Here is a 115343-nt window from a genome sequence, read left to right as displayed (position 1 = left end):
CTGCCATGGTTAAAGAGCCGGATCGGCTTATCAGCCATGATGGCGTTTACGAACAGAAACATGGCCATATCCGGCCGTCCCCACGGGCCGTAGATGGTAAAGAAGCGCAGGCCCGTGACCGGCAACCGATACAGATGGCTGTAGGACTGCGCCATCACCTCGTTCGCCTTCTTGGTCGCAGCGTAGAAGCTCACGGGATGATCGGTCCGGTCCCGCTCGGAAAACGGCAGTTTCGTGTTGGCGCCGTAAACGGAAGATGACGAGGCGTAGACGAGATGACGACAGCCGCTGTTGCGGCAGCCCTCGAGCACGTTGAGGAAGCCCTGGAGATTGGAATCTACGTAACTCTGCGGATGCTCGATCGAATAGCGCACGCCGGCCTGGGCGGCGAGATGCACGACCTCTGCAAAGCGATGCCGCGCAAACAGCGCCGCCATCGTTGCGCGATCGGCCAGATCGGCCTGCACGAAGGAGAAACGGGACTCGTTCCTAAGCTGCGCCAGGCGCGCCTGCTTCAGCGCGGGATCGTAATAGCTGTTGAGGTTGTCCAGCCCGACCACGGCCCGACCCTCGGCCAGCAGTTGCCGGGCGACGTGAAAGCCGATGAAACCGGCCGCGCCCGTGACCAAAATCGCCTGATCCGTCATCCTGTTCCCAAGCAATCCCTAAGCCCGCGGCGCCTCTTTAGCCGGTATCGAGGGCGCGCAATAGCCCGCCGCCGATAGTAAAGGCTCCTGATGACAGCTCCTCATGACAGCTATTGCAAGATCGGCGCCAAGACCATACCAAAGCGGCCGAATTCGGCGCCTCGCGTCGGGTTGCCTCCAATCTTCGCAAACCCTGCGGGCGAGATGCGCCGAATCCTGCTGTCGACAGCCAAAATCCTGATCTCCGCGGCGCTGCTGTACCTGGCGCTGCGCAAGGTCGACCTGACCGAGCTGTTGTCGCGCTTTACCGCGACCAGCCTGTTCTGGATCGGCATGGCGATCGCGGTGACGTTCCTGCAAATCTTCGTCGGCGTGCTGCGCTGGCGCGAGGTCAGCGCCGCATGCGGCGCGCCGCTCGAGCTCGGCCGCGCGATGCGCTACAATGTGATCGGCTCCTTCTTCAACCAGACCCTGCCGTCGGCGATCGGCGGCGACGCGGTCCGGCTGTGGCTGGTGGCGCGGGCGGGCGCCGGATGGCGTGCGGCGACCTATTCGATCTTCGTCGATCGCGCGATCGGCCTCGTCGCACTCGCGATCCTCATCGTCGCGAGCCTGCCCTGGAGCTACGCGCTCATCGCCGATCCGAACGGCCGCTCGGCGCTGCTGCTCCTCGACCTCGCGGCACTTGCGGGCGGCGTCGGCTTCCTGATCTTCGGCGCGCTGAAATGGCCGTGGCTGAAGACGTGGTGGGCGACCCACCACATCCACGCCTGCGCCGTGATCGCCAACCGCGTGATCTTCGACCGCGCCCGCGGACCGATGATCGCGATCCTGTCGCTGCTCGTTCACGTGCTCGCGGTCGTCATCGCCTGGTGCGTGGTGCAGTCGATCGCGGCCCCCGTCAGCTTCGCCCAGGTTTTCCTGCTGGTGCCGCCGGTGATGCTGATCACGCTGATGCCGATCTCGATCGCCGGCTGGGGCGTGCGCGAGGCGAGCATGGGGCTGGCCTTCGGCTTCGCCGGACTCGCCGCCAACGAAGGCGTCAACGTCTCGCTGCTGTTCGGCGCGGTCTCCTTCATCGTCGGCGCATTCGGCGGCCTGGTCTGGATCCTCAGCGCGGAAAAAGCCGCGCAGGGCTCGGCCCAGCTCGGGGTCCCGGAGTGAGCGCGCTTGCGATCGTGCCGTCGCTGATAGCCGTTGCGATCGCCGCGCTGATGTCGGCGCTCATCACCTGGACCAGCCGCCCCCTGCTCCAGCGCTACGCACTGGCGCGCCCGAACGCGCGCTCCTCGCACCGCATCCCGACCCCACAGGGCGCCGGCATCGCGGTGATATCGGCGACACTCGTCGTCGCATTGGCGTGGGCAGCCTGGGCGAACCTGGCGGTCCCGCCGGCGCTGGTCATGGCAACGATCGTGATCGCGCTGGTCGGATTCGCCGACGACATCGTCTCGCTGCCGGTGCTGGTGCGGCTCGTGCTGCAGGCTGCCTGCGTCGGGGCCGTCGTGTTCACCGCGCCCGAGACCGCGCGCATCGTGCCGGCACTGCCGCTGGCGCTGGAGCGCGGCCTGATCGTGCTCGCCGGAATCTGGTTCGTGAACCTCGTCAACTTCATGGACGGGCTCGACCTGATGACGGCGGCGGAAGTGGTGCCGGTGACCGCGGCGCTGCTGCTGCTCGGACTGCTCGGCGAATTGTCCTGGCCGGCGGTGCTGGTCGCCACTGCCCTGTGCGGCGCCATGCTTGGCTTTGCGCCGTTCAACAAGCCGGTCGCCAAAGTGTTTCTGGGTGATGTCGGCAGCCTGCCGATCGGTCTGTTGCTCGGCTGGTGCCTGCTGGAGCTCGCCTGGCACGGGCAACCCGCCGCGGCGCTGCTGCTGCCCGCTTATTACCTCGCCGATGCCACCATCACGCTGTTCCGCCGCATCGCAAGGCGGGAACAATTCTGGTCGGCGCACCGCTCGCATTTCTATCAGCGCGCCACCGACAGCGGCTTTACGATCCCGCGCGTGATCGGCGAAGTGTTCGCGCTCAACCTCGTGCTCGCAGGGCTTGCTATCGTCACCGTTCGTGCCGGCTCGATGACGGTCACGCTGATAGCGCTGCTCGCAGGCGCGATCGCGGTCGCCTTGGTGCTGCGGCGGTTCTCTCGCCCTCAGGCGTCCTGAGCCGCCAGCGCCAGTCGCAGGCCCTCGTCGAGCGACACCTCCGGCTGCCAACCCGTTGCGATCGCCTTGGAGACGTTGAGCTCGAGCGAGCCGATCAGGCTGTCATGCGTATCCTGCCGGCCGAGCAGGCCGAACAGCGAGCCCAGCAGCTCGGGCGAGATGCCGAACAGCCGCGGGCTCTTGCCGGATGCCTTCGCCAGGCGCTCGATGAATTCGGGCGTCGAGACCTGCTCCTTGTCGGCCACCAGGAAGATCTCGAAATTGCTCGCGGCGTCAGGATGAGCGAGCCGGCGCAGGATGAAGGACGAGAGGTTCTGCACGGCGAGAAAGGCGCGGTGGTTGTGGATCGCGGCAAAGGGCAGCGGCAATCCCAGGTTCACGGCGCGCGTCAGCAGCGCAAAATTGCCCTTGGCGCCCGCACCATAGACCAGCGGCGGCCTGATCACCGAGATATTCATGGCGCTGTCGCGCGCGAGCGTCCGCAAGCCCGCCTCGGCCGCCGCCTTGGACATGCCGTAGAGGCCGCGCGGTGTGAGGACATCGTCCTCGCTGAACGGGGCACGGCCCTCGTTGCTGCGGCCATGCACGAGAACGGTGCTGACGAAGATGAACTGGCGCACGCCGGCGGTGGCCGCAGAGCGCGCCAGGTGCAGCGTGCCGGCAATGTTGACGTTGCGGTAGAGCTGGACTGCGTGCTCCTCGTGCTTGTGATGCACGCGCGCGGCGAGATGAACGACGGCATCGACGCCGTCGAGCGCAGCTGTCCAGTCGGTGTCGGGACCGATCGTCTCGATGACGACCTCGCCGTCGAGGCCCTCCGGGCTGCGGACCGCACGCCGGACCGACCATCCCTCGCGCACCAAGTCCGGCACGACGTGACGGCCGACGAAGCCGCTCGCCCCGGTCACCAGCACGACCCGCCTGCTCTCGCTCATCGTTGCTCCCTGAGGTTCGGGTTGCGCAACAATTCGTCGATCAAGGCGGCATAGGCGTTCATCGCCACGGTGCGATCGAACTTCGATGCCGCCTTCGCCGCACGCTCCGCCATGGCGCCGTCGCAAGACGCCGACGCCACACGGATCGCCGCGGCGAGCTGATCGGCGCGGCCCGGGGTCACGACCCAGCCGAGCCCGTTCTCCACCACCGTCAGCGCGGCCTCGGCCTCGGGCTCGGAGACCAGCACGACCGGCCTGCCGACCGCCAGCAGATTATAGAAGCGGCTTGGCACCGACACCCCGGCCACGTCCTTCCGGTAGGGGATGATCCAGAGGTCGGCGGCAGTCAGGAACGCCTCGAGCTCGGAATCCTCGACCCGCGCCACGAAGGCGACATTGGGCAGGTTGGCATCCGCCTGCAACTGCTTCAGCCGCTCGAAGCCGATGCCCCAGCCGGAAAGCAGGAAACCGATATCCGCCTCGTCCTTCAGCAGGCGCGCCGCCTCGAACACGATCTCCGGATCGTGGGTGAAGCCGAGATTGCCCGACAAGCCGACGATGAAGCGGGCCGCGAGCGCGTTGCGGAACGGATTGTCCGATCTCACCGGCCGCGCCGCGGGCACCAGCGTCGCCCAGTTCGGGATGAAGCGGATCTTGCTCCGCGTCATACCGGAATAGCCGAGCAGCGGTCGCTCGGCGTCGCGGCCGATGGTGACGACGGCGTTGAGCGCGCGGAACATCAGGCTGTTGGCGGCACGCATGATGCCCGCCACGACCGAGCGCGGCTTCAGAAGGCCCGCCATCACCATCACGTCGGGAAACAGATCATGCATGATCAACGCGGAGCATGCGCCCTTGAGCCACGCCGCGGCCGCGACCGCATAAGGCAGCATGAACGGCGCGGTGACGGTGAGCACGACGTCGCCGCGTCGCAGCCGCCGCAGCAGCGCGACGAAGATGCGCAGCACGAACAGGAGCTCCGAGAGGCCGCGCCGGAGCAGCGCCGCCTTTCCCGCCATCCGGTTCTTGACGGCGACGACGCGCGGCTTGTCCGGACCGGTCTGCGAGGCCGGCAACGCACCTGGCGAGCCCGAGAGCACCACGACCTCGTGCTCTGTGGCGAGGCGGCAGGCGATCTCGGCCATGATCGCCGCCGTCGTGCTCGGATCCGGCGGATAATGCTGGCTTGCGACGACGATCTTGCCGACGATCTTGCCTTGAGGCTGCATGGTCAGGCCGCGGTCGACCCGAATTCAGGAACCGCATCCTTCAGGATGGTCCTGATGGTCGCCCGGTCGTCGCGTGCGATCGCCTGATCGAGCGCCGTGATCCATTTGCGCAGCGTCTGCATCGGCGGCTCGTTCGGCTGCGCGGCCATGATGCCGGCGACACCGATCTCGCGGGTCGGCTCTTCCGAGGCGAACAGGATCTCGTGCAGGCGCTCGCCCGGCCGCATCCCCGTGAACACGATCTCGATGTCGTAGCCGGGTTGCAGGCCGGAGAGACGGATCATGCGTTCGGCCAGATCGACGATCTTCACCGGCTGGCCCATGTTGAGCACGTAGACCGAGACGTCGTTGCGCGTCGTGCCGAGGGCGTGGGTCGCCGCCGTGATCACGAGGTCGCAGGCCTCGCGGATGGTCATGAAGTAGCGGACCATGTCGGGATGCGTCACCGTCACCGGGCCACCGGCCTCGATCTGGGCCTTGAATTTCGGCACCACCGAGCCGTTCGAGGCCAGCACATTGCCGAACCGGACCGAGATCAGCCGCATCGGCGGCTTGGCGCCGCCGCTGCCTGCCGCGAGGTCATGGTCGAGCGCCTGGCAGTACATTTCGGCGAACCGCTTGGTCAGGCCGAGCATCGACACCGGCTCGATCGCCTTGTCGGTCGAGATCATCACCATGGCTTCGGCGCCGGCGGCAAGCGCCGCGTCGGCGACGTTGATCGAGCCGAAGATGTTGGTTTTGACGCCCTCGCTCCAGTCGCGCTCGAGGATCGGCACGTGCTTGAGGGCGGCCGCGTGAAACACGATGTCCGGCTTGAACTCGGCCATCAGCCGCATGACGCGCTCGCGGTCGCGGATGTCGGCGATCCGCCCCTCGATCGCAGCGCCCGTGCCGTGCGCGGCGAGCGCCTCGGTGACCGCGTAGAGCGCCGGCTCGGAATTCTCCAGGACCAGCAGGCGCGCGGCGCCGAAGGCAACGATACGCTCGCAGATCTCCGAGCCGATCGAACCGCCGCCGCCGGTGACGATCACCGCCTTGCCCCGGATCAGCGCCTCCAGCCGCGCATAATCGATCTTTTCGCTCGGCCGCAGCAGCAGATCCTCGACCGCGACGGCGGTCAGCCGGGGCGTGTCGCCGCTCTCGAGCGAGGGCATGCGATTGACGATCACCCCCAGCTTGCGCGCCCGCATCAGGATCGATTCCGGATGGGCCTCCGGCTCGAACGCCGACGGCGTCATGACGACGCGCGCGATCGGCTTCTCGCGTTTGGCGAAGTCGGCGACGACGTCCTCGATATCGTCGATGTTGCCCAGCACCGGCACGTTGCGGATGAACTGGCCGCGATCGGAGCTCGACGGCGACAAGACGCCGACCGGCCAGATCCGCTTGATCGCCCCGCTCTCGATACCGCGCAGAAGCACCTCGGCATCCGCGGCGCGGCCGACCAGCAGCGTCGGCGCGGCATCTTCGGAGCGGGCATGGCGCCGCACCCGCGTGTAGCGGAAGTAGCGGTAAGCCATGCGCAAGGCGCTGAGAAAGAAGATCTCGAGGAACCAGTAGAGGACGATCGTCACCTTGCCGAGGAAGAAGGTGCCGCGGACGTTGGGAGCGACGAAGATGTAGTCGAGCGCCAGCAGCGCAACCGTGAGCACGCTCGCGACGCGGATGATGTTCATCGCGTCCGGCAGCGAGATGAAACGCCATTTCGTCGTGGTCAGGTTGAAGACGAAGAACACCACCACGCTGAAGGCGAGAAAATACGGCAGGATCTCGAACAGCAGCGGCAAGCGGTCGTAGAAATAGTCGCCGCCCTCGAAGCGCAGATAGAAGGCCGCGAACAGCGCCGCCGTGGTCGCCAGCAGGTCATGAAGCGCGATCAGAAAATTGCGCAAAGTGAGATGCGAAAGACGCGTCATCCGCCGACCGATGAATTTCCCTTGGAGGTGCAACCTGACCGCGCTGATAGCCCATCTCGGCAAGACTTGCCAGTCAACGGTTGCCAGTCAGGCCTTGCCGGCCCCGCGGCCGCTCAGGAACCGGCTTCCCGCACCTTCGCGCCCTCCCGCCGTGCCCGGATCACCATGCCGCCGGCGACGCCGACGCCGATGACGTACATCCAGCCCTCGTGGAAATCGAACAGATGGGAGTTGAACAGCGAGGTGAAGACGTTCTGCACCACGACCATCAGGCCGATCCAATAGGCCAGTCCGTCGCCACGAAACAGCAGGAGATGCAGGATCCAGACCGCATAGAGAACCACGACGCCGATGACACCCCATTGCACGGCGACGTTCAGCGTCTGGTTATGCGGATTGCCGATCACCTCCGCGGAGGCCTGGTAGAGGCCGCTGGGGGTGGCGACCTGCTCGAACAGGCCGCGCGTTGAGCCGGTGCCATGCCCCTTGATCGGCGCCTCCGCGAAGAAGCCGAGGGATTTTCGCCAGAACTCGAGCCGCAGGCCGAGCGAGGTCGGCTCGCCCTTCTCCTTGTAGCGGGTGTAGTCGCTGACAAAACTGTCGGCGGTCTTGCGCAATTGCGGCGAGGCCTGCCAGGCGATCGCGGCAGCGGCGATCAGGGCAGCCGAGATGATCGCGATGCTGCGCCATCTCAAATGAAGCAGCGCGAACACGCCGAACATGATCGGAACGGTGACGAGCGCGGTGCGCGACACCACCACGAAGGCCATGTTGACGAAGAAGCTCAACGCCAGCACCATCAGCAATCCGGCGAGCCAATAGCGCTTCTCGCGCAGCAGCAGCACGATCGGGTAAGCCAGCGCGACCGCGCAGAGCGCGAATTCCTGGCTCTGGTCGATGTAGTTCTTGACGAAGATGCCGTGCTCGAGCTGGTCGGGCTTGAGCGTCAAATTGGGATAGAAGGCGACCAGCCAGGACATCACCGAAAGCAGCGCGCAGGACACCAGGAAGGCGACGAAGATCCAGCGCCCGCGCGGCGAGCGCTCGAAATGATAGAGCAGCACGGGCAGCACGAGCAGCTTGACCGTCGGATTGACCGCATAGAGGCGCACGCCCCAGGCCGCATCCGACCACAGCGTTCCCACCAGCGCGAGCAGGACCAGCGCGATCGGCGCCGCGCAGATCGGGCGCGTCAGCGATTGCAGGAATGCCCTCAGGTCGAGGAACGGCACCATGCAGAGCAGAAACGCGACATTGAAGATCGCCGCGAGCGAGGTCGACCAGGGCAGCGAGGCCACCGTAAGGATCGCGAACAGATCGGCCGTCTCGCTCCAGGCCGCCGGGCTGCGGAAACGCCGCCACAGCATCTCGGCGGTCGTCTCCCTCGCAAGTGCCGTCACTTGGTCCCTCGGCGCGCGCGATGGACCAGGGCCGTCGTGCTGAAACCCTTGAGGATGTCGACCAGCACGACCGTTCCGCCGGCGGCCTCGACCACCTCGTGGCCGACCACCTGCTCGCGGGTATAGTCGCCGCCCTTGACCAGCACGCTCGGTGTGACGCGCGTGATCAAGTCGATCGGCGTGTCCTCATCGAAGATGACGACGAGGTCGACGGCTTCGAGCGCGGCCAGCACTTCCGCACGCGCCCGCTCGTCCTGGACCGGGCGATCCGCGCCCTTCAGCCTGCGCACCGAGGCGTCGCTGTTCAACCCGACGATCAGGCGGTCGCAGGCGGCGCGAGCCGCGGTCAGCACCTTGACGTGGCCGGGATGCAGGATGTCGAAGCAGCCATTGGTGAAGCCGACGCGCAGCCCCTGGCCCTTCCATTCGGCGAGCTGGGCCTCGAGCGTATCAGGCGCGGTCACGACCTTCTCCTCGGCCGCGAGAGTGGCATGCGGCAGGATCTTTCGCCGCAGCTCGGCAGCGCTCACGCTGGCGGTGCCCTGCTTGCCGACGGCGACGGCGGCCGCTGCGTTGGCCATGCGCAAGGCCGTGTCCCAATCCGCGCCTGCGGCAAGCGACACAGCGAGCGCCGCAGCGACGGTGTCGCCGGCGCCGGAGACGTCGCGCACCTTCACCGGGAAAGCCGGAACATGAACGGCGTCGCCATTGCGCGGAACCAGCGTCATGCCGTGTTCGCCCTGGGTCACCAGGATCGCCTCGCAATCGGCGAGCCGCATCACGTCCTCGCTGGCATCGACGATGCTCTGAATCGCATCGGCGCGGCTGCGCGTGGCTTCCGAGAATTCCTTGCGGTTGGGCGTAAGCAGCGTGGCGCCGCGATAGATCGCCCAGTTCAGGCTCTTGGGATCGACGATCACGGGCTTGCCGAGCTTTCGGGCGGCATCGATGGTGTGGCGGATCACGCGTGCCGTCAGCACGCCCTTGGCGTAGTCCGAGAGCAGCACGATATCGGCGCGCGCGATTTGGGGCACGATCGCCTCGATCAACTTCGTCTCGATAGCATCGGAGGCAGGTGCCGCCTGCTCCCAATCCGCCCGCAGCATGTGGGTGGAAAAATGCTCGGAGACGAAGCGGACCTTTCGCGTCGTCGGCCGCGACGGATCGCACACTAGCGCGCTCTCGATGCCGGCATGATCCGCCAGCGCGGCGACGAGCCGCTTACCCGCGTCATCTTCGCCGACGAGGCCGACGAAGACGCAGCGCGCGCCGAGGGAGGCGATATTGCGCGCGACGTTGCCGGCGCCGCCGATATGGATCTCGCTGCGCTGGGCAACGATCACCGGTGTCGGCGCTTCCGGCGAAATCCGCGACACCTCGCCATAGACGAACTCGTCCAGCATGATGTCGCCGATGCAGAGCACGGTGCGGCCGGAGATGGCTTGCGCGAGGGCATCGAAATCGAGAATGGGCGTCGGCATGATCAAAGGCCTCAGCGGAAGCGGTCGGGCCGGTCGAGATAATCGCCGACATAGGTCTTCACCGCATCCTCGAGCGTCGTGAAGCCGCCATTATAGCCGGCGCGGTGGAGACGATCGACCTTGCTCTCCGTGAAATATTGATAGCTGTTGCGGATGCTCTCGGGCATGTCGATGTATTCGATGTTGGGTTTGGCATCGAGCGCGGCATAGGCAGCCAACATCAACTCCCGGAAGCTACGCGCCTTGCCGGTGCCGACATTGAACAGCCCCGACACCGAGGGGGTCGCCAGCAGCCACATGATGACGCGCACGACGTCGTCGACATAGATGAAATCGCGGCGCTGGTCGCCGTCGGCGATGCCCTCGCGATGCGACTTGAACAGTTGCACGACGCGCCCCGCTTTGACGTCGTCGAAGCGGCGCGCCAGCACGCTCATCATCGCGCCCTTGTGGTATTCGTTCGGGCCGAACACGTTGAAGAATTTCAGGCCCGCCCATTGCGGCGGCAGCCGATCGCCGTTCGCGACGCGCTCGGCCACCGCGAGATCGAACAGCTGCTTGCTCCAGCCGTACAGATTCATCGGCCGCAGCTTCTTCAGCGCCGGCAGCGAGGCGTCGTCCTCAAAACCATCCGCGCCGTCACCATAGGTCGCTGCCGAGGAGGCGTAGATCAATGGCACCGCATTCGCCGTGCACCAGTCGAGCAGGCGCATCGAGAAGCGGAAATTGGTCTCGATCACGAGATCGCCGTCGGTCGCGGTGGTCTCGGAAATCGCCCCGAGATGGATCACGGCGTCGAGCTTGCGGCCGCTCAGCCAGTCAGGCAGCTCGGCCGGGGGAACGATATCCACAAGCTGGCGCTTGGCGAGATTGCGCCACTTGCCCTCGCTGCCGAGGCGGTCGCAGACCACGACGTCGCCATGGCCGGCGTCGTTCAGCGCAGCCACGACATTCGATCCGATAAAACCGGCTCCGCCGGTCACCAGCAACATTCCAACCATCCTGCCCGATTTTTGCGGCCCGATACCTGCCGTAGCGCATCATCTGCCAAAGTGTAAGCATTTTGGGGCCGGCTCTCTCCCCGGCTTTACCTGCCGGCTCGAAGCGGCTAACCGAACCGCCACATCAGAACCTTCGGTCCATCAACGAATGAACATTGATTCGCAACTTAGCGGAAGTGCAGACCGGAGTGACACGCGCCCGATCCTGATCGTTCCCTATATGTGGATCGGCGATTTCGTCCGGAATCACACCGTTGTCCGGGTTCTGAAGGAGCGATGGCCGAATCGGCCGGTCGATCTCCTGACCACGTCCCTCTGCGCTCCGCTGGTCGATTACATGCCCGGCGTGCGCGCCGGGCTCGTCTGGGACCTGCCCCGCAGCCGCCTCGCCGTCGCCCGCCAGCTCGGCCTGGCGAAGCTCCTGCGCGAGCGGAACTACGGCACCGCCCTGGTGTTGCCGCGGACCTGGAAGGCGGCCATTGCGCCCGCGCTGGCCGGCATCCCCGAGCGGGTCGGCTTCGTCGGCGAATTCCGGTTTGGCCTGCTCAACCGCTGGCGCTGGGGTGAGAAGCAACTGCCCCGCTTCATCGACAAGAATGCCGCGTTGGCCCAGCGCGACGGCGCGCCCCTGCCTCCGGAATGGCCGGTGCCGCAATTGCGGGTGCCGGCCGAGGACATCGACCGCTGGCGCCAGGCCAATGGCCTCAGCGCCGCGGCAGCCGTGGCGCTCGCCCCCGGCTCGGTCGGGGTGTCAAAGCGCTGGACCTCCTATCCCGAGGCCGCCCGCTTGCTGGCCGAGCGCGGGCTCGAGGTCTGGGTGGTCGGCGGCCCCGCGGAAAAGGGTCTTGCTCAGGAGATCGTCGCCGTCGGTGGTCCCGGGGTGCGCGACCTCACCGGCAACGATCTGCGCAACGGCGTCCTGGCCATGGCGGCGGCCGGCGTCGCCATCTCCAACGATTCCGGCCTGATGCACATCGCGGCTGCGCTCGGCACGCCCACCATGGGCATCTTCGGCCCGACCAGCCCCTATCTCTGGGCCCCCCTCAACGGCCTCGCCGCGACCGTGGTGCAGAACAAGAGCGTGCTGTCGTGCCAGCCTTGCCAGAGCACGATCTGCAAGATGAACGATCACCGCTGCATGCGGGATATTGCGGCGGCGGAGGTGGTGGGGATTGCGGAGAGGGTGCTGGGGGAGAAGGGCGCGCGGGCTACGACGTAGCGCGTCCTTCGGTGGCGTCGTCATTTTCCAACAGATCGAGAATGCGGTCTGACAACTTGGCATCGAGTTCATCAAGGCTCTCAGCTTCCGTGACAAGTCCCGGAAGGTCAGAACTCTCGGCAGTCCACACAGCCGCTTCGGTATCCCAAATCGCTTGAACGAGAATGAGATGGCCCATTTTCGGCGCTCCACCTGAGGCAGCTTCTGTCCATCAAGCAGTCATCACCAGGTACGACAACCGCCCGGGCCGGATGTCGCAACGATGAAACTCTAGGCGTGTTTTGCCCGACGCGTCAACTAGATTTCGCAAAATCCGCAGAAGATCGCCTTAGACATCCAAGCCGTTGATTCCGCTGGTACCGGCCTACTGTGCATGGGGTTGTTTTCGCTGTTTTGTTCGCGACCCCGCAAAGCGGCGGTTCAGAGCAGCGACCGATAGACGTCGCCGATCCGCGCCGCTTCGGCGTCAAGACTGAACTGCTGGAGCACCCGCGCCCGCCCGCGCTCGCCCATCGCAGTCGCGGCAGCCACATCGCGCATCAGCGGCTCGAGCGCGGCCGCTAGCGCCTCCGCCTCCCCGGTCGGAATCAGCACGCCGCTCACGCCATCCTCGACCACGAGTTCGGCCGCACCGGCGCGCGCGGCGACGAGCGCACTGCCGGCCGCCATCGCCTCGATCAGCGTCAAGCCAAAGCCTTCGTTGCGCGAGGTGAAGGCGTAGATCGTCAGCCGCTGATACCAGCGCTGCACCTGCTCGATCGGCAGCTCGCCGGTGATGACGATACGCGATTGTAGGCCGGCGGCCTCGATGCGCTTCTTGAGATCGCTCGCAAAAGCAGTTTGCTCAGCGGTGATCTGGCCGACGATGACTGCAGTGAAATCCGGATAGCGCGGCAGCAGCCGGCACATCGCATCGACGAACACATCCGTGCCCTTCTGCGCGCGCACGCGGCCGAAGCAGCCGATGGCATAACGGCCCGGCAAGCCGCTTTCCGCGAAGGCCGCGGCGCGATCGATCGGCGGCGCATAGACATCGGTGTCGGCGCCGTGCGGGATCACGGTGGCCTTCACTTTGAGGAACGAGGCCGAGATGTCGGAGGTCGCGATGATCGCGTCCATCTGCCGGATCAGCCAGCGCGTGATCCAGCTGTGATGCCGCTGCGCCGCCGAGGTGAACACTAGCTTGAGCGGCCAGCCGAGCGCGCGCAACACGACGCCTGCGATCATCTCGTTGTTGCGGCGCGCGTGCCAGATCAAGGGCGTCCTGCGGCGCCACAGCTTCAGCAGATCGGCGCTGCTCAACAGCGCTATCCCCTCCGGCGCGTTCGAGCCGAACCATGCGGCGCGATAGAGTTTCGCCAGCCGCGGCGCCACCATCCGGTTGGTCGCGGTGACCCCGGAATAGCGCCTGTGCAGATTTGGCACGATCACTTGCAGATCGCCCGGGGAATTCGTCACGTCATGCTCCGTCTGGTGCGTCCCCTATACGCAACATTAAGCATAGTGACCAGTTCAGGGCGCCCGAAACCCCCTCTTCACCGCGCAAACGTTAACTTGGCGCGTTGATCGAAGACGGGTGAGATCATGACTGTGCTAGTCACCGGCGGCGCCGGCTATATCGGAAGTCACACGGTCCTTGCGCTGGCGGAAGCCGGCGAGGACGTGGTCGTGATTGACGATCTCTCGACCGGTTTCTCCGCTTACTTGCCGGAAGGCGTGCCGCTGTTCATCGGCGATGCCGGCGACGAGAATTTGCTCGAAGGCGTGATCGCCCAGCACGACATCGAGAGCATCATCCATTTCGCGGGCTCGGTGGTCGTGCCGGAGTCGATGCGCGATCCGCTCGGCTACTACCGCAACAACTTCATGACCGCGCGCAATCTGCTCAACGTCGCGGTCAAGCGCAGCATCAACCGTTTCATCTTCTCCTCGACCGCGGCCGTCTACGGCAATCCGGACCTGGTGCCGGTGCCCGAGCACGCACCGACGCGGCCGCTGTCGCCCTACGGCTCGTCGAAGCTGATGACCGAGATCATGCTGCACGACGTCGCCGCCGCCTACGGCATGCAATACGTGACCTTGCGCTACTTCAACGTCGCCGGAGCCGATCCGCAGGCCCGCATTGGCCTAGCCACCGTCGGCGCCACGCATCTGCTCAAGATCGCGGTCGAGGCCGCGACCGGCCAGCGCGCCAAGATCGATGTGTTCGGCACCGACTATCCGACCCAGGACGGCAGCTGCATCCGCGATTTCATCCACGTCACGGACCTGTCGCAGGCCCATCGCTCCGCGCTCGCCTATTTGCGCAATGGCGGCGCCTCGACGACGCTGAATTGCGGCTATGGCCGCGGCTATTCGGTGCTCGAGACCATCGATGCCGTGCGCCGGGTTTCGGGGCGCAGCTTCGCCGTCCAGTATGCCCCGCGCCGGCCCGGCGACATCATGACCATGGTCGCCGACACCAGCCGGATCCGCGGCCTGCTCGACTGGAGGCCGCAATACGAGGACCTCGAGACCATCGCAGCCCACGCTCTGGCCTGGGAGGACAAGCTGTTCCGCGACCGCCATGGCGAACTGCGCCACGCCGCCTCGGCCTAGATTCCATCCAAGCGCAAGCCCTTAATTGGGCTTGAAAAACCTCGCTTGAGCGGGCACAGAGACCATTCGATCCCTGACGCGCGCGCAGACCTTTCCCTGCGCCGTCAATGGACTACGGATGGCCCAGTTTCCAAAGAAAATCACCGACGATCCCTATGCGGCGATGGTCCTCATTCGCCGCCTGGTCATGGAACAGAGCGTCATCTATTGGCGGCGCTACCTCGTTGCCTTCGCGCTGATGGCGCTTGCCGCCGGATCGACCGCGGGCGCGACCTACGTGCTCGGCCAGGTCATCAACCAGGCCTATGTCGACAAGAACATCCCGGGCATCGCGATGTTCTCGGGCATTACCGTGATCCTGCTCTTCATCAAGGGCGTGGCGACCTACGGCCACATGGTGATCCTGACCAAGATCAGTAACGCGATCCTCGCCACCAACCAGCGCCAGCTGTTCGCCAAGCTGATGCGCGAGAGCGTCGGCTTCTTCTCCGAGCGGCATTCGTCCGAATTCCTGGCGCGGCTGACGGCCGGTGCGAAATCCATCACCGACGTCCTCACCATGCTGGTCAACGCCGTCGGGCGCGACCTCATGATGCTGCTCGCCATGATCGGCGTGATGGTGTGGCAGGATCCGCTGATGTCGCTCATCGGCCTCGTCGCGGTGCCGCCGGCGATGCTGGTGCTGCGCAAGCTGGTCAAGCGCATCAAGGGTCTCGCCTTCAACCAGTTCACCGGCACCGCCGACATCATGGAGACGATGCAGGAATCGCTCCAGGGCATCCGCACGGTGAAGGCATTCACGCTCGAAGAGACGATGCAGAAGCGCATCGATGAGAACATCGCGGTCGTCGAACGCAACGCCAACAAGATGGCCCGCGTCGCCAACCGCTCCAATCCGCTGATGGAAATGCTCGGTGGCTTCGCGGTCGCCGGCTGTTTGCTCTATGGCGGCTACAGCGTGGTGGCGCTCAACGCCACGCCCGGCGCGTTCTTCTCGTTCATGACCGCCTTCCTGATGGCGACCGAGCCGGCCAAGCGGCTGGCGCGGCTCAACATCGACCTCAACAGCCAGCTCGTCGGCGCGCGCATGCTGCTCGAGGTCGTCGACAGTCCCGCCAGCGAGCATTCCGACGACGACAAGCCGGCGCTGAAGCTGTCCGAGGCGAAGATCGAGATGCGCGACGTCAGCTTCTCCTATCGCGCCGGCGAGACCGTCCTCGACCGCATGAGTTTTGTCGCCGAGCCCGGCAAGGTCACTGCGCTGGTCGGCCCCTCCGGCGGCGGCAAATCGACGGTGCTGGCGCTGCTGCTGCGCTTCTACGAGGTGACACAAGGCGACATCGTGATCGATGGCCAGTCGATCGGCGCGATCGCGCGAAAGTCGCTACGCGCACAGACCGCCTATGTCGGGCAGGACGTCTATCTGTTCCGCGACACCATCCGCAACAACATCGCCTTCGGCAAACCGGGCGCGAGCGAGAACGACATCATCGAGGCTGCGAAAGCCGCCTGCGCCCACGACTTCATCATGAGCTTCCCGCTCGGCTACGACACGCCGGTCGGCGAACACGGCACGCAGCTCTCGGGCGGCCAGCGCCAGCGCATCGCGGTCGCCCGCGCGCTGATCAAGAACGCGCCGATCATCCTGCTCGATGAAGCCACCGCTGCGCTCGACTCGGAGTCCGAGCGGCAGGTGCAAGAAGCGATCGAGCATCTCTGCCGGAACCGCACCACCATCGTGATCGCACACCGTCTGCACACCATCATGCATGCCGACGCGATCCTGGTGGTCGAGGGCGGCGAGATCGTCGAGCAGGGCCGCCACGACGAATTGCTGCGCCGCTCCGGCCGCTACGCCTCGTTCTTCCGTCTTCAGCACCACGACATCGGCGCCTTGGCGCTGGCGCCGATCAGCGCAACCGCATAAAGTCCGTTCCACCCCAAGAGCAGCGAGACCGCTTCATGAACGCCGCCTCCTACGTCATCCCGCTTCCGCCCCAGGCTTCGCTTCCCGTCGCCGGTGAGGCCGGCCGTTATCCGGTGCGCCGCATCTGGTGCGTCGGCCGCAACTATCTCGAGCACATCCGCGAGATGGGCAATGACGAGCGCGCGCCGCCGTTCTTCTTCGCCAAGCATGCCGACATGCTGGTGCCCGATGGCGCCACCATTCCCTATCCGCCGCTGACCAAGGATCTGCATCACGAGGTCGAGCTAGTGGTCGCGATGAAGAGCGGCGGGCTGAACATTCCCGCCGACAAGGCGCTCGACCATGTCTACGGCTACGCCGTCGGCATCGACCTGACCCGCCGCGACCTCCAGATCGCCTCGCGCAAGAAAGAGCGTCCGTGGGAAGTCGGGAAGTCGTTCGACGGCTCCGCGCCCTGCTCCGCGGTGCAGCCGGCCTCGAAGATCGGCCATCCCTCCAAGGGCAAGATCTGGCTCACGGTCAACGGCAAGGAAGCCCAGAAGGGCGACCTCACCGAGCTGATCTGGAACGTGCCGGAAATCATCTGGCAGCTCTCGCAGCAGGTGAAGCTCGCCGCCGGCGATATCATCATGACGGGCACGCCGGCCGGCGTGTCGCAACTTCAGCCCGGCGACAAGCTCGAATGCGGCATCGACGGCGTCGGCACGCTGAAGGTCTCGATCGGCCAGCCGGAATAGGCTGCGCAATACCTCGAAATCACGCAACACCCCGAAATCAAAAGGCTCCGGACATCGTCCGGGGCCTTTTTGATTCCGATCGCCCCTACCAGGCCTTCACCGGCCGATTGGCATGGCTCGTCTGCGGCACACCGCGATTGAGCGACATGTGCGAATGCACACACAGCCAACCATCACCACCTCTTGAAAACACCATCGTTGCCCGGCCCGGCCGCGGAAACGAATTGCCATCGGGATGATAGCCCGTGCTCGTCCACGGCGCGATCACGGTCGCCATCGCGCCATCCGGTGACGCCAAGACCGAGGTCTGGTCGAGGACGAAGCGGAAGTCGGTCGTCTTCGGCCAGACATTGTCCCATTGCATCGTGACCCACCGGTCCAGACCCGGGATGACGTCGTTGTGGGTGCCGAAGGCCAGCACGTCCGGGTGAAAGAGCGGCCGCGCCGAGGCATAGTCGACCTCGCGGACATAGCCCGCGAAGGTTTCCAACCACCGGCGGAAGAACTGCGCCATCTCGATGTTCGCGATCGGCAAGGAGGCCATTGCTGCTCCATATTCGGCCGTTAAACGGCGGCAATCTTGTTGCCATGGGCTGAACTATCCAGCAAGACTTGCCCTTACTGAACTAGAGCCAACTTATGTGGCTTTGGTGTTCTTCCCCGTATCGCGTAGGAAGGTGAGATGAATGATTTCACCCAGGCGTTTCAACTGGCAGCGATGCTGATCAGCCGCTTTGATCCACAGCTCCGCGATATCGTGGTCCTATCCCTGGGAGTGAGCCTGACAGCAAGCGGCTTGGCCTTCATTGTTGGCTCGCCATTCGGCTTGACATTGGCTATCTGCCGTTTCCCCGGCAAGCAGGCCCTGATTGTAGCCGCAAACGCTCTTCTCGGTTTGCCTCCGGTAGTCGTCGGTCTCGCAGTTTATCTGCTGCTTTCCCGCTCCGGCCCGCTGGGTTCTCTCGGGATCTTGTTTACCCCGACAGCCATGATAATCGCGCAGGCCATACTCGGCATCCCGATCGTGGTCGCCCTGGTGCACCGCATGACGGTGGATCTCTGGGCCACCTATGGTGAGGCGTTGCTCGTTGACGGAGCCTCGCATGTCCGGGCTGCAGCCTCGCTTATGAACATCGGCCGCGAAGGGCTGATCGTCGCCTTTCTTGCTGCGTTTGGTCGAGCTATCGCGGAGGTCGGCGCGATAATCATCGTTGGGGGCAACATACGAGGCTACACCCGAACAATGACGACTGCGATCGCGCTGGAGACGAGCAAGGGTGAGTTGAGCTTCGCGCTTGCGCTTGGCATAATCCTTATCGTCCTCTCGATGACCGTGAGCACGCTCAGCCACGTCTTCGGACGCGCCTTAGGCCGGTGAGACGGCAACGAATACTTGCAGGGAAGTTCATCCATGATCCGCCGGTTGTTCAGCTCGATTAGTCCTCAAATAGCAATCTGGCTGGCCCTGTCGTGCGCGCCCGTCTCGGCGCAACATCAAGCCATCACCGTGGCTTCGACGACATCAACGCAAGACTCGGGATTGTTCGAATATCTGCTGCCGATCTTCCGAGACAAGACCGGCATCGAAGTGAGGGTCCTCGCACAGGGCACCGGGCAGGCGCTGGACACGGCACGCCGGGGCGATGCCGATGTCGTGTTCGTTCATGCCAAATCAGCCGAGGAAAAATTCCTAGCCGAAGGGTTTGGCGTCAGGCGTTATCCGGTCATGTATAACGACTTCGTCATTGTGGGGCCGAAGGACGATCCTGCCGGGATTCGAGGCCTCGACGTGGTCGCATCGCTACAGACCATACAGACGAAGGCTGTTCCCTTCATCTCCCGTGGAGATCGATCCGGTACGCACATAGCCGAGCTTGCACTCTGGAAGGCTGCGGGCATCGACATCGCAAAGGATCGCGGCAGCTGGTACAAGGAGATCGGTCAGGGAATGGGAGCTGCACTCAACGTCGCATCGGCATCCAATGCTTACGTCCTTGCCGACCGTGGCACTTGGCTGGCTTTCAAGAAGCGCGGTGACCTTGCGATCCTCGTCGAAGGCGACAAGCGGCTTTTCAACCAATACGGGGTGATGCTGGTCAATCCGGCAAAACACCCGACCGTGAAGAAAGAGGCGGGCCAACGATTCATCGATTGGCTTATCTCGTCGGAGGGACAGAATGCGATCGCAGGCTACAAGATCGAAGGCCAGCAGCTCTTCCATCCAAACGCGAACGACCCAAATGCCTGAAGAGATTCGTAGGGCGGATTAGCGAAGCGTAATCCGCCAAATCCAACGCATCAAAGCGGTGGATTGCGCTTCGCCAATTCACCCTACGCACCTGCTCCAAATTTAGCTCAACGCCGACAGCACGATCAGGCCGAGGATCAGCGCCGTCAGCGAATATTTCAGCGTGTAGTAGACGTTGCGATTCCACTCCTTGACCTTGCGGCTGCCGAGATGGATCTCGTAGAGCTTGCCGAACACCTTGTTGAGCATGCCGACATTCTCGCCGTCGACGTTCTGGGTCGCCGACGCCTTGACGATGTGATGGCTGACCCAGCGGTTGATCGCGGTCATGAAGCCGAACTTCATCGGGCGTTCGACGTCGCAGAACAGGATGATGCGATTGACGTCGGTCGCGTTCTCGGCGCTGTGGATGAAGGTCTCGTCGAACATGAAGGCCTCGCCGTCGCGCCAGACGCATTCGACGCCGTCGACCAGGATGCGGCACTTGTTCGAGTTCGGCGTAACGAGGCCGAGATGATAGCGCAGCGAACCGGCGAAGGGATCGCGGTGCGCGCCAAGCTTGCCGCCCGGCGGCAGCATCGCGAACATCGCGCCGTGCACGCTCGGAATCGAGTTGAGCAGCTCCACCGTGTTCGGACACAGCGCGCGCGCCGACGGCAGGAAGTCGTCGTACCATTTCAGGTAAAAGCGCTTCCAGCCGCTTTTGAAGAACGAGTAGAAGCCCCAATCATTGTTCTTCGCCGCGGCGCGGATAAAACCTTCGTCGAACAGGCGGACGGCCTCGTCGCGGATCATCTCCCAGTTCTCGCTCAGCGGCTTCAACTCGGGAAATTGCTCGACGGCGATGACGGGCTTGTTCGGCACGGCCGAGCCCGCATACATCAGCACGTTGTAGGGTGCGAGATAGGTCGAGTGGTCGCCGAGCTGGCGCGCAAAGCGCAGCCGCTGCTTGCCGCGGAAGTGAACGTAAATCGTCGATGCCGCAAGCACATACAAAATGACAAGTTGAGGTGCAAAAAGCTGCTTCAGCATTTCCCCAAATCCCGAGTGAACCCAGCCGGGGACGTGATCTACTCCGGCGGGGCCCGAGCGGCAAGATATTCACCGCTGGGTTGCGGTCACACCGGGAGAGCTGAGGATGGAACTTAGGCCGAAACGGACCGAATCAGACCCGCGACAGCGCCTGAAGACCCTTGAAGGTCAGGCGCTTGGGGTCGGTGACGCCGGCGAGATAGAGCCGGCGGATAAAGGCAATGACGGCGTCGCGGTCGCAATCGGTCAGCGCGACGACGGCGTCGACCGCGATCTTCTGGGCTTCCATTGGGCTCACCTCGGCCTTGCGGGTAACCCCGGCCGAGACAGGCTAGGACTCACCGGTTAATCCGGCGTTAACCGTTCGGGCAGCATGGCCGATTCACCTCGGGGCCCGTATACGCAAAACAACGCATTGCCGGGCGTGCCAACCAACACGCCCCTGATCCAGTCCCGAGCCTTGCTTTGCCATTTCAGCGACCACTACCTGGCGCCTGGTTTTGTGGTGCCGGGAGCAAACGACTTCAGCAATTCGGCTTGCTGCAGGACCAGCTCGCACTGCTTGCGCGCATGGCTGCTCGAAAGTTCAACCAGTTCCGAGAGCGTTTTGGCGCGGCTCAGCTCCCGCGTATATTGCAACGTCGCGCCCGCATTCACTTTCATCATTTCGAGTACGATCGCGTGACACTCAGCGGCTGGTCCCTTGAGGAGGTCGCTTTCCGGACTGGCAAGGTCCTTCGTGTAATCCAATGCAGCGTGCACACCCGCCTTCATTGCCTCCAGGGCGCAAGCCTGCATGTCCTTGGCAATTTCCACGGCTATATCCGTGGTGGTGCTGTTGGAATCTTGGAATTGTGCGGAGCGCGGCGCCACCTGCGCAGACGACGGCATCGCGACACTCCCGTTGACTGCCGCTGGAACGCCCGTCTGAGCAGGTGGCTTTGCTGTCTGCTCGACCTGCGGTCCATCGTCCCGGGCGAGCGGGACCGGGCTGGGCGATATTCCCAGCAGGCCTTCGTCGATGGTGCGGCTGGCCGCCGCCGTCAGTTCCACCAGTGAACGACGCCTGGTGCGCGCAACTTCAGCAGGCTGTCTTGAGGGCGGCTTGCGCATGATCAGGCGACTCCACGACGAGGTGCTTCGAGATCCAATCCCAGAGTGCAACGATTTCGTCCGAGGCTTTTCCCTTCGGGGCGAACTCGGTGACGCCCAATCCTGCCCCGAGCGCATCCTGGTGGTCGTTGCGCTGCGCGATGAAGGGAAGTGCGAGCACGCCGAGGGAGTTCAGCGACGTTGCAGCCTCACTCAGTCGGCCGCCCCGCGTGGGAGTTTGGTTGAGGATGAAGGCAAAACGGCGGTTGAGCCTGCGAATGGCAATCAGCGTAGGTATTGCTGCCTCGATATCGGCCGGGCTGGGACGTGCCGGGATGAGACAAAGATCAGCCTTGGCGATGGCACGCATCGCCAAGGCGTTGTTCGTGGCTGCCGTGTCGATGATTGCGAGCCAGATCCCGTCAGCATCGAGGCGAGATATCACCGGATCGATATCGGCCGGATCAACGATGCGATCGACGTGAGGATAGGACTTCGTCCGCCGCTCTTTCCATTTCGCGATCGTTCCTTGCGCATCCGCCTCGACGAGAGCGACACGCTCTCCTTGCGCCATCGCGGCCACTGCGAGTCCTGTCGCCAGCGTGCTCTTGCCGCTTCCACCTTTTTGCGTGACCAGAGCAAGGACATACATATCCTGCGCTCCCCTCAATTGGCTGCGACGTGGAACCCACACATTGTCGGAAATAAATCGCAGTGCGGCGCACAATACTACTTCAAGTCGCGATTCGGCTCAAGCATCAGCCGGTCCCCCGCCCGCGGCTCGATCAGGAATACTGCATCACGCCATCGTCGATCTTGCCGAAGCGCAGGGAGACGACGTCGAGCGCGTAGTTCTGGTACAGCCGCCACGGCTGCTTCGACCCCTGCTTCGGCATCTTCGCAACCGAACGCTGCACATAACCCGAGGTGAAATCGAGCGACGGCTGCGCTGATATCGTCGGATCGTCATTGTGCGGCATGCACTGGCGGAAATTGTGCCGGTCCATGTAGGTGATGAGCCGGCAGACATATTCGCAGGTGAGATCGCATTTCAGCGTCCATGACGCATTGGTGTAGCCGAAGGCCGAGGCCATGTTCGGCACGTCGGCATACATCATGCCCTTGTAGGTCAGCGTATTGGCGAAATCGACGGCGCGGCCATCGACACTGATCTCCATGCCTCCGACGACCTGGAGCACCAGGCCCGTCGCTGTCACGATGATGTCGGCGGCAAGCTCGCTGCCGTCCTTGAGGCGGATGCCGTCATGAGTAAAGGTTTCGATCTCGCTGGTGACGACGGAGGCGCGCTTTTCACGGATGGCCTTGAACAGGTCGCCGTCGGGCACAAGGCAGAGCCGCTGGTCCCAGGGGTTATAGCGCGGCGTGAAATGGGTCGCGATGTCGTAGTCGGGGCCAAGCGCCATACGCACGCCCCCGAGGATCAGGTTCTTCACCTTGTCCGGCCGCCGGCGGCTGAGCTGGAAGAAGAACATCCCCCACATGACGTTGCGCCAGCGGATCACGTGATAAGCAAGCCGCGTCGGGAGATTACGGCGCAATTTGTTGGCGACGGGGTCTTGTGCAGGGCGCGACACCACATAGGTCGGCGAGCGCTGCAGCATGGTGACTTGAGCCGCCTTCTTGGCGAGTTCCGGCACCAGCGTCACCGCGGTCGCGCCCGAGCCGATCACGACGACGCGCTTTCCCGCATAGTCGAGGTCCTCGGTCCATTTCTGCGGATGCACGATGCGGCCGGCGAAATCAGCCGCGCCCGCAAACTCCGGCGTATAGCCCGCTTCGTATTTGTAATAGCCCGAGCACATGAACAGGAAATTGCAGGTGAAGCGCACGAGCTCGGTCGCGCCCTCGCCTGCGATCCGCTCGACCTCGACGGTCCAGCGCGCCTCAGGCGTCGACCACACCGCGCGCTTGACGCGATGGCGGAAGCGGATGTGTTTCTCGATGCCGTTCTCGCTGGCTGTCTCGCGCACATAGTTCAGGATCTGCGACCCATCGGCGATCGCCTTCGGATCGGTCCACGGCTTGAAGGAATAACCGAGCGTGAACATGTCGCTGTCGGAGCGGATGCCGGGATAGCGAAACAGGTCCCAGGTGCCGCCGATACAGTCGCGGCCCTCCAGGATGACGTAGCTCTTGGCCGGGCACTTGCTCTGAAGATGATAGCCCGCGCCGATGCCGGACAGGCCGGCACCGACGATGAGGACGTCGAAATGTTCTGGGGACATGGTTTTCCTCCGCCGAGCGCGGATTGTCAGACCATCGCAGACGCGCGTCAATCACCAATCGGGCCGCTTACAACCGGGAGGAGAACCCGTTGTTTCCAGTTCACAACAAAAAAGCCCCGGATCGCTCCGGGGCTTTTGTGTCGCAATGCGCGCGGTCTCAGTACCGGTAGTGGTCCGACTTGTACGGGCCTTCCTGCTTCACGCCGATATAGTCGGCCTGGTCCTTGCGGAGTTCGGTGAGCTTGACGCCGATCTTGGCGAGGTGCAGGCGGGCAACCTTCTCGTCGAGCGACTTCGGCAGCACGTAGACTTCCTTCTTGTACTTGCCGTCCTTGTTGTTGGCGAACAGCTCGATCTGCGCCAGCGTCTGGTTGGTGAAGGACGCCGACATCACGAAAGACGGATGGCCCATGGCGTTACCGAGGTTCACGAGGCGACCTTCCGACAGCATGATGATGCGATGCTTGTCGGGGAATTCGATCTCGTCGACCTGCGGCTTGATGTTGGTCCACTTCAGGTTACGCAAACCCGCGATCTGGATCTCGTTGTCGAAGTGGCCGATGTTGCAGACGATGGCGCGATCCTTCATCGCGCGCATGTGCTCGATGGTGATGATGTCCTTGTTGCCGGTGGCGGTGACGAAGATGTCGGCGCGGGGCGCCGCGTCTTCCATGGTCACGACCTCGTAACCTTCCATCGCCGCCTGCAGCGCGCAGATCGGATCGACTTCCGACACCATCACGCGGCAACCGGCCTGGCGCAGCGAAGCCGCCGAACCCTTGCCGACGTCGCCGAAGCCCGCGACCATCGCGACCTTGCCCGACATCATCACGTCGGTGCCGCGGCGAATACCGTCGACCAGCGATTCACGGCAGCCGTAGAGATTATCGAACTTCGACTTGGTGACGCTGTCGTTGACGTTGATCGCCGGCCACAGCAGCGTGCCGGCCTTCTGCATGTCATAGAGACGATGCACGCCCGTGGTGGTCTCTTCGGAAACGCCCTTGATGCTCTTGGCGATCTCGGCGAAGTAGCCCTTCGGCCTTTCCTTGAGCTGCTTCTTCAGAAGCGCAAAGAAGACTTCTTCCTCCTCGGAGCCGGGCTTGTCGAGGAAGGCGGTATCGCCGTTCTCGGCGCGCAGGCCGAGATGGACGTACATGGTGGCGTCACCACCGTCATCGAGGATCATGTTCGGGTGACCGCCGCCGTGCCAGTCGAACAGCTTGGCGGTGTAGTCCCAGTACTCGGCCAGCGTCTCGCCCTTGACGGCGAAGACGGGAATGCCGGCAGCCGCGATCGCAGCCGCGGCGTGGTCCTGCGTCGAGTAGATGTTGCAGGAGACCCAGCGGATGTCGGCGCCCAGCGCGGCCAGCGTCTCGATCAGCACGCCCGTCTGGATCGTCATGTGCAGGGAGCCGGCGATGCGCGCACCCTTCAGCGGCTGCTTCGGGCCGTATTCTTCACGCGTGGCCATCAGGCCAGGCATCTCGGTCTCGGCGAGCGAGAGTTCCTTGCGCCCGAAATCGGCGAGCGAAATGTCCTTGACGATGTAATCGGTAAAGCCGGGCTTCGCGTTCATTGCGAGTGTCCTGTTGTTGAACGGGTCGTTCCGGGTACGCCCCTGAACAGGCGAACCCGGAATCTTGATATGATGGATTAGCGATCCCGGATCGCCGCTCTCGCGGCGCCCCGGAATGATTTCGGTGATCAAACCGCGCGCTTGAGCGCCTCGACCAGGTCGGTCTTCTCCCAGGAGAAGCCGCCCTCGTTGTCGGGCGTGCGGCCGAAATGGCCATAGGCCGAGGTGCGCGCGTAGATCGGGCGGTTGAGATCGAGATGGCTGCGGATGCCGCGCGGGGTCAAGTCCATCGCCTTGGCGGCGGCCTTCTCGAGCTGATCCTCCGACACCTTACCGGTGCCGTGAGTGTCGATGTAGATCGACAGCGGGCGCGCGACGCCAATTGCGTAGGCGAGCTGAAGCGTGCAGCGATCGGCAAGTCCGGCCGCGACGATGTTCTTGGCGACGTAACGCGCGGCATAAGCCGCTGAGCGGTCGACCTTGGTCGGATCCTTGCCGGAGAACGCGCCGCCGCCATGCGGAGCCGCGCCACCATAGGTGTCGACGATGATCTTGCGGCCGGTCAGGCCGGAGTCACCATCGGGGCCGCCGATGTAGAACTTGCCGGTCGGGTTGATGTGCCAGATGGTCTTCGGCGTGATCCAGTCCTGCGGCAGCGCTTCGCGCACATAGGGCTCGACGATGTCGCGGATCTGCTTGGAGGAGATGTCCTCGACCAGATGCTGGTGCGACACCACGATCTCGCGCACGGCGACCGGCTTGCCGTTCTCGTACTGCACGGTGACCTGGCTCTTGGAGTCCGGGCCCAGCACCTTCTCGCGGCCGGAGTGGCGCGCTTCGGAGATCAGACGCAGGATCTTGTGGGCGTAGAAAATCGGCGCCGGCATCAGGTCCGGCGTCTCGTTGGTCGCGTAACCGAACATGATGCCCTGGTCGCCCGCGCCTTCTTCCTTGACCTCGCCCGGCTGCAACGCATCGACGCCCTGCGCGATGTCGGCCGACTGCGGATGCAGCAGGATCTCGATGTCGCAGGTCTTCCAGTGGAAACCGTCCTGCTCGTAGCCGATGTCCTTGATCGCGTCGCGGACAACGCCTTCGATCTGCTCGTTCGTGACGGAGGCGGGACCGCGGGTCTCGCCGGCAATCACCACCTTGTTGGTGGTCGCGAGCGTTTCGCAGGCCGCCCGAATCGCCCAGGGGTCGATGCCGGCCTTGGGCCCTTCGCGATAGAACAGATCGACGATCTCATCTGAGATCCGGTCGCAGACCTTGTCCGGATGGCCCTCAGACACGGACTCGCTGGTGAAAAGATAGGACGCGCGCATCAGTAACCCCTTGTTCCGCCACATCAGGCGGACGTTTGCGATGTTTACCCTTGGATGATGTCAATCACGCCGGCGCGAGATGACGTAGGATTCGTCGAGAAACCAAAGCCCGTTGTACTTTCGCAGCACATCCCTGGCGGCATCCAGAGTGCGGCCGTTTTGAGTCATATCTACCAACCGGTCGTCCTCAATCTGAGCGACATACACCGCCGCATTCCACGCTGCAAAGGCCGTCGAGGTTCCGATAGTACCCGTCACCTCGTTGGGCAGCGCTTCCATATCATACCTGAAGATCGAACGGTTATCCGCGTAAGCATTAAAATTTAAGTCGCGGCCCAACGATCCAAGTTCATACTTAACTGCGCGCAATAGCTCATGACGGCTCACCGAGAAAGGATTTTCTCCAGGCCAGATCGCCTGGATCATTTCCATGCCGGGATCGTGACCGTGGGAGTGAATACCGATCAGCCGACCGCCCGGCCGCAAGGCCCGCGCCAGCGGTGCAATGATCCGCTTGGCCCGAAAATTGACCGAGGACAGGGCCCGGTATGGCTGGGAGGCGATGACGAGGTCGAAATTGGCCTCGGTCTGGCCGGGCCGCGGAATGGTCGAATCCAGCAGGAACCTGTGATCTTCGCGGTAGAGCACCAGGACGACGGGCCGCTCGTAGAGCGGCATGGCCGTGCGCGGGCTGATCGCCGCGCGCCAGTTCTGCTCCAGGAACGGCCGTAGCTCCGCGATCTGCTGCTCGAACTCGCCGGACGAGCCGCCCCGCAGCGGGACTTCGTGCCAGACGGTGGCCGCGGCCGCGGCCGGCGATGCCGGCGTCAGCCAGGGCGCCTCCGAGTAGAACATGTTGGTGAAGACGAACACCGATGCCGGATGCTCGAAAATGCGATCCGGCACCTTCTCCAGCGTCAGGCGAAGGTCCTCGAGGCTGAGCTCCTTGCCTGCGACATAGAACGGCATGTGTGGATAGCGCTGGTGGGTGGCGCGCAGCACCCGCGCCAGCACCGTGCCGTCGCCGACGCCGGCGTCGAAGATGCGCAACGCGGGCGGGCGCGGATGGATGCTGGCCAGTTCCAGTGCAACGCGCTCGGCAACCACCCGCTTCTCGCTGCAGGTGTGGACGAACAGCAGGTATTTCTGCCGGTTCTCGAAGAAGCGGAAATTGCCGCGCGGATCGCGCTTTTCCGGGGGCACCTGGAGCCCCCGCGGCGGCGGCATGCCGCCGGTCGTCGATGCCGCGATATAGGCCTGGATCCGCTCCAGCGTATCGATGGTGATGCGCTTGCCCTCGCGCAGCCGGTGCACGAGCTTCCCATCGTTCACGGCACGCCGGCCAAAGGTCGATTCTGCCATGTCCGCCTTGCAGCAGAACTCGGTGATTTGGCTCAGGATTTCGTCGTTTTTCATGAATGGGACAACAGTGGGCAGCATGGGTGGGACCCCTCTCCTAGCAAATTCTGCCCACTCAGGGAATACCCGGCTGATGCACCCGCGTCGCCCGAGCCCCAGATGACGGGAGCGATGAACCCCGGCGCTGCCGCGGACAACAAACAACCGCATCTCCTCAAGTTGAGACCCCCGTCATGCGCCGCCTGCTCGTCGCGCTTTCCGTTCTCGTGGCAAACCTTTGGTCCGCGCCTTGCTCCGCACAGGCGCGCAGCCAGCTTGGGCCGCTCTGCACCACCGACACCACGCCGGCGGACCAGATGGTCGACGCCTGCACCAAGATCATCGCCCTGAAAGTGTTTAGGGGCGAGCAGCTCGCGACCGTCTATTTCTGGCGCGCGGTGGGCTGGAACAAGAAGGGCGACTACGCAAAAGTCATCGCTGACGCCACCGAGGCGATCCGGCTGCAGCCGAGCCAGGCGGTCTACAATCTCAGGGGATCGGCCTATTACGACAAGGGCGACTACGACATCGCGATCGCCGATTTCGACGATGCGCTGAAGCTCGGCCCGCCTGATGGCATCATCTTCCACAATCGCGGCAATGCCTGGCGCGGCAAGGGTGACTACCTCAAGGCGATCGCCGATTACGACATGTCGATCAAGGCCGATCCGAGATCGGCGTTCTCGTTCCAGAACCGGGGCATCGCGAAGGAGGCGCTCGGCGATCTCGACGGTGCGCTGGCCGACATCAACCAGGCGATCCGGCTCGACCCGACGCTGCCGCAGCCGCTGATCAACCGCACCGCGATCTGGCGTGCGAAGAACGATCTCGATCGGGCGATTGCCGACGGCAGCGAGGCGATCCGGCTCGCCAAGGAGAAGCCGCCGGTCAACATCGTGACGCCGCCCAACAGCGTGCTGATCTCGGGCTATACCCATCGCGCACTGGCCTATGAAGCCAAGGGCGATTACGCGCATGCGAAGGACGACTACAAGGCGGCGCTCGCGATCGTCGCTTCCGACGCCGGCAGCAAAGCCAATCAGACCACAGCAAAGGTGCGGCTGTCGCTGGTGACGGATGCAGCCGTGCTGGTCCCGCGCGATGCACCCTCGCCGACAACGCAGCCGACAGCGGCCCCTGCCTCGCAGCAGACTGGCGCGGCACCTGCACCCTCACCGGCGCCGGCTATTCGCGGCACCCGCATGGCGCTGGTCATCGGCAACGGCGCCTATGCGCATGTCAAGGCGTTGCCCAATCCGCCCAACGATGCGCGCGCTGTGGCCAAGAGCCTGCGCGACATCGGCTTCATCGTGTCGGAGGGCGTCGATCTCGATCGCACGGCGATGCAGAAGATGACGCGCGAGTTCTTGCGCGAAGCGGCGCGGGCGCAGGTCGTGGTCGTCTATTACGCCGGTCACGGCGTTCAGGTCGACGGCCGCAACTATCTCATTCCCGTCGACGTCGAGCTCAAGCCGGGCGCGAGCATGATGGAGACGATGATCGATATGGACACGATCATGGCCGGCCTCGACGACCAGGTCCGCACCAACATCTTGATCTTCGATGCCTGCCGCAACAATCCGATGGCGCAGCAGGTCGCAGCCGCAGGCAGTAGTCGCGGCATCGAGGGCGCCTCGGGCCTCGCCGCGCCATCGAGCCTCGGGCCCGGCGCGACGCTCGGCGCCGGCACGCTGATCGCCTTTGCGACCGCGCCAGGCCAAGTTGCGCTCGACGGCGAAGGCGCCAACTCGCCCTTCTCTGCGGCACTGTCCCACCACATCGGCACGCCGGGTCTCGAAGTGCAGCAGATGCTGACACGGGTGCGGGCGGAAGTAGTCTCGACCACGAAGACCAAGCAGGTGCCGTGGTCGAACTCGTCCCTGCTGGGCGAAGTTTATCTGGCGGAGAAGTGAGAGTGTGAGGCGGATGCACCCCAACCTCGGCGTCGTCCCGGCGAAGGCCGGGACCCATAACCACCGAACGTGGTTTGGCGAAGACTCGCCGTTAGCAAGCTCGCGCTACATCTTGTCCTCGGCGTATGGATCCCGGCCCCCGTGCGCAATTGCGCACTAGGCCGGGACGACACCAAGGGATTGGCGAGGCCATTCAGTCTTACACGCAGACGCTCGAGCGCTTATTGCCCCCACACTTCCTTCGCGATCTCGACCGCGAGGCCGAGCTTCGCCCACTGCTCCTCCTCGGAGAGGATGTTGCCCTCTTCCGTCGAGGCAAAGCCGCATTGCGGCGATAGCGCGAGCTGCTCCAGCGGGACGAACTTGGCGGCTTCCTCGAGACGACGCTTGATGTCGTCCTTCTTCTCGAGCTCGCCGAACTTCGAGGTGATGACGCCGACCACGACGACCTTGTTGCCCTTGGGCAGGAAGCGCAACGGCTCGAAGCCGCCGGCTCGGTCGCTGTCGTATTCGAGGAAGTAGCCGTCGTAATTGGTGCCGGCGAGCATGGTCTCTGCAACGGGTTCATAGCCGCCCGAAGAAATCCAGGTCGAACGGAAATTGCCGCGGCAGACGTGCGTCGTCACCACCATGTCGGCGGGCTTCTCGGCCAGCGCGTAGTTGATGATGCGCGCATAGATCTGCTGCAGGCCGTCCGGAGTGTCGCCTCGCTCGCGCGCCTTCTGCAATTCGTCCGGCGAGCAGAGATAGGCCCATACGGTGTCGTCGAACTGGAGATAGCGGCAACCGGCGTCGTAGAACGCTTTGACGGCCTTGCGATAGGTCCTGCCGAGGTCCTCGTAAAAAGCGTCGAGATCGGGATAGACGTCCTTGGAGATCGCCTTGCGGCCGCCGCGGAAATGCAGCACCGCCGGCGAGGGAATCGTCATCTTGGCGGTGACGTGGGCCTGGTCGGCGGACTTCTTCAGGAAGCGGAAGTGGTCCAGCATCGGGTGGTCATCGGGGAAGTCGAGCTTGCCGATCACCCGCACCGCATCATGCCGGGTCTCAACGCCGGCGAACTGAATGCCCGTGTCGGGATGGAACATCTCACAGCCGGTCAGTTTTGCCAGGAAGTCGAAATGCCACCAGGAGCGGCGGAATTCGCCGTCGGTCGCGAGCTTCAAGCCGACCGAGGCCTGCTTGTGCACGACCTTCTCGATCTCCATGTCCTCGATCTTGCGCAGATCTTCGGCGGAGATCTCACCCTTTTCGAATTTCGCGCGGGCTTCCTTGATCTTGGCGGGGCGCAGGAGGCTACCGACCTCGTCGGCGCGGAAGGGGGCTTTGGTTCGTTGCATTTTTTGACTCCCGTTTTCAAGCGAAGTGGATGCCGGTTTGCGTTGAGAAAACGCGTCAAACAACCTAGTGGGCCGCCGCCCCTGCGACACCGAGATGGCGCTCCAGGACCGACGGGTCGGCCTTCAGCGCGGCGCTCGGCGTGTCGTGGACGATCGTTCCGCGCTCCAATATCACAACGCGGTCGGCGAGCCCCAGAATCTTTTGCGCGTTCTGCTCGACGATGATCGAGCAGATGCCGCCGGCCCGGGTGATGGCGCCGATCGCCTTCAAAAGCTCCTCGACGATGATGGGGGCGAGGCCCTCGGTCGGCTCGTCCAGCAGCAGGACCTTCGGGTTGAGGGTCAGCGCGCGGCCGATCGCCAGCATCTGCTGCTCGCCGCCGGAGAGCTGGTTGCCGAAATTGCTCCGCCGCTCCTTCAGCCGCGGGAACATCTCGTAGACCTTCTCGACGGTCCAGGGACCGGGCTGCGCCACCGCGGTCATGTTCTCTTCCACCGTCAGCGAGCGGAAGATGTTGCGCTCCTGCGGCACCCAGCCGATGCCGGCGCGCGCCCGCTGGTCGGACCGCAAGGTCGTGACATCTGTGTCGGCGAGCCTGACGCTGCCGGAGAAGCGGCGGGTGACGCCGACGATGGAGTTGATCAGCGTGGTCTTGCCGGTGCCGTTACGCCCGAGCAGCGCCAGCACCTGCCCCTCGGCGAGCCGCAGGGACATGTTCGGAAGCACCACCGCCTCGCCATAGCCGGCGCGCAGGGCGTCGATCGAAAGCAGATCAGACATTGACCGCCTCCTCGCCGAGATAGACGGCCTTGACCTGCGGATCGCGCGCGACCTGCTCGGGCGAGCCTTCGGTGAGCAGCGCGCCCGAGACCAGCACCGAGATGCGATCGGCGAATGAGAAGACGAGGTCCATATCGTGCTCGATCAGCAGCACGGTGACGTCACGCGGCAGACTGCCGACGACCGCGAGAATGTCGTGGCGCTCGCTCTCCGGCACGCCGGCGGCGGGCTCGTCCAGCAGCAGCACCCGCGGCTTGGCCGCGATCGCGACCGCGATCTCGAGCAGGCGCTGCTTGCCGTACGGCAGCGTCACGGTCTCCTCGTTCATGACGTCGAGCAGGTGGAAGCGCTTGAGAAGATCGGCGATCTCGTCATTGACGTCGCTGCGCGTCCCCATCCGCCGCCACCAGTCGCCGCCATGGCCGAGGCGCTCGGACACGGCAAGACCGATGGTCTCTAACGGGGTCAAATCGGGATAGAGCTGGTTGATCTGGAAGGTGCGCGACAGGCCGCGCAGCACGCGCTTGTGCACGGGCAGATCGGTGATGTCCTGGCCTTCGAGCAGGATGCGGCCCGAGTTCGGCCTGAGCACACCGGTGAGCTGGTTGATGACCGTGGTCTTGCCGGCACCGTTCGGGCCGATCAACGCATGGCGGGCGCCCTGCTCGATCTTCAAGGAGAGATCGCGGGTGACGCGCAGGCCGCCAAAGGTCTTTTCGAGATTTTGGGTTTCGAGTGCGATGGTCATGCGTCGCTCTCCGGCACGGCGACGACGGCTTTGCGCCCGGCAACCTGCTTGATCACGAGGTTCGGCACGTACAGCACCCAGCGGTGCAGGCGCTGGCGGCCGACCAGCACGATCACGACCAGCACGAGGCCGATCCAGAACTGCCAATATTGCGGCGTGATGGTGGAGAACACTTCCTGGAGGATGCGGAAGATCACCGCGCCGATCAGACCGCCATAGAGATAGCCGGTGCCGCCGATGACGAGCACCAGCATCAGATCAGCCGAGCGATCGAAGGCGAACACGTCGAGCGAGGCGATCGCTGTGGTCTGGGTGAACAGCGCGCCCGCAATGCCGGCGTAGAACGCCGCAAGAGTGTAGATCGCGATCAGGCGGCGGTTGACCGGAATGCCGATCGCGGCCGCGCGCAGCGGATTGTTCTTGATCGCGCGCAGCGACAGGCCGAACGGCGAGTGCACGATCCGGCGGGCGAGCAGAAACAGCAGGAACAGCACGGCAAGCGAATAGAAGAAGCCGGCCTTGCCGAACATATCGAACGGGATCTGGCCAAGGATCGGCTGCATCTCGATGCCCTGCAAGCCGTCGGTGCCACCTGTGATGTTGGAGAAGCGCTCGGCGAGTGCCTCCAGCAGCAACGCGATGCCGAGCGTCACCATCAGCCGGGTCAGGTCGACACCGCGGATCACCAGGAAGCTGGTGGCGAAGCCGAGCACCATCGCGGCCAAGCCGGCAGCAATCAGTGCCAGCACCGGCTCGTTAATGATTCCGTGCAGCGCCAGCAATCCCGCGGCATAGGCGCCGACGCCGAAGAAGGCGGCGTGGCCGAGCGAGACGATGCCGGCATAGCCGAGGATGAGATCGAGCGACATCGCAAACAGCGCCAGCCGCAGGATGTCGGTCATGATCAGATAACGCGTGGGAAACAGAAAGCCGCAGGCGAGCACAGCGAGCCAGAAGGCAACCTCGCCATAATGCCAGCGCGCCTGGCGCTGGGCGTGATAACCGACGTCGGAAGAGGCGTTCATCGGCGAACTCAACGCGCGGCCGTGCGGCCGAACAGGCCGTTCGGGCGCCAGATCAGGATCACGATCATCATGGTGTAGATCACGAAGGGGCTCATCTTCGGCACGTAATATTTGCCGGCGACGTCACCGATGCCGAGCAGGAGCGAGGCCAGGAACGGGCCGGTGATCGAGGACGAGCCGCCGACGGTGACCACGATCAGGAAGTAGATCATGAACTTCAGCGGGAAATACGGATCGAGGCCGAGGATCTCGGCGCTGAGCGCGCCGCCGAGGCCGGCGAGACCGCATCCAAATGCAAAGGTGAAGGCGAACACCTGCGGCACGTTGATGCCGAGGCCGCTCGCGGCGCGGGGATCATCGACGGCGGCACGCAGCCGGCTGCCGAAGCGGGTCTTGGCCAGCACCATCTGGAGCGCGATGGTGAGCAGGCCGCAGATCACGATGATCATCAGACGGTAGCGGCCGATGCCGACGCCGAACAGGTCGAACTGGCCCTCGAGCGCGGCCGGCAGATTGATGAAGACCCGTGAGGAACCCTGGATGTAATCGACGGCCGCAACCGACATGAACGTCAGGCCGATCGTGAACAGCACCTGGTCAAGATGGCTGCGCGCATAGAGGTGGCGATAGAGCGTGCGCTCGAGCACGATGCCGATCGCGGCTGCGGAGACGAAGGAGAGCGGCAAGGCGGCGAAGAACGGCCAGCCCATCCGGTTGACCAGCACCATGCAGACATAGCCGCCGGCCATGGCGAAGGCGCCATGGGCGAGATTGACGAAGTTCATCAGGCCGAGCGTGACCGCGAGCCCGCAGGCGAGCACGAACAGCAACATGCCGTAGGCGACGCCATCGAAGAGGTTGGTGAGGATTGAGGTCATCGTCTCAGCTTGGGTTATCCGTCATGGCCGGGCAAAAGCACGAAGTGCGTCTTCAAACAAATGTCCCGGCCATCCACGTTCTTGTCTGGGCTCTCGCGTGGATGCTCAGGTCAAGCCCGGGCATGACGCAGAGGGGGCGAAGCGCGTCGCAAACTGACGCGCTTTCGCGGCGTCACTTCTTGGTCTTGCCGGGATCCTTGACGGCCTCGAAGGTCTGGAACTCGACGTTGTAGAGTTCGCCGTCGACCTTCTCGACCTTGCGGATATAGACGTTCTGGACGATGTCGCGCGTCGCCGGATCGATCGAGATCGGGCCGCGCGGGCTCTCCCACTTCTGGCCCTTCATGGCTTCGACCAACTTGGTGCCGTCGGTGTCGCCATTGGTCTTCTTCAGTGCCTCATAGATGAGGTGGATGCCGTCATAGCCGCTCACCGCCATGAAGCCCGGGCGCGTACCATAAGCCTTCTTGTAGGCGGCGACGAAATCTTTGTTCATCTGCGAGGGATGCGCCGCCGAGTAGATATGCGCGGTCACGGTCCCGAGCACGGCGTCGCCCATGTTGTTGAGGAGGTCGTCGTCGGTGACGTCGCCGGGTCCGATCACCTTGATGCCGGCCTTGTCGAGGCCGCGCTCGGCATATTGCTTCATGAAGTTGCCGCCCTGGCCGGCCGGCACGAACACGAAGATCGCGTCGGGTTTTGCGTCCTTCATGCGCTGCAGGAACGGCGCGAAGTCGGGGTTAGCCAGCGGCGTCTTGACCTCTTCGACGATCTCGCCGCCACCGGCGGTGAAGTGCTCCTTGAAGAAGTTCAGCGCATCATTGCCCGGCGCGTAGTCCGAGGTCAGCGTCGCCACCTTCTTGATGCCGTTCTTCACCGCCCAGTCGCCGATGATGGTCGATGACTGTGCCAGCGTGAAGCTGGTGCGCACGATATAGGGCGAGCGCTCGGTGATGATGGAAGTGCCGGCCGCCATCACGACTTCCGGGATCTTGGCTTGGGTTGCGAGCGGGGCTGCGGCAAGTGCTGCCGGCGTCACGCCAAAGCCGGCGATGAAATTGACCTTGTCGTTGACGATCAGTTCCTGCGCGGCGGTCTTGGTCTTGTCAGGAATCGCAGCATCGTCCTTGAGAATGATCTCGACCTTCTTGCCGGCGACGGTGTCGCCCTTCTGCTGCATATAGAGCTTGATCGCGTTCTCGATCTGCTTGCCGGTCGAGGCCTGGCCGCCGGTCATCGGCAGGATCAGGCCGACCTTGACGGTGTCTTCCGCCTTGGCTGGCGCGACGGCCGCGAGGCCAGCGATGGCGGCAACTGCGGCCGCCCAGGAGACCGTTTGCGTAAGCTGTTTGCGTTCGAACATCAGATGTCCCTCCCCTTCATTCCTGATCTCTTGTGCGCCGGACCGAGTGCCCGGTCCTTGTCTCACCTTAACCCACGCACGCGTGACGTCGCGGGCCACATGGCGTCTTTCGCGCCATCATTGTCAATCGGACGTTTGGCGAGCATTCGGTGCAAGCCGCGCGCTCCGATTACCAAGCATGGAAAGCCATGTCGCGGTTACGCCGGGGTGACCCGAGCGCTCCGATCTTGGCGAACTTCATTTGTACGATTGTACAAATAAAATGGACCTGTCAACGAAAAAGCCCCATCGCCGACAAAGCCAGATTGTCGCGAGCCGCTGGCCGCAGTCTAGGAATACCGCTGGCCGGGTGGATGGAGGATTTCGTCTTTCATTTGCAGAATTTGAACATCGGCACGCAAGAACATCGGCACGCAAGACGGCTCATCGCGATCGGTATTTTAATACCTACCTCGAATAAGCCAATTTTACCTTGTTGAAGGCTACGGTTCCTGAGCGCTGGTGATCCGGCGTCCGACCACCCCGTTTCGAGCCGGCGCCCACACGATGTCCATGCGTTCCCATTCTCTCCTGCTTCTCGTCGTGCTTGCCGCCGCTCTGTCCGGCTGCGGCACCGTCAACGAAAAGCTGTCGGCCGGCATGGGCGACTATGTTCCGCAATGGGCCGGCGGGTTGCCCGCAGACGCCCCGCCGCGGCCAGGCACACCGCAATACGAGGCCTACATGAAGGAACGCGAGCGCAAGCGGCTGCTGCCGGCGGCCGATCGCGAAAGGGAAGAGCAGGCGCAGAAGGGTGCCACGGGGTCCGCGTCGGGCGATGCGGTGCGTTAGGCCTGCGCGTCCCCTCGCCCCGCTCCGCGCGGAGTGGTGAGACAACTCAATCCATAAACACCACAGTCTTGCGACCATTCGGGATGACACGGTCGTCGAGGTGGTAGCGGATCGCACGCGCCAGCACGCGGCGCTCGATGTCGCGGCCCTTGCGCACGAGATCTTCCGGCGTATCGCGATGGCTGATGCGCTCGACGTCCTGGTCGATGATCGGGCCCTCGTCGAGGTCGCGCGTCACGTAGTGCGCCGTGGCGCCGATCAGCTTGACGCCGCGCTCATGCGCCTGGTGATAGGGCTTTGCGCCTTTGAAGCCAGGCAGGAACGAGTGGTGGATGTTGATGCAGCGGCCCGAGAGCTGTGCCGAAAGATCGTCCGACAGGATCTGCATGTAGCGGGCGAGCACGACGAGATCGGTGCCGGTCTTGGCGACGAGATCCAGGATCTGCCCTTCCTGTTCGCGCTTGGTTTCCTTGGTGACCGGCAGATAGTGGAACGGGATGCCACCGAAATCCAATCCGGCATAGACCTCACGTGGATGGTTGGAGACGATCGCAGCGAGCGTCATCGGCAATTCGCCGGTGCGCCAGCGATAGAGGATGTCGACCAGGCAGTGGTCGGACTTCGACACCAGCAGCATCACCTTGCGAAGCGCGGCACGGTCGCGCATCTGCCATTCCATGCCGAAACGCTCGGCGATCGCGGCAAAGCCGGTCTGGAGCGCAGACAGCTCCACGGCGAGATCGGCCGCGGTGAACACCACGCGCATGAAGAATTTCTTGGTCTCGACGTCGTCGAACTGCTGGGCGTCCAGAATGTTCTGTCCGGAGTTCGCCAGGAAGGTGGACACCGCCGAAACGATGCCGGGACGATCCGGACAGGACAGGGTCAGAACGTATTGATGATCGGGCATGTTGATGGTCAGAGATGGCTCTTGATGAAGGTTTGGGCAGGGCTCGCGGAACGACCCGCGCGATTTGCGCCCTGCTCTAGCACCGAGGCGACCCTTGCGCCAATCCCGACGACGGAGTCAGGATGAACGGACGATTGCGATTTTGACTGACCGGAGCACGCCCATGGCCGACCGTTTGAACGGCACCCGCATCCTGATCCTGGAAAGCCGCGAGGAGGCGCAGTTCTCAAAACTTCTGGCCGAGCAAGGCGCCGATGTCGTGCAATGTCCGATGTTCACCATCCAGGATGCGCAGGACCCCGCCCCGGTCGAGGCCTGGATCCGCCGCGCCATCGACAAGCCGTTCGACGACCTCGTGCTGATGACTGGCGAGGGCCTGCGGCGGATCACGAAGCTCGCGCGCGCGCGCCAGATAGACCAGGCTTTTGTCGCGGCGCTCGCCAAGTCGCGAAAATTCACCCGCGGGCCGAAGCCCGGTAAGGCATTGCGCGAGATCGGACTCGAGGCGCAGCAGACCACGGAGAAGCCGACCACCGAGGGCGTGATCGAGATGCTGGGCAAGCGCGACCTCAGGGGACGCCGCCTCGGCCTCCAGCTCTATCCGGACAAGGACCACAGCGCGCTGACCGGTGCGCTGGCCGCGCAAGGTGCCGAGGTCGATACCGTGTTGCCTTACGTCTACGATTCCAAGGCAGCCGATGCGAATATCGTTGCGGCCATCGACGACATGGCGGCCGGGCGGATCGATTCCATCGCGCTCACCAATCTTGGCCAGGTCCGCCGCCTGATCGAGGCCGCCAAGGCCCATGGCAGCGAGGCGAAACTGCGCGAGGGATTTGAGCGCACGCTGATCGCATCGGTGGGGCCCGCAGTATCCGGCGAGCTCGCAGCGCATGGGTTGCGCACCGACATCTCGCCAGCGGACGACGCCTATTTCATGCGCCCTCTGATCTCGGCGATGGCTGCGGCGCTGGCGGAGCGGAAGCCGAAAACTGCTGCGAGGTAGGAGCCGGGCGCGGGGGCGGCCCGTGGCGGCTGCGATTGACACGCGGACTGTCGGCGCTACGTTGCCAAACAGCAAAAAGAAACAACAAGGGCAGGAAATCGCCGTGACACGCGTTATCGCGTTGTGAGCGTGGGTTCGCGGCGCTCGGCGCTCGCGCCATTCCGCATCCGCAACTACCGCTTCCAGTGGCCGTCCGACCTGCTCACCTCCTGGGCGTTCGAGGTCGAGACGCTGGTGCTCGGCTGGTACATCCTGGTCGAGACCGGCTCGGTGCTGCTACTGACCATCCTCGCCTCGCTGCAGTATCTCGGCACGCTGGTTGCGCCGGTGCTCGGGATGGTCGGCGACCGCATCGGTCACCGCGACCTCCTTGTCGTGCTGCGCCTCACCTACACAGTGCTCGCTTCGACCATCGTGGTGCTGGCGCTGACTGGCCATCTGGCGCCGCTCAACGTCATGATCATCGTGACTGTCATGGGCCTGATCCGTTCCTCGGATCTTGGCATTCGCAGCGCACTGCTCGCCGACATCATGCCCGCCGAGCAGCTCGTGGGTGCGATCAGCCTGTCTCGCACGACCCAGGATAGCGCGCGCATTGCCGGAGCGCTGACGGGAGCTGGACTGTTTGCAGTCCTTGGCATAGGCCCAATCTATGTTGGGGTCGCATGTTTCTATCTCACGGCCGCGATTCTGATGTTCTGCCTGACCCGACCGACGAAGTCCGCGGCGCATCGCGCGGTCGAGAGCCAGTCCGGCTCGCGACTGCTGCGCGATCTCAAGGAAGGCATCGTGTATTCCTGGAACGGGCCGGCCATGCTGGCAGCGCTTTGCGTCGCATTCCTTGCCAATCTCACCGCATTTCCGTTGACGAATGGATTGCTGCCCTACATCGCGCGCGACATCTTTCATACCGACCAGACCGGCCTCGGTTATCTTTCGGCGAGCTTCGCCCTGGGCTCGCTGATCGGCTCCGTCACGCTCAGTCTGGCCAGCGGCCTGCGCATTGCCCGGCTCCTGATCGGTGCCACACTGGCCTGGTACACGCTGCTGCTCGTGTTCGTCGAAATCAGGACCATGCCGGTCGCCATGGCTTGCCTCGTGCTGGCCGGCATCGCCCAGAGCATGTCGATGATTTCGGCAGCTGTGATCCTGATGCGGACGGCCAGCGCGCACCTGCGCGGTCGGGTGATGGGGGTGCGCATGATGGTGATCTACGGCCTGCCGATCGGATTGCTCGCGGCCGGCAGCCTGATCGACATCATCGGTTATTCCGCGACCGGCTCGCTCTACGCGGTCTCAGGCATCATCGCGATGTTGGCCATCGCCATCCGCTGGCGCGCCGACCTGTGGCCGGTGCATGCGCCCGCCAATGCGCGGTGACGTTGTAAGGGCTCAATCCCCGTACCCGCGCAGCCGCTCGATATTGAGAATGGTGACGCCGCCGTACTCCAGCCGCAGCAGCCCCTCCTTCTCCAGCTGGTTCAGCGCGCGGTTGGCGTTCTGCCGCGACATGCCGGACAGCGCGCCGATCTCCTCCTGGGTGATCTCCAGATGCGCGGTCGATTCCGGATAGAGGATCGGATTGAACAGCGAGGCGATGCCGCGGGCAAGCCGAGCAGTCGCATCGAGCGTGCGGTTGACCTCGAGCATGCCGATGAACTGGCCAAGCCGCTCGTTGAGCTGGCGCACCAGGAAGCGATTGAAGCCGACGCTGTTCTCGAACAGCCACATGAAGGCAGCGCGCTCCATCAGCGCGACCCGGCTGTCGCGCAGCGCAACCACGTCATAGCGGCGCAGCTCGTTCTTGAGCACGCTGCCCTCGCCGAACCAGGCGCCCGCCGTGAGCCCCGCAAGGCTCGTCTCCTTGCCATCACGCGAGACCCCGCCCATGCGGGCAAGGCCGCTCACCATGCCGGCCCAATAGTCGAATTTGTCGCCGCGCATAAACACGGTCTCGCCGGTGCCGTAGGACCGCTCCGTGATCCCGGCACGGGCGACCTCGATCTCCGCTTGCGTGAGCTCGCGCGACCAGGCGGCGATGCGCTTCAGTTGATCATCTGAAATCATGATCTGGAGGCCAGCCGCACCGTTTCGTCACTCCATCCCTCTGCTGCACTGCAACACAATCGTTCCGACCACCATCCGACGAAAGATGTAAGCCGATGCCGCCCCAAAAACTTTGTCGCAGAATTGTCAGGACGGAGACATTTCAAAATAGCGCTTTCCCCTATTGAGAGCCACCTCGGGCGATGCGGCTTTTGATCCCAAACGGGGACGAAAGCGGCACGGCTCCGGTCGGGACCATGTGCTGCATGGCCTCACCGGCACGACCGTACTAGGATCGCCCGGCAGGAACCGACGAAGAGCGCCGCTGAACGCGCCATCACCGGGGAGGGATTTGTTTGGTGGCTACCAGTCTCGAAGTGCGCGGCGTGTCCTTGCGGTTCGGCGGCGTTCGCGCGCTGACCGACGTCAGCTTCGGAATCAACGACGGCGAATTGTTCTCGATCATCGGCCCCAATGGCGCCGGCAAGACCTCGATCGTGAATTGTATTTCCGGCCGTTACAAGCCGACCGAAGGCCAGCTGTTCTACCGGGGCCGCGATATCACCGGCCTGACGCCGAACGCCCGCGCCTCGCTCGGCATCGGCCGCACCTTCCAAAATCTCGCGCTATTCCACCACATGAGCGTGCTCGACAACATCATGGTCGGCCGCCATCACCTGCTGAAGAACAATTTCCTCACGGGCTCGCTGTACTGGCTCACCGGCGCGCGCAAGGAAGAGCTCGAACATCGCCGCAAGGTCGAGGAGATCATCGACTTCCTCGACCTCCAGTCGGTACGCAAGGCACAAGCCGGCACCCTCTCCTACGGCCTGCGCAAGCGCGTCGAGCTGGCCCGCGCCATGGCGCTGGAGCCGCGCCTCATCCTCCTCGACGAGCCGATGGCCGGCATGAACTTCGAGGAGAAGGAGGACATGGCCCGCTACATCGTCGACCTCAACGAGGAGTTCGGCATGACGGTGGTGATGATCGAGCACGACATGGGCGTGGTGATGGACATCTCCCACCGCGTCATAGTGCTGGATTTCGGCCGCAAGATCGCCGAGGGCGATCCCGCCGCGGTGCTCGCCGATTCCCACGTCAGGCGTGCCTATCTCGGCGAGGAGGACGAGGTGCTGGTCGATCCCGACGACGCACCGCCGGCGCAGGAGAGCGCGGCATGATGGATTACGCAGGCCGCGTCGCGCAGGCCGACACTTATCCAAAAATGCTCCGGCTCAATGCCAGGGAGCACGGCAATGAAATTGCGCTGCGCGAAAAGGATCTCGGCCTCTGGCGCCCGTTTACCTGGAACGACTACCAGACGCGGGTGCGCGACTTTGCGCTCGGCCTGACCGAGCTGGGCCTCGGGCGCGAGGATGTCGTCGGCATCATCGGCGACAACCGGCCGGACTGGGTCGCGGCGGAGGTTGCGACTCACGCGATCGGCGGACTGAGCCTCGGGCTCTATCGCGACGTGCTGGACGAAGAGGCCTCCTATCTCCTCAACTACGGCGAAGCCCAGCTCGTCTTCGCCGAGGACGAGGAGCAGGTCGACAAGCTGCTCACGCTGGCCGATCGCGTGCCGCGGCTGAAGCACATCATCTATTCCGATCCGCGCGGCATGCGGAAATATGACGATCCCAGGCTGATGTCGGCGGAGACATTCGCCGGGCTCGGACGTGCCCGGGCCACGCGCGAGCCGGAGCTCTACGATCGCCTCGTCGATGCCACCAAGGGCGAGGACGTCGCCATCCTCTGCACCACGTCCGGCACGACGTCGCACCCCAAACTCGCAATGCTCGCCGCCGGCCGCGTCCTCGGCCATTGCGCGACCTATCTCGCTTTCGATCCGAAGGGGCCGGACGACGAATACGTCTCCGTGCTGCCGCTGCCGTGGATCATGGAACAGGTCTATGTGCTGGGCAAAGGCCTCCTCTGCCGGATGAAGATCAACTTCGTCGAAGAGCCGGACACGATGATGAATGATCTGCGCGAGATCGCGCCGACCTTCGTGCTGTTCGCGCCGCGCGTCTGGGAATCGATCGCCGCCGATGTCCGCGCCAAGGTGATGGACGCGACACCCTTCAAGCAGCGTCTGTTCGACATTGGCATGAAGAGCGGCCTTGCCGCGCTCGAACAGGGCAATCGTTCGGGCTTTGCCGACGCGATTTTGTTCCGCGCATTGCGCGACCGCCTCGGCTTCACGCGGCTACGCTCGGCTGCAACCGGCGGCGCGGCGCTCGGGCCCGACACCTTCAAGTTCTTCCAGGCCATGGGCGTGCCGCTGCGCACGCTATACGGCCAGACCGAGTTGCTAGGGGCCTACACGCTGCATCCCGAAGGCAAGGTCGATCCTGATACCACCGGCGTACCGATGGCCGACGAGATCGAGATCCGCATCGACAACGCCGACGTCCATGGCGTCGGCGAGATCGTCGTGCGGCACCCCCACATGTTTCTCGGCTATTACAAGAACCCGGAGGCGAGCGTGGCCGACATCCGGGACGGCTGGATGCTGTCGGGCGACGCCGGCTATTTCAACGCGAACCGCCAGCTCGTCGTGATCGACCGCATCAAGGATCTCGCCGAGACCTCGCGCGGCGAGCGCTTCTCGCCGCAATTCATCGAGAACAAGCTGAAATTCTCGCCCTACATCGCCGAAGCCGTGGTGCTGGGGGCCGGCCGCGACGCGCTCGCGGCGATGATCTGCATCCGCTATTCCATCATCTCGAAATGGGCGGAGAAGAACCGCCTCTCCTTCACGACATACAGCGATCTCGCCTCGCGCCCCGAGGTCTACGCGCTGCTCCGCAAGGAGGTCGAAACCGTCAACGTCACGCTGCCGCCGGCGCAGCGCATCTCGCGCTTTCTGCTGCTGTACAAGGAGCTCGACGCCGACGACGGCGAGCTCACCCGTACCCGAAAAGTGCGCCGCAGCGTCATCAACGAGAAGTACGAAGGCATCATCGACGCGATCTACCGTGGCGATGCCAACATCCCCGTCGACACGATGATCCGCTTCCAGGACGGCACCACGCAGAGGGTGCGCACGACGCTCCGCGTGGTGGATCTGGGCGGACACGGGCATATGGCGGAGGCTGCGGAGTGAAGCAAGCTACCCCGCCGAACGCTGCTGCCCTTCGCCTCTCCCCGCCTGCGGGGAGAGGCCGGAGCGCGTTAGCGATCCGGGTGAGGGGGAGCCTCCGCGAGGGCGGTAACAATCGTTTCGAGAACGCCAGCCAAATTGCTCGACACATCGTTGTTCCAGAACCGCAGGATCCGACAATTTCGGTCGGTCAGCCATTTGTCGCGCACGACGTCATGCGGACTGTCGGCGTGTTGGCCACCGTCCACTTCAACGATCAGGCGCGCTTCACGGCATATAAAGTCGACGGTATATGGCCCGATCGGCTCCTGCCGGACAAATTTGTGGCCGTTCAGCCTGCGGGCGCGCAGGCGATAGCAGAGCTTTCCTTCCGCATCCGTCAACGCAGCGCGCAAGCTCCTTGCGCGACCAGTCTTCGTCTCTTCGGCACCTCGCATGCGGAGACTCCCCCTCACCCGCCGCGCTCCGGACGATGCTTCGCATCGCTCGGTGCGCGTCGGCCTCTCCCCGCAAGCGGGGAGAGACGAAAGGTCCATTATACATGAACACTGCCTTCCTCATCCAGCTTCTGGTCAACGGTCTCGTCGTCGGCACGCTCTATGGCGTGGTCGCGATGTCGTTCGTGCTGATCTACAAGGCCACGCAGGTGGTCAATTTCGCACAAGGTGAATTGCTGCTGGTCGGGGCCTGGGTGTGCTGGGCCCTGCTCGCCAAATACCAGGTGCCGTTCTGGATCGGCATGCCGATGACGCTGGTGTTCATGTTCGCGTTCGGCATCGCGATCCAGGTCCTGATCCTGCGACCGATGATCGGCGAGCCCATCATCTCCGTGATCATGGTGACGATCGGCCTCTCGACCGTGCTGCAGGCGACGCTGAAATGGATGTTCGGTGTCAATCCGCAACCGTTTCCGCGCGTGTTCGAGAGCCAGTCGGTCGGCCTGTTCGGGCTCCAGATCCAGACTGTCTACGTCATGAGCCTGGTCGTCTCGATCGCGATGATGATCGGCATGGCCTGGTTCTTCCGCGCCTCGAAGTACGGCCTTGCGATGCGCGCCACGGCGTTCAACCAGCAGGTGGCGCAGTCGCTCGGCATTTCCGTGAAGAGCGTGTTCGCCATGGCCTGGGCTATTTCGGCGACCGTGTCGGCGGTCGCCGGTGTCGTCGTCGCGGTGGTCAACGGCGTGTCGTCCGGGCTCGCCGGCTACGGCATCAAAGTGTTTCCCGCCGCGATCCTCGGCGGGCTCGATTCCGTCGGCGGCGCGGTGCTCGGCGGCATCATCATCGGCCTGCTCGAGAACATCGCGCAATATGTCGACAGCCAGTATCTGCACTGGGGCAATCTCTACGAGATCGCGCCGTTCTACGTCCTCATCATCGTGCTGATGATCAAGCCCTACGGCCTGTTCGGCACCCACGACATCGAGCGGATCTGACCCATGGCCGGCCCTGCCCTCATCCCCGCTGGTGATTTCCGCACTTCCTACGCGGCCGACACCACGATTTTTCCGACGACGACCAGCCGCAGCTTTGCGATTCTCGGCGTGCTGCTGCTCTGCCTCGTGCCGCAATTCCTCGGCGGATACTGGCTCAGCATCCTGATCCAGATCGGCATTTTCTCGATCGCGGCGCTGGGGTTGAATATCCTGGTCGGCTTCACCGGCCAGATCTCGATTGGCCATGCCGCCTTCTTCCTGCTCGGCGCCTTCTCCTCCGCCTACATCTCCAACAATGCGCCGATCCCGGTGTTCTTCGCGATTCCGCTGGCGGGTGTCGTCACCGCGCTGGTGGGTCTCGTGTTCGGCATCCCGGCGGCGCGGCTGAAGGGATTGTATCTCGTCATCGCTACTCTTGCCGCGCAATACATCCTGCTCGACTTCTTCTCCCGCGCGGAGTGGTTCACCGGCGGCTCGGTGCCGGCCAGCGCCGAGCCGTTCTCGATCTTCGGCTATTCGCTGCGCGGCGACCGGCAATATTTCTACGTCGTGCTGGCCTATGTGCTTGTCAGCTACATCCTCGTCACCAATCTGATGCGCACGCGCGACGGCCGCGCGCTGGTGGCGATCCGCGACCATTATCTCTCCGCCGAGATCATGGGCATCAACCTCACCAAATACCGCACGCTGTCGTTTGGATTGGCCGCCTTTTTCGCCGGCATCGCCGGCGCGCTCTATGCGCATTACCAGCTCGTGGTCTCGCAGGAAGGTTTTGGCATCGAGCGCTCGATCCTGTTCCTCGCCATGATCATCATCGGCGGCACCGGCTCGATCATGGGTACGCTGATGGGCACGGCCTTCGTCGTGCTGCTGCCCGAGGCGATGGAGTTCATCAGCCTGTCTCTGAAGGGCGGCGCGATCGACAAGGCGCTCTCGCTCAACAACAACCTCACCTTCCTGCGCGAGATCGCGATCGGGCTCATCATCATCGTGTTCCTGATGTTCGAGCCCGACGGCCTCGCCCATCGATGGCGACAGATCAAGACCTACTGGAAACTCTACCCGTTCTCGCATTGAGCACGGGAGCTTCACTTAAACAATAAACAGGAGGAACCGACCCATGAAGACAAAATCCCTTTTGAGCACCGCCTCGCTCGCGCTCGCGATTGCGGCCTTTTCAACCGGTGCGCAGGCGCAGATCGCGATCGGCCATCTCGAAGACCGCTCCGGCGGCACCGCCGACGTCGGCACGCCGTTCGGCCAGGCCGTTGCCGACACCTTCGCCTGGGTCAACAAGAATGGCGGCGTCGGCGGCAAGCAGCTCAACGTCGACACCAACGACTACGGCTACCAGGTGCCGAAAGCGATCGCGCTTTACAAGAAGTGGTCCGCCCCTGACAACAAGGTTGCCGCCATCATGGGCTGGGGCACGGCGGACACCGAAGCGCTGACCGGCTTCCTCGCCCAGGACAAGATTCCCGACATGTCCGGCTCCTACGCCGCGGCGCTGTCGGACCCTGAAGGCAGCAGCGGCAAGGCCAAGCCCGCACCCTACAATTTCTTCTATGGCCCGACCTATTCGGACGCGCTGCGCGCGATGTTGATGTGGGCGGCCGAGGACTGGAAGGCCAAGGGCAAGCCGGGCAAGCCGAAATACGTCCACATGGGCGCCAATCATCCCTACCCCAACGCGCCGAAGGCTGCTGGCGAGGCGCTGGCCACCGAACTCGGTTTCGAAGTGCTGCCGCCCCTGGTCTTCGCGCTGAGCCCGGGCGACTACAGCAGCCAGTGTCTGAGCCTGAAGAGCTCGGGTGCGAACTATGCCTATCTCGGCAATACGCCCCAATCCAACGTTTCGGTGCTGAAGGCCTGCAAGGCGGCGAACGTGGACGTTCAGTTCCTCGGCAACGTCTGGGGCATGGATGAGAGCGGCGCCAAGGCTGCCGGCGATGCCGCCGACGGCGTGGTGTTCCCGCTGCGCACGGCGGTGAGCTGGGGCGGCGACGCGCCCGGCATGAAGACGGTGATGGAGATATCGAAGATGTCCGACCCCACCGGCAAGGTCTACCGCCCCGTGCATTACGTCGCGGCCGTCTGCTCGGCGCTCTACATGAAGGAAGCGATCGACTGGGCCGCCAAGAACGGCGGCGCCACCGGCGAGAACGTCGCCAAGGGCTTCTACCAAAAGAAGGATTGGGTACCGGCTGGCATGGAAGGGGTCTGCAATCCCTCGACCTGGACCGAGAAGGACCATCGCGGGACCATGAAGGTCGACCTCTATCGCTCGAAGGTATCAGGAGCGACCGATGGCGACATCAACGACCTCATGAGCAAGGGCACGATCAAGCTCGAGAAGGTCAAGTCGGTCGAGCTGCCGCGCAAGCCGGAATGGTTTGGCTGGTGAGTCTATCCACGGGCGTCATGGCCGGGCAAAAGCGCGAAGCGCGTCTTCGCGCAGACGTCCCGGCCATCCACGCCTAGCCGGTTGGCACGAAGGACGTGGATGCCCGGGACCAGCCCGGGCATGACGAGCATAGAGATTGGCGGCATAGCCCAATGACTGAAGCACTGGAAACTACACGCCCCACCCCAAGCATCGTCCCCGCGCCGCCGCTCCTCGCCGTGCGCAACATCGAGGTCGTCTATGACGACGTCATCCTGGTGCTGCGCGGCCTCAGCCTCGACGTGCCCAAGGGCGCGATCGTCGCACTGCTGGGTGCCAACGGCGCCGGCAAGTCGACGACGCTGAAGGCGATCTCGGGGCTGCTCAAGACCGAGGACGGCGAGGTCACGCGTGGCGAAATCTTGTTCGAAGGCGAGCGAATCAACGGCATCGACCCCGACAAGATCGTCCGCCGCGGCATCTTCCAGGTGATGGAGGGCCGGCGCATCGTCGCCGACATGACGTCGCTGGAAAACCTCAGGCTCGGTGCGTTCACCCGCAGGGACCGCGAGGTCGACGCCGATCTCGACATGGTCTTCAACTATTTCCCGCGCCTGAGGGAGCGCACAGGATTGGCCGGCTATCTCTCCGGTGGCGAGCAGCAGATGCTCGCGATCGGCCGTGCGCTAATGGCGCGCCCGAAGATGATCTTGATGGATGAGCCCTCGATGGGCCTCTCGCCGCTGCTGGTGAAGGAGGTGTTCTCGATCATCCAGAAGATCAACCGCGACCTCGGCGTCACCATTCTCCTGGTCGAGCAGAACGCGCGCGCCGCGCTCTCGGTGGCAAGCCACGGCTACATCATGGAGCAGGGCAAGGTCGTGCTCGACGGCACCGCGGACGAGCTGCGCGACAACGAGGACGTCAAGGAGTTCTATCTCGGCGGCGCCGGCGACCAGCGCAAGAGTTTCAAGAACCTCAAAAGCTTCAAGCGGCGAAAGCGATGGCTATAGCGTTTTCGAGCGAAGTGGGAACCGGTTCGCGTGAAGAAAACGCGTCAAAACAAAAGAGCTCTAACCCAATACCTGCTCCGCTTCAGTGACCGCGCAGAGAACATGATAGAACGACGACGCAGGAATGGTGTCGATCAGCGATTTTCCGTCGCTGTCGAATTGGTCGTACCAGCCGCCCCGCACGGGATGGCTGAGGTAGTGCCGTTCGAGCCGCACCAGCGCCGCGCGCGCTTCCTCCGCCGCGCTCGCCTCGCCGGACTCGGCCTGTGCGATCCACGCCTTCGCCATTTCAGTCTGCGGCCACAGCCGGCGCGTGCCGCGACGGATATTGCCGCTATCATCGCCCTCGTCGATGAGGCAACCGGTCGCCTCGTCACGATAACGCAGCGCGGTCGCCAGCAGCTCGGCGCGACGCTGGCCGGTCGGACATCCCGTGATCCGCTCGAAACCCTTCAGGAGCCAGACCCATTCCGCCTGATGGCCGGGCTCGACCCTGACCGGCTCGATCTTGGACCAGTCCTCCTCGAAGTACTCCGTCAGAATCCGCTTCTGCTTGTCGTAGAGATTGGCGAGGAACAGCGCGAAGAATTCACCGGCGCGGTTCTGGAACGACAGATCATGGGTCGCGTCGAAGCACGCGATCATCGCCTCGAACAGATGCATGTGCGGGTTCTGCCGACGCGGCAGCGACACCGGCAGGCTTTCGTGGACGCCGCCATGCGGCGAGCGCAGATGGCCGTCGAGGAAGGCGAGCAGCGCGTCGATCTCGGCGCGAATCTGCGCATCCTTGTCGAGCGCATAGACGGTCGCCAGCGCAAACAGGATGAAGGCGTGGTCGTAGGCATCGCGTCGCGAATCCAGCACCGCGCCCTCCGGCGTCAGCCGGTGCACATAGCCGGGCCGGCCGTCGGGCGCCTTTGCTTTTGCCAGGAGGTGCTCGAGCCCCTTCAGCGCGATGGCGCGCCCCTCGGGATACCAGTCCATCTGCGCCGCCTTGGCGTAGCACCAGATCTGGCGGGCCTGCACGAACACGCGCCGCGGCGCGGCCGCATCCGCCGTGCCGTCGCGGTGCAGCCGATCGATGAAACCGCCCGCGGCGTGGTCCCAACCGACGGTCGACCACAGCGGCATCGCCTCGTCGATCATGCGGCGCTTCAGGCGCGCGACGACGTCAGCCGCTCCGTCCGCCGCAATGATGCTCTCGTCAGCCATCGCGCTCTCTCCACGCCCCGCCAATGGCCGTCTGATACCCATGAGAGCGGCGCCGTGCAACGGATGCCACCCCAGAAAGACCTGCCATGACCGCCCATTACGACGCCCTCGAGACGCGCGAGCCAGCGGCGCGCGAGGCCGAGCTGTTCGCTCGCCTGCCGCATGTGCTGCGCAGCGCTATGGCCGCGCCGGCCTATGCCGAGCGGTTCAGGGGCATCGATCCGGCTGCCGTGACCTCCCGGGCTGCATTGGCCGCCCTCCCGGTGCTGCGCAAGTCGGAACTGCCGGCCCTGCATAAGGCCTCCGCGCCATTCGGCGGCTTCGTGACGGCCGCCCCGGGGGCGTTCGCCCGTCTCTTTACCTCCCCAGGCCCAATCTTCGAGCCGGAGGGGCGACAGGCCGATCCCTGGCGCGGCGCAAGGGCGCTGTTCGCGGCCGGGTTCCGCCCCGAGGACATCGTGCTCAACACCTTCAGCTACCACCTGACCCCCGGCGGCTTCATTTTTGATTCCTCCGCGCGCGCGCTCGGCTGCGCCGTGATCCCCGCCGGTCCCGGCAATACCGAGCAGCAATTCGAGCTGATCGAGGCCTACCGTCCCGTCGGCTACAGCGGCACGCCGGACTTCCTGAAGATCCTGCTCGATGCAGCCGTGACCGCAGGCCGTGACGTCTCCTCGATCAAGCGCGCGCTTGTCTCGGGCGCGGCCTTCCCGCCCTCGCTCCAGGCCGCGATCAAGGCGCGCGACATCGACGCCTACCAGGCCTTCGGCACCGCCGATCTTGGCCTCATCGCCTTCGAGACCGCGGCGCGCGACGGCATGGTCGTCAACGAGGATTTACTCATGGAGATCGTCAAGCCCGGCACCGGCGATCCCGTTGCGCCGGGCGATGTCGGCGAGATCGTGGTGACCTCGCTCGACCCGCACCATCCCTGGATCCGTCTCGCGCTCGGCGATCTCACGGCAGTGCTGCCCGGCACGAGCCCGTGCGGACGCACCAATATGCGGATCAAGGGCTGGATGGGCCGCGCCGACCAGACCACCAAGGTCAAGGGCATGTTCGTCCGCCCCGAACAGATCGCCGAGATCGGCAAGCGTCATCCCGCGCTCGGAAGGCTGCGGCTGGTCGTCACGCGCCAGGGCGAGAGCGACGCGATGACGCTAAAGGCCGAGACCGGCGCATCGGGCGACGCGCTGCGTGAAGAGATCGCAAGCAGCTTGCGAGCCGTGACGAAGCTCGGCGGCGTGGTCGAGTTCGTTAGCCCCGGCGCGCTGCCGAACGACGGCAAGGTGATCGCGGACGAGCGGTAGATTAACGACGTCTTACGAGCGCCAAGGTTATCAGAGGCCGTCGAGGCTTGACTTACCTCAGATTTGTCATGCCGCAATGATGCGACCCTTAATGGCAAACAGATCAGCTGGATCGTAGTGCCTGAACTGCTCAGCCACTTCCAGCCCATACGCCGGATCGCCTGCCATCGAGCTCTCCTCGATGATCTTGAATCCCGCTTCCTCAAACAAGCGCAGATAATCGCTGTGTCGAAGTCGATTGACGAACTGCTTGCCGCTGTTGAACGGGCGCCACTCATCGTCCGAATAGCGCAGGAAATTCAGCCGCGAAACTGACTTGTCCGACCTGGCATAATGATCACTATAGTCGATCGAGTGAACCGTCAGTTTCTCGGTGACATTCCGCAAGGCACGGAGCAACACAACCAACTGTTCGACTGGCACGTGTTCAAGAACTTCGTTTGAGCACGAGCAATCAACCTTGACATCATCGGCCGTCACATAATGGGGTGCCAGGTAGTGCACTCCGAAACTCTCGAGCTCTTTCCATGACGCAAACTTGACCTGTTCAGACAACAGATGGTCTGCAGCATGCTGGATCAGTTCAAGGTTGGCGATCCGGTTAACGTCCACGGCCGTCACAGTCTCGACGCCAAGACGGCGCATGGCGAGCGGAACGGCCAGATCCCTCCCCGCACCGATTTCAAGCACGTTGTTCGGTAAGCCGCCGACATGCACGGAGTAACGATCTACCACCTCTTTAGCCCTCCGTGCGAGAGCATCCAGCGTCTTCGTCGGCCGGGGCCAAGTTCTTGTCACATGACGCTGCAATAGATAATGGGCCCAATTTCCACCAGGGAAATCGAGAGCTCGAAACGCCAAAGCCTTGAGCCGCCAATCCATCTATTAAGAGCTACTATGGGTTGATTCATTTGTCTAGAAATCGGGAGCGGCGCAGTCGAGGTGCTCAACCCGGAGCGCTGCCGACGACGGCAAGGTGATCGCGGACGAGCGGTGAACAACTCTCTCGACCAGATCACCGACCGGCGGTTGTCTCCGAAACCAGGAATCTGATGAAATCTGTTCGCAGAGAGCAGGCCTTCACGGCGCTCTCGTCCGAGACCGGCGTGTTCTCGAAGCCGGCTGCAAGTGAAGTTGGTTCAATCTTGGTGATACCTCGAAGATCTCCCAGGCCACGATAGAGCGGAACACATACGCTGGATGGAAGACGATCGAGATCGAATTGCAGAAGTCCTCCATCCCTGACGAGCCGCATCGCTCCCCAGGGAGTCGAGAGATTCGGCCCTTGGACTAGCGTTTCCGGCACCTCAATCGAACGATTGCGCAGGTCCGAAAGGCGGATCTCGCCGGAGGGCATCTGCGGGATCTTGCTCTGAAGGCCAGACAAGAATTTCGAAAGCGCCGTCAGGAACTCCGCGGGTGGTTCAATCCTCAAGCGAACGACCTGCTTTCCATAGAACCGCGCGATGCAATCATTCGGGAGCCTATCCGGAGTTTCGACCAGATCCTGATTGGCCAACAGGGGGGGAAAGACGAGAAGCGGCGAAACCAGGACGTCCTTGTCGCTTGACAGCGAAAGGCGAGCATGACGCGCCATGCTGTCCAGCCAAAAAGGCTCGACGGATGCACGATCGCGGTCAAGGCGTAGACTTGCAGTGCCGGCCGAGAGAGCCCGCCAGCTCGCGCCGCTGATCGCAACGATGATCAGTGTCGCAGCCAGTGCCGAACCGAGCGGCGCCGTTCGGGGCAAAACCTCCCTTATCCGCGCGCCGAGCCAGCTCGAAGCAAAGCAAACCGAAAAGGTCGCGCCCGCGATCAACAGGCCCTCGACCTCATTACGAGCGCGAGAAGCCAAGTTTTCGGCAGCGGAGAATCGGCCGATAAAGTGAGCCATGTAGGCACAGAGCGCCGTACCGAAAAGCAAGTACACACTCATGGCGGCCAAATGTCTTAGTCGAGCTTGCTGCCACTCCGGCTTCGAAATCGAAAACGCCGCAACTCCGATCAGCAAGACAATGACCTCTGGAGCCCAGAAGACAAGGCCCAGCGTTTCGGTAAAGTCAGAGGCGGCCAAATGAAGAGACTGCTCCAGCGCGCCGCCAGCCGAGAACTGCGCTCGTCGGACGGCATTGCCCGGCGCCAACAGGACCACCGCTCCAGCCGCGACCGTTACCAGCGCCAAAATCGCGTGCTCGAACGCCTGAAGATTGGATCTCTGCGTCAGCAACCGCAGCAGCAACGAACCGAGGACCCACCCCAACACCCAGATGGGCGTGAATTCATTGCATAGAGATGCAATGGCGCACGCGGCGGCCAGCCAAAACGTCGTCGCCACATCGATACGTTGCTTGTCGAACAGGGCAGCGGAGAGCACGGCCATGATCAGCATGACCAGAGCCCCCGGAATCGTGTAACAGGTGACCCCTGGCAACCAGTACAGCATCTCCCGCGGGCTCGGCGCAGTCGACACCAGGACGGCCGCGAAGAGAAGTCCGAAGAATGCTTGCTCCGGCCAGGATTTTTGCGGCCACAATCGTCGTGCCACCAGCACCATGGCTAAAACGAAGCCGGCGGCCAGCAGCAAGAGAAAGAGCTCATAGAAACTGAAATAGTCGACGCCGACCACACGACCAAACTTGGCCGGAATTTGCATCAGCGCGAGAGGAACGACGCGTCCTCCGACATACTGGTACCATTTGAGCAGCGTCTCGAAGAATCCGGCACGATATGAGAAGCAGAAATCATCAGACTCGGGGATGGCCCGGAGGGTCAGAAACAAGAATGTCGCCAGGAACCACAGCGGGACCAGAGTGGCAAGAACCGACAAATAGGGCAGTTTCTTCGATATCTGCGTGGACTCGTCAGCATGGAAAAACTTCATCCACGTCCTCGTCGAGAGCCCGGACCCCGGCCGGAAAGCGCAACGCCGATTCTCGGACCAGCGGACAATTCATTCATTGAAGGATCACTGATTTCAAACCCAGCCGTAGAAGGTGTGTTCATAGTACATCTATCAACGATGCAAAACCCCTTTGGATCACCGTTCGCGAAGACAGCCGGCATCTGATCCAGCGTCGAATCGCAGACTCGCCCACAATTCCCTGATATCATCGACGACACGCCAGGCATGTCGGCTCGACCCGTGTGGATGCCCTCGACGACGAATCGCGCTGATCAGACCCCATAGATTTTCGGCTACTCCGAGCGGCGCGTTCGGGGACGCGCTGGTTGTCGGAGACCGCCGCCTGGTTTTCTTCACGAAAGAAACACGCTACCGTATCGCGGCGGTTGCGCTGCTTGTGCTTCATGCAATCCGACCGGCAAGCAGGATGGAACTTACGATCAGGATGGCCTACCGTGCCGAAATTGACGGGCTGCGCGCGATCGCGGTGCTTTCCGTTCTTGCCTTTCACTACGGTGCGCCGCTTCCCGGCGGATTTACCGGCGTCGATGTGTTCTTCGTCATCAGCGGCTTTCTGATTACGCAGATTCTCGCCGGCGAAATCGCCGCCGGCACTTTCTCCATCTTCGGATTCTACGACAGGCGAATGCGACGCATCTTGCCTGCACTGCTGACCATGCTCGTGACGGTATTGCTGGCCGGCCGTTTCCTTCTCATGCCGGGCGATTACGCCGCGCTGGCGAAGAGTACCGCCGCAGCGGCATTCGGCGTATCCAATTTCTACTTCCTCGAAAACACGGGCTATTTCGATCGCGCCGCAGAATTCCAGGTTCTCCTGCACACGTGGTCGCTTGCAGTCGAGGAGCAGTTTTACGTGGTGTGGCCGCTGCTGCTGCTGGGCCTCACCAGGATCAGCTTACGATTTGCGCTGGCCCCGACGCTTGCTCTATTCGTCGCCGTCGGCTGCATCTGCAGCATCTTCTACTTCGATGTCGCGCCGAAAAGCGCCTTCTACATGACACTTCCGCGCGCCTGGGAATTGGGGCTTGGCGCGCTACTGGCATTTTTGCCGGCACTGCCGCGCCTAATCGGCGAGCTGGCCGTAGCGGTTGGACTCGCATTGATGGTCGCCGGATTTGCCCTGATATCGTCGGACCATTTTCCTGGAGCGTCCGTACTCGTTCCCTGCATTGGCGCCGCGCTGGTGATCTGGCCGTGCGCACGGCCAACGTTCTCAGGACGCGTGCTCGGCCTGCTCGCACCGGTCGGGCTGATATCCTACAGCCTTTACCTCTGGCACTGGCCAATCTGGGTTCTGTACCGAACCTTTGTCGGCAATCGCGTGCCGGACCTCGCCGAGTCCATCGTCATCGCGACCGCCTCGATCGTCATATCGGCGGTCTCCTACCTCTGTGTCGAGCGCCCTTTCCGCAACCGGCGCTGGAGCCCACCCCGGACCGTGGTAACGGGCCTCGCGGGGATCATGACCGTCCTCTGTGCCGCGATGTATGTCGACAGCTCGGACGGACTGCCGCAGCGAATTCCGCCAGAAGGGCTGGCGATGCGTAGCCTTGTCGTCATGTGGAAGTGGCCCTGCAAGAACATCGGGATCGATGCCCTTCAGGGCAAATTCTGCGCGTTCGGCGCTCCGTGGGACGGAGCGAGACGCAAGACGTTGATTTGGGGCGATAGCCACGCGCAGCATTTTGCGCCCATCGTCGAGGCCATCAATCACGATCCCGAACGATCCATTCTCGTCTATGCCGGCTGCTCGGCCGTGCTTGGCGACGGCAACGACGTCCTGTCCGCCGATGATCCTCAGTTCCCGGAATATTGCAAACGCTTCCATGCGGATGGCGAGAAGCTGCTGCGAAAAGATCCGGCGATCGATCAGGTGATCCTGGCGACGAGATGGGCCGAGCTGCCGGCAAGGATCGGCAAAGGCGACGCTGAGGCTGGCCTCGTGGCAATGCGCAATGCGCTGGTGAAACTCATCGACGAGACCGCAATGCCGCAGCGACGCTTCATCCTGATCGGCACGGTACCAGAGCTGACCGACCGCGTCGTCGAATGCGCGCATCAGCTCCATTCGACACTGCTGCGAGCGCCCTGCTCGGCGACAATTCAGCAAGCTGACGCGCGCATCATCCGAAATAGAACGGACGCCACCGATACGTTACTGATCGAGATTGCCAAAACGATCCCCCACGTCTCCGCCGTCACTCCCACCGGGCGGCTGTGCGGCAACGACACCTGCGAGACCTCGATGGACGGTGAGTTTCTCTGGCGGGACTTGAACCACATCCGCCGCAACCTGAATCCACAGACGCGGCGCGACTTTGCCGACAGGATCGGATTGACAGCCGCGTTGGCCGATGACCGCCGCGACACCCGGGCTCAGCCTGATCCGGATAATGCCCTGAACCACTGAAACCGCTGACGCGGCTAGGAATGCGCGGCCGTGACGAGACCTGAGGAAAACCGCCGGAACGCGATCGGCTTGCGATGATTGACGACGCGATCCCATTCGCAGGCAAGTTCGAAGGGACCTTCTCCAGCAGCATCGAAGTCGATGCGTGCAGCGCCGTGCGGCCTGAGCTTGACGGCTTGCGCAAACGAACTCGATGGCCCTGTCAGCGACAGGTTCGCGCTCGCTGAAACCGGGCTCGAGTTCATGATGAAATAGCTGATCCCGGTCAGATTGCGGTCGCCCTCCACGAGCGCCGAGCGACGCACCAATTTGGATTTCAGCGGCGGAAATTGATCCATGTACTTGTGCGAATGCGTGATCTGCGGCGCACCGCGTTCGCTGCGCGGCATGAAGATGGTCATGAACTGCGGCGATGTCATTCCGAGAAACTCGATCCCGAAGGGCGAGCTGTAATGGCAGGTGACGGAGAACATGCCATGCTCGTCCGGCTCGCGGCCGAGGAGTTCGGAGATCGGTTTCTGAAGTGTCTCGAAATGCTTCACCCGGTGCTTACGAAAGGCAACGAGGTCGCCATTCCGGTCGAACGCCTTGATACCGTAGATGATGTCGATGTTGGTGTCGGGCGCGAGAAAGCTCAGATGATGCGGAATGCTGATGACGGTATCGAAATCACCGTCATGCCGATACAGCTGCACCATGTTCTGCCGGATCGGCGATCCGAACACGGCCGGCTTCACCTTTTTCAGCTTCATATGGGCCGCGTCGGCCATGCGGCCGGCGCGCGCCAGAGCCCTCGGGATCAAGCCGGTCATATCTTCAGATCTCCAAAGGCGGCCTTCTGATAGCGCGATCTCAGAGCGGGATTGAAAGGCGCTTCGGTGAAATAGATCGGCGGCAGCGAATGCTCGATACCGAGAGCGCCACTGGAAAGATTGCGGAACACGGTGAAGACCGCAAACTGGCTCGTGCCGCCGCGGATCCGCACCGACAGGCCTTGCTCCGGCACCACGCCGTTCCGCCGGGCCAGGTCAGCGACCGGGAGCAGCCAGGTCGTATTGAAAGCCGGATCGATGTCGGTCACGGCCAGCACATCCGCGGCGAGATTTCTGATTTCGACCTGAAGTCTGTTCGCCCGCGTCGGCTTGTCGCCCTCGCCGACGAGATTGGCCAGCACGACATAGGTCTCGCAATTCGCCATGAGCACGTTGTAGTGCGCCTGATGCAGGATCGGTGAGAACTTGAAATCAGGACCGCGAAGCGGGACCAGCCCCGTCAATACCGCAATCTGCTGGCAGTCATCGCGGAAGGACACTTCGCCCTCGAGGTCGTTAAAGCCGTCTCCCACGAGCTCGACGGTATTGATCTCGTCAGCGGTGGCAGGAAGCTCCGGTGCCCATTGCGATCGCCACATCCTGACGATCCGATCGGGTTTGAACTCCGCGACTGCGACCTGCGCACCGCCCTGAAAGGTCCGAAGCCGGATCAGCGCGACCTCGGCGTTTATTGCGAAGCCCGCCTCTTGTCCGAGGGCTGCGAGCGACGGGATCAGCAATCTGCGTTGCGCCACGCGGGGGTCCTTAAACTGATCAAAAAGCTGCGAAAAAGTAGCTCGCAAGCATTCCGCGCACAACCCCCAATTCAGCCAACGACAGGCTTGCTGCGAGCTTCGAGGGCTGCGCCTTCTGGAGATCAGCTCAATTTCGACAGCCGATAGTTGCCCAGATACAACACGTCCAGGCCCGAGCAGAAATACGTATGCAGCGCCTCCAGCGGCGCATTCACGGTCGGCTGCTCGTTGATGTTGAGGCTGGTGTTGATCAGCACCGGCAGGGAGGTCGCTTTGGCGAACTCGCCGATCAGGCGGCTGTAGAGCGGGTTGCTGTCGGCGTGGACAGTCTGGATGCGCGCGGTGTTGTCGACATGGACCACCGCCGGCATCGCGTCGGCGACCTTCTCATTGACCGGGAACGTCACCACCATGAAGGGGGCGTCGAACGTGTCCTCGAAATATTCGGCTTGGCGCTCGTAGAGCACCGACGGGCAGAACGGACGGAACTCCTCGCGGTATTTGATCGTGAGATTGATGCGATCCTTCATGCTGGCCTGGCGCGGATCGGCGAGGATCGAGCGGTTGCCGAGCGCGCGCGGTCCGTACTCCATCCGCCCCTGGAACCAACCCACCGTCTTCTGTTCGGCGAGATCCGTAACGCAGCGTGCCACGGGATCATCGAGCAGATCGAACCGCGCGCCGATCTTGTCGAGCGTCTCGCGGATCGTGTCGTTGGAATATTCCGGTCCCCAATAGGCGTGCGACAACGGCGAGATCGTGTGGCCCGCTTCCGCGCATTTCATCATCGCACCGCCCAGCGCCACGCCGGCATCGTGCGGCACCGGCGGAACGTAAAGGCGCTTCACGGATGGCTCGGCAGCGATCTCCATGTTCATCTTGCAGTTCAGCCCGACGCCGCCGGCGATGCAGACATCGCCGCAGCCGGTCTCGGCAATCGCGGACCGGATCACCTCGGTGGTGACGATCTCGAGCTGCTTCTGGCCGCTCGCTGCGATGTTGGTCATGCGCTGGTCGAGCGGCGCGCCGCGCAGACGCCGCGGCCCGAGGATCTCCTCCATCTTCTCGGTGAAGATGCGCTCCTGCCGCGTCGAGAAATCACTGGTGAAAATCTCCGCGTCGCGCCGGCGTTTGTCGAGCTCGGGATCGAGCTCGTAATCGATGCCGTTGGGGCGCAGCAGCTTGGCGAACTTGTCGAGATATTCCGGGCTGCCATAGGAGGACAGACCCATGACCTTGTACTCGTCATTGGTCATCTGATAGCCGAGATACTGAGTCAGCATCCCGTAATAGAGACCAAGGCTGTTGTGGCGAGCGAACCGCGTCAGCACGCGAAAATCATTGCCGCGCGCATGCGCCACGAGACCGGAACTGGAATCGCCGGAGAAGTCGAAGCAGGCCACCGTCGCCTCGGAGAAGCCAGATCCGTAGAACGAGCTCGCGGCGTGACTGAGGTGATGGTCGTAGAGCTCGATCTTCGGGCTGTGGCCGAACTGATACTTGAAATATTCGGTCAATCGCTGTGCGTAGTTGGTGTAGGTCTTCAACGGCGAACAGATCCAGTCGACGTCGCGCATGGTGATGCCGGCCTGCTTCAGGCAGAAGCCGATCGCGCCGCGCGGCAGCTCGCCGCGCGCGTGCTTGGCCAGCGTGAAGCGCTCCTCTTCGGCGGCCGCGATCAACTCGCCGTCGCGCAGCAACACCGCCGCGCCATCGTGATGGCCGTGCTTGATCCCCGAGCTGATTCCGATCACATACATGTCGTGCAGACCTCCGCGGGAGCCTTCTATAGGAACTGAGGGCAATGTAAATCGCGCGCAGCCCGCTCGATTGCGGCCTGAAACCGGCCCATTTCCCCAAGCCGGACCGTCCGAATCCCACAGCTCGCGCGGGGGTGTCCGCCTTGCTTCGGAGCAGGCCCCGATGTTATGCCCTGCCCATGGCAAAACTGGCCGGGCGACTCCCCCTGAGTATCAAGGGCTCCAAAAACGCCCGGTTTCCGACCGGTCAACTGGCATTGATTCCATGAGCGCCCCACTTGGCAAGCCGAGCATTGCCGCGGTGGTTCCGCTGCGCGGTGGCTCGAAATCCATCCCCGGCAAGAACATCAAACCGTTCTGCGGCAAGCCCCTTTGTGCATGGACGCTTCGGGCCCTCCTCGACTGCGAGTTGATCCAGCGGGTGTTCGTGTCGACCGACAGCGAGGAGATCGCGACCATCGTAAGGTCAATCGACGCCCGGATCCTCGTCCACCCCCGTCCTGCGCATCTGGCCGCGGACAACTCCACGACCGAAGAGGCGATCTACGACCTGATCGCGTCCTGCGACATCACGGAAAAATATCTGATCACCGCGCAGGTCACGAGCCCCCAGACCACTCGCCATGACGTTTCGCAAGCCATCTCCCAACTGATGGCGAGCAACGCGGACTCGCTCGTCACTTGCGTCAGGACGCGGCGCTTCTTCTGGCATGACGACGGTACGCCGATCAATTACGATCCGGCCAGGCGTCCGCTGCGCCAGCAATGGGACGGCACACTGATGGAGAACGGCGCGTTCTACATTTCGGCCGTGGATCGGCTGCGCGGCGGTAGTGCGCGGCTTCACGGCAAGGTCGCCGTCTACGAGATGGATGAGAGCGCGAGCATCGAGCTCGACGAGCTCTCCGATTGGGAAACGCTCGAAGCCGCGTTCCGCAGGAACATCGCAAGATGATCATCGACAGAGACCTTCAGAGCTACCTCGTGCACGAGGATGCCTCCATCCAGGAGGCAGCGAGCAAAGTCGCGGCGAACAGGCGCGAGATCGTGTTCTGCGTCGACGGCAGCGGCCGGCTGCTCGGCAGTCTCTCGAACGGCGACATCATTCGCTGGATCGGCGCAGGCGCCGCCTCGGGTGTGCAGGCCGCCGTCAGCGACCTCTGCAACCGCCGCGTCCGCAGCGCCGTCGCCGGCGACCGCGAGACCGCCAACCGCCTGCTGCGCGATGTGCTCTACGTGCCGCTGGTCGACGCCGAGCGGCACGTCGTCGGCGTCGCCCGCCAGCGTCATCCCGGCGAGGGCATCAGGATCGGCGGCCGCACCATCGCGGAAGAGAATCCGACCTTCCTGATCGCGGAGATCGGCAACAACCACAATGGCAGCCTGGAAGCCGCCTTCGCCCTGATCAAGGCGGCGGCGGAGGCAGGCGCCGACGCCGCCAAATTCCAGATGCGCGACATGTCCGGCCTCTACGGCAAGCGGGCGAAGGGACAGAGCGAGGACCTCGGCACCGAATACGTGCTCGACCTGCTCGACCGCTTCCAGCTCAGCGACGAGGACCTCTATCGCTGCTTCGACTATTCGGCCTCGCTCGGAATGGAGCCGCTCTGCACCGCCTTCGACGTCAACAGCGCGGATAAATGCCGTGCTTACGGATTGAAGGCGATCAAGACCGCGTCCGCCGACCTTACCAATCACGAACTGCTCCGGCACATCGTCGACCAGAAGATCCCGATCATCTGCTCGACCGGTATGTCGACCGAGGACGAGATTCGCGAGACCGTGAAGCTGTTGCAGACGTCGGGTGCGGAATACGTCATGCTCCATTGCAACTCGACCTATCCGGCACCGTTCCGCGACCTCAACCTGAAATACATGCAGCGCCTCCAGGAGCTGTGCGAGTGCGTGGTCGGATATTCCGGGCACGAGCGCGACGTCTTCGTGTCGGTCGCGGCGGTAGCGATGGGCGGGCGCCTGATCGAGAAGCATTTTACCCTGGCGCGAGATCAGGAAGGCAACGACCACAAGGTCAGCCTGCTGCCGCATGAATTCAAGCGCATGGTCGAAGGCGTGCGCCAGGTCGAGGACTCCCTCGGCAATGCCCTGCCCCGCATCCTCAGCCAGGGCGAGAAGGCCAACCGCATCAGCCTCGGCAAATCGATCTTCGCCGTTAACGCCATCGAAGCGGGCGTGACGATCACACGCGAGATGATCGAAATCCGCAGCCCGGGCCAGGGACTGTCGCCCAACCGCATCGACGAGGTGATCGGGCTGAAGGCGCCGCGCGCAATCCCGGCGCAGACGCCGCTCTATCCATCCGACATCTCGGAGCTCGGTGAGATCACCGCCGGAGGTCAAATCCAGTTCAAGCGCCCCTGGGGCGTTCCGGTGCGCCATCGCGACGCCGACAAGCTGATCGCGGTCATCAATCCTGACTTCGTCGAGTTTCACCTGAGCTATCGCGACCTCGGCATCAAGGATGCCGACTTCCTTGCCGACAGTTATCCGTGCGGCTTGGTCGTGCACGCGCCGGAGCTGTTCGAGGGCGACCATGTGCTCGACCTGACGATACCGGACGACGACTATCGCACGCGCTCGATCGCGGAGATGAAGCGCGTCATCGCCAAGACCAAGGTGCTGGCGCAGCGCTTCAGGAATGACGGGCCGGTCGGAATCATCTGCAACGTTGGCGGCTTCTCATCGACGCGCTTCCTGACCGCGGAGGAACGGGCGGTCCGCGAGGCGCATCTGCGCGCCAGCGTCCGCGAGCTCGCCGATCCCGCAGTCGAGCTCTGGCCGCAGACCATGCCGCCCTACCCCTGGCATTTCGGCGGCCAGCGCTATCATAACCTGTTCGTCTCGAGCGACGACATCGCGCGCAGCTGCCGCGAGCTCGGTGTCCGCATCTGCTTCGACACCTCGCATTCCCAGCTCGCCTGCACCGAAAACAGATGGTCGTTCGACGAGTTCATGGAAGAGATCGGCACGTTCGTCGCCCATATCCATATGGGCGACGCCCGTGGCGTCGACGGCGAAGGCCTGCAGATCGGCGAAGGCGAGATCGATTTCGGCAACGTGTTCCGGGTTCTGAACAGGCAGGCCCCGCAGGCATCCTTCATTCCGGAAATCTGGCAGGGACACGAGAACGACGGCGAGGGCTTTCGGGTCGCGCTACAACGGCTCGCGGCGTTCGAGGATCGATGAAACGGATATCGCGCCCGCTCAAGCTCGAGGTCGCCGGCCGATTTGACCATGGACTGCCCGGAGCGCCTATGGTAACAGCCGCCATTCCCCCGACATCATCGCAAGTTGCTGAAAACGCCCATGTTTGACCAAAGGTCTGTACTGATCACCGGAGGCACGGGCTCGTTCGGCAAGAAGTTCGTCGGCGGCCTCCTGAAAAACTTCAAGGCGCGCCGCGTGGTGGTCTATTCGCGCGACGAGCTGAAGCAGTACGAGATGCAGCAGGAGTTCGACCAGCCGGAGATGCGCTACTTCATCGGTGACGTTCGCGATGGCGAACGTCTGCGCACCGCCATGAAGGGGATCGACTTCGTGATCCACGCCGCGGCGCTGAAGCAGGTTCCAGCTGCCGAATACAATCCCATGGAGTGCATCAAGACCAACATCCATGGCGCGGAGAACGTGATCCAGGCTGCGCTCGAGGCCAACGTCGAGAAGGTCATTGCCCTGTCGACCGACAAGGCGGCCCAACCGATCAACCTCTACGGCGCGACCAAGCTCGCCTCCGACAAGCTGTTCATTGCCGCCAACAATATGGCCGGTGGGCACCGCACCGCATTCGGCGTGGTACGTTACGGCAATGTGGTCGGCTCGCGCGGATCGATCGTGCCCCTGTTCAACAAGCTGATCGCGGAAGGCGCCGATCGCCTGCCGATCACCGACCCGCGCATGACGCGGTTCTGGATCACGCTGCAACAGGGCGTGGACTTCGTGATCAAGAGTTTCGAGCGCATGTCGGGCGGCGAAATCTTCGTGCCGATGATCCCGTCTGTTCGCATCCCCGACCTTGCGGCTGCGATGGCACCGAACCTGCCGACCCGTGTGATCGGCATTCGGCCGGGCGAGAAGCTCCACGAGGTCATGTGCCCGACCGACGATTCGCATCTGACCCTGAAGTTCCACGATCACTTCGTGATCAAGCCCACGATCAAGTTCTTCCGCCGCGACGTCGACTACATCACCAATCAGATCGGCGAACAGGGTGAGGCCGTGTCCGACGGCTTCGAGTATAATTCCGGCCGGAACGATCACTTCCTCGACGTGGCAGCGATCAGAGAGTTCAACAAGATTGCGGTCCAATGATCCCTTACGGGCGCCAGGATATCTCCGCTGAAGATATCGACGCGGTCAAGGATGTCCTGACCTCGGACTGGCTGACCCAGGGACAGGCAGGTCCCCGCTTCGAGCAGGCGCTGGCGAAATATTGCGGCGCCGCCCACGGCATTGCCGTATCGAACGCCACCGCAGCACTCCACATCGCCTGCCTTGCGCTCGACCTTGGGCCGGGCGACATCCTGTGGACGGTGCCGAATACATTCGTGGCCTCGGCCAATTGCGCGCTCTATTGCGGCGCCAGCGTCGACTTCGTCGACATCGATCCGCGCACCTACAATATGAGCGTCACGGCATTGGCCGGGAAGCTCGCCAAGGCGGAAGCCGCGGGCCGTCTCCCGAAAGTGGTTATCCCCGTACATTTCGCTGGGCAATCCTGCGAGATGGGCGATATCCGCGCGCTCGCGGACCGTTACCGCTTCCACCTCATCGAGGACGCGTCCCATGCCGTCGGCGGCGACTACCGCGGCCGCAAGATCGGCGATGGCAGCCTCAGTGACGTCGCCATTTTCAGCTTCCATCCCGTCAAGATCATCACGACGGGCGAAGGCGGCATGCTGCTGACCAACGCGCCGAAGCTCGCCGAGCGGCTGTCTTATCTGCGTACGCACGGCATCGTTCGCCCGATACAATCGCCGGCGCAAGCCGACGAGCAGCGCTCCAACGAGGACCGGCACGGTCCGTGGATGTACGAACAGATCGAGCTCGGGCTGAACTATCGCATGACGGACATCCAGGCCGCGCTCGGCAACAGCCAGCTCGCCCGGCTCGATGCGTTCGTCGCGCGCCGGCGTGAGCTCGCCGCACGTTATGAAAAATTGCTGGCAAAGCTGCCGGTGACCTGTCCGTGGCAGCATCCGGACACCAATTCGGCCTGGCATCTCTATGTGATCCGGCTGCGGCGCAACGAGATCAAGCTCAGCCGGCGCCAGGTGTTCGAGGCGCTGCGCGCCGCCGGCATCGGCGTCAACGTCCATTACATCCCGGTTCATACCCAACCCTATTATCAGCGCTTGGGCTTCAAGGTCGGCATGTTCCCGGAGGCCGAGAGCTACTACCAGGACGCGATCACGCTGCCGCTGTTCTCGAAAATGACGGATGCCGAGCAGGACACCGTCGTCGCGGCGCTCACGAAGATCCTCGCATGAGGATTGCTGTCATCCCAGCGCGTGGTGGCAGCAAGCGCATTCCGCGCAAGAACATCCGCTCGTTCTGCGGCAAACCCATCATCGCCTATTCGATCGAGGCCGCGCAGGCGAGCGGACTGTTTGACGACGTCGTCGTCTCCACGGACGACGACGAGATCGCCGAGGCGGCCCGCCAGCTCGGTGCGACGGCGCCGTTCGTCCGGCCCGCAGAGATCTCGGACGATCACACCGGCACCAATGCGGTCGTCAAGCATGCCATCGGCTGGTTCATCGAACGCGGTCACGACGTCACGCATGCCTGCTGCATCTATGCGACGGCACCGCTGATCCAGGCGACTTTCCTGCGCGACGGCTACGCCGCCCTCGCGGCATCCAACGCCGCCTTCGTGTTTTCGGTGACGAGCTACGCTTTTCCGATCCAGCGCGCCCTGCGCATGACGTCGGCTGGGCGCGTCGATCCCTTCCACCCCGAGCATCGCATGACGCGCTCTCAGGACCTCGAGCCGGCCTATCACGACGCGGGCCAGTTCTACTGGGGCACCGCCGCGGCGTTTCTGGAGGACGTCCCGGTGTTCTCCGAGCGCTCCATCGGGATCGTGCTGCCGCGGCACCTCGTGCAGGACATCGATACGATCGAGGATTGGGAACAGGCGGAATACATGTTCCGCGCGATCAACCGGCGCTAGCTCCGGGCGGCGAGCAGCGGACGGAGGAACGCATCGAGATCGCCTCCCTCGAACAGATGTCCGTGTATTCCCGCAGCAGCCGCAGCTTCGATATCGCGAGCCCTGTCGCCGACGAGCACGCTGCCCTCGATCTGCACCGGCCAGGCCTTCAGGTAGTCAAGGATCATGCCGGGCGCAGGCTTTCGCCGGTCGCTGGCGCGTCGATACGCCTCAACCGTGCCCTCCTCGTGATAGGGACCGTACTGGAACTCGTCGATATGGGCGCCGATTGCGGCAAGTTCGCCGCTCATCCAGTCGTGCAGCCGATGGATGTCGTCAACGCCGTAATAGCCGCGCGCGACGCCCGACTGGTTGGTGACCACGAAGGTGTAGTAACCGAGATCGTTGCAGAGCCTGATGGCTTCGCGCGCACCGGCGACCCATTCGAAATCGTCGATCTTGTAGACGTAGCCCTTGTCGACATTGAGCACGCCGTCGCGATCGAAGAACACCGCCGGGCGCGGCAGTTTGTCGGGTCTTGCCATCCCTGCGTGCGCGATGCCCGCGGAAAAGCTCACGTCGAGGCCGTTGCGGATACTGACGGGCGGGCCAGCTTCGGCCCGCTCATCATGGCGTAGAGCACCAGCGCCAGCAACGCGATCGCACCGCCGAACAACGCGTGGCGAACCGGCTGCGGCGAAATCTGCTTGACCGTCGCGTCGTCATTCAGCATCGCCGGAAAGGTCTTGGAAGGGCCCATCCGCGCGGCGAGCGCACGCCGCTCGTCGATGGCAGCCGCCAGCTTCTCTTCGTTTCGCGTGGACAGCTCGAGCAGCCACGATCGCCGCAGCGCCAGCGAGGCAACATCGCCTGGCGTCGCCGACGCGGTCGGATCGGTTGTCACCAGCGTCTCTCGCACTTTCATCAAACTGGCGATATTGGTATCGGTCATTGCCATCTGGATATTGAGTTCTTTGAGAAACGGGCTGCGAAGCTTCTCCTGGTCTGTGTTCAAGGTCCGCACGATCGCCTGCAATGCCTCGGTTACGTGCTGCTCGTTGGGGCCGCTCACACTCACCAACGCGAGCTCGGGTGTTTCCGGCCGCACACTGAAATCAGCGATCCCTCCGTCGCCCTTGTCTCCGATGGCCTCCGCGACGCGGCGCCTGAAGGGCGCCGAATTCATGTGAATGGCGGTCCCGGGCATCGGCATGACGTCCGTACCATCGATGCGGCCAAGCCGGATCATCCCTTCCGCGAGATAGACCGGTGCACGCATCCAATCCGCAAGAAACACGACCAGCATCGAGATCAGCGCGCCAACGACGATCAGGAACAGCTTGGCGCGAACAGACCGCCCGAGATAGCCAAGCATCCCGCCGACATAGGCAACGCTCGAGATGGAAGCCGACGTATCGTTCATGTTGTGGCGTCCTCTCGCGTAAGCCCCGTTGCACTAGTTGAGTTCGACGGCAATGCCAAGCGGCTTGCGCGCCATCCGTCCTCCATGACGTAAACGAGACCCGCGGCCGCCAATTTCGCCATGAAGGTGAGCTGGATGAAGGAATTCAGCATTCCCGAGACGGCCATGACCTCAATTGCATACAATATCGGCGTCAGAAAGAAGCAGGTGGCATAACGCTCTTCGAGAATACAGCGCGTCAGCAAGAACATGAACTCGGCAAACAGGATGGCCGAAGCCGCGACAAGGAAGAATCCGCCGACAGGACCCCCGATTTCAAACAGCACTTCGGGCCATCCCCCGGTGTAGGTCTGTCCGTTCGCAATCAACTCATGTGCGCGGCTGAGCGGAAGCGCCTGCTCCATGAGGAATTGCATCGTCGAATTCGACGCCGGATTAAACGGGTCCACGAGCAATTTGAATAGGGCGAATGAGCCATTCCAGTCGCCTTGGACGAAGACGCGTTCATAGGTGGCCCACCACATTTCCCCCTGCTGGACGAGAATGCGCTGCGTAAGCTTGAACTGCAACTGACCGATTTCAGAGGCGCGAACGACCACGTAGGAATGAACCAGCGCCATAGCGGTCAGAACAACAAGTGCGACCGCCGCAAAAATCAGGTAGCGCATGGGTCGTTCCAGATTGCCTGCTGCCACCCCTTTCGCGCGCCTCCCGATCAGCAAGGCGCCAAGCGGAATGATGAAGAACGACGTGTAGGAAAAGAACGAGGAGAATCGATGCCCAACCGTGAAGAGATAAATCAAGAGAGCGCCGAGCAACGCCGCAAACCGCAAGTCGAACCGACCGCCACGTATCGCCGGTAAGATCATGAACAAGCCGAGCTGAAAAGCCAGCATTGGGCCCCACTCAATCAGCCGGAGATGCAGGGGACCGCCATAGTCTCGCGTGTAGTCAAACCGCTCGATGCCGGCAAACAGAGGTATCGGACCGCGTATCCGCAATTCGATCCAGAGTCCCAGCACATAAGCCAAAACGACCCAGAACGCGACATTGGAGAGCTCAAAGCGACCGCCGGGCACAATCGCCGCGAGGCTGCTGCGAGGTTCAAAGGCCAGCCTTTGCAAACGCTGCGGACGGAATGAAACCAGAAGCGCTCCGATGAACAGGCCCAGGCAGACCACGAGAGGCAGTATTGCGAAGCCGGAGCCAATGTATTGCCCCAATTGCTCCGACGGCACCGGCCCGAATGCGTCGATGTAGAAGACGGAGGTCAGCCTCCAGACCGCCGAAAAAAATGGCAGGAAGGCGATCATCGCCAATCCTGGGCGACCGATCGCGATCCGGGCGATCAGCACCAGGATGTATGCCGCGGCGACGACATTCAACAACTGGGGGAGCAATGCGTCAAAGGTCCACCAAGGGACTGTCATACCTTGTCCTCAGCCCGGGCACTTCGGGGAGACGACGCGCCCGGTGTTACTAGACCACGGGCTCCCAGACATAGAGGAGCCCGTCATTGTGCAAACTCGGTGCAAAGCCCATGCGCTGCCTGCTGAGGACGCGGACCCGCTTCTGAGTCTCCAATTGATCGAGCAACGCGAACAGCTGCGTCTGATAATCCATGGACCGAATGTAGATGCGACTCGCAACATCACGCGGATCGGTAAGCGTCAGCATATCGACCGCCGGTTCGATATTGATCACGCGCGCCGGTCGCGCGCTCAGGATGTGATCCACGACCGCTTCCACCGCGTAAGGGATCTGCTCAATGCAGAAGTAGGTGAGGATCGTCGCGCCGGACAGTTCCGGCAGGCGCGGATCGGCAGCGTCGGTGAGGTCGATGCGATCGAATGTGACGCGATCCTGGAGCCCGTAGTGACTTGCGATCTGCCGGCCGGCTTCAATGCCATTCGGGGCAATGTCGAGGCCGCGCAGGCTGCTCCATCGCGGATCGCTGCTCAAGGCAAACAGATTGTACCCGTAACCGGCGCCGAGCTCGAGGACCGAAGTCGCCTCACCTGCTTGATCTGACACCAGTTTGGCGAGCGCCCCAAGCCGATAGCGATAGTACTCGCGCGCCTTGATCCGAACGATCTGCCCGTCGACCTTGGCCATCCGCTCGTGGTCATCCTGTCCGATCAGGAAGCTCTCCAGCGTCGGCTCCTGCAACCAGCTACGCTCGGAAAGGATCCGCCCCCACTGTCCGGAATTGTATTCGGCATCGACGACGTTCCGAGTGCGGCGGATGTTCTTGAACGCAATCCGGCCCACACTCCGCGCAATGTCCACAGCAGAGGCGCGAGCCAGCTCGAAAGGCGCCACCGGCGTCGCTACAGGCGTGAGCATCCGCAATTCTCCTTCAGCAACCGGAACGATGGCGCATCAAAGGCCCATGACGAGCCTTTGCAGCTCTGTCGTCTCCGGCGTTGCAAAGAAGGGGCGCTTGGCCTGCTTTGGGGCCATGCGGGGGAAACAGAAGAAGGTCGCGGTGTAGAGCAACCGGCCGTGACCCGGTCCCATCCGGCTTCCCATGTGCAGGCACTTGGTGGTGTCGACCATGAACGCGGCCAGGCGCGGCGCCTTCATGACCTTGATGTCGCTGCGCGGCACCTTGCTGAAGACCTGCTCGTCGGGGAAGTGGCTGGACAACAGCGGATAGCCGAACTTGTCGGTCGCCTGCTTCGGCAGGAAGGTGAAGGGACCATCGGCATCTTCTTCGACGTCGGTCAGATAGCTGAAGAACTTGATGACGCGCACGTCGTCATGATCGCGATGCCAGAGCTGCGACGAGGCGAGCTCCTCGCCGGTATAGCGCGAATAGGACAGCAGAACGTAGTCGAGCCAGGGAATCTCCCCGAGCGCTGCCGAGATAACGTTGATGACGGGGGCTTGCAGCGCGTACCGGACGAAGACGTTGTCGGCGCTGAGCTGGCCGTCCTTCATCTCCGCATCCAAAAGTCGCACCCAGAACTTCTTCCAGGTCGAGCTCTGTCCTGCTTCTGCAGCTTCGATGTTTTGAAGCCTGACCTGGCCGGCCGCCGCGATCTGCTCCTGGATTTTCGAATCGATCAAATCGGTGACGATGGCATAACCGTTCCGGTTCAAATCGTCGGCCTTGGCGCGTTGGGCGGAGGTCACGGTCAGCAGCTGCGCCTGTCGGCGCCGCTCGCGCTTCTCGTTCAAATGCCAGGTATTGACGCCAGCCTTGACGGCCCACCGCAGGGGAGACCGGTTCACGTGCCAAATAGCTCTCGACATCAACCCCATGCTGCCCCACCGAATCGTGCCGGAATTGTCCTTCTAATCCCTTGTTCCCAAGGGATGATCGGACGGTTGCCATTAGCAAATCCCCCCAAAGCGAGCAACCGCAGAGTGTCCAGCCGGAACCCGACGACGCCGAGACGTCGGATGGCGTCCTGTCGCCTATCGAGGCGTCATCGCGCGGGCAAATTTGCCGAACATGGCGCGATCGCTGGGGGACAGAATCAACGTTAGGCTCAGCGCCCACGCTGCGATGCAACCGATCGCACCGGCGACGATCAACGCGGACAGCGTCGCAGGCGTCAAATACGTCTTGTACAGCAGGACCAGGACGGTGAGGATCACTGCGACGAGCAGCTGGCGCGCGACATGCTGCCAGAACAGCCGCCGCGGCAGGGCCATCAGCTTGAAGATGCGGTGCGCGAGCACAGGCGTCAACGTGACATAGGAGACCACCCAACCGAGAATGAAGGCGCGGTCCTGGAACCAATGCAGCGTCAGCGCGGTCACGGCGTATTGCACCAGCACTTGCGAGTACAGGAATCGATTGGCAAAGCGCATGAAGTCGGCCCGCACCATCAGCGCTGTCTGCCCTGCATTGATCATGGCGTTGGCGGCCGGGACGACCAATGCGAGCGCGAGCCATGGCCATTGCTCGGCGCTTTGCGGTCCGACCCACACCGTCAGGATTTCTTCCGAGTAGAGCGCGATCAACACCAGGATCGGAACCACGATCGCAGCCGGCAGCACGAAGCTGTTGCGCCCCAGAATCTTCAGCCGCCGAACGTCCGTCTGCTCGTCGAGATGTGCCGAAATGGGCAGGATCGCGGAGAACAGCGGGCTGAGCACCGCCTTCAGAAAGCGCGGCAAGCGCATCAGCAGATCGTAGGCGCCGACCTGAGCCGGACCGTACATCGCGCCGATGGCGAGCGGAATGATGATCTGCTGCAGCACGCCGCCGATGCGGGCATTGAACATCAGCCAGCCCCGATACACGAGATCGTAACGCGTCTCGGGGCTCCATGAGCTGAAGCGGAGCTTGGAGCGGCGCGCGGCGATCGCGACGATGAGCGCCAGCATGAGATATTTGACGACCACGGTCGCGAGATAGGCGTAGGCAATCCACTCGAAGGAGAGCTCGTTCCAGACCGCAAGATAGATCGCCGCGACATAGAGCAGGCTGCCGCCGACTTCGGTCATGCGCAGCCAGCCATATTCCTCGAACCCCTTCAGCGCGCCTTCCATGATTAGGCCGATGAAGGCGAGCGGGGTGATCATCGCAGTGACCTTCAGGATCGAGACGAAGGCAGGCCCCTCTTCCGGTGCGACCTTGAATATCACCGCGAGCGCGGGCGCGCCAAACCACATCACCACGCTCGATACCAGACCGGTCACGGCAGCCACCATGGTCAGGAAGGAGACGCGCTCGCTCGCCGCCGCCCAATCGCCGAGCCGCCCGCGCGCAACCATCTGCGTCGTGGTCTCGGACACGCCGAAGTCGATCAGCGCCAGAAAGCCGCTCGGCAAAAACGCGCGCGACAGCGCAATGAGGCCGAGCACCGTAAGACCGTAGAACTTCGCGATCAGTCCGACAGAAAACAGTCCCAGCACGCCTGCGAGGCCGAAGGCGACGGCAGAGATCGCGGTGTTGTGCAGGAACCGGCGCAGCACGGATCAGTCCGCCCCGGTCAGCAATCGCCCCGCGCAGCCGAGGGCAAACAATCCTGATGCGCCGGCAACACGACGGGAGACGGCGGAAACAGCAGTGTTATCCAGGAATTTCGAAGGCACGGATCGGTCGCCTCGCCAGCGGGTGATTCACAACGGCTAGTTAGCATGCGCCCAAAGTGAGTCACGCTTTACCGGCACCTGCCGGAGATAAACAGGCGGCGATCGAGCTTTCACCGACAGCTATCACTTTGTGGCTATTGACGAATTTCCCCCCGCCGATCGCTCTGGCTCTCTTGGCTTTTAGAGGTATTCAGACACCTCAATTACTCACCGCTCGAACAGCTCTTAACCGCCAAAGCTGGGATGACCGAGGCCATACGCCCGGCATGGGCATCGCGACGTTCAAAGCGGCTCGTGTCGACAGCAGACGGGGGAATGTGCGAAGGAGGCCCGCATGAATCCACAGCGCGCTATCATTGTCACCGGTGTCTCACGCGGACTCGGCTTTGAGTTGCTCGATCTTCTTGTTGCGACCAACGCGAGACCGATCGCGCTGGGCCGGCGCATCGATCCGCGTCACGAGGCGGCCGCAGCCAGGAACGCCTGCGGGTTCGTGGCAGCCGATTTATCCGAGCTACCGAGCCTGGAGCAAATCGACCTCGCCGGCGTGTTGCCACAGACCGCCGATGAAATCGTCCTGATCAGCAATGCCGGCGTGGTTGAACCCGTCGGCACGCTCGACACCATCAACTCCGCATCGCTCGCAACGGCGTTCGCGATCAATGCTCTCGCCCCGGCGATTCTTGCGCGCAAGCTGCTCGCGACGGTCGGCACGCATGGAGCACGGTTGCGCATTCTCAACATCAGCACGGGTGCAGCGCGCCGTCCGCTGCCGGGACTCGCCGCATACTGCGCCAGCAAGGCCGCAGCCGCGATGATGCTCGATTGCCTGGCCGCCGAACGACCCGACGTCGCCGTCGAGCATATCGATCCGGGTGTCCTCGACACCGACATGCAAACGACGCTGCGCGGCGCTGACGATCGGGCTCTGCCAGTACGGCAAATGTTTGCGAGCTTCGAGACTGATGCCAAGCTTCGACTTCCTCGCGATGTTGCCCGCGAGATTCTCGCGCGAGCCGGTCTGCTATGAAGATCGCTGTGCTCTCGGACATCCATGGTAATGCCGAGGCTCTGCGCGCGACCCTTGTCGAGGTGCGCAAGAAAGGCGTTGAGCAGCTGATCGTGCTCGGCGATCTCGTCGGCTACTACTACGACGCGCGCGAGGTGCTCGAACAATTAAGAGAGTGGCCCTTCGTTGCGATCCGGGGCAATCACGAGCGACTGCTCGCCGACGCCCTCAAGGACGACGGATCCATGCAGGCGTACCGCCAAAAGTATGGCAGCGCGCTGGATCTGGCCGCGACGACCCTCGAGCCGCAGGATATCGATTGGTTGATCAGCCTGCCCGACCGGGCGAGCGTTCACCTCGGCGGGATGGCGCTGGAGCTGTGCCATGGTTCGCCACGTGATCCCGATGAATACGTCTATCCCGACGCAAATGCCGCTACGCTGGAAGCTTGCCGTGTAGCCGGGGCCGATCTCGTGCTGATGGGACACACTCATTATCCCATGCTTGCTGCCGGAGATCGTCCGCTGCTGCTCAATCCCGGCTCGGTGGGTCAGGCACGTGATCGCGGCGGATTTGCGTGCTGGTGCCGCATCGATACCGACACGGGTGTCGTTGTGCTGGAACGAACCCCCTATGATACACGTGCACTCGTTGAAGAGGCGCGGCGACGCGACGGGCACCTGCCCTATCTCGCGAACGTTCTCGAACGCGGCAACCCCACGGTCGCCCGAACAGCCTGAGACTGCATGATGATCTACGACACGATGCTGATAACAGGATGCGGCGGCGATATCGCGCTGGCGCTGGCCCGCATTGCGCGAGAAGCGGGCGCAGCCTGTCGCCTGATCGGCTGTGACATCCATGCCGATCATCCGGGTTCCGTCTTCTTCGACGTGTGCGAACTGGTCCCCCGCGCAGACGACGGCGCATACCTCGAAGTGCTCGAACGCGTAGTCAAGGCGCACGGCGTCGACGTGATCGTCCCGATGTCGGAAGCGGAAATCACCGTGCTGCTCGAGGCCGGGCACCTCGGCACGTTCGCCGGCGTGCCGGTCATCGCTGCAAACCGGCTCGCGGTCGAAACGGGTCTCGACAAATATGCGACGTTCAGCCGGCTTGCTGCGCACAAGCTCGGGGTGCCCTGGACTCGCATCGTCGCGGAGGCGCCGCCGCTGGCCTTGCCATGCATCCTCAAGCGCCGGCGTGGCCAGGGCGGCAAGGATCTGCGGGTCGTCACGACGGAGGAGGAAGTCAAACTCGCAAGCCTAATGCGGGCCGACGATCTGTGGCAGCAATTGTTGTTGCCCGAGGATCAGGAATATACCTGCGGTCTGTACCGCGCCCGCACCGGTGAAACGCGCATGATCGCCCTTCGCCGGCGGCTGCAGGACTCGGCCACCAGTGCAGCCGTGGTTGCCGACAGCGCACCATTCAGTTCGCTGCTGGATGGAATAGCCGACGCGCTTGACCTCAACGGCTCGATCAACGTGCAGCTGCGGCTAACGGCCGACGGCCCGAAGGTGTTCGAGATCAATCCACGTTTTTCGAGCACTGTGCGCTTTCGTCACACGCTGGGCTTTCATGACTTCATCTGGTCGTTGCAGGAGACGCGAGGACTGCCCATCGGCACCTATCGCGCGCCCTCTCCCGGCATAAGGATGTATCGTTACGCCGATGAAGTCGTCATCGGCTGACATTCGCGCCACCCGGAACCCGCGGATCGCGACGCGCCCCGGCCGCCCGCCGATTTACCGTCGCACCACAATACAGATGTCTCTGCCCAATCCCGCCATGAATATCGACCTGAACAAGCCGATCCTGGCATCAACGTCGACGCTACGCGCATAACGGAAGAACTTTCGCCGCAAGGAATGCGCCGAGCGACCGAGCTTTTTATCCTTGTAGTAGTTGAAGGCATCTTCCATCAAAAGATGGTCAATGGGGTAGTCACCGAAGCAGTCAAGGACTGAAAACCCGTTGCGCCTGCCAAGCTCGGGAAGCGTTTTCGTCGTGAAGTAATGCAGGTGCACGGGCGGTATGAAGATGGAAAGCTCTTCCTTGCTGGCGTCGCCAAATATGGTCGAATGGAGCTCCGAGAAATCGTTTGGAACTTCGATGATCGCCAAACCTCCGGGAGCGAGGTACGACGCAATGCGCGCCATGATGCCGTCCGGATCGATGACGTGCTCAATGACGTTCTTGCAATAAACCAGATCGAACGTAACGCCTTCGAAATGACGCGTGGATCCGATGTCGCCGGCTAAAAAGCGACCCGGATGGCTGTCGATCAGATCGCGGTTCTGCCGCTCGATGCCGACCAGCGAGTGATCCACGCCGAAAACGTTGAAGCCGCGGTTCTGTGCCGCCTTCAGGAAGAACCCCTCCCCGCATCCGAGATCGATCGCATTTCCCTTGGCCACGCCATGGAGCGCGGCGAAATCGAGCGCGACGTTCGCCCGATCGTAGAAATAGTCGAGCTCCACGCGCTCATACGACTTGCTGTATTGCCCGGTCGGGTCCTGGTAGTAGGACTCGCGATAGTGCTTCTCGATCTCCTCGACGGTCGGCATCGGCTCGGCCGAGTGACCATACACGGAAGGGACGCATCGATATTTCTGCATTGGCTGTCCGCGAGAGAGATCAAGTGACATGAGGTTGTGGAGCAGCAACATTCCGCTCCCGGGGTCAGCTCGCTTCCGTCAATTGCAGACTGGCGCCGCTCACAGCCCTGGCCATCCGGCGCGTATCGCCAACGACCTTGCGGACGGAAAATCGCCGCCCATCCACGGAAGCAGCATCTATCCTGCTGAGCACGGCACCGATCATCGCCTCTGCGAAGGTCTTGGCAAGGCGACGCCCCTCTATCTCCGCCGAGCCAAATCTGCGACGCAGGGCTGAGCTCGTCCTGTAGCCAAGCGCGGTCCGGGCCATGGCAATCGCACGGCCGCGGAGCGAGGGCCGTGGCAAGGTGCGGGAACGCACCTTGCCACGCGCCGCCGCGATGGTCTCGAGGATAACATCGGCGACTCGGATCGAGCTCTTGCCGTCGACGGCCGTAAAAAGATCGCTGATGATCTGGCGGCGAAATTGCGCGGTTTCCTCGGCGACAGAGGGCAGCCGCATCCCCACTCCCTCTTTCACCAGCGCGATCAGATCGGCCTCCGATGCGACCGGCCGGCTGACTTGTGCAGCGGCCTGAACACGCAAGGCCGGCGTATTGAACCACTCCATGCTCAGCGGCTCGACATTCAGCATCGTGGCTTCAATTGCCGTCGAGCAGTTCTGGTGAATCAGCAGGCGCGCCCCATTGATCCATTCGATCGACGTGCCTTCCTGTCGCACCTCGAAATTCGGATAGGCGGCCAATGCATCGTAAGACTTGATGCTTTCAAACGGATGAGGACGCAGCACGAAATGCACGTCGGGGAAATGCTCGGCTAGCTTCATCGACATCTCGAGGGTCGATTGATAGGCATGCCTGGCTTCGACAATGACCTGATTTGCGTAGTCTCTGGCAAAGCCAGCGTTGACGATCGTCTCGATCTCATCATCCGGGCCCCTTGAAAAACGCGGATTGACGCTTGGAAAATTCGTGTTGAGGAGCACATAGCCCGCACTGACCGACGGCTTGGGCAGTGCCGCGCGCCACGGCCCCGCACAAAAATCGTACCGAGGACAGCCGGTCGCATGTAGGATATGCGCAGGCACGGTCCCATGCTTGAGGAAGGCAGCCCGTTGCGCCTGTCCCCAGACGCAGTACAGGTCGAGCAGATCGGGAGAGCCCGCGTTCTTGACCAGCCTGGCAAATTCGTCGGCATTGTTGCCACCAATGCCTTCAGTATCCAGGACGCCGACCAGGATGCCTGCCCGCTTGTAGCGCTTGATCAGGTCGGCATTGTTCGGTCGCGTGTAGTTGACCAACACCAGATCGGGTTGCAGCGCCGGAACATCGAATCCCTGTTCATACATGGGAACGAGCGTGACCTTCACGCCTCGCGTCGCGAGTTCCCGCCCGAGCAGGACCAAACCCTCGAGGTCGCGCAGCGGATTGTCGACGATCAGGCAGACGTGCGGCTGGTCAGGCACGGGCGTTCCTCGACGCGGCCGGTCGTGGCTCGGCAAACGCATCGCCGACGGATGTCAGAAGGTCCCAGCTCATTGGCGTGCCGCGGCGAACAATGCGGCCGACGCGCTTGCCGATCAGGGTGTCGAAATACTTCGGCGGCAGCCCGAGGCCGGGCCGGATGATGCGCAGGTTCTCCTCGCTCAGTACGTCACCGGCGGCGAGATCCTCCGTCACATAGAGTGAACGGCGGAACGTCAGCGACTTGCGCTCCTTCTCGGTCAATTCGTACTGCACCCGGCCAAGCGCCTGCCATGCCCGCTCCGTCTCGACCACGAGCGCGGCCATCTCGTCCGGCTCCATCGAGAACGTCGAATCCACGCCGCCATCGGCGCGAGCAAGCGTAAAATGCTTCTCGATCACGCTTGCACCGAGCGCGACGCTCGCGACCGAGGCGCCGATGCCGAATGTGTGGTCTGACAGCCCCACTTCGCAACCGAACAGCGCCCGCATATGCGGTATCGTCAAGAGATTGGTGTCCGACGGCGAGGACGGATAGGTGCTGGTGCATTTGAGCAGCACGAGCTGCTCGCAGCCGCCAGCCCGCGCCGTTCGAACCGCGTCGTCGATCTCGGCCGCGCTCGCCATGCCGGTCGAGATGATCATCGGCTTGCCGGTCGCGGCGACTTTGCGAATGAGCGGCAGGTCGGTATTCTCGAACGAGGCGATCTTGTAGCTGGGAACATCGAGGCTCTCGAGAAAGTCGACGGCGGTGGCGTCGAACGGCGTCGAGAACGCAATCATGCCGTGCGAACGCGCTCGCTCGAAGATCGGGGCGTGCCATTCCCAGGGGGTATAAGCCTCCTGGTAGAGATTGTGCAGCGCGCGTCCGGTCCACAGACTGTTCGGATCGTCGATCACGAACTCGTCGCTCGCAAGATCCAGCGTCATGGTGTCGGCGGTGTAGGTCTGAAGCTTGAGCGCATGTGCGCCCGACTTTGCTGCTGCGTCAACGATCGCAAGCGCCCTGTCCAGCGACTGGTTGTGGTTCCCGGACATCTCCGCGATGATGAACGGCTGGTGTGCCTGTCCAATCGCGCGGCCCGCGATCCTGATCGTGTCACTCATCGATTGCTCCTCGTCGTCCGCCGACCGGAAGGCCGTCCGCTCGCCGGCTCAAACCGCTGAAGGCAAGCTCTTGCCGCTGGGCCGGCGCGGGTCACCGGACTATGCTTCGCAATGTAACAAACGCCTCCACCGACGAGAGGCCGACGCCCGCCCCCCGCACGACGGCGAGCGCCCGCAGGGCCTCATAAGACCTCGCATGGGGAAAATCACGCATTTCCTGCGCATAGGCCTGCAGCGCCTCGAATTTGCGGTCAATCGTGGCATTGATGTCGACGAAATGGTCGGGGCGAAACGCCTCGCCGATCGCGGAACTGGCCCATTCCGTCGAGGACGCCACCTCGAACGCGTAGATCGCCCGATAGGTGCTGGCGGGCATTGGACGCAGCGCCGTCATGACGGCTTGATGGACGATTCGGTGGTCGAGATTGAGGTCACCGCCGTGGTGCGTGTAGATCACCGTCGGCTGGAGCTGGGCAATGACAGGCTCGATCGCCTGCACGATCTCCAAAAAGCCGACAGTCTCGAGTTTCTGGTCCGGGAACTCGAAGAAGGTCGGCACATTGGCGCCAAGGATCGCGCAGGCCTTGCGGGCCGAGTCGCGACGGGTATCGAGGTCTGCAGTCGTCCGCGAAAACACGCCATCGGCCAGGAACACCACGTCGACGCCGTCGCCGGCGAGCGCATGCCGCGCCATCGTGCCGCCGCAGCCGAGAGCCTCGTCGTCGGGATGTGCGGCGACAACCAGGACACGCTCGGTCACGACTTGATCTTTCTGAAAACGGCCGTGGCGCGCACCTCGCCATCATGCAGCTCGGCGTCGGCGAATTCGATCCGGGTCTCTCCGAGTTCGACGAAGGCCTTCGGATATTCGGGCGCGTCGAGCATGCGGATGTGATCGTAAACCTTCTTCAGATCGAACTCGCCTTCGAGCCTCGACTGCTCCGGCTTGCGGCGCTTGAAGGTCACGGCTTCCCCGACCTGCGGCGTCGGCGCCGGCCAGTTCGCGATCATCTCGCCGATCATCGACGAGGCGAGCTTCGATGCTCGCAGAAATATCTCGTGAGCCGATCCCGAGAGCGAAAGATCGCGCTGCAGATATATGTCCCCGTCGTCAAATCCGGCCGCCATCCTGAAGGCCGTCAGTTTGGTCGCTGCAAATCCGCGCTCGATCAAGTTCTGAACGGGGCTGCCGCCCTTCCCGAACGGCAGGGCCGCGGCGTGAAAGGCCACGCACTCGAACACCGAAGTGATCTCCTCGGGGACCTTCCAATTCCAGTGCGGAAAGAAAATCGCTCTCGGCTTGATCCGCCGAAGATAATCGGACGTAAGTTCATCCTTCCCGGTAACGAGGTGCCAGTTTCCCGGAAAGTGCCGTATCGTGTTTTCGAATTCGGCGATATTCCAGGGCCGGACGGTCGCTACGCAATAGGCCGGCAACGCTTCGGTCGACAAGGCTTCAGTTGGCAAGGCATCACCGCTGCAATTTCCCAGGATCTCGGCGCGGAGCCGGGCTCTTTGAGCGTCGAGCTCGCGACGCCACGCTTACGATATTCCGCTGCGAAAGTATAGGACGGACGGCCCTCATCGGTCCTGAATGTCCACCCCTCAGGTCGCCGGCCAAGCGTCCATCGCGGCGCATACGCGCTTACGGCCTTCGCCGTCAACGAGCGCACCAGCAACGTCGCCGAGCCTCCGCATGAAGCTCGCGTCGGCCCCAAGGCTTGCGATCCCCGCGGCAATGTCCTGCACCGTCACGGAGGTGGCAGAACCAAGGTGAATGAGAGCACCGAGCCGTGCGAGCATTGTCAGCGACGGGACCTGATTGGCCGCGATGTCGACGGCGATCACCGGCAAGCTCAGGCAGCACCGTTCCAGGCTCATGACTCCACCCGCCCCGATCGAAAGATCGGCCCGTCTCATCAATTCGGCAACATTGTTTGCCCCTCGATGCAGCGCGACGTTCGACATCTGCCGGCAGAGCGCATCGACCGAAGCCGCGTTTGGATTGGTCGAACCGATGACGACGTCCACGACAAGCTGCGGCATAGCAAGGCTCGCAACCGCCGCCAACGCTTTCGCGGTTTCGTTGGTCGGATCAGAGCCGCCAAGGCAGATCAGGATGCGACCGATCTTGCCGCTGCGCGGGGTTAGAAGGCTGCGTTGCGCGGCAAACTCCGGCCGCAGCAGCGCGTAACCCGGCCCAAGCAATTGCACGCAAGCAGCCGGAACGCGATCGCGATAGCGCGTCTCCATTTGCTGAACGAGATTCTGGTCGAGCAGCATCTCGCAATCATGGTCGCGATCAGCGATATCATCGATGACGAGGATACGTAGGCCCTCGCGCCGGCAGGCGCGCTCCCATCGGGCATCGAGCGCGTAATGATCGACAATCAGCCATTCAGCCGCGCCGATCACGGCCAGCGCGCTGCACGTCTGTTCGGCATCCTGTTGCCGCGTCGTTGGCAGCCAATGCGCATGCGGAAGGGCATCATCACCGGTCTCTGGAGACCGCCGCGCCGGGTCGGTCAAAAGCTGCACTGCGTGCCCCGCTCCCTCCACCATGTGCACAAGCCCCGCCGCATGGCTGCGCATGAGGAAGCACGATCTGATCCCGCGGCTCACGAGCGCATTGGCAAGCGTGAGGCACCGCGTGAGGTGACCAAGCCCTATCTCGACCGAAGCGTCGACGCGAAAGACAGCCGTTTTATCCATCAATTCGAGCCAGTATTCCTCTGTCCTGCCCAGGTCCTGCCCAAGGTCCTGCCCAGGCCTTTTGGCAGCCGGGGCTGCCCTGCACCCTATGCAACCGTCAGAGCCGCCTCCCTACCACAATTCGGTTGCGGAACCGGCGTCAATCCGCCCTTGAGCTATTGTGCAGGCTTCTATATGCGGAAGCCGCAACCAGACAACCCCGCCCTGCAAATGTCGTCCGGCAAAACCCTCCTGATCACGACGCTCGCCGAATACCAGACCCGGTTCTGGATTCCGGTGGCCGAGCGGCTGTGCGCGGCCGGCCACGAGGTCGAGTTGCTTGCCTTCGACGACCGCAGTGCCGAGATGTCGGCCGCGGCTGGCGTGCCCGTCACCAACATGTACCGCGAGGGTCTCAAGACCGGCGCTGCGCCGGATGACCGCGCGGCGTTCGATGCCCGCATTCAGGCCTATGGCCTCGACGGCTCCAATTTCCTGTTCAGCCACGAACGCTTCACCTTCGGCATCCGCGACACTGCCGCGCTGCGGCGGCGCTTCATGATCTACACCAACGCCATGGAGGCTCTGCTCGACCGCCTCGAACGACAAGGCAAGCCCGCCGAGCTGGTCCAGGAGCTCGGCGGCTTCCTCTCCGTGATCACGAGCTTCTACGCCGCGCGCCGCCGCGACATCCGCAACTGGTTCATCGAGCCGTCGTTCTTCCGTGGACGGATGTATTTCACGCCGGACAGCTTTGCCGCGCCCGAGATGATGACGCAGCCGGCCGACACTGTGTCGTCCGACGTGAAGACCTATCTTGATTCCACGCTCGACCAGCGCGCAATCGTGATCCCGAAGAAGGACCAGCACCATTACTCGGCCGCCTTCAAGAAAGTGGTGAACCTGCGCAACTCGCGCCGCCTCGCCGAAAAATTGTGGGACCAGTTCGCGCTCGGCAAGCACCAGGAGTTTGGACACAATCTGCGGCACGCCAGGGTGCACGCGATGATGGCCGTCGACGCGGCGCGGTTACGCAAGCTCTATCGACCGATCCCCGAGATTCCCTTCGTCTACTATCCGTTCCACGTCCCCGCCGACATGGCGCTGACATTGCGCGCGCCGGATTATCTGGACCAGGTCGCGACCGTCGACTTCCTGCTGCGGACGATTCCGGATTCGCACGTGCTCGTCGTCAAGGAGCATCCCGCGCAGATCGGCGCGATCTCTGCGGAGCGCCTGTTCGAGCTCGCGCGGCGATTCGACAATTTCGTGCTGCTGCCGCCGCAGACCAACAATTACGCCGTCCTGAACCGGGCCGATGCGGTGATCTCCGTCAACAGCAAGTCGGGCGCCGAAGCCCTGCTGCTCGGCAAGCCCGTCGTGGTGATGGGCGACGCCTTCTATCGCACCTGCCCGTTGGTCTATTCGACCGACCGCCTCGCCGACGTGCCGAAGCGCCTGCGCGAGGCGCTGCGAGCCGGGCCGTTCGATCCCGCGAAGGGTGCGCCCTATTTCGAGGCTGCGTGGCGGCGCTCGTTTCCCGGTGAGCTCTACATCAGTGACCCCACGCTGCTCGACACGTTCACGGCCTCCTTGCAGGCCGCGCTCGCCGAGCCTGCGGTTGCGCGCTGAACGGATCACGCGATGCCTCTCGTCTCCATCATCATGCCGTCCTGGAACGTCGAGCGCTTCATCGAGGAGACCATCCATTCGGTGCAAGCCCAGACTTTTGGCGACTGGGAACTGCTCATTGCCGATGACTGCTCGACGGATCGCACGCCCGCGATCATCGCGGAGATCGGCGAACGCGATCTCCGCGTCAAACTAATCCGGATGCCGAAGAACGGCGGCCCGGCGCTGGCGCGCCAGGCCTCGATCGATCAGGCGCACGGCCGCTATCTCGCATTCCTCGACAGCGATGATCTGTGGATGCCCACCAAACTCGAGCGCCAGCTTGCCTTCGCCCGCGACAAGCGCGCCGCGCTGAGCTACACCGCCTTCCGCCGCATCGACGAGGCCAACACCCTGTCGGGCCGGCTGATCGAAGTGCCGGCGCAGCTGAGCTACAATCAGCTCCTGAAGAACACCTCGATCGCGACGCTGACGGCGCTGGTCGACCGCGAGATTTCGGGGCCGATCGCCATGACGAACGAAGGCTACGACGATTTCTGCCTGTGGCTCTCCATCCTCAGGCGCGGCCACGTCGCCTACGGCCTCAACGAGGATCTGGCACGCTACCGCGTCAGGGGCTCCTCTGTCTCCAGCCGCCCTGCGCGATCAGCCAAATGGGTCTGGAACATCTACCGCAACGTCGAGAAGCTGCCGCTCGTCAGATCGGCCTGGTGCTTCGGCCATTGGGGCGCGCGCGCCTGGCTGAAGCGTCGGGAATTCTGACAGCGCACCGGCAGCTCCCACAGATGGTCGTTGCTTTGCATTGATCCGAAAGTCCCAGAATTGAACGTTGCGACCTCAGCCTGTTACCACTAGTCTGGCTTTGGGTTGGAGATATTTTTCTTGCTTCATCAAGAGGTTACACCAAGCTCGGTGCACTCGGTCGTGCGATCTCGGGCCCGATTCGTCTGGGCGCTAGCGAGCCTGATCCCAGCCATTTTCCTGCTAGGCCTGTTTGCCCTGACGTTCCTGAGTGCGCCGGAGCATGACGACTTCTGTTTTGCAGACTTGAACACGCGCTTCGGCTTCATCCAGACCATTTCGATCTACTACCACACGGTGTCGGGCCGGATCGTGGCCTTGGTTCTGACCCAGCTGCCACCGATGATCGCTGCGGCCGCGAATGTCGGCCTGCTGTCGGTCTATTCGGCGACGCTGGCGGTAAGCGCAGGCCTGTTCCTGCTCGGGTCGGCTATTGCGACGATCCGCGGATGGCCTCGCGCCAGTGCGCTGCAATTGACCTTCCTCACCCTGGCGTTTGCAAGCACCGTCCTCAGCGCGGCGCCGAGCGTGCGCGAGCTGCTCTACTGGCTGGCCGGCTTGACCTGCTACGTCCCGGCCGCCGTCATCACCATCCTGATCCTGGGCGAGTGCACGCGGGCGCTCGACGCCGAAACAGGCTTTTCCTGGCCGCTCACCGTCTGCATGGCCCTGGGCGGCCTCGTTGCGGCTCTGAGCAATGAGTTCACGGGCCTCTGGTTGCTATTGATCCTCGCCGCATCCTTGGTCGCACGACAGCTGTTCGGCCGGCCGCGCCAGATCATGCAACACGGCTTGATCGCACTCGTCATCGCCATCGCCTTTGCCATCGTGGTGTCTGCCAACGGCAACAGTACCCGCATGGAGCAGCTTCCCGGCGCAGGACACATCCTGCCGTCGCTGTTCAACGGCTTCCGCGACTCGCTCATCGGGCTCGTCCGGTTCTTCCGTGAACCGGCCATCGTCGTGTCGCTCGTCGCGGCAGGCGCCGTCACCCTGGTCGAGCCGGAACCCAAGCCGGCATCCCGCAACAGCAAGATATTGGCATTCGGCATCATCGCCATTTGCCTTGCCTGCTGCTATTTCGAATATTTCGCGCATCAATATGCGACCGGATTCCGCCTCGTCGAGCGCGCGCAGAATGAGGCCCTGATCCTGCTTCTGTTCGGGCTGATGCTGAGTGTCCGGCTGCTGGTCCGCAGCTACCGCCCGCAATTGCGCCAGCGCCTTTCGGCAAGCCGGGGCCGCAGCCTTCTCGGTCCAGTCGCGCTGCCGACGAGCCTTGCGCTGCTGATGATCACCGCGCTCGGCCTCAGCTCGACGGCCTCGCTGCTGCGCAAGCAATGGCGCGAGCTTTACCCCTACTGGCAGGAAAGCGTCGCACGGCATGCCATCCTGACAACGAGCCCGAATCAGGTGGTGGCCATTCCGAGGCACAAATGGTCGCCGTCCCTGCTGATGACCTCCGACGTGACGGCCAATGCCGACAGGTTGCCGAACGACTGCATCGCCAGATATTATCGCAAAGCCGCCGTCTATGCCGCAGACGCGCCGCGATGACCCCTTGCCCTTCTCCAGAGACATCAATGTGAAGACAATCAGCGTTATCACCCCCTGCTACAATGAAGAGCTGAACGTCAGGGATTGCTATGAGGCGATCCGGCAGATCTTCGACAACGAACTCAAGGACTATCAGCGCGAGCACATCTTCTGCGACAACGCCTCCGACGACCGCACCGTGGAGATCCTCCGCGAGATCGCCGCGCACGATCCTGCGGTCAAGGTCATCGTCAATGCACGTAATTTCGGGCCGATGCGAAACACCTTCAACGGCGTCATGGCCTCGCGCGGCGATGCCGTGCTTCTGTTCATGCCGGCCGATCTCCAGGACCCGCCCGAGCTACTTCCGCAATTCGTGAGTCTGTGGGAGGCCGGCAACGAGATCGTCTACGGAATTCGCGCCGTTCGCGAGGAAGGGCGGCTGATGCGCAACGTCCGCAACGCCTATTACCACCTCCTGACACGCTTTTCCGAGATCAAGATACCTCCGGGCGTGGGCGACTTCCAACTGGTGGATCGTGGTGTCGTCGAACGGATGCGTCGCGTTCGCGACGGATATCCATTCATGCGGATGATGACATTCGAATGCGGCGGCCGCGCCGTGGGCGTGCCCTACACCTGGCGTGCGCGCAAGAAGGGAATATCCAAGAACCGCGCCGCGGCGCTGATCGATCAGGGTCTCAACGGACTGGTGTCCTTCACTTCGGCACCGCTGCGGATCGGACTTTATGCCGGCTTCGCGCTTTCGTTCGCGAGTATCGCCTATGCCGTGATCAACCTTCTGCTCGGCCTGGTCCTCTATCAACGCCTCGCTGAGCCCGGCATCCTGACGCTGATCGTTGCAATGTTCTTTTTCGGCGGCGTCCAACTGTTCTTCATGGGCATGCTCGGCGAATATATTCTGGCCATCTACGGCCAGGTCCGCGAGAAACCCGTGGTATTCGAGCGTGAGCGCGTCAATTTCGACGGCACACCACGCAGCTAGGGATCACGTGTCGCCAGCATCCGCGGTCCGAGACCACGCAACCGTTTCGCGCAATCCTTGCTCGAGCTCGACGGCGGGATGCCAGCCCAGACCTTCGAGCCGCTTCACATCCGCGGCAAGGACCATGACCTGGTCAGGCCGATAGGGCACTTCGCCAAAGCCGAGGTCTCCGGCGCCGATGAGATCCCGCAACCGTGTTACCGTCTCGCGGAGCGGCGGCGCCTCCGGACTGCCGAGATTGTAGACACCTTCCGCGCGCGGATTCGCGAGCACCAGCCGAACGGCCGCCGCAGCGTCTCGGGCGTGAAGGAAGCCCCAGCGCTGTTCGCAGCCTGTCAGAGCCATATGCCCATTGGCGCGCAGCGTCCTGATCAGACTTGGAATCAACCAGGAATCATTGTCCCTGGGGCCGTAGATGGAAAAGATGCGCAGCCATGCGAAACGCAGCTTGCGTTCCGCGCAGCGCCGCTCGGCCATCAGACAGCTCGAGAGTTTGGCGATGCCGTAGAGAGTCGTCGGCCTCGGCGGATCACTCTCGACGATCGCTCTATCATAAGGGCCGTATTCGGCCTGAGACCCTGCACCGACGAAGATCGTCGCGCCTGCGTCCGCGGCGAGGTCGATCAGCTCCACCGCATCGACGATGTTTCGCGCCTGATCCTTGTTGTTGCGATCGCTGTTAGCGACCCCGCGCCAGGCCATATGGACGACGGCGTCCGGCCTGAAGGAACGAAGTCCGTTCGCAAGCCCGGCAAGGTCGTCGAGCGAGCCGCCGATCACGCTGAGCTGGTCCAACTTGTCCGAGAGGCGCCAGGACCTGGCACCAGGCCGCAGCAGCGCAGCAACATCATGCCCCTGCTCGATCAGATCGGCTACGACGTAAGACCCCAGAAAACCCGTCGCTCCCGTTACGAAAATGCGCATCGCGATCCCGGCAACGTCATGGAGAGTGACCTCATACGAGAGCTATGCGGTTCGCAACGACGCCGGCCTCGGATAGTCGACGAAGCGATTGCCTTCGGCGTATTCGGCCTCGCCGAGATAGGGAAACTGATCGTTGATGGGGCGCCCCATCTCGAGCTTGGGCTCGATCAGCGTATGCTCGCTCAGCATCACGTCGATCACGATCGGCCCGCCCGTGAACAAGGACGGATCGATCTGCTCGAGACGTTCGATGCGGGCGTAACGCAGGCCGTAGGCCGTCGCAAGCGCGCCGAAATCCGGAAAGCTCAGGCCGTCGCGCGAGGCGCTGTAGCGGCTCTGCATGTAGCTATCCTGGAACTGCTTGATGATCCCGTACGAGCCGTTGTTCATGACAATGATCGCGATATCGAGATTGTTGTGCCGGACGGTTTGCAATTCCTGGATGTTGAGATGAAATCCGCCGTCGCCATTGTAGGAAATGACCTGCCGGTCCGGCCGATCGATCTTGGCGCCGATGGCGGCCGGCAGCGCGTATCCCATCGGCGAGTTGCCGCCCGGATTGAACAGCGTGTGGCGCTTGACCTTGAACGCCTGGTAGAGCCAGCAAACCGCAGCGCCGGTGTCGCCGATGACGATCGCATCCTCCGCGATGATCCCGTTGACGCGGCGAATCACGTCGTAGGGCGACAGTGAGTTCAACCGCGCCGCCGACGTGCTGACCTCCTTGTGGTAGTAGCGCTGTTTCATCTCGGCGACATGGTCGCTCCACTCTCCGCTCCGCGGGCTGCCATCAAGCTGGCGCAACAGCTCCGGCAGGGCGGCGAAATCCAGATGGCTGACGCGATAGCCGTCGTTGCGGTATTTGGCGAGCTCCTCCTTGTCGACGTCGACGACGTGGACGGTCGCGCCGGTCGCAAACTGCTTGGTGTTGCCGGTGCGCTGGCGGTTGTCGAGCCGGCTGCCGAGCACGATCACGGCATCGGCGTTCTGCAAAACGAAGTTCGCACCGCGATTGCCGTAGACGCCGATCTGCCCGACGAAGCCCGGATGATCGTGATCGAAATAGCTGAGCCCTGCCCAGCTCGAGACGAACGGCAGGCCGCTGCTCTGAAGCCAGTCCGCAACGTCCCGCTCGACACCGGCAAGCCCTACACCCGCACCCCAGAGCACCACCGGGCGCTTTGCCTCGTCCAGCGTCCGCTTCAGATCCGCCAGCACTTGCGCGGGCGCTTCCGTCGCCGCTGGAAGTCTCGACGGAAGCAGGATGTCGTCTCCGACCTCGGCCTGCTGGATGTCCATGGGAACGTCGATCAGCACCGGCCCCATACGGCCGGAGGTCGCGATCGAATAGGCCTTGGCCAGCTCCTCGCGCAGTTCGGCCGCGCTCTTGACCATCACCGCGTATTTGGTGACCGGCCCGACCATCTCCACGATCCTGGTTTCCTGGAAGCCAGCCTGGCGCACATTCGCCCCGTGGAAGGCGCTGCTCTCGCGCTGGTTGACTTGGCCGGTGATGTGCAGCGAGGGGATGGAATCGAAATGGGAGGTGGCGATGCCGGTGATGAGGTTGGTCGCTCCCGGGCCGGAGGTCGCGAGCGTCACGCCGACCTTATGACTAACGCGCCACAGCGCGTCCGCGGCCATTGCCGCGCCCTGCTCATGCTGGAAACAGGTGTAGTTGAGCTTCGGATGCTGCGCGACAGCATCGATCATGAATGCGCAGGCACCGCCGGTCAGGAGAAAGACCCGATCACTGCCGACCCGCGCGAGAAACTCCGCGATGTACTGTGCTCCGTTCATCGTGTCATTCCCACACTAGGCGCCGCGAATCTGGGCGGCGCAGAAATCGCGGATCACCTGGAGCACGTAGCCGATGTGCTCATCCCCGAGCCCCGGATAGACGCCGATCCAGAAGGTCTGGTTCATAATCGTATCGCTGTTGGCGAGCGACCCGTGGACGCGGAAATTCCGTCCGATCATGTAGGGCTGACGCACCAGATTGCCGCCGAACAACAGACGCGTGCCGATGCCACATTCGTTCAGGTGACGCACGATGGCGTCACGCTTGAACGGTGCCCCGTCGCGGAGCGTCAGCACGAAACCGAACCATGACGGCTCGCTATTCGGCGTCGGCTCGGGCAAGACGAAGAACTCTTCAAGTGATTTGAGCCCGCGCTTCAGCAGATCGAAGTTCCGCCGGCGGTCGGCGATGAAGCCTTCGAGATGGTCGAGCTGGGACACGCCGACCGCGGCCTGCATGTCGGTGATCTTCAGATTGAAGCCGAGATGGCTGTAGATGTATTTGTGGTCATAGCCGTGGGGCAGTTCACCGAGCTGCCAGTCGAAGCGGCGCTGGCAGGTGTTGTCCTTGCCCGGATCACAATAGCAGTCGCGTCCCCAGTCGCGGAACGTCTCCATCGCGCGACGCAGGCCCGGATGGCTGGTGAAGACCGCACCGCCCTCGCCCATCGTGATGTGATGCGCCGGATAGAAGCTGAGCGTGCCGATGTCGCCGAAAGTGCCGACGTGACGCCCCGCATAGGTCGCGCCGAGCGCGTCGCAGCAATCCTCGATCAGCCACAGCTTGTGCCGCTTGGCGATGTCGGCGATCTTGCCGACGTCGAAGGGATTGCCGAGCGTGTGCGCCACCATGATCGCGCGCGTGTTGGGCGTGATCGCCTCTTCCACACGCTCCGGAATGATATTGTAGGTGGGAATATCGACATCGACGAACACCGGCACCATGCCCTGCGTGATTGCGGGATTGACGGTGGTTGGAAATCCGGTCGCGGCCGTAATCACCTCGCTCCCGGGTGGAACCTGCCGGTCGCGCAGCAAGGGTGAGGTCAGAGCCGAGAACGCGACGAGATTGGCCGAAGAGCCGGAGTTGACCGTCATCGCGTAACGCGCGCCGACGCGCTTCGCGAGCTTCTGCTGGAACTCCTCGTTGAAGCGCCCGGTGGTCAACCAGAAATCCAGCGCCGAATCGACCAGCGACTTGACGTCGCTTGAATCGAAGACCCGGCCCGAAACGGGCACGGATGATTGCCCGGCGACGAACTGCTTCGGCGCATGCGCGATGGCGGAGTATTCCTCCACCAGTTCCATGATCGAAGCTCTGATATCGTCGAGGCTTCTTTGACCCGATCGAGCAGATGATGGCATCGTCGATTTCATGAGACTCATTTGACCCTGACCGCGGCGAACGGACCGCGAAATGGTTTGGATGCCTATTGCGCTGCGCCGTTCGGCACGGTGTCATGCAGCACGCGTTCGAGCTGTTCGAGAGAGACGCGACGAAGGTCCTGGCCGCGCTGCAGCGCCTTGTACCAGTCAACGGCGAGAGCCAGCCCCTGCGACAGGTCAAGACGCGGAGTCCAGTTTAGTCGCGAGCGGGCGCGGGCGCAATCAAGTCGCAAAAAGGCGGCTTCGTGCGGATGCGGGCCCGCGTCGGCGGTCCAGCGTGCGCCATCGCCCCACAGCGCGATCAGACGTTCAACCACGTTCCCGACCGGCACTTCGCTTGCGGTATCCGGCCCGAAATTCCAGCCGCCAACGAAATGCTCGTCGCCCGCCAATCGCTCGACCAGCGTGAGATAGCCGAGCACGGGATCGAGCGCGTGCTGCCAGGGCCGCACCGAATTGGGGTTGCGGATGCGCAGCGCCCGGCCTTCGCGGAAGGCCTGCATCGCGTCAGGCACCAGGCGGTCGCGCGCCCAGTCGCCGCCGCCGAAGACGTTGCCGGCACGCGCCGTCGCGACGCGGGCTGCGCCCTGCTCATTGAAGAAACTGTGGCGGTAGGAATGCGTCACGAGCTCCGCACAGGCTTTGCTGTTGCTGTAGGGGTCGTTGCCGCCGAGACGGTCGCCCTCGCGGAAGGCGGTGCCTGCGCCATTGTTCTCGTAGCATTTGTCGCTGGTGACATTCAGGATCACCTGCACCGAGCGTAGCGGCCGCGCGGCCTCCAGCACGTTCACCGTGCCCATCACGTTGGTCGCGAAGGTCTCGACCGGCTCCTCATAAGAGGGCCGCACCAGCGCTTGCGCCGCCATGTGGATGACGATGTCAGGCTCGGCCTCGGCCATCGCAGCGCGCAAGGTGGCGAGATCGCGGATGTCGGCCTCGCGGTGCCTGATGTCGTCGGCGATGCGTGCCGTGACGAACAGCGCGGATTGATGAGTCGGCGGCAGCGCATAGCCGTAGACGCTGGCACCGAGGCGGCGCAGCAGCAGCGAGGCCCACGCACCCTTGAAGCCGGTGTGGCCGGTGAGAAAGACCTTCTTGCCGCGCCAGAATGCAGGATCCGTCACCAAACCCTCCATTTGGCACGGTTGTTGGCCCACTCGTCCTCGAGGAAGTTGCGATCGCGCAAGGAGTCCATCGGGTGCCAGAAGCCGGGATGCACATAGGCGCGCAGCTTGTCGCCACGGGCGAGCTGCTCCATCGGCTCCCGCTCCCAGATCGTCTTGTCGCCCGCGATCAGATCACCGACCGACGGCGACAGCAGGAAGAAGCCGCCATTGATCCAACCACCATCATCGTTCGGCTTCTCCGCGAAGTTGATGACACGGTCGCCCTCGATTGTCACCGCGCCGAACCGCTTGGCCGGACGAACCACCGAGACGGTGGCCGGGCGCCCATGCGCCTTGTGGAACGCGATCTCGGCGGCGAGGTCGATGTCGGCGACGCCGTCGCCATAGGTCAGCGCGAAGAACGGCTCGTCGGCGACGTAAGGCAGCACCCGCTTCAGGCGGCCGCCGGTCTGGGTGTCCTCGCCGGTATCCACCAGCGTGACCCGCCAGGGCTCGGCTGTTTCGCGATGCACCTCCATCCGGTTCTCGGCGAGATGGAAGGTCACGTCGGACATGTGCAGGAAGTAATTCGCGAAATACTCCTTGATCATGTAACCCTTGTAGCCAAGGCAGATCACGAAATCATTGAAGCCGTAATGGCTGTAGATCTTCATGATGTGCCAGAGGATGGGTCGGCCGCCGATCTCGACCATCGGCTTCGGCCGCGTGCTGGTCTCCTCGGCGATCCGGGTACCCATACCCCCTGCAAGAATTACGACCTTCATTCGCCCAACTCCGAACGGGAGACACGCTCCCCGCGCATTCCCGACGGCTTCTATACGAACCGGCAGCACCTGGAAAATCGTCCGACACATACCTCACAGCCTATGACGGTATAATATTACCTATTCGAAGCCTATTGGCGTTTCCGCCCGTAGCCGATACCACTCTGCGGGCCACGCCGGGCAAACGGTGTCGTCCTAAACTGCAGCTGGAACCGATAATGCCGTTTGAGAGCTACAAGACCAGCCGCATCCTCGTGACCGGAGGTGCCGGCTTCATCGGATCCCATCTCTGCGAGCGGCTGCTCGCAACCGGCGCCGAGGTGGTGTCAGTCGACAATTACTTCACCGGCAGCCGACGCAACATTGCGCACCTGATCGCCAACCCGCTGTTCGAGGCGGTGAGGCACGACGTCACCTTCCCGCTCTATATCGAGGTCGACGCGATCTTCAACCTGGCCTGCCCGGCCTCGCCGGTCCACTACCAGCGCGACCCCGTGCAGACCACCAAGACCTCGGTGCACGGCGCCATCAACATGCTGGGCCTCGCCAAGCGGCTCAAGGCACGGATCTTCCAGGCCTCGACCAGCGAGGTCTATGGCGATCCCCTGATCCATCCCCAGACCGAGGATTACTGGGGCAACGTCAACCCGATCGGCATCCGCTCCTGCTACGACGAGGGCAAGCGCTGCGCCGAGACCTTGTTCTTCGACTATTGGCGCCAGCACGGCCTGCCGATCAAGGTCGCGCGCATCTTCAACACCTACGGCCCGCGCATGCAGCCCAACGATGGACGCGTGGTGTCGTCCTTCATCGTCCAGGCGCTCAAGGGCGAGCCAATCACGGTATTCGGCGACGGCGGCCAGACGCGTTCGTTCTGCTATGTCGACGACCTCGTCGAGGCCATCATGCGGCTGATGGCGACGAACGAAGACGTCACCGGCCCGATCAACCTCGGCAACAATTCCGAATTCACGATCCGCGAGCTTGCCGAGAAGGTCATCGAGCTCACCGGCTCGCGCTCCAAGCTGATCTTCAAGCCGCTGCCGCAGGACGACCCGCGGCAGCGTCAGCCCGACCTCGCCAAGGCGAAGGCGGCCCTCGACTGGGAGCCGAAGGTCGCGCTGGAAGACGGCCTGAAAGAGACGATCGCCTATTTCAAGCACACGCTTGAAATGGCCTGACCCGCTCGCAATCCCTATCCGCACGCGAGCTCCTTTCGCCAATGAACACACCGTCCGCCATCATCAGGGATCTGCGATTGCGGCTGGATTCGAAGCCGGCGCTGGCGATCCTGGTGCTGCTGCACTCTGCGGTCACCTGCCTGTCGCTGATCAAGGTCGCGACCTTCCAATCCTACATCCATTTCAGCGGCGAGCGCGTCTGGATCGCGGTCGCCATCGCGGTCGCCTTCTCAATCGTCTCGCTGCTGTTCGCCGTCGCCCGGTTCAGCTTCGGTTATTTCGCCGGCTTCTATTTCTACACGATGATCCTGGGCTTCCTGTGGATCGACGTTTTCTCCGACTACAGCTATCCGCGATTGCCGGCCGGACTTTCCGGGGCGGCATCGCTGGTGTTCTTTCTCTTGCCCGCGCTGTTCATCCGGGCGCCGTTCCGGCAGTTCGTCGCGCTGTCACCTACCCGTTTCGAGCATCTGCTCACGCTGATCCTGGCGATCTCCATCGGCACAATCGTCGTCGCCGCGACCTACAATTTCCGCCTGGTGTCGATCGGACACATCTACGACTATCGCGATTCACTCGAATTTCCGGGCGCGGTACGATATCTCACCGGCTGGGTCTCCAGCACGTTGCTGCCCTTTGCGTTCGCCTGTTACTGGCTGCTCGGCTATCGCTGGCGCGCCGCGCTGGTCCTGGTCCTGCTCCTGTTCTTCTACCCGATCACGCTGACGAAATTCGCGTTCTTCACGCCGGCCTGGCTGATCGTGCTCGCCGCGCTGTCGCGCCTTCTGGAGGCGAGAACCTCGGTCATCGCGTCGATCTTCGTACCCATGTTCCTCGGCCTCATCGTGATCGTCTCGACAGACGCCAGCCTCATGAGCGTGCCCGGCAAATATTTCGACCTCGTCAATATCCGGATGATGGCGACCGCATCGAGCGCGCTCGACATCTACAACGATTTCTTCGCCAGCCATCCGCTGACCTGGTTCTGCCAGATCTCCGTGTTCAAGCCGCTGACGCATTGTCCCTATCAGGCCCCAATCGCAGTTGTGATGCAGGACACCTACGGCTTCGGCAATCTGAACGCGTCGCTGTTCGCGACCGAAGGGGTCGCCTCCGTCGGTCTCTATCTGGCGCCGCTGACTGGGCTCGCATCCGGCTTCGTGCTCGCGCTCGGCAACCGCACGTCCGAGGGGCTTCCGCCCCGCTTCGTCTTGATGTCAGCAGGCGTGCTGCCGCACGTCCTTCTCAACGTCCCGCTCTCGGTTGCCATGCTCACCCACGGCACCTTCCTCCTGTTCCTGCTCTGGTACGTGATGCCCCGCAGCCTGTTCGAACGTGAGCCGTGACGCCGTGCGCATCCTGATCCTCAACGCCGACTATCCGCGCTTCCTCGCCTGGCTCTACCGGCGCCGTCCGGGGCTCGAGAGCGATCCCTACGCGGCGCAGATGGCCGCGCGGAACGCCAGCCTGTTCGGCGTTGCCGATTTCTACTCGCGCAACTTCGCGACCCTCGGGCACGTCGCCGCCGACATCCACGTCAACAATCCCTGGATGCGAGCGGCCTGGGCGCGCGAGCACGGCCTCGCCGTCGCCGAGCCGGCAGCACCTGGCGCACCGGCTGCGCGCGATGCCGTTCCCGGCTGGGTGCAACGCGCTGTCGCGCCGTTCAAACCGATGCTGCGGCCGCTCGCGCGCAAGGTCGGGCTCAGCCCGCGCCTTGATGAAGAAGCGGAAAAAATCCTGCTGGCGCAGATCGAGGAGTTCAAACCGGATCTCGTCCTCAACCAGGACCTGTTTCACGTCGACACGCGCCTGGCGCGCCGGATCAAGGGGATCGGCCGCCCGATCCTGATTGGCCAGGTCGGCATCTCGCCCTCGCGCGGCGAGGATTGGTCGGTCTACGACCTCATGATCTCGCAGATGGGCGCCGTCGTCGATTTCTTCCGCGCCCACGGCACGCGCGCCGAGGTGGTCCATCTCGCTTTCGAGCCTGCCATCCTCGACGTCCTGCCGCCGCCGCCGTCGCAAAATTTCGACGTCACCTTCGTCGGCGCGGTATCGGCGGATCACCAACTGCGCGTCGCGCAGCTCGAGGCGGTGGCGCGGCGCTACGATCTCAAACTGTTCGGCAGCGGCCTGCACACGCTTCCCGCCTCCTCACCATTGCACCGCTGCTACCAGGGTGAGGTCTGGGGCATGGAGATGTACCAGGCGCTTCGCGCCTCGCGCGTCACGCTCAATTCGCACATCGACATGGCCGGCCGCGAGGCCGGCAATGCGCGGCTGTTCGAGGCGACCGGCGTCGGCGCGTTTTTGCTGACCGACTTCAAGGACAATCTCCACACGCTGTTTTCCCCCGAGACCGAAGTCGCGGCGTGGCGCACGGTCGAAGATTGCATGGCGATGATCGACCGGTATCTCGCCGACGACGCGGCGCGCCTGTCCATTGCCAAGGCGGGACAGGCCAGGACCTTTGCCGCCCATACCTTCCGCCGGCGCGTCGAAGAGATCCTCGCTTTCGTCGGCTAAATCACCGGCTGGGGCTGCATCGGCCGTCATGTTCGCTCGACCCTTGACGGTCCCCGCCAAAATGGCCAAAGTGCCGATCCGTGACGCTATGTCACTCTAATTGCAGCGCTTTTTATCGAGGCCCACGATGGAACACGTCGAACATGTTCGATTCGGCGACCAGCTTTATGCGATCATCGTGCGCGCCTCGTTCCGCGAGCCGGGCATCCACTTCTTTTCGACGCCGGAGCTGTCGCAGCAGCTCGCCTTCATGAGCCACCCGCAGGGCAAGAGCATCGAGCCGCATCGTCACAACAAGGTGACGCGCGAGGTGCACTACACCCAGGAAGTTCTCCTGATCCAGAAGGGCAAGCTCCAGGTCGACTTCTACACGGTGGAAGAGAAATATCTCGAAAGCCGCGTGCTCGGTGCCGGCGACATCATCCTCCTGTGCAGCGGCGCTCACGGCTTCCATGTGCTCGAGCCGGTCGAGATGGTCGAGATCAAGCAAGGTCCCTATTCCGGCGAGAACGACAAGACCCGGTTTGCCGAAGCCGCACCGTCCGAAATCCGGATCAAGGGTCCAAATCTGTGACGACGCCAGTGACCGCGCCTTTCATTCCCGTCAACACCCCGCTGCTCGACGGCAACGAGGCCGATTATCTTGCCGAGTGCATCCGCACCGGCTGGATCTCCTCGGAAGGACCGTTCATCAAGCGCTTCGAGCAGGCAATGGCGGAGGCTGCGGGGCGGCGTCACGGCATTGCAGTGACCAACGGCTCGGTCGCGCTCGACATCGCCGTCCATGCGCTCGCCCTCGAGCAGGGCTCCGAGGTCATCATCCCGACCTTCACGATCATCAGCTGCGCGTCGGCCGTTGTGCGCGCCGGCCTCGTCCCGGTCGGCGTCGACTGCGATGCCGCGACCTGGAACATGACGGTCGAAGGCGTGGAGGCCGCGATCACGCCGCGCACGCGCGCGATCATGCTGGTGCACATCTACGGCCTGCCGGTCGATCTCGAACCGATCCTGGCGCTGGCGCGCAAGCATGACCTGAAGGTAATCGAGGACGCCGCCGAGATGCACGGGCAGACCTATCGCGGTGCGCCCTGCGGCAGCTTCGGCGACGTCTCGACCTTCAGCTTCTATCCCAACAAGCATGTCACCACCGGCGAAGGCGGCATGATCCTCACCGACGACGACGCGCTCGCCGATCGGCTGCAAGGCTATCGCAATCTGTGCTTCCAGCCGCAGCAGCGTTTCGTCCACGAGGAGTTCGGCTGGAACGCGCGCATGACCAACCTCCAGGCCGCGCTCGGCGTCGCCCAGGTCGAGCGCCTGCCGCGCACGGTCGAGCTCAAGCGCCGGATCGGCCGGCTCTACGACGAACATCTCGCCGGCGTCGACCGCATCCGCCGCCCGGTCGCCCGTACCAACTATGCCGACAACATCTATTGGGCCTACGGTCTCGTGCTGAACGACGAAGTCCCGTTCGACGCCAAGGAGGCCATGCGCCGCCTCGGCGACAAGGGCATCGGCACGCGGCCGTTCTTCTGGTGCATGCACGAGCAGCCGGTGCTGCGCCGGATGGGCCTGATGTGCGATGAATCGCATCCGAACGCGGAACAGATCGCCCGTCGCGGTTTTTACCTGCCAAGCGGCCTTGCCTTGACCGATGACGAGATCGCGCGCTCCGCGGCGGCGGTCAAGGAGATTTTGGCGTGACGGTGTTCGCCGACTACGCGCCCTGGTATGACCTGCTTTATCGGGACAAGGATTACGCGGCCGAGACGTCCTTCGTCGAGGCCCGCCTGCGCGACCAAGGCGTTTCCTCCGGCAAGTTGCTCGATCTCGGCTGCGGCACCGGCCTGCACGCGCTCACCTTCGCCCGCGAGGGGTGGAGCGTTGCCGGCATCGATCTCAGCCACGAGATGGTCGCGAGCGCCAGAGCGCGCGCCACGCAGGCCGGGCTGTCGATTCCGTTCCGGCAGGGCGATGCCTGCGAGCCCGGCCCGGAACGCGACTTCGACGCGGTGGTGTCGCTGTTCCATGTCGCCAGCTATCAGACCAGCCGCGATGCCCTGACTGCGATGTTCCGCACCGCACACGCCGCGCTGAAGCCCGGCGGGGTGTTCTTCTTCGACTATTGGTATGGCGGCGCCGTGCTCGCGCAGGGCGTCGAGACGCGGGTCAAGGTGATCGAGCAGAAGCCGCTGCGCCTCACCCGCATCGCGCAGTCCGACCACGACGAGCAGGCAGCAACCGTCACCGTGAACTACACGCTGTTCTGCGAGGACACGGATCGCGCTACGATCCGGCGCGTCGATGAAGCGCACCACATGCGCTACTGGTTTCCGTTCGAGATCGACGCGGCGCTCGCGGCGAGCGGCTTTCAGCCCGCCGCTCACGCCGGATGGCTGACACAGGACGCGCCAAGTTCGAGGAGCTGGGCGGCGTATACGGTCGCCAGAAAGAGCGGCACGCCGTGAGACCGCTACGGCTCGCCGTGATGCTGGAGCAGGCGCTCGAGGTCGGCGGCGGCTTTCAGCAGCCGCTCAACGACCTGCTCTGGCTGCGCGACTGGGCCGCCAAGTCGGGCAACGAGATCGTGGCGTACTCGCCCTATCCGAAGACGCTCGAGATCCTGAAAGAGTTCGGCATCGACGGGCGACTGCGCAAATTCGGCGTGTCCGATCATCTCTTTCTATTCCTCAAATATTGCGGACCGTTCGATCTCGTCCAGATCGCGCTGGAGCTCAAATCGCCTTTCGAGCGCGCCTTGATCCGCGACGGCATCGACGTCGTGCACTTCACCTCGACGTCGAAGCGGCATTTGCTGCTTTACGCGCTGCCCTACATCATCACGATCTTCGACGGCTGCCATCGTGATGCGCCGGAGTTTCCGGAAGTTCGCACCTTCGGTGAATTCGAGCGCCGCGAGATTCTGTTCCGCCTCGCCAGCACCAAGGCGGCTGCGGTGATCGTCAACGCGCCCGAGCTGATCGACGATCTCTGCCGCCGCTATGCCATGGAACGGGAGCGCGCGATCTGCATCCCGTTCTCGCCCTCGACCTACGTCAGCAGCTCCGCACTCGACACCGCCGCTGACACGGCCGTGATGGCGAAATACCGCCTCGAGCCGGGCTACCTGTTCTACCCGGCGCAGTTTTGGCCGCACAAGAACCACATGACGCTGCTCGCAGCGCTCGCCGACTTGCGCGAACGTAGCGTCGCCGAACGGCTGGTGCTGTGCGGCTCGGATCGCGGCGGCCGCGACAAGATCGACGCGGCGATCCGCACCTACGGATTGTCCGACCAGATCTCCATCATCGGCTTCGTCGAGTCCGCCGAGCTTGGCGCGCTCTACCGCGGCGCAGCGGCGCTGGTGATGCCGAGCTATTTCGGCCCAACCAATCTGCCGCCGCTGGAAGCCTGGGCGGTCGGCACGCCCGTGATCTATCCCGAGGCGTTCAAGGCGCAGGCCGGCGACGCGGCGATCCTGTTCGACTATGACGACCCGCACTCACTCGCGGACGCCATTATCAGTCTCCGCGCCGACGGCACGCGCGAGCGGTTGGGCGAGGCCGGCCATCGGCGGCTCGCGCAGTTTGCCGAGGAAACCAAGGCCGGCCACCAGCAATTTGCTCGCCATCTGGAACGGCTGAGGCACCGGCTGGCGCTGACGCCGCGGTGATATCGTAAGCTAGCCCGGCACCAGCGCCCGCAGCCGCTCGCGCAGCGCCGCGCTCAGAAGCGGGCTTGCGAGCGCGCCGACCACGATCAGCCAGGCCGCGCATTCCACGATGAATTGCGCAAGCCCGCTCCCCGGCACGAGCGCGGTGATCGCCATCCCGATCAGCCAGCCCGCCGCCACGATTGCGACGGCGATGAGCAGCAGGAACGCAATGTGCCTGAACGGCTGCTGCAAGGTCTGCCGCATGATCACCCATCCGAGCAGGCCGACCTGAATGAGGATGTCGCTCGCGACCACCGCTACAGCGGCGCCGAGCGGTCCGAGCCGCGGGATCAGCACGAACGACAGAGCCAGGAAGACCACGAGCTGGAGCCCCTTGGTCCGGATCAGAAGCTCGCCGCGATTGCTGTGACTGGCAAAGACCAGCGCCAGCAGCGAGGGCGCGACCGCGGCCGAGCCGAGCAACAGCATAACCGCAAGCGGACCGTCATAGGGAATGCTGCCATGGGTCCACAGCGCAAAGAAGTCCGGCCAGAACGGCAGCATGCCCGCAACGACCAGACAGGCGAGTCCCGTCACGAACGCCGATCCGTAGGCGTAATGGCGGCGCAGCCGCTCCTTGTCGCCGATCGCGTGATCGTGGCCGAGTTCGGCGCCGAACGGCAGGGCCACCTGGAGACAGAGCCCGCGCACGAGGCTTGCGATCACGCGCGTCAGCCCCCATTGCGCCACCGCGACGCGGTCGGTGACCAGCGCGGAGACCAGCAGGACGGGAACGTTGACGAGCGCGAGCTCGGTGATGTTGGCGACCGCGAAGGGCAGCGCGCGGCCGAGCTGTCCGACGCTCCAGCGCCATGATGGCACGATGAACGATGGCCTTGCGGCAAGGCGCAGAAACGGAAACAGGCGCGGCGCATCGAAGACGACGATGAAGATCGTGAACAGCAGCTGCATCGACACGAAGGCGATCGCCACCGCAAGCAGGCTTCCGAACATGAACAGCGCGACGAGCTGCGCGATCTGGCCGAGCAGCAGTGCTGCGTTTTGCAGCCAAATGATGCGGCCATACTGGCCGCGCACGCGATAGAGGCCGGAGGCGAGATTGGCGGGCAAGCTCAGCAGCATGCCGAGCGTCATCACCAGCATCGCCGCATCGATGGCCGGCGTGGCGTGAAAGCCGAGCACCGCCGAGGGCGGCGCGAGAGAGATGGCCGCGCACAGGAGCACGCCGAGTCCCGCGACGATGGCGAGATAAATCCGTAGCGTGGCGCGATAGTAGCTCGCGGTGCGCCCGTCGCAGTCGGCGCAGGACCTGAAGGCGAGAAACCGGTTGATCGCGCGAAGCTGCAATCCCGCGTCGGCCACGACGACGAGACCGCCCGCGGCATAGATCGCGAGCCACGCCGCGAGCATGTCGCCGCTCCAGACGTGCAGGAACGCTGGAATCAGCAACAGCTGCTGGCTCAGCCCCAACCCCATCTGGACCAGGTTCGCCGACCAGCCGTGAACGAGCCGGCGGACGCGCCCGGCACCGCCGGTGCCGCTTGAACCATCGGCCTTTCCGCGCGCGTCAGTCTGCGTGTCGGTCAAGCCGCATCCTTCCCGGCCAGCGAGCCATCCGGCGCGCCCAATCGCCGGTTGATTGCCGCATTGAAAGCCGCCAATTTGGCGCCATCGGATTGGGGCGTCGAAGGCGCGTCTTAAGGCGGTTGGACAGCTTAGGCAATGGCATCCGAATTCATCCCTTTCAATCGGCCCTATACGACGGGCAAGGAGCAGGCCAACATCGAGGTGGCTCTGAAGAACCATCATTTGTCCGGCGACGGCGCCTTCACCCGGCGCTGCCATCAATGGCTCGAACAGCGCACCGGTTGTGCCAAGGCGCTGCTCACGCACTCCTGCACCTCGGCCCTCGACCTCGCCGCGATCCTGCTCGATTTGAAGAGCGGTGACGAGGTCATCATGCCCTCATTCACCTTCGTCTCGACCGCGAATGCCTTCGTGCTGCGTGGCGCGATCCCGGTCTTCGTCGACATCCGCGAGGACACGCTCAATCTCGACGAACGCCGGATCGAAGCCGCCATCGCGCACCCGCGCGATCGCGCCGGTGCACTATGCCGGCGTCGCCTGCGAGATGGATCCGATCGTCGCGATCGCGAAACACCATGGCCTGCGCGTCGTCGAGGACGCCGCGCAGGGCATCATGGCGAGCTACAAGGGCACCCCGCTCGGTGCCATCGGCGATCTCGGCAGCTTCTCCTTCCACGAGACCAAGAACATCATGTCGCGGTTCGGGCGCACCCACGGCGATCTGCCGCTCACCGTCGATCTGTCGGAGCGCCTGATCAGACTGCCGTTCTGGATCGGCCTGGACGAGGCACGGCAGCAACGCATCTGCGATACGCTCAGTGCGATCCTGGGACAGTAGCGCTCAGAGCCCGTCCGCCTCGCCGTTCTTCGGCGTCGAGCGGGGCACGAAGGGGGCGAACGAGGTGTTGGCCGTGGTCGGCATCGTCAGCTTGCCAGTGCGGTCCGCGGCAGCCGGCGATCCCGCCGGCGCGGACGTTCCGTCCGGCCGCTGGAGCGCCAGCACCTCGCTGCGATCGCCTTGCCTGAACGTCACCTCGCGCGGCTGGACCGAGATGAGCGACCAGCCGTCAAGCGATTCACCTTGCCGCAGGCGCACGACCTTCTGGTCGGTGCGGTTGACCAGAATCGCGATGGCATCACCCTCGCCCACCACCGCCCCGACCAGCGTCAGCGGCGGCGGCGCTTCGGCCGGTTTCGGCGGTGGCGGCGCGTGGGCCACTTCGGCCGGGGTGGCTGCGACCGCGCGCGGCAGCGGTCGCCGCGTCGCGGAGAAGATCGGGCGATCCTGGGTTACGGTCAGCGTCGAGAGCGGCACCGACCACAGCGGATTGCCGCGAGGAGCAAGCTTGCTCGCAACCGGCGTGGGCCGGGCTATCGGCCTCACCGCGCCGACATCGACGCTGGCTGCGGCATCATCCGGCAGGATGTCTATGCGCGAGGAGGTCGCCGCCACCGTCTCGGCGATGCCGAGCACCGCGCACAGCACGGCCACCCCGGTCGATCTCAGCCATCCGGACATCGAAATCCCCTTGCGGCGAGCAGCCGCACCAGCATGCGGCAGGCCTTCCGCAGCAAACTAGTTCTGATACGCCCCGCCATCAACCCGCGTCCGATCTCTTCTGCCGGCTGGAGGGAACCGGACTTTCGCCCGCAAATGCCCCAGCGCCGCCCTACTTCCCCGCCTGCCACTGGCCGGAGACGCCCAGGATCACCCTGACGCGGCCGGTGCCGCCTTCGCTTAACGCGGTGGCCTGCGGCACCTGGACGTCGAGCTGATCGATGAACAGGAACGGCATGCCGGCCTCGAGATCGTAGAGCACCTTCTGCAGCGCGGGCTGCTCCAATTCGCAGCTGACGACGAGGCCGACGAAGCCGTCCTTCACCTGCGCGCCGGAGACGTCGACCTGCGAGGACTGCACCGAGCCGCCGACATTGCTGACCGCGGCCGCAACCCGCTGCAACAGATTGGCGCCGGCGACCGTCACGGTCGGCCCCTCCAGGAACGGCGCGCCGGGATGCTCGGCCAGTTCGGCCGCGGCACTCTTGGCGGCGCCCTTGCGGCCGCGCAGCTGGTCGAGCAGGTCGGAGGTCTGCGCCAGCGCCTGTCGGTGGGCGATGACGTCGGCGATCGACAGGGCCGCCACCAGCAACAGCCCGCCCGTCACCGCGACGTAGAGCGTGACCGCGATCAGCGGCGAGCCCGTCAGCCACCGCGTCGCGTTTCCGCCAGCAATCCCGCCGCTGGTCATGGCGCTGTTCATGGCGCATTCCTCGGCTCGATTTGCGCCTCGATGTGGAAGCGCTCGCCGGGATCCGTCGAGGCGCGCGTCGTCGGCGCGTAGAAGGTCGCGCGGGTGAAATGCCCGGACTGCTCGATCAACGGGATCAGCGAGGGTGCATCGCGGGTGATGCCGGCGATCTGGAGCTTGTCGCCGGCCAGATGCATCTCGGTGACGTAGGTGTGGTCCGGCAAGAGACGGCTCAGCGATTCCAGCACGATCACGCTTGCCGGCGTCTCGTATTTGCGCCGCTCCAGCAGCGCCAGCGGCGAGCGCTCGCCGCCGTCGGCACCGCGGATCGCGGCGCGGCGCTGGGTGATCTGGCGCTCGAGCTCGCTCTCCTGCGCGTTCAAACTGTCGGCCAGATAGCCCGCGACGATCGAACCGAGAATTGCGGCGACTGCGGCGACGGCCAGCACCACCTGCAGCATCCGGCTCAACCGCACGGGATCGATCGCGCCGCGCGATTTCTGCTCGAACACCCTGATGCGCCCGCCCTCGGCCGCCTCGGTCAGAACCGCGATCGCGGATGGATGAAAGCCGGACAGCGCCTCGACATAGCCCATCGCCAGCCGGCGCGGTGCGGCCGCGATCATCGTGGTGATGCCTTCACTGCCTTGCGCCACCGGCGCGCTGCAACCGAACACGGCCTCAGCCGCGCTCCATGGCGTCAGTCGGTCGATCTGCGCCCGCACGATGCCGTCGAGGAAATCGGCCGCACGCGCCGGCAGCTCCAGTGGACGGAACAGGAAACGCGCCGGCCGCAGCACGATCTCGACGCGGCTGCCGCGGACGAACTGCGCGAGATTGGCGCCGGTGAACCTGCCGTCCTCGAACGCGATCTCCTTCGGCATGTTCTCCGGCTTCGCAGCCTCCAGCGCGAACGCGCCGCTCTCGCCCTCGACCAGCCGCACCAGGCGTGGCGAGACCATCCGCTCCAGCCCGGCGACGGCGGCACCGGCCACCGTGCCGGTCCAGGCATCGAAGATCGCGCGAAGGGAATTGATCGAACTCATCTCACAGAGGCTTTCCGGCCGAGCCGTCGAAGGCGTTGTGCCACGACAATACACGATAGGGCTCATCGCCGCTTTCGAGAAGCAGGATGACGATCTCGGCCGAGCTCTGCCGATGCGACGGCGCCTCAGTGGCGACCGTCAGCCGGTAGGCCTTCGCGCCCTCGATCGTCGCGCTGGCGCTGCCGGCAAGGCCGACCAGGGACTGCGGATCGACGTTGGGATCGGCGCGGTTGCGCAGCAGCTGTTGCAGCGTCTCCGGCGTCATGCCGGGCAGCGCCGCCACCACCTGCGGCGCGGCGTCCAGCACGTTCACGGTGCGCATGTTGCTGAACACGGTGACGAAGGGCAGCACGCGCTCGATCACGGCCGGCGGAATGCCGCGCACCAGCCACAGCTCGTCGCTGTGCGGAAACGGCGCATGGCGCGGCAGATAGGGCGCACCGAGCGTGCGATAATAGGAGTCCTCCGGGTTGTCCACGCCCGGTTCCGTCGACGACCGCCACGCCAGAATCCGGTCGGCGTAGTCAGGCGCGTCCGACGCGGAGACGCCGAGCGCCGTCATCAGGCCTGCGAGGACGGATTTCGGCGCTGCGTTGAGATCGATGCGCGCGGCCTCCGAGCGGAACGTCACCGCCACCCGACCCGCCCCGACACGGGCGTTGAAGGTGCCGCTGGTCGGGCGCGTCGCCTCGCTTTGCGCGGTCAGCCGATAGGCCGCAAGCTCGAGGCCCGCGTTCATCAGTGCATCGGCCTGCAACCGGTCGGTATTGACGGCGACGGTAACCGCGGTGTTGGTGACATAGGTCAGATAGATCAGCGCGAGCGTGGCCAGCGCAGCCAGCATCCAGAGCACGACGACGACGATGAAGCCGCGGTCATCGTCAAGCGTTCCCTGGCCAAGTGTTCGCCCGCCATGCGCCGCGCCGCTCACAATTGCTGCTCCTCTTTCTGCGCCTGTTGCGGCCTTGTGCCCGCCGTCACGCAGGTCGTGGGATTCTTGGCGCGCGCGCATTCGGCGGGCGCCGTGATGTGCAGCACCGTCGCCGCCGACACCGCCAGCACCTGGCCGGTGGCGCCGTCGCGCACCGTGATGCGGATGCGATCCGGTAATTGCCCCTGGCCGCGCCAGGTCGGCTGCCACGTCCGGTCCGGCCCGGCATAGGCGAAGCTGACGCGGAACGGTGCGCGGATCAGCACGACTTGGTCGAGGAAGCGGATCTGCCCGTCCGTCGACATCGGCTGAAATGGCGCGCGCTCGCGCACCAGCGCGAGCCCCTGGGCATCGGCCTTCTCGATCAGGCGGATGAATTCCAGGCCCGGGCGCGCGCTTGGGCCGAGCGCCGTGCGCAGGAACGTCACCGACAATTCGGCGCCGTCGAACAGCGGCGCCTTGGCGTCGCCGTTCACGGTCATCTGCTCGGCAACGGAGAGATCCGCAACGATGCGGTCGAGCCCGGTGGCGAGGCGTTCGGCGCGCTGCACCCGCGCGATGCCGCGATTCCAGTTCGGCAGCCATTGCGCCGTCACGGTCGCCAGCGCGGCCAGGATCACGGTCATCAGCAGCGTCGCCAGCAGCACTTCGAGCAGCGTGAAACCCGCCTCGGACGCGATCGCACGGCGCAGGCGTTTCATTCTGTGGCCCTCGGGACCAGTTTCACCGTCGTGACCTGGATCGCGCTGCCGTCTGCGCGCCGGAGCCGCAGATTGACCGCCAGCGGCACAAAGCGATCGGTGGCAGGATTGCCGCCGGCAACGTTCATCGGCGCGATGTCGACGCGCCAGCGGCTGCCGGCCAGCTCGCCGCTCTGCCGGCCGGGCTTCAACAGTGCGCGCGCCGGCAGATCCGCAAGCAATGTCTCCGCCGTGCCGGCCAGCGCCAGACGCTGGTCGATCGAGCGCGTGCCCTTCGTCGTGACTGATATGACCGAGCCGATGGTCCCGAGCACGATGGCGATGATCGCGAGCGCAACCAGCGCCTCGATCAACGTGAAGCCGGCGGCGCCGTCAGAGCAGCTTCTGCGGGACAATCTCGACGCCTCCGGTCAGCCAGTTGACGCGCACCTCGTAACCCATGCCGGGCCGCGCCAGCGCGATCGTCCCGCCACACGACATGCCCGACGGAAAGAAATCGATCGACCGCCCGGTGGCGCGATCGGCGCAGCGCGCGGCCAGCGTCGCCTGCACGACCACGTCGCGCGGCAGGCGGATGGTCAGCCCGGTGACGCCGGAGCGGATCGAACGCGCCTCAGCATCCACCTGCGTCGCCACCCAAACCTGTCGGCGCAACGCCGCGTTGCGGTCGGCCTTGAGCAGCGCCGCGGTCTCGACCGCGTAGCTCTGCAGCTTCGCGCGCGTCGTGGAGCGCGGGATCGCCGGCAGGATGATCGCAGCGAGCAGGCCGATGATGGCGAGCACGCACAGGATCTCGATCAGCGCAAAGCCTTGCGCATTGAAGCCTTGCGCGTTGCGGATTCCGTCAGCGCCCACCGCTGGCAATATCGGCTGCCGTACCACTGCCGCCTTCCTGACCGTCCGATCCGAGCGAGATGATATCGTAGGGTCCACTCGCGCCGGGGGAACGATAGACATAGCCGTGGCCCCAAGGATCGTTGGGCACCACGCCGCCGCGCAAATAAGGCCCGTTCCAGCCGGCCTGGTTGTTGCTGCGCGCCAGCCCGGCGAGGCCTTCATTCGACGTCGGATAGCGGCCGAGATCAAGGTAATAGAGATCGAGCGCGCTGGAAAAGCTCTCGATCTGGATTTTTGCCGCCTTGGCCTTGGACTCGCTGAGATAGTTCAGCACCCGTGGGCCCACGAGCGCCATGATCATGCCTATGATGGTGATGACGACGAGCATCTCGACCAGGGTGAAGCCGGCCTCCCCTCGCCGCGCGCGACTCTGGCTGCGCCTTGACGATCGATGTTTGGACACCTCGAGCCCCCCTTTCCTTGGCCTAATTTACAATCTGGCTCACCGACATCAGCGCCGTCATCACCGAGGTGATCAGGCCGCCGACGACCAGCGAGATCGCGATGATCGCCGCAGGCCCGGCAATGCCGACCGCGCGGTCGAGTGTGCGCTGAAGCTTGATCTCGTAGAATTCGGCGATGCGGCCGGACAACATCGGCAATTGCCCGGTCTCGTCACCGAGCCGCAGCATGCGCACCGCCATCGCCGGCAGCGCGTCGGTTTCAGCCAGCGCGTCGGACAGTTTCGAGCCATGGCGAACGCGGTCGGCGGCATCGCTCCAGACCGCCGACGGTCCGGTCGTCGCCATCATGTCGATCAGGATGCGCAACGTGGTGGTGAGACTGACGCCGCTTCCGAGCAGCAGGCCGAGGTTGCGGCAGAACAGCGCGGTGCGGTACGCCTTCATCACGTCGCGGATTGCCGGCAGCCGCGTGATCGCGTTGGTGAGGCCGCGGCGGATGCGCTCTTGCCGAAGCAGCAGCCAGACGGCCGCGATCGCAGCGGCCAGTCCGGCCAGCACCGCGTCGGAATTGCCACGCAGGAAAGTCGAGATGTTCAGGAAGACGCCGACGATCGGATCGACCTTGGCGTTGAAGTCCTGCAAGACGCTGGCGAATTGCGGCAGCACGAATGTCAGGAAGAACAGCAGCACGCAGCCGGCGGCGCCCAGCACGAACATGGGATAGCGGATCGCATCCGAGAGCCGGCGCCGCAGGGCCTCGCTGCGCGCGCGCTCGCCAGCCAGCACCTCGAGCACCTGATCCAGCGACCCCGAGGCCTCGCCGACCCGCACCAGCGCGATATACATCGGCGGAAAAAGTCCCTCGTGCCGCGCAAGACCTTCGGCAAAGCTCTCGCCCGAGACGACGCGCGAACGGATGTCGGCGACGACCGGGCGTAGCCGGCCGAAATCGGCATCGGCTGCGAGCAGCTCCAGGCCGTCATTGATGCGGGCGCCGGCACGCAGAAGCAGCGCGAGGTCGCGTGTGAAGATGGTGACGTCTTCCGGCTTCGGCCTGTTGAAGAGGCTGAAGACGCTGCCCGCCGCTCCCCCCTCTTCCGGCGCGACGTTGTCGACCAGCACCAGGCCGAGTCGTTCGATCCGCTGCGCCACATCGCCAGGCGCGGACGCGGCGATGGCGCCGGAGACCAGTTCGCCGTTGGCATTGAGCGCGCGGTAGCGATAGTTCGGCATGGGCTCAGCGCACCGTCGTGACGCGGAAGACTTCGGGCACCGTCGTCAACCCGGAGCGGCATTTGGCGACCGCATCCTCCAGCATCGTCGTCATGCCGCCCCGCATCGCGGTGGCGTCGATGGAGTGGGAGTCGGTCTGCGGCCCGATCAGCGCACGTACTTCGTCGGACATTTCGAGGATCTCGAACACGCCGTTGCGGCCGCGATACCCGGTGCCGCCGCAGCGCTCGCAGCCGCCGGCCTCATGCACGACCTCGCCGCATTTAAAGCCGATCACGGCAAAGCGCGGATCCTTGGCGAGATCGGCCTCGGTCAACGCATGCGGGACCTTGCAGCGATCGCACAGCATGCGCACCAGGCGCTGCGCCACCACTGCGCGCAGTGTCGATTTGAGCAGGAAACCCTCGATGCCGAGATCGATCAGGCGCGGCACCGCGGCGGCCGCGGTCTCGGTGTGCAGCGTCGTCAGCACGAGATGGCCGGTCAGCGCAGCATGGATCGCGATATGCGCGGTCTCGGCGTCGCGAACTTCGCCGACCATGATCACATCAGGGTCCTGACGCACGAAGGAGCGCATGGCGGTGGCGAAAGTCAGTCCGATCGACGGCTTGACCTGAGACTGGTTGACGCCGGGGATCTCGTACTCGACGGGATCCTCGATGGTGAGGATCTTTCGTGTCGGCTCGTTGAGGATCGAGAGCATGGTCGCGAGCGTCGTGGTCTTGCCGCTGCCAGTCGGGCCCGTCACGACGATCATGCCGTGCGGCATCGCCAGGAGGCGGGTCATTGCGCTCTCGTCGCGGGTTCGCAGACCGAGCTTGCTCATCTCGAGCAGGCCGCGGTCGCGCGGCAGCAGGCGGATCACGGCGCTCTCGCCATGTTGCGTCGGCATGGTCGCGACGCGGACGTCGAGCTCGTTGCGGCCAACGCGGACGCGCGCCGCGCCGTCCTGCGGCAGGCGGCGCTCGGCGATGTTGAGGCTGGCAAGAATCTTGATGCGTGAGATCAACGCCTGCGGCGGAATGCCTTGCGGCGACGGCAGCGCGCGCAACAGGCCGTCGACGCGCATGCGCACGACGAGCCCGGCGCGGAACGGCTCGACGTGAATATCACTGGCGCGCAGATCCAACGCACGCTCCAACAGGTCGTTGAGCGCTCGCACCACCGGCGCGCCGCTGGCGAGATCACGCAGACTTTCGATATCGTCGTCGGATCGCTGCGCGGCGCTCCTGTCGCTCTCGTCGACATTTGCGTCATCGGCCTCGGCCCGCTGATCGAGGACCGTCGTAATGTCCTCATATGACGCGACTACGACATCGACCGTCGTTCCGAACACGATCTCGGCCGCGCGCATGGCAGCCGTGTCGGACGGATCGGCAACGGCCAGGCGAAGACCGCCATTCGGCGCACTGAAGGGAAAGATGGTGGATTCACGCAGGAAGCGACGCGAAAAGCCCTCCAGGCGGGGCGTGGTCGTGAGCAATTGCGGAAGACTGAGCCGCGGCAGACCAAAATACTCCGCCACTTCGTCGGCGAAGTCGGCTGCAGAGAGATCGGTAGCTTCCCAAAATTCACGCAGCGGGCGCGCGCGCGTAGCCGTGCCCGACTTCTCCATACGAGCATGCGCGCGCGGCGGCAGCGCATATTTTTCCAGGAGGTGCTGCCGGAAGCTATCGGCGGAGCGGTCTCGCATCGCATTCACAGCATTGACCTTGTTACTCGAATGCAACAGCTTCCACGTGTCACGGAGGCCCTTTACTCTTGACTTATTACTTAGCAAAAACATAATCGTGGCGCAAATCGTTGCGCGTCCGAGCCAAGGGGGATCGGATGCAATTTCCAGTCACTTTCAGCGTTGGCGGGCGTAACTTGTCGAACGTGGTCCAGCCGCTCTCGCGCCACCGCTCAGCGTTGACTGGAGCACTCGTGCTGTTGTCGTCCGCTTTCCTGCTCACTGGATGCATCGTCACGGCCGATCAATCGGTCGAAGCGGACCCCAAAGATCCGCGGGCCCAGGATATTGTCGACAAGATCCGCGGCCTCGACCTCCAACCGCGTCAACCGGCGGATGCAGGGGCAAGCGGCATTGCGCAAGGCAGATCGTCAAGACCCGCGATCTATCTGAGCGATGGTGCGACGCCGCAAGGCGGCGCGCTGGTCGAACGCGATGATGGCGGCGGCAGCGGTTACGACCTGAATTTCGAGAATGCACCTGTGGCGACCGTCGCAAAGGTCATCCTCGGTGACGTACTCAACACCGGCTACACGATCGATCCGCGCGTGCAGGGAACGGTGACGCTCGCCTCGGTACGTCCGGTTCCCAAGGCGGACGCGATCTATGTGCTGGAGAACGCGTTGCGCATGTCCGGCGTGGCGCTGGTGCGCGACCGGACCGGCTATCGCCTGCTGCCGGCGCCGGAGGCCGGCCCCGGCGGCATCGACCGCTCGGCGAGCACCGAAGCCGGCCAGGGCGTCACCGTCGTGCCGCTGCGCTACACCTCGGCTCAAAACATCTTCAAGCTGCTCGATGCCTTCGGCGTGAAGGCCTCGACCATGCGCCCCGACAATTCCCGCAACACGTTGATCGTCAGCGGCAGCGGAACCGACCGGGCGACCGCGGTTGACACAATTCTGTCATTCGACGCCGACTGGATGCGTGGACAATCGGTCGGCATCTTCCCGGTGCGCAATTCCTCCCCCGAGCCCGTCATCACCGAGATCGAGAAGATCATGGATTCCGGCGAAGGCGGCATGAGCCAGAACATGATCAAGCTCCAGCCGATCTCGCGGCTCAACTCGATCCTCGTGGTGACCCAGAAGCCGGAATATCTGAAGCGCGCGCAGACCTGGATTGCGCGGCTCGACCGTTCCGACACCGACGGCGTGAACCTGAAATCCTATCCATTGCGCTACGGCAATTCCAAGCTGGTGGTGGCGATGCTGAACGACATGCTGTTCAACCAGAGTGCGACCAGCAACTCGACGCTCGACAACGCGTCGAGCCAGGTCGCGCCCGGCGCTGGTATTTCGAGCTCGTCCTCCAGCAACCCGGTTGCTTCGTTGAGCGCGCTCCCGACTGCCGCTGCCGGCGCCGCAACTCCGGTCACGGGAGCTCCGGGATCATCGTTCGGCACCCGTCCCGCTCCGGCTGCGTCCGCGACGCCGGCGCAGGACAATGGCCTCGGCGGACCATCAGGCGGTGCAAAGCCCGGCATCAACGGCATCCTCCAGAACGTACGGCTCACCGCCGACGTCACCAACAACGCCGTCCTCGTCTATGCCAACCAGGATGCGCAGCGCATCGTCGAGCAGACCATCCGCCAGATCGATCGGCCGCAGCGCCAGATCGCGATCGAGGCGACGATCGCCGAGGTCACGCTGAACGACCAGTTGAATTACGGCGTGCAGTTCTTCCTGGCGAGCCATAAGGGATCAATCTCCAACACCATCTCCGGCGTCAGCAATGCCGCGACTGTTGGCAGCGGCGCCGTCGAAGCGGCGTCCAACGCGGTCAATGCCGCATCCGGCGCGCTGCTCGGACGCGTCTTGCCGGGCTTCAACTTCCTGATCGGCTCCGAGAATTCGCCGCGCGTCATTCTCGATGCGTTGCACGGCGTCACCAACGTCAAGGTGCTGTCGAACCCGTCGCTAGTGGTGCTCGACAACCAGCCGGCGACGTTGCAGGTCGGCGACCAGGTGCCGTTCTCGACCGGCACCGCGACGGTGCTGACGGCCAACAACACGGTGGTCAACACCATCGACTACAAGAACACCGGCATCATCCTGCGCGTGCTGCCGCGCGCCAATGCCAACGGCAATGTCGTGCTCGACATCGAGCAGGAGATCTCGAGCGTGGCCGCCGGCAGCGCCAACTCGCTCACACCGACGATCTCGCAGCGCCGGGTCAAGAGTTCGATCGCGGTGACGAGCGGGCAGACCGTGCTGCTCGCCGGCCTGATCAGCGAGACCGAGAACAAGCAGCGCCAGGGCCTGCCGATCCTGGATTCCATTCCGGGCATGGGCGACGCCTTTTCGCACCAGACCACCGCCCGGGCCCGCACCGAGCTGATCCTGTTCATCCGCCCGACCGTCATCAAGGACGGCGTCGATGCGCATGCCATTGCCGAGGAGATGCGCAGCAAGATGAACGGCCGCCTGATCGGGACCAGCAATCCGGTGGTGACCGTGAGCCCGCCGAAGGTCGCGCGCTGACGGCGTGAGCGAGGAAGCCGCGCATGACGGGATCCGCGCCCCACTCGTCCTCAGCCTCGCGCTGCTCGTTGGCGTGTTCGCGAGCCTCGTCACGGCACCCGCCGCGGAAGGCATCTATGGTGCGTACCTCGCCGCATTGATGCTCGCGATCGCCGCCAACGATGCCCGCCACTATCTGATCCCGAACGAGCTGACCGCAGCCGCCTTCGCGCTCGCCCTGCTCCGGGCTGCCGCTTCCGTGCCCGATGTGGGCGCCGAGGCGCTGCTCTGGCCCGTCGTCCGAGCGGTGGCCGTGGCGCTTCCGCTGCTGCTGCTGATGCTGGGCTACCGGCGCTGGCGCGGCCGCGACGGGCTCGGGCTCGGCGACGTCAAGCTCGCCGCGGTTTGCGGCGCCTGGCTCGATCTTGCGACGGTGGCTGCGGTGATCGAGCTCGCGGCGCTGCTCGCGATCGGTGCCTATGTCGCCGATGCTGCCTTGCGAGGGAAGCGGCTGCGCGGAGCCGCCTTTCTGCCGTTCGGACTGTTCCTGGCGCCGTCGATCTGGATCGGCTGGCTGGGCGAGACCTGGTATCTGAACTGGCTCGGCGGCTGGCCCGGCTAAGGCCCGGCGAGATCTGGTTAAATCCTCATCGCAGCGCAATTCGCCTGCCGCCGCCCCCTACTGTGCATGGAGTTGTTTTCGACTTTCTTGTCAGTGCTCGCGGCTCGGCGCCCATTGCAGCGCCCGCAGGCGGGCCTGGGCGATCTCCCCGCGCGTCATCTTGGTGGTGACGGCGTCGCGGATCCGGGCCCGGGACTCGCGCACCCGCGGCGGCGACGCCGCGGTCGACAGGTTCAGCCATTTGGAGGCCTCGACGATGTCCTGCGGCACGCCAAAGCCGCGGTCGTAGAGCAGCCCCAGCGAATATTGCGCGCGGGTATCGCCCTGCTCCGCCGCCCGGCGGTACCACATCGCGGCTTCGGTGTAGTTCTGCGGCACACCGCGGCCGGTCTCGAACAGGAAGCCGAGATAGGACTGCGCCGCCGGGTTGCCGCGCTCGGCGAGCGGGATGAAGGCGCGGGACGCCGTCACATAATCCTGCCGCTGGAAGGCCGACACGCCCTGGCCGAGCGACTGGGCACGGGCGGGGATCGCGGGCAGGAGCAGGAGCGCGATGGCGGCAACAGCCCATCCGGCCCGCCGCACGATTCCGGTATCGTGCCAGCCCCCAACGTGGCATCGCTCAACAGATGTCATGCCGTTCATTCTCCGCATCGAGGCAAGACTAGTCTGGCATTGCACAGGAATCCATAGACGGTTGAGGCGACAGGCGACGGACTGAAGCAGCTGCGCTTTGCGTCGGCCCCTCGATCGCACCAGGCAAGCTTGGTGCGTTCGACGATTCCGGCGCGGTCCCTGCCTCGATCGTCGAGCACGGCGGTCGCCTCATAATGTATTACGGCGGATGGACGCTGGGCGGCACCGTCCCCTTCCACTTCTTCGTCGGATTGGCGCAATCCTCTAACGGCGGTGAGACCTTCGAACGCGGGTCCGAGGCGCCGGTGCTCGGCCGCAATCGGCACGATCCGTTCCTCGCAGGGGCGCCGTGGGTGCTGAGGGATAGCGGCATGTTCCGGATGTGGTACGCGGAATCGACTGGCGCATCAGCGACCGGCTGTGCGAGCATTTCCTGGAGGCGGAATGACGAGCCGCTGCTGACCACGGTCGGTCCGGCTGGGAATTCAGAGATGGTCTGCTACGGCAGCCTCTTGCAGCATGACGATCTCGGCTACCTGCTCTACAATGGCAACGCCTTTGGCCACGAGGGCTTCGGCGTTGCGCGGATGCGAGCTAGTCTTGTTGGCTGAGGCTACAAGTTGGAGACGCGGCTTTACCGGATGAGGAAGTCGTGCGCGAGCAGCTCGGCAAGCGCCGAACCGTTCGCGCTGCTATCATGCAGCGCCGCCAACGTGTTACCGGCTGACGAGCCGACCGGACTTGTCGAAGACGGGCTGACGACACCGTCGCCATTCAAATCCTGGTGGAAGATCGCCTCGTAAGACTTCAA

At 63.7% G+C, this 115343-nt stretch carries 104 protein-coding genes and 1 pseudogene (1 of these 105 running past the window's edge); 43 read left to right on the top strand and 62 right to left on the bottom strand.

The window, feature by feature from the left end:
- Positions 1-647, bottom strand: partial view of an SDR family NAD(P)-dependent oxidoreductase gene (locus tag JJE66_RS31680; RefSeq protein ID WP_200519244.1) — the 5' portion only. 343 nt of this gene lie to the left of the window's left edge; the window shows 647 of its 990 coding nt (coding positions 1-647); it begins with the start codon at positions 645-647; the stop codon falls past the left edge of the window.
- 204 nt (positions 648-851) lie between these two features.
- Here JJE66_RS31680 and JJE66_RS31675 point away from each other — a divergent pair, with 204 nt between their 5' ends.
- Together JJE66_RS31675 and JJE66_RS31670 are read left to right on the top strand one after the other, a co-directional pair.
- Positions 852-1811: a lysylphosphatidylglycerol synthase transmembrane domain-containing protein gene (locus JJE66_RS31675; RefSeq protein ID WP_200520160.1), complete on the top strand. Its 960-nt coding sequence runs from the start codon at positions 852-854 to the stop codon at positions 1809-1811.
- 50 nt (positions 1812-1861) lie between these two features.
- The gene (locus tag JJE66_RS31670) at positions 1862-2815 is read left to right on the top strand and encodes a glycosyltransferase family 4 protein (protein ID WP_200520161.1); all 954 of its coding nucleotides are present in this window, start codon (positions 1862-1864) and stop codon (positions 2813-2815) included.
- Here JJE66_RS31670 and JJE66_RS31665 read toward each other — a convergent pair.
- From JJE66_RS31665 to rfaD, 6 genes are all read right to left on the bottom strand, one after another.
- Positions 2803-3750, bottom strand: coding sequence for an NAD-dependent epimerase/dehydratase family protein (locus JJE66_RS31665; protein WP_200519234.1), 948 nt, complete (start codon positions 3748-3750; stop codon positions 2803-2805). The genes JJE66_RS31670 and JJE66_RS31665 overlap by 13 nt on opposite strands.
- Positions 3747-4979: a glycosyltransferase family 4 protein gene (locus JJE66_RS31660; protein WP_200519232.1), complete on the bottom strand. Its 1233-nt coding sequence runs from the start codon at positions 4977-4979 to the stop codon at positions 3747-3749. The genes JJE66_RS31665 and JJE66_RS31660 overlap by 4 nt, the downstream gene beginning before the upstream one ends.
- A gap of 2 nt (positions 4980-4981) precedes the next feature.
- Positions 4982-6895, bottom strand: coding sequence for an SDR family NAD(P)-dependent oxidoreductase (locus tag JJE66_RS31655; protein ID WP_200519230.1), 1914 nt, complete (start codon positions 6893-6895; stop codon positions 4982-4984).
- 113 nt (positions 6896-7008) lie between these two features.
- Positions 7009-8295: an O-antigen ligase gene (locus tag JJE66_RS31650; protein ID WP_200519228.1), complete on the bottom strand. Its 1287-nt coding sequence runs from the start codon at positions 8293-8295 to the stop codon at positions 7009-7011.
- A complete protein-coding gene (rfaE1, locus tag JJE66_RS31645; protein WP_200519226.1) occupies positions 8292-9776 on the bottom strand; it encodes a D-glycero-beta-D-manno-heptose-7-phosphate kinase in 1485 nt (494 codons plus the stop codon). The genes JJE66_RS31650 and rfaE1 overlap by 4 nt, the downstream gene beginning before the upstream one ends.
- Positions 9777-9787: 11 nt before the next feature.
- Positions 9788-10768, bottom strand: a complete 981-nt coding sequence (gene rfaD / locus JJE66_RS31640; protein WP_200519224.1) for an ADP-glyceromanno-heptose 6-epimerase — start codon at positions 10766-10768, stop codon at positions 9788-9790.
- A gap of 157 nt (positions 10769-10925) precedes the next feature.
- Here rfaD and waaF point away from each other — a divergent pair, with 157 nt between their 5' ends.
- Complete coding sequence (gene waaF / locus JJE66_RS31635; protein ID WP_200519222.1) at positions 10926-11996, top strand: lipopolysaccharide heptosyltransferase II; 1071 nt, start codon at positions 10926-10928, stop codon at positions 11994-11996.
- Here waaF and JJE66_RS31630 read toward each other — a convergent pair.
- Positions 11986-12174: a DUF1902 domain-containing protein gene (locus JJE66_RS31630; protein ID WP_200519220.1), complete on the bottom strand. Its 189-nt coding sequence runs from the start codon at positions 12172-12174 to the stop codon at positions 11986-11988. The two genes, waaF and JJE66_RS31630, sit on opposite strands and share 11 nt — an antisense overlap.
- Positions 12175-12416: 242 nt before the next feature.
- On the bottom strand, positions 12417-13454 hold the full coding sequence (locus JJE66_RS31625; RefSeq protein WP_200519218.1) for a glycosyltransferase family 4 protein: 1038 nt from the start codon (positions 13452-13454) through the stop codon (positions 12417-12419).
- A gap of 126 nt (positions 13455-13580) precedes the next feature.
- Here JJE66_RS31625 and galE point away from each other — a divergent pair, with 126 nt between their 5' ends.
- The 3 genes from galE (at position 13581) to JJE66_RS31610 (ending at position 17258) form a co-directional block, all read left to right on the top strand.
- Positions 13581-14594: a UDP-glucose 4-epimerase GalE gene (gene galE, locus JJE66_RS31620; protein WP_200519215.1), complete on the top strand. Its 1014-nt coding sequence runs from the start codon at positions 13581-13583 to the stop codon at positions 14592-14594.
- Between the two features lie 118 nt (positions 14595-14712).
- Positions 14713-16521 carry an ABC transporter ATP-binding protein gene (locus JJE66_RS31615; protein ID WP_200519213.1) on the top strand — a complete coding sequence of 603 codons (1809 nt, stop codon included), beginning with the start codon at positions 14713-14715 and terminating at the stop codon, positions 16519-16521.
- A gap of 35 nt (positions 16522-16556) precedes the next feature.
- Positions 16557-17258, top strand: coding sequence for a fumarylacetoacetate hydrolase family protein (locus JJE66_RS31610; protein ID WP_200519211.1), 702 nt, complete (start codon positions 16557-16559; stop codon positions 17256-17258).
- A gap of 85 nt (positions 17259-17343) precedes the next feature.
- Here the strand turns inward: JJE66_RS31610 and JJE66_RS31605 are convergent, their stop codons facing one another.
- On the bottom strand, positions 17344-17802 hold the full coding sequence (locus JJE66_RS31605) for a nuclear transport factor 2 family protein (RefSeq protein WP_200519209.1): 459 nt from the start codon (positions 17800-17802) through the stop codon (positions 17344-17346).
- A 138-nt stretch (positions 17803-17940) separates the two neighbouring features.
- Here JJE66_RS31605 and JJE66_RS31600 point away from each other — a divergent pair, with 138 nt between their 5' ends.
- Both JJE66_RS31600 and JJE66_RS31595 read left to right on the top strand, forming a co-directional pair.
- On the top strand, positions 17941-18636 hold the full coding sequence (locus JJE66_RS31600; protein ID WP_200519207.1) for an ABC transporter permease: 696 nt from the start codon (positions 17941-17943) through the stop codon (positions 18634-18636).
- 33 nt (positions 18637-18669) lie between these two features.
- Positions 18670-19506 carry a substrate-binding domain-containing protein gene (locus JJE66_RS31595; RefSeq protein WP_200519201.1) on the top strand — a complete coding sequence of 279 codons (837 nt, stop codon included), beginning with the start codon at positions 18670-18672 and terminating at the stop codon, positions 19504-19506.
- Between the two features lie 102 nt (positions 19507-19608).
- Here the strand turns inward: JJE66_RS31595 and JJE66_RS31590 are convergent, their stop codons facing one another.
- The 8 genes from JJE66_RS31590 to JJE66_RS31555 all read right to left on the bottom strand — a co-directional run bounded on the left by JJE66_RS31590 (position 19609) and on the right by JJE66_RS31555 (position 28196).
- Entirely contained in the window at positions 19609-20538 is a 930-nt protein-coding gene (locus JJE66_RS31590; RefSeq protein WP_200519197.1) for an aspartyl/asparaginyl beta-hydroxylase domain-containing protein, read from the bottom strand.
- A gap of 133 nt (positions 20539-20671) precedes the next feature.
- Complete coding sequence (locus JJE66_RS31585; RefSeq protein ID WP_167768006.1) at positions 20672-20827, bottom strand: hypothetical protein; 156 nt, start codon at positions 20825-20827, stop codon at positions 20672-20674.
- 194 nt (positions 20828-21021) lie between these two features.
- On the bottom strand, positions 21022-21651 hold the full coding sequence (locus tag JJE66_RS31580; protein WP_200519195.1) for a phasin family protein: 630 nt from the start codon (positions 21649-21651) through the stop codon (positions 21022-21024).
- A complete protein-coding gene (locus JJE66_RS31575; RefSeq protein ID WP_246756731.1) occupies positions 21620-22357 on the bottom strand; it encodes an AAA family ATPase in 738 nt (245 codons plus the stop codon). Before JJE66_RS31575 ends, JJE66_RS31580 begins: the two co-directional genes overlap by 32 nt.
- A gap of 58 nt (positions 22358-22415) precedes the next feature.
- Positions 22416-23876, bottom strand: coding sequence for an NAD(P)/FAD-dependent oxidoreductase (locus tag JJE66_RS31570; RefSeq protein ID WP_200519193.1), 1461 nt, complete (start codon positions 23874-23876; stop codon positions 22416-22418).
- 157 nt (positions 23877-24033) lie between these two features.
- Complete coding sequence (ahcY, locus tag JJE66_RS31565) at positions 24034-25455, bottom strand: adenosylhomocysteinase (RefSeq protein WP_200519191.1); 1422 nt, start codon at positions 25453-25455, stop codon at positions 24034-24036.
- 128 nt (positions 25456-25583) lie between these two features.
- Positions 25584-26780, bottom strand: coding sequence for a methionine adenosyltransferase (gene metK, locus JJE66_RS31560; RefSeq protein WP_200519189.1), 1197 nt, complete (start codon positions 26778-26780; stop codon positions 25584-25586).
- A gap of 60 nt (positions 26781-26840) precedes the next feature.
- Positions 26841-28196 (bottom strand): hypothetical protein, encoded by a 1356-nt coding sequence (locus JJE66_RS31555; protein ID WP_200520158.1) that lies wholly within the window; start codon positions 28194-28196, stop codon positions 26841-26843.
- A 176-nt stretch (positions 28197-28372) separates the two neighbouring features.
- On the opposite strand from JJE66_RS31555, the gene JJE66_RS31550 reads away from it, so the two are divergent.
- Entirely contained in the window at positions 28373-30091 is a 1719-nt protein-coding gene (locus tag JJE66_RS31550) for a caspase family protein (RefSeq protein WP_200519187.1), read from the top strand.
- 221 nt (positions 30092-30312) lie between these two features.
- Here JJE66_RS31550 and JJE66_RS31545 read toward each other — a convergent pair whose 3' ends face one another.
- From JJE66_RS31545 to JJE66_RS31520, 6 genes are all read right to left on the bottom strand, one after another.
- Positions 30313-31431: a cobalamin-independent methionine synthase II family protein gene (locus JJE66_RS31545; protein WP_200519185.1), complete on the bottom strand. Its 1119-nt coding sequence runs from the start codon at positions 31429-31431 to the stop codon at positions 30313-30315.
- A gap of 64 nt (positions 31432-31495) precedes the next feature.
- Positions 31496-32212, bottom strand: a complete 717-nt coding sequence (locus JJE66_RS31540; RefSeq protein WP_200519183.1) for an ABC transporter ATP-binding protein — start codon at positions 32210-32212, stop codon at positions 31496-31498.
- Complete coding sequence (locus JJE66_RS31535; RefSeq protein WP_200519181.1) at positions 32205-32960, bottom strand: ABC transporter ATP-binding protein; 756 nt, start codon at positions 32958-32960, stop codon at positions 32205-32207. The genes JJE66_RS31540 and JJE66_RS31535 overlap by 8 nt, the downstream gene beginning before the upstream one ends.
- Positions 32957-33985 carry a branched-chain amino acid ABC transporter permease gene (locus JJE66_RS31530; RefSeq protein ID WP_200519179.1) on the bottom strand — a complete coding sequence of 343 codons (1029 nt, stop codon included), beginning with the start codon at positions 33983-33985 and terminating at the stop codon, positions 32957-32959. The genes JJE66_RS31535 and JJE66_RS31530 overlap by 4 nt, the downstream gene beginning before the upstream one ends.
- Positions 33986-33993: 8 nt before the next feature.
- The gene (locus JJE66_RS31525; RefSeq protein ID WP_200519177.1) at positions 33994-34863 is read right to left on the bottom strand and encodes a branched-chain amino acid ABC transporter permease; all 870 of its coding nucleotides are present in this window, start codon (positions 34861-34863) and stop codon (positions 33994-33996) included.
- A 172-nt stretch (positions 34864-35035) separates the two neighbouring features.
- Positions 35036-36226 carry an ABC transporter substrate-binding protein gene (locus tag JJE66_RS31520; RefSeq protein ID WP_200519175.1) on the bottom strand — a complete coding sequence of 397 codons (1191 nt, stop codon included), beginning with the start codon at positions 36224-36226 and terminating at the stop codon, positions 35036-35038.
- A 546-nt stretch (positions 36227-36772) separates the two neighbouring features.
- On the opposite strand from JJE66_RS31520, the gene JJE66_RS31515 reads away from it, so the two are divergent.
- Positions 36773-37057, top strand: coding sequence for a hypothetical protein (locus JJE66_RS31515; protein WP_200519173.1), 285 nt, complete (start codon positions 36773-36775; stop codon positions 37055-37057).
- A gap of 46 nt (positions 37058-37103) precedes the next feature.
- On the opposite strand, the gene purU is transcribed toward JJE66_RS31515, so the two are convergent.
- Positions 37104-37967: a formyltetrahydrofolate deformylase gene (gene purU, locus JJE66_RS31510; RefSeq protein WP_200519171.1), complete on the bottom strand. Its 864-nt coding sequence runs from the start codon at positions 37965-37967 to the stop codon at positions 37104-37106.
- A 163-nt stretch (positions 37968-38130) separates the two neighbouring features.
- Between purU and JJE66_RS31505 the strand changes: the two genes are divergently transcribed.
- Together JJE66_RS31505 and JJE66_RS31500 are read left to right on the top strand one after the other, a co-directional pair.
- Positions 38131-38973 (top strand): uroporphyrinogen-III synthase, encoded by an 843-nt coding sequence (locus JJE66_RS31505; protein WP_200519169.1) that lies wholly within the window; start codon positions 38131-38133, stop codon positions 38971-38973.
- Positions 38974-39096: 123 nt separating this feature from the next.
- Positions 39097-40353, top strand: coding sequence for an MFS transporter (locus tag JJE66_RS31500; RefSeq protein WP_200519167.1), 1257 nt, complete (start codon positions 39097-39099; stop codon positions 40351-40353).
- Between the two features lie 12 nt (positions 40354-40365).
- Here JJE66_RS31500 and JJE66_RS31495 read toward each other — a convergent pair whose 3' ends face one another.
- Positions 40366-41040 (bottom strand): Crp/Fnr family transcriptional regulator, encoded by a 675-nt coding sequence (locus JJE66_RS31495; RefSeq protein ID WP_200519165.1) that lies wholly within the window; start codon positions 41038-41040, stop codon positions 40366-40368.
- A 338-nt stretch (positions 41041-41378) separates the two neighbouring features.
- Here JJE66_RS31495 and JJE66_RS31490 point away from each other — a divergent pair, with 338 nt between their 5' ends.
- Together JJE66_RS31490 and JJE66_RS31485 are read left to right on the top strand one after the other, a co-directional pair.
- A complete protein-coding gene (locus tag JJE66_RS31490) occupies positions 41379-42200 on the top strand; it encodes an ABC transporter ATP-binding protein (RefSeq protein ID WP_200519163.1) in 822 nt (273 codons plus the stop codon).
- Positions 42197-44128, top strand: a complete 1932-nt coding sequence (locus JJE66_RS31485; protein ID WP_200519161.1) for a long-chain fatty acid--CoA ligase — start codon at positions 42197-42199, stop codon at positions 44126-44128. The genes JJE66_RS31490 and JJE66_RS31485 overlap by 4 nt, the downstream gene beginning before the upstream one ends.
- A gap of 68 nt (positions 44129-44196) precedes the next feature.
- Here JJE66_RS31485 and JJE66_RS31480 read toward each other — a convergent pair whose 3' ends face one another.
- Positions 44197-44562, bottom strand: coding sequence for an endonuclease domain-containing protein (locus tag JJE66_RS31480; protein ID WP_200519159.1), 366 nt, complete (start codon positions 44560-44562; stop codon positions 44197-44199).
- A gap of 104 nt (positions 44563-44666) precedes the next feature.
- Here JJE66_RS31480 and JJE66_RS31475 point away from each other — a divergent pair, with 104 nt between their 5' ends.
- The 4 genes from JJE66_RS31475 (at position 44667) to JJE66_RS31460 (ending at position 48956) form a co-directional block, all read left to right on the top strand.
- Entirely contained in the window at positions 44667-45560 is an 894-nt protein-coding gene (locus JJE66_RS31475) for a branched-chain amino acid ABC transporter permease (protein ID WP_200519157.1), read from the top strand.
- Positions 45561-45563: 3 nt separating this feature from the next.
- Complete coding sequence (locus tag JJE66_RS31470; protein ID WP_200519155.1) at positions 45564-46637, top strand: branched-chain amino acid ABC transporter permease; 1074 nt, start codon at positions 45564-45566, stop codon at positions 46635-46637.
- A 43-nt stretch (positions 46638-46680) separates the two neighbouring features.
- Entirely contained in the window at positions 46681-47964 is a 1284-nt protein-coding gene (locus tag JJE66_RS31465) for an ABC transporter substrate-binding protein (protein ID WP_200519153.1), read from the top strand.
- A 152-nt stretch (positions 47965-48116) separates the two neighbouring features.
- On the top strand, positions 48117-48956 hold the full coding sequence (locus JJE66_RS31460; protein WP_200519151.1) for an ABC transporter ATP-binding protein: 840 nt from the start codon (positions 48117-48119) through the stop codon (positions 48954-48956).
- Positions 48957-49016: 60 nt separating this feature from the next.
- On the opposite strand, the gene JJE66_RS31455 is transcribed toward JJE66_RS31460, so the two are convergent.
- Entirely contained in the window at positions 49017-50168 is a 1152-nt protein-coding gene (locus JJE66_RS31455) for an AGE family epimerase/isomerase (protein WP_200519149.1), read from the bottom strand.
- Between the two features lie 86 nt (positions 50169-50254).
- Here JJE66_RS31455 and JJE66_RS31450 point away from each other — a divergent pair, with 86 nt between their 5' ends.
- Positions 50255-51478, top strand: a complete 1224-nt coding sequence (locus tag JJE66_RS31450; RefSeq protein ID WP_200519147.1) for a phenylacetate--CoA ligase family protein — start codon at positions 50255-50257, stop codon at positions 51476-51478.
- 66 nt (positions 51479-51544) lie between these two features.
- On the opposite strand, the gene JJE66_RS31445 is transcribed toward JJE66_RS31450, so the two are convergent.
- Complete coding sequence (locus tag JJE66_RS31445) at positions 51545-52360, bottom strand: class I SAM-dependent methyltransferase (RefSeq protein ID WP_200519145.1); 816 nt, start codon at positions 52358-52360, stop codon at positions 51545-51547.
- A 133-nt stretch (positions 52361-52493) separates the two neighbouring features.
- The gene (locus tag JJE66_RS31440) at positions 52494-54359 is read right to left on the bottom strand and encodes a hypothetical protein (protein ID WP_200519143.1); all 1866 of its coding nucleotides are present in this window, start codon (positions 54357-54359) and stop codon (positions 52494-52496) included.
- A gap of 448 nt (positions 54360-54807) precedes the next feature.
- Here JJE66_RS31440 and JJE66_RS31435 point away from each other — a divergent pair, with 448 nt between their 5' ends.
- Entirely contained in the window at positions 54808-56811 is a 2004-nt protein-coding gene (locus JJE66_RS31435; RefSeq protein WP_200519141.1) for an acyltransferase family protein, read from the top strand.
- A gap of 14 nt (positions 56812-56825) precedes the next feature.
- Here JJE66_RS31435 and JJE66_RS31430 read toward each other — a convergent pair whose 3' ends face one another.
- From JJE66_RS31430 to JJE66_RS31420, 3 genes are all read right to left on the bottom strand, one after another.
- Positions 56826-57623, bottom strand: a complete 798-nt coding sequence (locus JJE66_RS31430) for a hypothetical protein (RefSeq protein ID WP_200519139.1) — start codon at positions 57621-57623, stop codon at positions 56826-56828.
- Positions 57620-58378, bottom strand: coding sequence for a hypothetical protein (locus tag JJE66_RS31425; protein WP_200519137.1), 759 nt, complete (start codon positions 58376-58378; stop codon positions 57620-57622). The genes JJE66_RS31430 and JJE66_RS31425 overlap by 4 nt, the downstream gene beginning before the upstream one ends.
- A 122-nt stretch (positions 58379-58500) precedes the next feature.
- Positions 58501-60138, bottom strand: a complete 1638-nt coding sequence (locus JJE66_RS31420) for a carbamoyltransferase C-terminal domain-containing protein (protein WP_200519135.1) — start codon at positions 60136-60138, stop codon at positions 58501-58503.
- A gap of 163 nt (positions 60139-60301) precedes the next feature.
- Between JJE66_RS31420 and JJE66_RS31415 the strand changes: the two genes are divergently transcribed.
- The 5 genes from JJE66_RS31415 to pseF all read left to right on the top strand — a co-directional run bounded on the left by JJE66_RS31415 (position 60302) and on the right by pseF (position 66328).
- On the top strand, positions 60302-61093 hold the full coding sequence (locus tag JJE66_RS31415; protein WP_246756730.1) for a cytidylyltransferase domain-containing protein: 792 nt from the start codon (positions 60302-60304) through the stop codon (positions 61091-61093).
- Entirely contained in the window at positions 61090-63342 is a 2253-nt protein-coding gene (locus JJE66_RS31410; protein ID WP_200519133.1) for an N-acetylneuraminate synthase family protein, read from the top strand. The genes JJE66_RS31415 and JJE66_RS31410 overlap by 4 nt, the downstream gene beginning before the upstream one ends.
- Before the next feature lie 120 nt (positions 63343-63462).
- Positions 63463-64464, top strand: coding sequence for a UDP-N-acetylglucosamine 4,6-dehydratase (inverting) (gene pseB, locus JJE66_RS31405; protein ID WP_200519131.1), 1002 nt, complete (start codon positions 63463-63465; stop codon positions 64462-64464).
- Positions 64461-65642: a UDP-4-amino-4,6-dideoxy-N-acetyl-beta-L-altrosamine transaminase gene (pseC, locus tag JJE66_RS31400; protein ID WP_200519122.1), complete on the top strand. Its 1182-nt coding sequence runs from the start codon at positions 64461-64463 to the stop codon at positions 65640-65642. The genes pseB and pseC overlap by 4 nt, the downstream gene beginning before the upstream one ends.
- Positions 65639-66328, top strand: coding sequence for a pseudaminic acid cytidylyltransferase (gene pseF / locus JJE66_RS31395; RefSeq protein WP_200519114.1), 690 nt, complete (start codon positions 65639-65641; stop codon positions 66326-66328). Before pseC ends, pseF begins: the two co-directional genes overlap by 4 nt.
- Here pseF and JJE66_RS31390 read toward each other — a convergent pair.
- The 6 genes from JJE66_RS31390 to JJE66_RS31365 all read right to left on the bottom strand — a co-directional run bounded on the left by JJE66_RS31390 (position 66325) and on the right by JJE66_RS31365 (position 72662).
- Positions 66325-66852: an HAD family hydrolase gene (locus JJE66_RS31390; protein ID WP_200519105.1), complete on the bottom strand. Its 528-nt coding sequence runs from the start codon at positions 66850-66852 to the stop codon at positions 66325-66327. The genes pseF and JJE66_RS31390 overlap by 4 nt on opposite strands.
- A gap of 29 nt (positions 66853-66881) precedes the next feature.
- Positions 66882-67682, bottom strand: a complete 801-nt coding sequence (locus tag JJE66_RS31385) for a hypothetical protein (protein WP_200519103.1) — start codon at positions 67680-67682, stop codon at positions 66882-66884.
- Between the two features lie 44 nt (positions 67683-67726).
- Entirely contained in the window at positions 67727-69160 is a 1434-nt protein-coding gene (locus tag JJE66_RS31380) for a DUF6418 domain-containing protein (protein WP_200519101.1), read from the bottom strand.
- A 49-nt stretch (positions 69161-69209) separates the two neighbouring features.
- Entirely contained in the window at positions 69210-70076 is an 867-nt protein-coding gene (locus JJE66_RS31375) for a class I SAM-dependent methyltransferase (RefSeq protein WP_200520156.1), read from the bottom strand.
- Positions 70077-70112: 36 nt separating this feature from the next.
- Positions 70113-70967 (bottom strand): hypothetical protein, encoded by an 855-nt coding sequence (locus JJE66_RS31370; RefSeq protein WP_311980052.1) that lies wholly within the window; start codon positions 70965-70967, stop codon positions 70113-70115.
- Positions 70968-71153: 186 nt separating this feature from the next.
- Complete coding sequence (locus tag JJE66_RS31365) at positions 71154-72662, bottom strand: oligosaccharide flippase family protein (RefSeq protein WP_200519097.1); 1509 nt, start codon at positions 72660-72662, stop codon at positions 71154-71156.
- Between the two features lie 454 nt (positions 72663-73116).
- Between JJE66_RS31365 and JJE66_RS31360 the strand changes: the two genes are divergently transcribed.
- Genes JJE66_RS31360 through JJE66_RS31350 form a run of 3 tightly spaced genes read left to right on the top strand, consistent with a single transcriptional unit; the run spans position 73117 to position 75485 of the window.
- A complete protein-coding gene (locus JJE66_RS31360) occupies positions 73117-73812 on the top strand; it encodes an SDR family NAD(P)-dependent oxidoreductase (protein ID WP_200519089.1) in 696 nt (231 codons plus the stop codon).
- Positions 73809-74531: a metallophosphoesterase gene (locus JJE66_RS31355; protein WP_200519081.1), complete on the top strand. Its 723-nt coding sequence runs from the start codon at positions 73809-73811 to the stop codon at positions 74529-74531. Before JJE66_RS31360 ends, JJE66_RS31355 begins: the two co-directional genes overlap by 4 nt.
- A gap of 6 nt (positions 74532-74537) precedes the next feature.
- A complete protein-coding gene (locus tag JJE66_RS31350) occupies positions 74538-75485 on the top strand; it encodes an ATP-grasp domain-containing protein (protein WP_246756727.1) in 948 nt (315 codons plus the stop codon).
- Between the two features lie 54 nt (positions 75486-75539).
- Here the strand turns inward: JJE66_RS31350 and JJE66_RS31345 are convergent, their stop codons facing one another.
- The 6 genes from JJE66_RS31345 to pseG all read right to left on the bottom strand — a co-directional run bounded on the left by JJE66_RS31345 (position 75540) and on the right by pseG (position 81694).
- Positions 75540-76463 carry a bifunctional 2-polyprenyl-6-hydroxyphenol methylase/3-demethylubiquinol 3-O-methyltransferase UbiG gene (locus JJE66_RS31345; protein WP_200519079.1) on the bottom strand — a complete coding sequence of 308 codons (924 nt, stop codon included), beginning with the start codon at positions 76461-76463 and terminating at the stop codon, positions 75540-75542.
- Between the two features lie 13 nt (positions 76464-76476).
- Positions 76477-77877 carry a surface carbohydrate biosynthesis protein gene (locus tag JJE66_RS31340; RefSeq protein WP_200519077.1) on the bottom strand — a complete coding sequence of 467 codons (1401 nt, stop codon included), beginning with the start codon at positions 77875-77877 and terminating at the stop codon, positions 76477-76479.
- A complete protein-coding gene (pseI, locus tag JJE66_RS31335; RefSeq protein ID WP_200519075.1) occupies positions 77870-78982 on the bottom strand; it encodes a pseudaminic acid synthase in 1113 nt (370 codons plus the stop codon). Before pseI ends, JJE66_RS31340 begins: the two co-directional genes overlap by 8 nt.
- 91 nt (positions 78983-79073) lie before the next feature.
- Positions 79074-79742 carry a PIG-L deacetylase family protein gene (locus tag JJE66_RS31330; protein ID WP_200519073.1) on the bottom strand — a complete coding sequence of 223 codons (669 nt, stop codon included), beginning with the start codon at positions 79740-79742 and terminating at the stop codon, positions 79074-79076.
- Positions 79739-80449, bottom strand: coding sequence for a methionyl-tRNA formyltransferase (locus JJE66_RS31325; RefSeq protein ID WP_200519071.1), 711 nt, complete (start codon positions 80447-80449; stop codon positions 79739-79741). Before JJE66_RS31325 ends, JJE66_RS31330 begins: the two co-directional genes overlap by 4 nt.
- Positions 80450-80587: 138 nt before the next feature.
- Positions 80588-81694, bottom strand: a complete 1107-nt coding sequence (gene pseG / locus JJE66_RS31320) for a UDP-2,4-diacetamido-2,4,6-trideoxy-beta-L-altropyranose hydrolase (RefSeq protein WP_200519069.1) — start codon at positions 81692-81694, stop codon at positions 80588-80590.
- A 174-nt stretch (positions 81695-81868) separates the two neighbouring features.
- Between pseG and JJE66_RS31315 the strand changes: the two genes are divergently transcribed.
- The 4 genes from JJE66_RS31315 to JJE66_RS31300 all read left to right on the top strand — a co-directional run bounded on the left by JJE66_RS31315 (position 81869) and on the right by JJE66_RS31300 (position 86648).
- On the top strand, positions 81869-83305 hold the full coding sequence (locus tag JJE66_RS31315; RefSeq protein WP_246756726.1) for a capsule biosynthesis protein: 1437 nt from the start codon (positions 81869-81871) through the stop codon (positions 83303-83305).
- Positions 83306-83317: 12 nt separating this feature from the next.
- The gene (locus JJE66_RS31310) at positions 83318-84067 is read left to right on the top strand and encodes a glycosyltransferase family 2 protein (protein WP_200519060.1); all 750 of its coding nucleotides are present in this window, start codon (positions 83318-83320) and stop codon (positions 84065-84067) included.
- Positions 84068-84229: 162 nt separating this feature from the next.
- Positions 84230-85663: a DUF6056 family protein gene (locus JJE66_RS31305; RefSeq protein WP_311980048.1), complete on the top strand. Its 1434-nt coding sequence runs from the start codon at positions 84230-84232 to the stop codon at positions 85661-85663.
- A gap of 28 nt (positions 85664-85691) precedes the next feature.
- Positions 85692-86648: a glycosyltransferase family 2 protein gene (locus JJE66_RS31300; protein ID WP_200519056.1), complete on the top strand. Its 957-nt coding sequence runs from the start codon at positions 85692-85694 to the stop codon at positions 86646-86648.
- 3 nt (positions 86649-86651) lie between these two features.
- Here JJE66_RS31300 and JJE66_RS31295 read toward each other — a convergent pair whose 3' ends face one another.
- From JJE66_RS31295 to rfbF, 5 genes are all read right to left on the bottom strand, one after another.
- A complete protein-coding gene (locus tag JJE66_RS31295) occupies positions 86652-87572 on the bottom strand; it encodes an NAD(P)-dependent oxidoreductase (protein WP_200519054.1) in 921 nt (306 codons plus the stop codon).
- Between the two features lie 42 nt (positions 87573-87614).
- Positions 87615-89372, bottom strand: a complete 1758-nt coding sequence (locus JJE66_RS31290) for a thiamine pyrophosphate-binding protein (protein ID WP_200519052.1) — start codon at positions 89370-89372, stop codon at positions 87615-87617.
- Between the two features lie 15 nt (positions 89373-89387).
- The gene (rfbH, locus tag JJE66_RS31285) at positions 89388-90737 is read right to left on the bottom strand and encodes a lipopolysaccharide biosynthesis protein RfbH (protein WP_409362855.1); all 1350 of its coding nucleotides are present in this window, start codon (positions 90735-90737) and stop codon (positions 89388-89390) included.
- A 65-nt stretch (positions 90738-90802) separates the two neighbouring features.
- Positions 90803-91882: a CDP-glucose 4,6-dehydratase gene (rfbG, locus tag JJE66_RS31280; RefSeq protein WP_200519048.1), complete on the bottom strand. Its 1080-nt coding sequence runs from the start codon at positions 91880-91882 to the stop codon at positions 90803-90805.
- The gene (gene rfbF / locus JJE66_RS31275; RefSeq protein WP_200519040.1) at positions 91879-92649 is read right to left on the bottom strand and encodes a glucose-1-phosphate cytidylyltransferase; all 771 of its coding nucleotides are present in this window, start codon (positions 92647-92649) and stop codon (positions 91879-91881) included. The genes rfbG and rfbF overlap by 4 nt, the downstream gene beginning before the upstream one ends.
- Positions 92650-92867: 218 nt before the next feature.
- Between rfbF and JJE66_RS31270 the strand changes: the two genes are divergently transcribed.
- From JJE66_RS31270 to JJE66_RS31240, 7 genes are all read left to right on the top strand, one after another.
- On the top strand, positions 92868-93830 hold the full coding sequence (locus JJE66_RS31270; RefSeq protein WP_200519038.1) for a UDP-glucuronic acid decarboxylase family protein: 963 nt from the start codon (positions 92868-92870) through the stop codon (positions 93828-93830).
- 41 nt (positions 93831-93871) lie between these two features.
- Positions 93872-95176, top strand: coding sequence for a hypothetical protein (locus JJE66_RS31265; RefSeq protein ID WP_200519036.1), 1305 nt, complete (start codon positions 93872-93874; stop codon positions 95174-95176).
- Positions 95166-96359 carry a glycosyltransferase gene (locus JJE66_RS31260; protein WP_311980045.1) on the top strand — a complete coding sequence of 398 codons (1194 nt, stop codon included), beginning with the start codon at positions 95166-95168 and terminating at the stop codon, positions 96357-96359. Before JJE66_RS31265 ends, JJE66_RS31260 begins: the two co-directional genes overlap by 11 nt.
- A 127-nt stretch (positions 96360-96486) precedes the next feature.
- Positions 96487-96933, top strand: a complete 447-nt coding sequence (locus JJE66_RS31255) for a hypothetical protein (protein ID WP_200519034.1) — start codon at positions 96487-96489, stop codon at positions 96931-96933.
- Positions 96934-96941: 8 nt separating this feature from the next.
- A complete protein-coding gene (locus JJE66_RS31250) occupies positions 96942-98063 on the top strand; it encodes a DegT/DnrJ/EryC1/StrS aminotransferase family protein (protein ID WP_200519032.1) in 1122 nt (373 codons plus the stop codon).
- Positions 98060-98827, top strand: a complete 768-nt coding sequence (locus JJE66_RS31245) for a class I SAM-dependent methyltransferase (protein WP_200519030.1) — start codon at positions 98060-98062, stop codon at positions 98825-98827. Before JJE66_RS31250 ends, JJE66_RS31245 begins: the two co-directional genes overlap by 4 nt.
- Complete coding sequence (locus tag JJE66_RS31240) at positions 98824-100032, top strand: glycosyltransferase family 1 protein (RefSeq protein ID WP_200519028.1); 1209 nt, start codon at positions 98824-98826, stop codon at positions 100030-100032. The genes JJE66_RS31245 and JJE66_RS31240 overlap by 4 nt, the downstream gene beginning before the upstream one ends.
- Before the next feature lie 9 nt (positions 100033-100041).
- Here the strand turns inward: JJE66_RS31240 and JJE66_RS31235 are convergent, their stop codons facing one another.
- Positions 100042-101622: a hypothetical protein gene (locus JJE66_RS31235; protein ID WP_200519026.1), complete on the bottom strand. Its 1581-nt coding sequence runs from the start codon at positions 101620-101622 to the stop codon at positions 100042-100044.
- 135 nt (positions 101623-101757) lie between these two features.
- Here JJE66_RS31235 and JJE66_RS39020 point away from each other — a divergent pair.
- Positions 101758-102460: pseudogene (locus JJE66_RS39020) on the top strand (aminotransferase class I/II-fold pyridoxal phosphate-dependent enzyme).
- A gap of 3 nt (positions 102461-102463) precedes the next feature.
- Here JJE66_RS39020 and JJE66_RS31225 read toward each other — a convergent pair.
- The 10 genes from JJE66_RS31225 to JJE66_RS31180 all read right to left on the bottom strand — a co-directional run bounded on the left by JJE66_RS31225 (position 102464) and on the right by JJE66_RS31180 (position 110776).
- Positions 102464-103141 carry a hypothetical protein gene (locus JJE66_RS31225; protein WP_200519024.1) on the bottom strand — a complete coding sequence of 226 codons (678 nt, stop codon included), beginning with the start codon at positions 103139-103141 and terminating at the stop codon, positions 102464-102466.
- A gap of 151 nt (positions 103142-103292) precedes the next feature.
- Entirely contained in the window at positions 103293-103871 is a 579-nt protein-coding gene (gspM, locus tag JJE66_RS31220) for a type II secretion system protein GspM (protein ID WP_200520152.1), read from the bottom strand.
- 8 nt (positions 103872-103879) lie between these two features.
- Entirely contained in the window at positions 103880-104917 is a 1038-nt protein-coding gene (locus JJE66_RS31215) for a PilN domain-containing protein (RefSeq protein WP_200519022.1), read from the bottom strand.
- A 1-nt stretch (position 104918) separates the two neighbouring features.
- Positions 104919-105848, bottom strand: a complete 930-nt coding sequence (locus tag JJE66_RS31210; protein ID WP_311980041.1) for a type II secretion system protein GspK — start codon at positions 105846-105848, stop codon at positions 104919-104921.
- Complete coding sequence (locus JJE66_RS31205; RefSeq protein ID WP_200519005.1) at positions 105845-106549, bottom strand: general secretion pathway protein GspJ; 705 nt, start codon at positions 106547-106549, stop codon at positions 105845-105847. The genes JJE66_RS31210 and JJE66_RS31205 overlap by 4 nt, the downstream gene beginning before the upstream one ends.
- Positions 106546-106944, bottom strand: a complete 399-nt coding sequence (locus tag JJE66_RS31200; RefSeq protein ID WP_200519003.1) for a prepilin-type N-terminal cleavage/methylation domain-containing protein — start codon at positions 106942-106944, stop codon at positions 106546-106548. The genes JJE66_RS31205 and JJE66_RS31200 overlap by 4 nt, the downstream gene beginning before the upstream one ends.
- On the bottom strand, positions 106922-107431 hold the full coding sequence (locus JJE66_RS31195; protein ID WP_200519001.1) for a type II secretion system protein: 510 nt from the start codon (positions 107429-107431) through the stop codon (positions 106922-106924). The genes JJE66_RS31200 and JJE66_RS31195 overlap by 23 nt, the downstream gene beginning before the upstream one ends.
- On the bottom strand, positions 107394-107849 hold the full coding sequence (gspG, locus tag JJE66_RS31190; protein ID WP_200518999.1) for a type II secretion system major pseudopilin GspG: 456 nt from the start codon (positions 107847-107849) through the stop codon (positions 107394-107396). The genes JJE66_RS31195 and gspG overlap by 38 nt, the downstream gene beginning before the upstream one ends.
- A gap of 22 nt (positions 107850-107871) precedes the next feature.
- Complete coding sequence (locus tag JJE66_RS31185; protein WP_200518997.1) at positions 107872-109083, bottom strand: type II secretion system F family protein; 1212 nt, start codon at positions 109081-109083, stop codon at positions 107872-107874.
- A gap of 4 nt (positions 109084-109087) precedes the next feature.
- Positions 109088-110776 (bottom strand): ATPase, T2SS/T4P/T4SS family, encoded by a 1689-nt coding sequence (locus JJE66_RS31180; protein ID WP_210350006.1) that lies wholly within the window; start codon positions 110774-110776, stop codon positions 109088-109090.
- A gap of 137 nt (positions 110777-110913) precedes the next feature.
- Between JJE66_RS31180 and gspD the strand changes: the two genes are divergently transcribed.
- Together gspD and JJE66_RS31170 are read left to right on the top strand one after the other, a co-directional pair.
- Entirely contained in the window at positions 110914-113295 is a 2382-nt protein-coding gene (gene gspD / locus JJE66_RS31175; protein WP_200518984.1) for a type II secretion system secretin GspD, read from the top strand.
- A 4-nt stretch (positions 113296-113299) separates the two neighbouring features.
- Positions 113300-113896 carry an A24 family peptidase gene (locus JJE66_RS31170; protein ID WP_200518976.1) on the top strand — a complete coding sequence of 199 codons (597 nt, stop codon included), beginning with the start codon at positions 113300-113302 and terminating at the stop codon, positions 113894-113896.
- Between the two features lie 90 nt (positions 113897-113986).
- On the opposite strand, the gene JJE66_RS31165 is transcribed toward JJE66_RS31170, so the two are convergent.
- Positions 113987-114532 (bottom strand): tetratricopeptide repeat protein, encoded by a 546-nt coding sequence (locus JJE66_RS31165; RefSeq protein WP_200518974.1) that lies wholly within the window; start codon positions 114530-114532, stop codon positions 113987-113989.
- A gap of 194 nt (positions 114533-114726) precedes the next feature.
- On the opposite strand from JJE66_RS31165, the gene JJE66_RS31160 reads away from it, so the two are divergent.
- Positions 114727-115143: a hypothetical protein gene (locus JJE66_RS31160; protein ID WP_200518972.1), complete on the top strand. Its 417-nt coding sequence runs from the start codon at positions 114727-114729 to the stop codon at positions 115141-115143.
- The last annotated feature ends 200 nt before the right edge of the window (positions 115144-115343 follow it).

This window comes from Bradyrhizobium diazoefficiens, from assembly GCF_016612535.1.
Taxonomy (GTDB): domain Bacteria; phylum Pseudomonadota; class Alphaproteobacteria; order Rhizobiales; family Xanthobacteraceae; genus Bradyrhizobium; species Bradyrhizobium diazoefficiens_C.
This window is presented reverse-complemented; position numbering and strand designations above follow the sequence as displayed.

Coding starts and splice junctions, on each gene's coding strand:
- JJE66_RS31515 (WP_200519173.1), top strand. CDS start 36,773: ATGTCCATGCGTTCCCATTCTCTCCTGCTTCTCGTCGTGCTTGCCGCC.
- pseF (WP_200519114.1), top strand. CDS start 65,639: ATGAGGATTGCTGTCATCCCAGCGCGTGGTGGCAGCAAGCGCATTCCG.
- JJE66_RS31440 (WP_200519143.1), bottom strand. CDS start 54,359: ATGAAGTTTTTCCATGCTGACGAGTCCACGCAGATATCGAAGAAACTG.
- JJE66_RS31165 (WP_200518974.1), bottom strand. CDS start 114,532: ATGACATCTGTTGAGCGATGCCACGTTGGGGGCTGGCACGATACCGGA.
- JJE66_RS31390 (WP_200519105.1), bottom strand. CDS start 66,852: ATGGCAAGACCCGACAAACTGCCGCGCCCGGCGGTGTTCTTCGATCGC.
- JJE66_RS31455 (WP_200519149.1), bottom strand. CDS start 50,168: ATGGCTGACGAGAGCATCATTGCGGCGGACGGAGCGGCTGACGTCGTC.
- JJE66_RS31375 (WP_200520156.1), bottom strand. CDS start 70,076: ATGCTCACGCCTGTAGCGACGCCGGTGGCGCCTTTCGAGCTGGCTCGC.
- JJE66_RS31315 (WP_246756726.1), top strand. CDS start 81,869: ATGCGGAAGCCGCAACCAGACAACCCCGCCCTGCAAATGTCGTCCGGC.
- JJE66_RS31185 (WP_200518997.1), bottom strand. CDS start 109,083: ATGCCGAACTATCGCTACCGCGCGCTCAATGCCAACGGCGAACTGGTC.
- JJE66_RS31350 (WP_246756727.1), top strand. CDS start 74,538: ATGATGATCTACGACACGATGCTGATAACAGGATGCGGCGGCGATATC.
- JJE66_RS31295 (WP_200519054.1), bottom strand. CDS start 87,572: ATGCGCATTTTCGTAACGGGAGCGACGGGTTTTCTGGGGTCTTACGTC.
- JJE66_RS31530 (WP_200519179.1), bottom strand. CDS start 33,985: ATGAACGCCTCTTCCGACGTCGGTTATCACGCCCAGCGCCAGGCGCGC.
- JJE66_RS31480 (WP_200519159.1), bottom strand. CDS start 44,562: ATGCGAGGTGCCGAAGAGACGAAGACTGGTCGCGCAAGGAGCTTGCGC.
- JJE66_RS31415 (WP_246756730.1), top strand. CDS start 60,302: ATGTTATGCCCTGCCCATGGCAAAACTGGCCGGGCGACTCCCCCTGAG.
- JJE66_RS31445 (WP_200519145.1), bottom strand. CDS start 52,360: ATGGATTGGCGGCTCAAGGCTTTGGCGTTTCGAGCTCTCGATTTCCCT.
- JJE66_RS31595 (WP_200519201.1), top strand. CDS start 18,670: ATGATCCGCCGGTTGTTCAGCTCGATTAGTCCTCAAATAGCAATCTGG.
- JJE66_RS31310 (WP_200519060.1), top strand. CDS start 83,318: ATGCCTCTCGTCTCCATCATCATGCCGTCCTGGAACGTCGAGCGCTTC.
- JJE66_RS31600 (WP_200519207.1), top strand. CDS start 17,941: ATGAATGATTTCACCCAGGCGTTTCAACTGGCAGCGATGCTGATCAGC.
- JJE66_RS31580 (WP_200519195.1), bottom strand. CDS start 21,651: ATGCGCAAGCCGCCCTCAAGACAGCCTGCTGAAGTTGCGCGCACCAGG.
- gspD (WP_200518984.1), top strand. CDS start 110,914: ATGCAATTTCCAGTCACTTTCAGCGTTGGCGGGCGTAACTTGTCGAAC.
- pseB (WP_200519131.1), top strand. CDS start 63,463: ATGTTTGACCAAAGGTCTGTACTGATCACCGGAGGCACGGGCTCGTTC.
- JJE66_RS31520 (WP_200519175.1), bottom strand. CDS start 36,226: ATGTTCGAACGCAAACAGCTTACGCAAACGGTCTCCTGGGCGGCCGCA.
- rfaE1 (WP_200519226.1), bottom strand. CDS start 9,776: ATGCCGACGCCCATTCTCGATTTCGATGCCCTCGCGCAAGCCATCTCC.
- JJE66_RS31355 (WP_200519081.1), top strand. CDS start 73,809: ATGAAGATCGCTGTGCTCTCGGACATCCATGGTAATGCCGAGGCTCTG.
- pseG (WP_200519069.1), bottom strand. CDS start 81,694: ATGGATAAAACGGCTGTCTTTCGCGTCGACGCTTCGGTCGAGATAGGG.
- JJE66_RS31450 (WP_200519147.1), top strand. CDS start 50,255: ATGACCGCCCATTACGACGCCCTCGAGACGCGCGAGCCAGCGGCGCGC.
- JJE66_RS31585 (WP_167768006.1), bottom strand. CDS start 20,827: ATGGAAGCCCAGAAGATCGCGGTCGACGCCGTCGTCGCGCTGACCGAT.
- JJE66_RS31630 (WP_200519220.1), bottom strand. CDS start 12,174: ATGGGCCATCTCATTCTCGTTCAAGCGATTTGGGATACCGAAGCGGCT.
- JJE66_RS31545 (WP_200519185.1), bottom strand. CDS start 31,431: ATGCAACGAACCAAAGCCCCCTTCCGCGCCGACGAGGTCGGTAGCCTC.
- JJE66_RS31345 (WP_200519079.1), bottom strand. CDS start 76,463: ATGTTGCTGCTCCACAACCTCATGTCACTTGATCTCTCTCGCGGACAG.
- JJE66_RS31265 (WP_200519036.1), top strand. CDS start 93,872: ATGAACACACCGTCCGCCATCATCAGGGATCTGCGATTGCGGCTGGAT.
- JJE66_RS31270 (WP_200519038.1), top strand. CDS start 92,868: ATGCCGTTTGAGAGCTACAAGACCAGCCGCATCCTCGTGACCGGAGGT.
- JJE66_RS31675 (WP_200520160.1), top strand. CDS start 852: ATGCGCCGAATCCTGCTGTCGACAGCCAAAATCCTGATCTCCGCGGCG.
- JJE66_RS31665 (WP_200519234.1), bottom strand. CDS start 3,750: ATGAGCGAGAGCAGGCGGGTCGTGCTGGTGACCGGGGCGAGCGGCTTC.
- JJE66_RS31505 (WP_200519169.1), top strand. CDS start 38,131: ATGGCCGACCGTTTGAACGGCACCCGCATCCTGATCCTGGAAAGCCGC.
- gspM (WP_200520152.1), bottom strand. CDS start 103,871: ATGACCAGCGGCGGGATTGCTGGCGGAAACGCGACGCGGTGGCTGACG.
- rfbF (WP_200519040.1), bottom strand. CDS start 92,649: ATGAAGGTCGTAATTCTTGCAGGGGGTATGGGTACCCGGATCGCCGAG.
- ahcY (WP_200519191.1), bottom strand. CDS start 25,455: ATGAACGCGAAGCCCGGCTTTACCGATTACATCGTCAAGGACATTTCG.
- JJE66_RS31460 (WP_200519151.1), top strand. CDS start 48,117: ATGACTGAAGCACTGGAAACTACACGCCCCACCCCAAGCATCGTCCCC.
- JJE66_RS31495 (WP_200519165.1), bottom strand. CDS start 41,040: ATGATTTCAGATGATCAACTGAAGCGCATCGCCGCCTGGTCGCGCGAG.
- JJE66_RS31555 (WP_200520158.1), bottom strand. CDS start 28,196: ATGAAAAACGACGAAATCCTGAGCCAAATCACCGAGTTCTGCTGCAAG.
- JJE66_RS31465 (WP_200519153.1), top strand. CDS start 46,681: ATGAAGACAAAATCCCTTTTGAGCACCGCCTCGCTCGCGCTCGCGATT.
- JJE66_RS31670 (WP_200520161.1), top strand. CDS start 1,862: ATGTCGGCGCTCATCACCTGGACCAGCCGCCCCCTGCTCCAGCGCTAC.
- JJE66_RS31655 (WP_200519230.1), bottom strand. CDS start 6,895: ATGACGCGTCTTTCGCATCTCACTTTGCGCAATTTTCTGATCGCGCTT.
- pseC (WP_200519122.1), top strand. CDS start 64,461: ATGATCCCTTACGGGCGCCAGGATATCTCCGCTGAAGATATCGACGCG.
- JJE66_RS31475 (WP_200519157.1), top strand. CDS start 44,667: ATGAACACTGCCTTCCTCATCCAGCTTCTGGTCAACGGTCTCGTCGTC.
- JJE66_RS31470 (WP_200519155.1), top strand. CDS start 45,564: ATGGCCGGCCCTGCCCTCATCCCCGCTGGTGATTTCCGCACTTCCTAC.
- purU (WP_200519171.1), bottom strand. CDS start 37,967: ATGCCCGATCATCAATACGTTCTGACCCTGTCCTGTCCGGATCGTCCC.
- JJE66_RS31290 (WP_200519052.1), bottom strand. CDS start 89,372: ATGAACGGAGCACAGTACATCGCGGAGTTTCTCGCGCGGGTCGGCAGT.
- metK (WP_200519189.1), bottom strand. CDS start 26,780: ATGCGCGCGTCCTATCTTTTCACCAGCGAGTCCGTGTCTGAGGGCCAT.
- JJE66_RS31590 (WP_200519197.1), bottom strand. CDS start 20,538: ATGCTGAAGCAGCTTTTTGCACCTCAACTTGTCATTTTGTATGTGCTT.
- JJE66_RS31420 (WP_200519135.1), bottom strand. CDS start 60,138: ATGTATGTGATCGGAATCAGCTCGGGGATCAAGCACGGCCATCACGAT.
- JJE66_RS31535 (WP_200519181.1), bottom strand. CDS start 32,960: ATGACCATCGCACTCGAAACCCAAAATCTCGAAAAGACCTTTGGCGGC.
- JJE66_RS31550 (WP_200519187.1), top strand. CDS start 28,373: ATGCGCCGCCTGCTCGTCGCGCTTTCCGTTCTCGTGGCAAACCTTTGG.
- JJE66_RS31605 (WP_200519209.1), bottom strand. CDS start 17,802: ATGGCCTCCTTGCCGATCGCGAACATCGAGATGGCGCAGTTCTTCCGC.
- JJE66_RS31570 (WP_200519193.1), bottom strand. CDS start 23,876: ATGTCCCCAGAACATTTCGACGTCCTCATCGTCGGTGCCGGCCTGTCC.
- waaF (WP_200519222.1), top strand. CDS start 10,926: ATGAACATTGATTCGCAACTTAGCGGAAGTGCAGACCGGAGTGACACG.
- JJE66_RS31430 (WP_200519139.1), bottom strand. CDS start 57,623: ATGACCGGCTTGATCCCGAGGGCTCTGGCGCGCGCCGGCCGCATGGCC.
- galE (WP_200519215.1), top strand. CDS start 13,581: ATGACTGTGCTAGTCACCGGCGGCGCCGGCTATATCGGAAGTCACACG.
- JJE66_RS31255 (WP_200519034.1), top strand. CDS start 96,487: ATGGAACACGTCGAACATGTTCGATTCGGCGACCAGCTTTATGCGATC.
- JJE66_RS31410 (WP_200519133.1), top strand. CDS start 61,090: ATGATCATCGACAGAGACCTTCAGAGCTACCTCGTGCACGAGGATGCC.
- pseI (WP_200519075.1), bottom strand. CDS start 78,982: ATGAGTGACACGATCAGGATCGCGGGCCGCGCGATTGGACAGGCACAC.
- JJE66_RS31360 (WP_200519089.1), top strand. CDS start 73,117: ATGAATCCACAGCGCGCTATCATTGTCACCGGTGTCTCACGCGGACTC.
- rfbH (WP_409362855.1), bottom strand. CDS start 90,737: ATGCCATCATCTGCTCGATCGGGTCAAAGAAGCCTCGACGATATCAGA.
- JJE66_RS31615 (WP_200519213.1), top strand. CDS start 14,713: ATGGCCCAGTTTCCAAAGAAAATCACCGACGATCCCTATGCGGCGATG.
- JJE66_RS31380 (WP_200519101.1), bottom strand. CDS start 69,160: ATGACAGTCCCTTGGTGGACCTTTGACGCATTGCTCCCCCAGTTGTTG.
- JJE66_RS31215 (WP_200519022.1), bottom strand. CDS start 104,917: ATGAGTTCGATCAATTCCCTTCGCGCGATCTTCGATGCCTGGACCGGC.
- JJE66_RS31660 (WP_200519232.1), bottom strand. CDS start 4,979: ATGCAGCCTCAAGGCAAGATCGTCGGCAAGATCGTCGTCGCAAGCCAG.
- rfaD (WP_200519224.1), bottom strand. CDS start 10,768: ATGTTGCTGGTGACCGGCGGAGCCGGTTTTATCGGATCGAATGTCGTG.
- JJE66_RS31205 (WP_200519005.1), bottom strand. CDS start 106,549: ATGAAACGCCTGCGCCGTGCGATCGCGTCCGAGGCGGGTTTCACGCTG.
- JJE66_RS31485 (WP_200519161.1), top strand. CDS start 42,197: ATGATGGATTACGCAGGCCGCGTCGCGCAGGCCGACACTTATCCAAAA.
- JJE66_RS31435 (WP_200519141.1), top strand. CDS start 54,808: ATGGAACTTACGATCAGGATGGCCTACCGTGCCGAAATTGACGGGCTG.
- JJE66_RS31225 (WP_200519024.1), bottom strand. CDS start 103,141: ATGTCCGGATGGCTGAGATCGACCGGGGTGGCCGTGCTGTGCGCGGTG.
- JJE66_RS31160 (WP_200518972.1), top strand. CDS start 114,727: ATGTATTACGGCGGATGGACGCTGGGCGGCACCGTCCCCTTCCACTTC.
- JJE66_RS31610 (WP_200519211.1), top strand. CDS start 16,557: ATGAACGCCGCCTCCTACGTCATCCCGCTTCCGCCCCAGGCTTCGCTT.
- JJE66_RS31385 (WP_200519103.1), bottom strand. CDS start 67,682: ATGCTTGGCTATCTCGGGCGGTCTGTTCGCGCCAAGCTGTTCCTGATC.
- JJE66_RS31180 (WP_210350006.1), bottom strand. CDS start 110,776: ATGCGAGACCGCTCCGCCGATAGCTTCCGGCAGCACCTCCTGGAAAAA.
- JJE66_RS31525 (WP_200519177.1), bottom strand. CDS start 34,863: ATGACCTCAATCCTCACCAACCTCTTCGATGGCGTCGCCTACGGCATG.
- JJE66_RS31540 (WP_200519183.1), bottom strand. CDS start 32,212: ATGTCTGATCTGCTTTCGATCGACGCCCTGCGCGCCGGCTATGGCGAG.